This is a genomic window from Nonomuraea sp. NPDC003754 (assembly GCF_053605785.1).
Window position 1 is genome coordinate 113890 of the sequence record NZ_JBSGJX010000001.1, and the last position, 114622, is coordinate 228511.

105 protein-coding genes (2 of these 105 running past the window's edge) are annotated in these 114622 nt (G+C 71.0%); 44 read left to right on the top strand and 61 right to left on the bottom strand.

From position 1 onward, the window contains the following. From ptsP to ACWEVS_RS00530, 5 genes are all read right to left on the bottom strand, one after another. Positions 1-1567, bottom strand: partial view of a phosphoenolpyruvate--protein phosphotransferase gene (gene ptsP / locus ACWEVS_RS00510; protein ID WP_449920486.1) — the 5' portion only. The gene continues 104 nt to the left of window position 1, outside the view; the window shows 1567 of its 1671 coding nt (coding positions 1-1567); its start codon is at positions 1565-1567; its stop codon lies off the left edge, out of view. Further along, on the bottom strand, positions 1564-1821 hold the full coding sequence (locus ACWEVS_RS00515) for an HPr family phosphocarrier protein (protein WP_449920484.1): 258 nt from the start codon (positions 1819-1821) through the stop codon (positions 1564-1566). Before ACWEVS_RS00515 ends, ptsP begins: the two co-directional genes overlap by 4 nt. A gap of 266 nt (positions 1822-2087) precedes the next feature. Further along, positions 2088-2534, bottom strand: a complete 447-nt coding sequence (locus ACWEVS_RS00520; protein ID WP_354911182.1) for a PTS sugar transporter subunit IIA — start codon at positions 2532-2534, stop codon at positions 2088-2090. A 53-nt stretch (positions 2535-2587) separates the two neighbouring features. Further along, on the bottom strand, positions 2588-2824 hold the full coding sequence (locus tag ACWEVS_RS00525; protein ID WP_449920482.1) for a glucose PTS transporter subunit EIIB: 237 nt from the start codon (positions 2822-2824) through the stop codon (positions 2588-2590). Positions 2825-2969: 145 nt separating this feature from the next. Next, complete coding sequence (locus ACWEVS_RS00530) at positions 2970-4004, bottom strand: SIS domain-containing protein (RefSeq protein WP_452549271.1); 1035 nt, start codon at positions 4002-4004, stop codon at positions 2970-2972. Positions 4005-4107: 103 nt separating this feature from the next. Between ACWEVS_RS00530 and ACWEVS_RS00535 the strand changes: the two genes are divergently transcribed. From ACWEVS_RS00535 to ACWEVS_RS00550, 4 genes are all read left to right on the top strand, one after another. Then, a complete protein-coding gene (locus tag ACWEVS_RS00535) occupies positions 4108-4848 on the top strand; it encodes a GntR family transcriptional regulator (RefSeq protein WP_354911176.1) in 741 nt (246 codons plus the stop codon). A 107-nt stretch (positions 4849-4955) separates the two neighbouring features. Next, positions 4956-6323 carry a PTS transporter subunit EIIC gene (locus ACWEVS_RS00540; protein ID WP_449920477.1) on the top strand — a complete coding sequence of 456 codons (1368 nt, stop codon included), beginning with the start codon at positions 4956-4958 and terminating at the stop codon, positions 6321-6323. A 262-nt stretch (positions 6324-6585) separates the two neighbouring features. Then, complete coding sequence (locus tag ACWEVS_RS00545; RefSeq protein ID WP_452549273.1) at positions 6586-7872, top strand: PTS transporter subunit EIIC; 1287 nt, start codon at positions 6586-6588, stop codon at positions 7870-7872. A 244-nt stretch (positions 7873-8116) separates the two neighbouring features. Beyond that, positions 8117-8584: an Rv3235 family protein gene (locus ACWEVS_RS00550; RefSeq protein WP_452549274.1), complete on the top strand. Its 468-nt coding sequence runs from the start codon at positions 8117-8119 to the stop codon at positions 8582-8584. 446 nt (positions 8585-9030) lie between these two features. Here ACWEVS_RS00550 and secA read toward each other — a convergent pair whose 3' ends face one another. Continuing rightward, positions 9031-11820 (bottom strand): preprotein translocase subunit SecA, encoded by a 2790-nt coding sequence (secA, locus tag ACWEVS_RS00555; protein ID WP_354911168.1) that lies wholly within the window; start codon positions 11818-11820, stop codon positions 9031-9033. Positions 11821-12050: 230 nt separating this feature from the next. Here secA and ACWEVS_RS00560 point away from each other — a divergent pair, with 230 nt between their 5' ends. Both ACWEVS_RS00560 and ACWEVS_RS00565 read left to right on the top strand, forming a co-directional pair. Beyond that, positions 12051-12293, top strand: coding sequence for an HGxxPAAW family protein (locus ACWEVS_RS00560; RefSeq protein WP_449920468.1), 243 nt, complete (start codon positions 12051-12053; stop codon positions 12291-12293). Between the two features lie 526 nt (positions 12294-12819). Then, positions 12820-14025, top strand: coding sequence for a winged helix-turn-helix domain-containing protein (locus ACWEVS_RS00565; protein ID WP_452417065.1), 1206 nt, complete (start codon positions 12820-12822; stop codon positions 14023-14025). 127 nt (positions 14026-14152) lie between these two features. On the opposite strand, the gene ACWEVS_RS00570 is transcribed toward ACWEVS_RS00565, so the two are convergent. The 6 genes from ACWEVS_RS00570 to mtrA all read right to left on the bottom strand — a co-directional run bounded on the left by ACWEVS_RS00570 (position 14153) and on the right by mtrA (position 21216). After that, on the bottom strand, positions 14153-14821 hold the full coding sequence (locus tag ACWEVS_RS00570) for a response regulator transcription factor (RefSeq protein ID WP_354911159.1): 669 nt from the start codon (positions 14819-14821) through the stop codon (positions 14153-14155). Between the two features lie 186 nt (positions 14822-15007). After that, positions 15008-15667 (bottom strand): ribosome hibernation-promoting factor, HPF/YfiA family, encoded by a 660-nt coding sequence (gene hpf, locus ACWEVS_RS00575; RefSeq protein WP_354911157.1) that lies wholly within the window; start codon positions 15665-15667, stop codon positions 15008-15010. A 424-nt stretch (positions 15668-16091) separates the two neighbouring features. Further along, positions 16092-16922: a ComF family protein gene (locus ACWEVS_RS00580; protein ID WP_452549276.1), complete on the bottom strand. Its 831-nt coding sequence runs from the start codon at positions 16920-16922 to the stop codon at positions 16092-16094. A gap of 130 nt (positions 16923-17052) precedes the next feature. Continuing rightward, entirely contained in the window at positions 17053-18810 is a 1758-nt protein-coding gene (locus ACWEVS_RS00585; RefSeq protein ID WP_449920461.1) for an LpqB family beta-propeller domain-containing protein, read from the bottom strand. Next, positions 18800-20524, bottom strand: a complete 1725-nt coding sequence (gene mtrB, locus ACWEVS_RS00590; RefSeq protein WP_452417069.1) for an MtrAB system histidine kinase MtrB — start codon at positions 20522-20524, stop codon at positions 18800-18802. Before mtrB ends, ACWEVS_RS00585 begins: the two co-directional genes overlap by 11 nt. A 14-nt stretch (positions 20525-20538) precedes the next feature. Next, complete coding sequence (gene mtrA, locus ACWEVS_RS00595; protein ID WP_043620615.1) at positions 20539-21216, bottom strand: MtrAB system response regulator MtrA; 678 nt, start codon at positions 21214-21216, stop codon at positions 20539-20541. 215 nt (positions 21217-21431) lie between these two features. Between mtrA and ACWEVS_RS00600 the strand changes: the two genes are divergently transcribed. The 5 genes from ACWEVS_RS00600 to ACWEVS_RS00620 are packed head-to-tail and all read left to right on the top strand — an operon-like array spanning position 21432 to position 26616. Then, positions 21432-22625: a glycerophosphoryl diester phosphodiesterase membrane domain-containing protein gene (locus ACWEVS_RS00600; protein WP_449920455.1), complete on the top strand. Its 1194-nt coding sequence runs from the start codon at positions 21432-21434 to the stop codon at positions 22623-22625. Beyond that, positions 22622-23227 carry a DUF4129 domain-containing protein gene (locus ACWEVS_RS00605; protein ID WP_449920454.1) on the top strand — a complete coding sequence of 202 codons (606 nt, stop codon included), beginning with the start codon at positions 22622-22624 and terminating at the stop codon, positions 23225-23227. The genes ACWEVS_RS00600 and ACWEVS_RS00605 overlap by 4 nt, the downstream gene beginning before the upstream one ends. After that, positions 23224-24348 carry a DUF4350 domain-containing protein gene (locus ACWEVS_RS00610; RefSeq protein WP_452549278.1) on the top strand — a complete coding sequence of 375 codons (1125 nt, stop codon included), beginning with the start codon at positions 23224-23226 and terminating at the stop codon, positions 24346-24348. Before ACWEVS_RS00605 ends, ACWEVS_RS00610 begins: the two co-directional genes overlap by 4 nt. Next, positions 24338-25318, top strand: coding sequence for an AAA family ATPase (locus tag ACWEVS_RS00615; RefSeq protein WP_354911139.1), 981 nt, complete (start codon positions 24338-24340; stop codon positions 25316-25318). Before ACWEVS_RS00610 ends, ACWEVS_RS00615 begins: the two co-directional genes overlap by 11 nt. Further along, positions 25318-26616: a DUF58 domain-containing protein gene (locus tag ACWEVS_RS00620; RefSeq protein WP_449920449.1), complete on the top strand. Its 1299-nt coding sequence runs from the start codon at positions 25318-25320 to the stop codon at positions 26614-26616. The genes ACWEVS_RS00615 and ACWEVS_RS00620 overlap by 1 nt, the downstream gene beginning before the upstream one ends. A gap of 165 nt (positions 26617-26781) precedes the next feature. On the opposite strand, the gene ACWEVS_RS00625 is transcribed toward ACWEVS_RS00620, so the two are convergent. Then, positions 26782-27774, bottom strand: coding sequence for a stage II sporulation protein M (locus ACWEVS_RS00625; RefSeq protein ID WP_449920447.1), 993 nt, complete (start codon positions 27772-27774; stop codon positions 26782-26784). A gap of 28 nt (positions 27775-27802) precedes the next feature. Here ACWEVS_RS00625 and ACWEVS_RS00630 point away from each other — a divergent pair, with 28 nt between their 5' ends. Beyond that, positions 27803-28798, top strand: coding sequence for an RDD family protein (locus ACWEVS_RS00630; RefSeq protein WP_452549279.1), 996 nt, complete (start codon positions 27803-27805; stop codon positions 28796-28798). Between the two features lie 346 nt (positions 28799-29144). On the opposite strand, the gene ACWEVS_RS00635 is transcribed toward ACWEVS_RS00630, so the two are convergent. Both ACWEVS_RS00635 and ACWEVS_RS00640 read right to left on the bottom strand, forming a co-directional pair. Further along, positions 29145-30461 carry an LVIVD repeat-containing protein gene (locus ACWEVS_RS00635; protein WP_452549281.1) on the bottom strand — a complete coding sequence of 439 codons (1317 nt, stop codon included), beginning with the start codon at positions 30459-30461 and terminating at the stop codon, positions 29145-29147. Between the two features lie 1047 nt (positions 30462-31508). After that, positions 31509-32933 (bottom strand): LVIVD repeat-containing protein, encoded by a 1425-nt coding sequence (locus ACWEVS_RS00640; RefSeq protein ID WP_452417076.1) that lies wholly within the window; start codon positions 32931-32933, stop codon positions 31509-31511. Positions 32934-33091: 158 nt separating this feature from the next. On the opposite strand from ACWEVS_RS00640, the gene ACWEVS_RS00645 reads away from it, so the two are divergent. After that, positions 33092-33727, top strand: a complete 636-nt coding sequence (locus tag ACWEVS_RS00645) for a DUF305 domain-containing protein (protein WP_452549282.1) — start codon at positions 33092-33094, stop codon at positions 33725-33727. Between the two features lie 253 nt (positions 33728-33980). Here ACWEVS_RS00645 and ACWEVS_RS00650 read toward each other — a convergent pair whose 3' ends face one another. From ACWEVS_RS00650 to ahcY, 3 genes are all read right to left on the bottom strand, one after another. Further along, on the bottom strand, positions 33981-35342 hold the full coding sequence (locus ACWEVS_RS00650) for an LVIVD repeat-containing protein (protein ID WP_452549283.1): 1362 nt from the start codon (positions 35340-35342) through the stop codon (positions 33981-33983). Positions 35343-35428: 86 nt separating this feature from the next. Further along, positions 35429-36649: an adenosylhomocysteinase gene (locus ACWEVS_RS00655; protein WP_452417080.1), complete on the bottom strand. Its 1221-nt coding sequence runs from the start codon at positions 36647-36649 to the stop codon at positions 35429-35431. Between the two features lie 416 nt (positions 36650-37065). Beyond that, a complete protein-coding gene (ahcY, locus tag ACWEVS_RS00660; RefSeq protein WP_452549284.1) occupies positions 37066-38493 on the bottom strand; it encodes an adenosylhomocysteinase in 1428 nt (475 codons plus the stop codon). Between the two features lie 100 nt (positions 38494-38593). Between ahcY and ACWEVS_RS00665 the strand changes: the two genes are divergently transcribed. After that, positions 38594-38953 carry a MerR family transcriptional regulator gene (locus ACWEVS_RS00665; RefSeq protein WP_354906001.1) on the top strand — a complete coding sequence of 120 codons (360 nt, stop codon included), beginning with the start codon at positions 38594-38596 and terminating at the stop codon, positions 38951-38953. Continuing rightward, the gene (locus ACWEVS_RS00670; protein ID WP_452549286.1) at positions 38950-39510 is read left to right on the top strand and encodes a GerMN domain-containing protein; all 561 of its coding nucleotides are present in this window, start codon (positions 38950-38952) and stop codon (positions 39508-39510) included. Before ACWEVS_RS00665 ends, ACWEVS_RS00670 begins: the two co-directional genes overlap by 4 nt. A gap of 37 nt (positions 39511-39547) precedes the next feature. Here ACWEVS_RS00670 and ACWEVS_RS00675 read toward each other — a convergent pair whose 3' ends face one another. From ACWEVS_RS00675 to ACWEVS_RS00695, 5 genes are read right to left on the bottom strand one after another with little or no spacing between them, the layout of a single operon-like run. Further along, complete coding sequence (locus ACWEVS_RS00675; RefSeq protein WP_449920428.1) at positions 39548-40468, bottom strand: cation diffusion facilitator family transporter; 921 nt, start codon at positions 40466-40468, stop codon at positions 39548-39550. Between the two features lie 43 nt (positions 40469-40511). Next, positions 40512-41600, bottom strand: coding sequence for an SIS domain-containing protein (locus tag ACWEVS_RS00680; RefSeq protein ID WP_449920425.1), 1089 nt, complete (start codon positions 41598-41600; stop codon positions 40512-40514). Continuing rightward, on the bottom strand, positions 41597-41773 hold the full coding sequence (locus ACWEVS_RS00685) for a Trm112 family protein (RefSeq protein WP_354906006.1): 177 nt from the start codon (positions 41771-41773) through the stop codon (positions 41597-41599). Before ACWEVS_RS00685 ends, ACWEVS_RS00680 begins: the two co-directional genes overlap by 4 nt. Before the next feature lie 4 nt (positions 41774-41777). Next, positions 41778-43124: a phosphomannomutase/phosphoglucomutase gene (locus ACWEVS_RS00690; RefSeq protein ID WP_452417084.1), complete on the bottom strand. Its 1347-nt coding sequence runs from the start codon at positions 43122-43124 to the stop codon at positions 41778-41780. Between the two features lie 40 nt (positions 43125-43164). Beyond that, positions 43165-43533, bottom strand: coding sequence for a DUF3499 domain-containing protein (locus tag ACWEVS_RS00695; protein ID WP_354906010.1), 369 nt, complete (start codon positions 43531-43533; stop codon positions 43165-43167). A gap of 153 nt (positions 43534-43686) precedes the next feature. Here ACWEVS_RS00695 and ACWEVS_RS00700 point away from each other — a divergent pair, with 153 nt between their 5' ends. Continuing rightward, the gene (locus ACWEVS_RS00700; protein WP_354906011.1) at positions 43687-44127 is read left to right on the top strand and encodes a metallopeptidase family protein; all 441 of its coding nucleotides are present in this window, start codon (positions 43687-43689) and stop codon (positions 44125-44127) included. Between the two features lie 205 nt (positions 44128-44332). Here the strand turns inward: ACWEVS_RS00700 and ACWEVS_RS00705 are convergent, their stop codons facing one another. Together ACWEVS_RS00705 and ACWEVS_RS00710 are read right to left on the bottom strand one after the other, a co-directional pair. Next, entirely contained in the window at positions 44333-44596 is a 264-nt protein-coding gene (locus ACWEVS_RS00705; RefSeq protein ID WP_354906012.1) for a WhiB family transcriptional regulator, read from the bottom strand. A 336-nt stretch (positions 44597-44932) separates the two neighbouring features. Continuing rightward, a complete protein-coding gene (locus tag ACWEVS_RS00710) occupies positions 44933-47035 on the bottom strand; it encodes a hypothetical protein (protein WP_452549288.1) in 2103 nt (700 codons plus the stop codon). Positions 47036-47230: 195 nt separating this feature from the next. Here ACWEVS_RS00710 and cofD point away from each other — a divergent pair, with 195 nt between their 5' ends. After that, complete coding sequence (gene cofD, locus ACWEVS_RS00715; protein WP_452417087.1) at positions 47231-48169, top strand: 2-phospho-L-lactate transferase; 939 nt, start codon at positions 47231-47233, stop codon at positions 48167-48169. Then, a complete protein-coding gene (locus tag ACWEVS_RS00720; RefSeq protein WP_354906016.1) occupies positions 48166-49434 on the top strand; it encodes a coenzyme F420-0:L-glutamate ligase in 1269 nt (422 codons plus the stop codon). The genes cofD and ACWEVS_RS00720 overlap by 4 nt, the downstream gene beginning before the upstream one ends. Before the next feature lie 126 nt (positions 49435-49560). Here ACWEVS_RS00720 and ACWEVS_RS00725 read toward each other — a convergent pair whose 3' ends face one another. From ACWEVS_RS00725 to ACWEVS_RS00765, 9 genes are all read right to left on the bottom strand, one after another. Beyond that, a complete protein-coding gene (locus tag ACWEVS_RS00725; RefSeq protein WP_452549290.1) occupies positions 49561-52155 on the bottom strand; it encodes a bifunctional FO biosynthesis protein CofGH in 2595 nt (864 codons plus the stop codon). A gap of 211 nt (positions 52156-52366) precedes the next feature. After that, entirely contained in the window at positions 52367-53323 is a 957-nt protein-coding gene (locus ACWEVS_RS00730; protein ID WP_452417090.1) for a DNA-3-methyladenine glycosylase family protein, read from the bottom strand. A gap of 10 nt (positions 53324-53333) precedes the next feature. Continuing rightward, the gene (locus tag ACWEVS_RS00735) at positions 53334-54425 is read right to left on the bottom strand and encodes a mannose-1-phosphate guanylyltransferase (RefSeq protein ID WP_449920407.1); all 1092 of its coding nucleotides are present in this window, start codon (positions 54423-54425) and stop codon (positions 53334-53336) included. Positions 54426-54445: 20 nt separating this feature from the next. Continuing rightward, the gene (locus ACWEVS_RS00740; RefSeq protein ID WP_452549292.1) at positions 54446-55558 is read right to left on the bottom strand and encodes a glycosyltransferase family 4 protein; all 1113 of its coding nucleotides are present in this window, start codon (positions 55556-55558) and stop codon (positions 54446-54448) included. Between the two features lie 60 nt (positions 55559-55618). Next, positions 55619-56500 (bottom strand): lysylphosphatidylglycerol synthase transmembrane domain-containing protein, encoded by an 882-nt coding sequence (locus tag ACWEVS_RS00745; RefSeq protein WP_449920403.1) that lies wholly within the window; start codon positions 56498-56500, stop codon positions 55619-55621. Further along, the gene (locus ACWEVS_RS00750) at positions 56497-57306 is read right to left on the bottom strand and encodes a class I SAM-dependent methyltransferase (RefSeq protein ID WP_354906026.1); all 810 of its coding nucleotides are present in this window, start codon (positions 57304-57306) and stop codon (positions 56497-56499) included. The genes ACWEVS_RS00745 and ACWEVS_RS00750 overlap by 4 nt, the downstream gene beginning before the upstream one ends. 15 nt (positions 57307-57321) lie before the next feature. Beyond that, entirely contained in the window at positions 57322-58377 is a 1056-nt protein-coding gene (locus ACWEVS_RS00755; RefSeq protein WP_452417094.1) for a glycosyltransferase family 4 protein, read from the bottom strand. Then, on the bottom strand, positions 58374-59267 hold the full coding sequence (locus ACWEVS_RS00760) for a glycosyltransferase family 2 protein (protein ID WP_354906029.1): 894 nt from the start codon (positions 59265-59267) through the stop codon (positions 58374-58376). Before ACWEVS_RS00760 ends, ACWEVS_RS00755 begins: the two co-directional genes overlap by 4 nt. Before the next feature lie 110 nt (positions 59268-59377). Continuing rightward, positions 59378-61363: a hypothetical protein gene (locus ACWEVS_RS00765; RefSeq protein ID WP_452549295.1), complete on the bottom strand. Its 1986-nt coding sequence runs from the start codon at positions 61361-61363 to the stop codon at positions 59378-59380. A 218-nt stretch (positions 61364-61581) separates the two neighbouring features. Here ACWEVS_RS00765 and ACWEVS_RS00770 point away from each other — a divergent pair, with 218 nt between their 5' ends. The 5 genes from ACWEVS_RS00770 to ACWEVS_RS00790 all read left to right on the top strand — a co-directional run bounded on the left by ACWEVS_RS00770 (position 61582) and on the right by ACWEVS_RS00790 (position 68206). Further along, entirely contained in the window at positions 61582-62982 is a 1401-nt protein-coding gene (locus ACWEVS_RS00770) for a hypothetical protein (protein WP_452549296.1), read from the top strand. Positions 62983-63227: 245 nt separating this feature from the next. Then, complete coding sequence (locus tag ACWEVS_RS00775) at positions 63228-64853, top strand: LCP family protein (RefSeq protein ID WP_452417099.1); 1626 nt, start codon at positions 63228-63230, stop codon at positions 64851-64853. A gap of 253 nt (positions 64854-65106) precedes the next feature. After that, complete coding sequence (locus ACWEVS_RS00780; protein WP_452549298.1) at positions 65107-66393, top strand: acyltransferase family protein; 1287 nt, start codon at positions 65107-65109, stop codon at positions 66391-66393. Positions 66394-66450: 57 nt separating this feature from the next. After that, the gene (locus tag ACWEVS_RS00785) at positions 66451-67413 is read left to right on the top strand and encodes a glycosyltransferase (RefSeq protein ID WP_452417102.1); all 963 of its coding nucleotides are present in this window, start codon (positions 66451-66453) and stop codon (positions 67411-67413) included. A 67-nt stretch (positions 67414-67480) separates the two neighbouring features. Then, positions 67481-68206, top strand: a complete 726-nt coding sequence (locus tag ACWEVS_RS00790) for an acetoacetate decarboxylase family protein (RefSeq protein WP_449920383.1) — start codon at positions 67481-67483, stop codon at positions 68204-68206. 13 nt (positions 68207-68219) lie between these two features. Here the strand turns inward: ACWEVS_RS00790 and ACWEVS_RS00795 are convergent, their stop codons facing one another. From ACWEVS_RS00795 to ACWEVS_RS00820, 6 genes are all read right to left on the bottom strand, one after another. Beyond that, positions 68220-69104: a glycosyltransferase family 2 protein gene (locus tag ACWEVS_RS00795; RefSeq protein WP_449920582.1), complete on the bottom strand. Its 885-nt coding sequence runs from the start codon at positions 69102-69104 to the stop codon at positions 68220-68222. Between the two features lie 181 nt (positions 69105-69285). After that, on the bottom strand, positions 69286-70053 hold the full coding sequence (locus ACWEVS_RS00800; RefSeq protein WP_354906038.1) for a CDP-alcohol phosphatidyltransferase family protein: 768 nt from the start codon (positions 70051-70053) through the stop codon (positions 69286-69288). After that, positions 70031-71071, bottom strand: a complete 1041-nt coding sequence (locus tag ACWEVS_RS00805) for an iron-containing alcohol dehydrogenase family protein (protein WP_354906491.1) — start codon at positions 71069-71071, stop codon at positions 70031-70033. Before ACWEVS_RS00805 ends, ACWEVS_RS00800 begins: the two co-directional genes overlap by 23 nt. Before the next feature lie 28 nt (positions 71072-71099). After that, a complete protein-coding gene (locus ACWEVS_RS00810; protein ID WP_449920380.1) occupies positions 71100-71831 on the bottom strand; it encodes a phosphocholine cytidylyltransferase family protein in 732 nt (243 codons plus the stop codon). 79 nt (positions 71832-71910) lie between these two features. Next, positions 71911-72534 (bottom strand): DUF5941 domain-containing protein, encoded by a 624-nt coding sequence (locus ACWEVS_RS00815; RefSeq protein ID WP_354906040.1) that lies wholly within the window; start codon positions 72532-72534, stop codon positions 71911-71913. Continuing rightward, positions 72531-73988: a CDP-alcohol phosphatidyltransferase family protein gene (locus ACWEVS_RS00820; protein ID WP_452549300.1), complete on the bottom strand. Its 1458-nt coding sequence runs from the start codon at positions 73986-73988 to the stop codon at positions 72531-72533. The genes ACWEVS_RS00815 and ACWEVS_RS00820 overlap by 4 nt, the downstream gene beginning before the upstream one ends. A gap of 106 nt (positions 73989-74094) precedes the next feature. Here ACWEVS_RS00820 and ACWEVS_RS00825 point away from each other — a divergent pair, with 106 nt between their 5' ends. Then, positions 74095-75342, top strand: a complete 1248-nt coding sequence (locus ACWEVS_RS00825) for an SDR family oxidoreductase (protein WP_452549302.1) — start codon at positions 74095-74097, stop codon at positions 75340-75342. A gap of 80 nt (positions 75343-75422) precedes the next feature. On the opposite strand, the gene ACWEVS_RS00830 is transcribed toward ACWEVS_RS00825, so the two are convergent. After that, entirely contained in the window at positions 75423-76445 is a 1023-nt protein-coding gene (locus ACWEVS_RS00830; RefSeq protein ID WP_449920370.1) for a glycosyltransferase family 2 protein, read from the bottom strand. A gap of 80 nt (positions 76446-76525) precedes the next feature. Here ACWEVS_RS00830 and ACWEVS_RS00835 point away from each other — a divergent pair, with 80 nt between their 5' ends. From ACWEVS_RS00835 to ACWEVS_RS00875, 9 genes are all read left to right on the top strand, one after another. Further along, positions 76526-77965: an LCP family protein gene (locus ACWEVS_RS00835; RefSeq protein WP_449920367.1), complete on the top strand. Its 1440-nt coding sequence runs from the start codon at positions 76526-76528 to the stop codon at positions 77963-77965. Positions 77966-78015: 50 nt separating this feature from the next. Next, complete coding sequence (locus tag ACWEVS_RS00840) at positions 78016-78369, top strand: STAS domain-containing protein (RefSeq protein ID WP_354906047.1); 354 nt, start codon at positions 78016-78018, stop codon at positions 78367-78369. Positions 78370-78457: 88 nt separating this feature from the next. After that, positions 78458-79294 (top strand): LLM class flavin-dependent oxidoreductase, encoded by an 837-nt coding sequence (locus tag ACWEVS_RS00845; protein ID WP_449920364.1) that lies wholly within the window; start codon positions 78458-78460, stop codon positions 79292-79294. A 72-nt stretch (positions 79295-79366) separates the two neighbouring features. Continuing rightward, positions 79367-80101: a DUF4097 family beta strand repeat-containing protein gene (locus ACWEVS_RS00850; RefSeq protein WP_449920361.1), complete on the top strand. Its 735-nt coding sequence runs from the start codon at positions 79367-79369 to the stop codon at positions 80099-80101. A gap of 95 nt (positions 80102-80196) precedes the next feature. Next, entirely contained in the window at positions 80197-80811 is a 615-nt protein-coding gene (locus ACWEVS_RS00855; protein WP_354906052.1) for a GNAT family N-acetyltransferase, read from the top strand. Positions 80812-80827: 16 nt separating this feature from the next. After that, positions 80828-81307, top strand: coding sequence for an RrF2 family transcriptional regulator (locus tag ACWEVS_RS00860; RefSeq protein ID WP_449920356.1), 480 nt, complete (start codon positions 80828-80830; stop codon positions 81305-81307). A gap of 48 nt (positions 81308-81355) precedes the next feature. Further along, a complete protein-coding gene (locus ACWEVS_RS00865; RefSeq protein ID WP_452549305.1) occupies positions 81356-82579 on the top strand; it encodes an FAD-binding oxidoreductase in 1224 nt (407 codons plus the stop codon). Positions 82580-82617: 38 nt separating this feature from the next. Then, positions 82618-83166 carry an exonuclease domain-containing protein gene (locus ACWEVS_RS00870; protein ID WP_449920351.1) on the top strand — a complete coding sequence of 183 codons (549 nt, stop codon included), beginning with the start codon at positions 82618-82620 and terminating at the stop codon, positions 83164-83166. Positions 83167-83280: 114 nt separating this feature from the next. After that, positions 83281-83577: a hypothetical protein gene (locus tag ACWEVS_RS00875; RefSeq protein ID WP_354906060.1), complete on the top strand. Its 297-nt coding sequence runs from the start codon at positions 83281-83283 to the stop codon at positions 83575-83577. A gap of 169 nt (positions 83578-83746) precedes the next feature. Here the strand turns inward: ACWEVS_RS00875 and ACWEVS_RS00880 are convergent, their stop codons facing one another. The 8 genes from ACWEVS_RS00880 to ACWEVS_RS00915 form a co-directional block, all read right to left on the bottom strand. Beyond that, complete coding sequence (locus tag ACWEVS_RS00880) at positions 83747-85294, bottom strand: PH domain-containing protein (protein WP_452549307.1); 1548 nt, start codon at positions 85292-85294, stop codon at positions 83747-83749. After that, on the bottom strand, positions 85291-85779 hold the full coding sequence (locus tag ACWEVS_RS00885) for a PH domain-containing protein (protein WP_354906064.1): 489 nt from the start codon (positions 85777-85779) through the stop codon (positions 85291-85293). The genes ACWEVS_RS00880 and ACWEVS_RS00885 overlap by 4 nt, the downstream gene beginning before the upstream one ends. 136 nt (positions 85780-85915) lie before the next feature. Next, positions 85916-86047 carry a hypothetical protein gene (locus ACWEVS_RS00890; RefSeq protein ID WP_449920343.1) on the bottom strand — a complete coding sequence of 44 codons (132 nt, stop codon included), beginning with the start codon at positions 86045-86047 and terminating at the stop codon, positions 85916-85918. 635 nt (positions 86048-86682) lie between these two features. Then, positions 86683-87627: a sulfite exporter TauE/SafE family protein gene (locus ACWEVS_RS00895; RefSeq protein WP_452549309.1), complete on the bottom strand. Its 945-nt coding sequence runs from the start codon at positions 87625-87627 to the stop codon at positions 86683-86685. Between the two features lie 175 nt (positions 87628-87802). Continuing rightward, positions 87803-88228, bottom strand: a complete 426-nt coding sequence (locus ACWEVS_RS00900; protein ID WP_452549311.1) for a MarR family winged helix-turn-helix transcriptional regulator — start codon at positions 88226-88228, stop codon at positions 87803-87805. Between the two features lie 179 nt (positions 88229-88407). Beyond that, positions 88408-88713 (bottom strand): hypothetical protein, encoded by a 306-nt coding sequence (locus tag ACWEVS_RS00905; protein ID WP_452549312.1) that lies wholly within the window; start codon positions 88711-88713, stop codon positions 88408-88410. Positions 88714-88782: 69 nt separating this feature from the next. Beyond that, on the bottom strand, positions 88783-89364 hold the full coding sequence (locus tag ACWEVS_RS00910) for a serine/threonine-protein kinase (RefSeq protein ID WP_452549314.1): 582 nt from the start codon (positions 89362-89364) through the stop codon (positions 88783-88785). Positions 89365-89418: 54 nt separating this feature from the next. Next, the gene (locus ACWEVS_RS00915) at positions 89419-89787 is read right to left on the bottom strand and encodes a hypothetical protein (RefSeq protein ID WP_452549316.1); all 369 of its coding nucleotides are present in this window, start codon (positions 89785-89787) and stop codon (positions 89419-89421) included. 324 nt (positions 89788-90111) lie between these two features. On the opposite strand from ACWEVS_RS00915, the gene ACWEVS_RS00920 reads away from it, so the two are divergent. From ACWEVS_RS00920 to ACWEVS_RS00955, 8 genes are all read left to right on the top strand, one after another. Further along, complete coding sequence (locus tag ACWEVS_RS00920) at positions 90112-91209, top strand: TniQ family protein (protein WP_452549318.1); 1098 nt, start codon at positions 90112-90114, stop codon at positions 91207-91209. Positions 91210-91364: 155 nt separating this feature from the next. After that, on the top strand, positions 91365-92123 hold the full coding sequence (locus ACWEVS_RS00925) for a TnsA-like heteromeric transposase endonuclease subunit (protein WP_452549319.1): 759 nt from the start codon (positions 91365-91367) through the stop codon (positions 92121-92123). Between the two features lie 124 nt (positions 92124-92247). Continuing rightward, a complete protein-coding gene (locus ACWEVS_RS00930; RefSeq protein WP_452549321.1) occupies positions 92248-92796 on the top strand; it encodes a hypothetical protein in 549 nt (182 codons plus the stop codon). Beyond that, positions 92793-94115, top strand: a complete 1323-nt coding sequence (locus tag ACWEVS_RS00935) for a TniQ family protein (RefSeq protein ID WP_452549322.1) — start codon at positions 92793-92795, stop codon at positions 94113-94115. Before ACWEVS_RS00930 ends, ACWEVS_RS00935 begins: the two co-directional genes overlap by 4 nt. A gap of 9 nt (positions 94116-94124) precedes the next feature. After that, positions 94125-94916, top strand: a complete 792-nt coding sequence (locus tag ACWEVS_RS00940; RefSeq protein ID WP_452549323.1) for a DUF6461 domain-containing protein — start codon at positions 94125-94127, stop codon at positions 94914-94916. Positions 94917-94956: 40 nt separating this feature from the next. Continuing rightward, on the top strand, positions 94957-95334 hold the full coding sequence (locus ACWEVS_RS00945) for a hypothetical protein (protein ID WP_452549325.1): 378 nt from the start codon (positions 94957-94959) through the stop codon (positions 95332-95334). A gap of 39 nt (positions 95335-95373) precedes the next feature. Beyond that, positions 95374-96117, top strand: coding sequence for a hypothetical protein (locus ACWEVS_RS00950; protein ID WP_452549326.1), 744 nt, complete (start codon positions 95374-95376; stop codon positions 96115-96117). Between the two features lie 409 nt (positions 96118-96526). Then, the gene (locus ACWEVS_RS00955; RefSeq protein ID WP_452549328.1) at positions 96527-97690 is read left to right on the top strand and encodes an amidohydrolase; all 1164 of its coding nucleotides are present in this window, start codon (positions 96527-96529) and stop codon (positions 97688-97690) included. A gap of 520 nt (positions 97691-98210) precedes the next feature. On the opposite strand, the gene ACWEVS_RS00960 is transcribed toward ACWEVS_RS00955, so the two are convergent. The 3 genes from ACWEVS_RS00960 to ACWEVS_RS00970 form a co-directional block, all read right to left on the bottom strand. Next, the gene (locus ACWEVS_RS00960) at positions 98211-98615 is read right to left on the bottom strand and encodes a hypothetical protein (RefSeq protein ID WP_452549330.1); all 405 of its coding nucleotides are present in this window, start codon (positions 98613-98615) and stop codon (positions 98211-98213) included. Positions 98616-98926: 311 nt separating this feature from the next. Next, entirely contained in the window at positions 98927-99067 is a 141-nt protein-coding gene (locus ACWEVS_RS00965) for a hypothetical protein (RefSeq protein ID WP_449920335.1), read from the bottom strand. A gap of 302 nt (positions 99068-99369) precedes the next feature. Beyond that, positions 99370-100104: a hypothetical protein gene (locus tag ACWEVS_RS00970; RefSeq protein ID WP_452549332.1), complete on the bottom strand. Its 735-nt coding sequence runs from the start codon at positions 100102-100104 to the stop codon at positions 99370-99372. A gap of 105 nt (positions 100105-100209) precedes the next feature. Here ACWEVS_RS00970 and ACWEVS_RS00975 point away from each other — a divergent pair, with 105 nt between their 5' ends. The 3 genes from ACWEVS_RS00975 (at position 100210) to ACWEVS_RS00985 (ending at position 104874) form a co-directional block, all read left to right on the top strand. After that, a complete protein-coding gene (locus ACWEVS_RS00975; RefSeq protein WP_452549334.1) occupies positions 100210-100608 on the top strand; it encodes a hypothetical protein in 399 nt (132 codons plus the stop codon). A gap of 286 nt (positions 100609-100894) precedes the next feature. Continuing rightward, positions 100895-101332: a hypothetical protein gene (locus tag ACWEVS_RS00980; protein ID WP_452417132.1), complete on the top strand. Its 438-nt coding sequence runs from the start codon at positions 100895-100897 to the stop codon at positions 101330-101332. 251 nt (positions 101333-101583) lie between these two features. Continuing rightward, positions 101584-104874: an ATP-binding protein gene (locus tag ACWEVS_RS00985; RefSeq protein ID WP_452549336.1), complete on the top strand. Its 3291-nt coding sequence runs from the start codon at positions 101584-101586 to the stop codon at positions 104872-104874. A 48-nt stretch (positions 104875-104922) separates the two neighbouring features. Here ACWEVS_RS00985 and ACWEVS_RS00990 read toward each other — a convergent pair whose 3' ends face one another. The 9 genes from ACWEVS_RS00990 to ngcE all read right to left on the bottom strand — a co-directional run. Then, entirely contained in the window at positions 104923-105597 is a 675-nt protein-coding gene (locus ACWEVS_RS00990) for a Crp/Fnr family transcriptional regulator (RefSeq protein WP_452549338.1), read from the bottom strand. Between the two features lie 38 nt (positions 105598-105635). After that, on the bottom strand, positions 105636-105773 hold the full coding sequence (locus ACWEVS_RS00995) for a hypothetical protein (RefSeq protein ID WP_452417136.1): 138 nt from the start codon (positions 105771-105773) through the stop codon (positions 105636-105638). Next, the gene (locus tag ACWEVS_RS01000; protein ID WP_452549340.1) at positions 105761-106003 is read right to left on the bottom strand and encodes a hypothetical protein; all 243 of its coding nucleotides are present in this window, start codon (positions 106001-106003) and stop codon (positions 105761-105763) included. The genes ACWEVS_RS00995 and ACWEVS_RS01000 overlap by 13 nt, the downstream gene beginning before the upstream one ends. Positions 106004-106222: 219 nt before the next feature. After that, entirely contained in the window at positions 106223-107866 is a 1644-nt protein-coding gene (locus ACWEVS_RS01005; protein WP_452549342.1) for an alpha/beta fold hydrolase, read from the bottom strand. Positions 107867-108046: 180 nt separating this feature from the next. After that, complete coding sequence (locus ACWEVS_RS01010; protein ID WP_452549344.1) at positions 108047-109186, bottom strand: NAD(P)/FAD-dependent oxidoreductase; 1140 nt, start codon at positions 109184-109186, stop codon at positions 108047-108049. A 240-nt stretch (positions 109187-109426) separates the two neighbouring features. Further along, the gene (locus ACWEVS_RS01015) at positions 109427-112165 is read right to left on the bottom strand and encodes a discoidin domain-containing protein (RefSeq protein ID WP_452549346.1); all 2739 of its coding nucleotides are present in this window, start codon (positions 112163-112165) and stop codon (positions 109427-109429) included. Positions 112166-112179: 14 nt separating this feature from the next. Next, entirely contained in the window at positions 112180-113016 is an 837-nt protein-coding gene (locus ACWEVS_RS01020) for a carbohydrate ABC transporter permease (RefSeq protein WP_449920313.1), read from the bottom strand. After that, entirely contained in the window at positions 113016-113885 is an 870-nt protein-coding gene (locus ACWEVS_RS01025; RefSeq protein WP_452549348.1) for a carbohydrate ABC transporter permease, read from the bottom strand. Before ACWEVS_RS01025 ends, ACWEVS_RS01020 begins: the two co-directional genes overlap by 1 nt. Then, positions 113882-114622, bottom strand: partial view of an N-acetylglucosamine/diacetylchitobiose ABC transporter substrate-binding protein gene (gene ngcE, locus ACWEVS_RS01030; protein ID WP_452549351.1) — the 3' portion only. 657 nt of this gene lie beyond the right edge of the window; 741 of the gene's 1398 nt are visible here — the last part of the coding sequence; the start codon falls outside the window, past its right edge; its stop codon occupies positions 113882-113884. The genes ACWEVS_RS01025 and ngcE overlap by 4 nt, the downstream gene beginning before the upstream one ends.

Here is a 114622-nt window from a genome sequence, read left to right on the forward strand (position 1 = left end):
GGGCCAGCGAGTGCGCGGCCAGCCCCGCCCGTACGGCCGGCAGCGCCGCCGGGCTCATCGACAGCGTGGCCGCCCCCAGCCCCACCAGCACGCATGCCAGCGCCGGATCGGCCGCCGCCTCGCCGCACACCCCGCACGGCACGCCGTGGTCGCCGACCGCCGCCGCGATCAGGTCGAGGAGCGCCGGATGCCACGGGTCCTGCAGCGCGCTCAGCGCTCCGACCTGCCGGTCGGCGGCGAAGGCGTACTGGGCCAGGTCGTTGGTGCCGATCGACAGGAAGCCGACCGTGGCGGCCAGGTCCTTCGAGCGCAGCGCGGCGGCCGGGACCTCGATCATCACCCCGACCGAGCCGAGCCCCTTGACCGTGCACTCGTGGACGAACCAGGTGGCCTCATCGACGGTGGACACCATGGGTGCCATCACCTGGAGCCGGTCGGACATCCCCGCGCCCGCGTCGGCGAGCGCCTGGAGCTGGTCCGTCATCACCTCGGGGAAGGCCCTGAACATCCGCAGCCCTCGCAGCCCGAGCGCCGGGTTGGGCTCGCGGCCGGTGGCCGGCAGGAAGGCGAGCGGCTTGTCGGCGCCGGCGTCGAGCGTGCGGACCACGACCTTGCCCTGCGGGAAGGCCTCGAGCACCGCCCGGTAGGCGTCGCGCTGCTGCTCGCGCGTGGGCGGGCTGGCCCTGTCGAGGAACAGGAACTCCGTCCGGTACAGGCCGACCCCCTCGGCGCCGCTGTCCACGGCCGCCTGCACGTCCGCGGGCCCGCCGATGTTGGCCAGCAGCGGCACCGGGTGCCCGTCGGCCGTCCTGCCGGGGCCGGTCGCCGCGTCGAGCGCTCGCGCCCTGGCCGCCGACAGGCGCCGGGCGTCGGCCACCTGCTGCTCGCTGGGCTCGACGGTGACCGTACCGAGGCCGCCGTCGACGAGCACGCGCACGCCGGGGCGCAGCGCGGTCGCGCCGCGCGCCGCCACGACCGCGGGCAGGCCCATCGCGCGCGCCAGGATCGCGGTGTGGCTGGTGGGGCCGCCCTGCTCGGTCACGAAGGCGGCGACCACGTCCCTGGTCAGCAACACCGTGTCCGCGGGCGCAAGGTCCCGCGCCACCAGCACGTACGGCTCGGCCGCCGTCGTCGGCACGCCGGGCACCGGATGCCCGGTGAGCACGGCGATCGTCCGGTCCCTGACGTCCTCGACGTCGACCACCCGCTGGCCCATGTAGCCGCCCGCGGCGACGAGCAGGTCGCGGTACTTGCCGAAGGACTCGTAGACGGCCCTGGGCGCGGCCGTCCCGGTCTCGATCAGCGCGTCGACGCCGATGGCCAGGCCGGGGTCGCGGGCCATCAGCGCCTGGGCGGCGAGCACGTCCTTGGCCTCGCCGCCCGCCTTGACGCCGCGCGCCTCCAGCTCGCCGGCGACCTGTTCCAGCGCGGCGTGGGCCCGCGCCTTCTCCTGATCCGCCTCTCCCTCGTAGGTGGCGCCCTCGGGGGGTTCGGGCACCGAGACGGTCAGCACGTAGACAGGGCCCTGCCCGATGCCGGGACTGACCCCCACCCCCGAGATGGTCATGGCGCCGATGCGATCGCGGCCAGCTCGTCCACGAGCTGCTCCGCGCCTTCCCCGTCGGCCTTGATCACGATCATCTCGCCCTGACGGACGTCGAGGCCCATCACCATCAGGATGCTCTTGGCGTTGACGGGCTCGCCGCCCAGCCTGCCCACGGTGACGTCGATGGGGGCCTTCGCCGCCGCCGTCACGAACGTCGCCGCGGGACGGGCGTGCAGCCCTACCTCCGCTTCGACGGTCACCTTGCGCTCGGCCATCGGGGCTCCTCCTAGGTGTGCCGGTCCAGACCAGCTGGACTCACGAAACAGCGGCCGGCCGATCGCGGGATCGGCGCCGGCCAGGTCCTCGCCGGCGTGGGCGGGTGGCCACCGCCATCCCTCTCATACCCGCCGCCTTGGCCGCGGCTATCCCCGCCACCGGATCCTCGAAGACTACGCAATCGCCGCGAACCGCCGGGAGGTGGGTCGGGCGGACGGCGCGGCGCCCCCGAGGACGTCGTGCGCCGGACGGCGCGGCGCGGTCCCTACGCCCATTGGAACAGCTCGTCACCGACGTGGACGGGGCCCTGGGCGACGACGGTCACCGCCTCGGCCCGCGCGTCCAGCGCGACCACCGGGCAGACCGGGGAGCGGCCGCCCGCCTCGATGACGGCAGGGTCCCACGCCACGACCGGCTGGCCCGCGTCGACCCGGTCGCCCTCGGCCACGAGCAGCCGGAAGCCCTCCCCCTTCAGCTGCACGGTGTCGATGCCCAGGTGCACCAGCACGCCCCTGCCGTCGTCGCCCACGATGACGTAGGCGTGCGGATGCAGCTTCAAGATCTTTCCACCGATCGGGGCGACGGCCTTCCCTGGCCCGCGCGCCGGGTCGATCGCCGCGCCGGGCCCGACCATGCCCGCCGAGAACACCGGATCGGGCACGGCGCCCAGGCCGACCGCGGCCCCCTCGACCGGGGCGAGAACGCTGGTCATTGGTCCCCCCTGAACCAGAGCGCCGGCGGCGGGAGAACCCCGCCGCCGGCGACCTAGCCGATGATGTCCTCGATGTCGCTGGCGATCGTGTCGGCTTCGGGACCGACCACGACCTGGACGACGTTTCCCGCGGCCATCACTCCGTGGGCCCCCGCTGCCTTCAGCGCCGCCTGATCGACTTTGGAGGCGTCGTGCACCTCGGTGCGCAGCCGCGTGATGCACGGCTCGATCTCGATGATGTTGGCCGCACCACCGAGCCCGGCGATGATCGCGTCAGCGTCCGCCGCCATGTGGTCCTCCCTCGTCGATACGTCTGTCTGACCAGGCTACTCATGAGAAAGCGGCCATCAGCCCGCAGACCGTTTCTTTGCGCGGCTCAGCGCCGTGCCGGCAGTCCGGCGGCCAGGTTTCTCATGAGTGGACGACCGCGAGCGATCAGTCGGTCTGGGTGACCTTGTTGAGCCCGCGCGGGGCGTCGGGGTCGATCCCGAGGCGCCGGGCCAGCGCCTCGGTGAGGAGCTGACCGGGGACGATCAGGCCCATCGGGGCCACCCACTCGGGCAGGTCGGGGCCGTTCAGCGCGGCCGTACCCGCCTGGGCCAGCGCCTGGCCGCCGCCCACGGTGTAGGCCGCCGCGCCCGCGCCGACCACGCGCTCGGCCAGGGCGACCGTACCGGCCAGCGTCGGGCTGTTCTCCGCGGCGACCAGCAGCGCGGGGGTGTCCTCGTCCACCACCGCGATCGGGCCGTGCAGCAGGTCGGCGTAGGACAGGCCCATGGCGTGCAGGTAGCAGGCCTCCTTGAGCTTCAGCGCGGTCTCCAGAGCGGTCGAGAAGGCCATGCCGCGCCCCGAGACGACCACGCCCGGCTTGTCGGCCAGACCCTCGACGACCGCCTCCAGGTCGCCCGGCTCGGCGATCAGCTTCTCCACCGCCTCCGGCACCCGCTGCAGGTCGGCGGCGTCGACCTCCGCGCCGAGCCCCAGCGCGAGAACGGCCAGCGCCGCGAGCTGCGTGGTGTAGGTCTTGGTGGCGGGGACCGCCTTCTCCTCGCCGGCCAGCGTCACCAGGGCGACGTCGGCCGCCTGGGCGAGCGGGCTGTCCTCGCCGCCGTTGGTGATGCCGACGGTCTTGGCGCCGCAGTCCTTGGCCCAGGCCAGCGTCTCGACGATCTCCTCCGTCCTGCCGGACTGGGAGATGGCGACGGCCAGCACGCCGTCGAGGTCGAGCTTGCGCCGGTAGGTGGTGGCGATCGACGGCGCGGCGAGGGCGGACAGGCGTCCGGCGTGCGACTCGATGAGATAACGGCCGTAGACTGCGGCGTTGTCGGAGGTGCCGCGCGCGATGAACAGCAGCTGCCTGGTCTGCTCGCCGAGCGCCTTCACCTCGTCGACCCGGGGAAGCAATGAGTCCAGGGTGGCCCGCAACGCGGCCGGTTGCTCGGCGATCTCGCTGCGCATCTTCGTGGTCATCGTGTCCCCATCGCTTGACTGGCTGTTCCGGCATGTGGTCTAGTCCGGACTAGACCAGTACGAACCATAACTCATCGCCCAGGTCAGATCGAGGGGAGGATCCGTGGCGCACATCGATCCGGACAGCCCGGTGCCCAAGTACTTCCAGCTCCGCGAGATCCTGCTGGATCTCATCGACAGCAACGAGCTGAGCATCGGCGCGGCGATCCCGTCCGAGCGCGAGCTCTGCCAGCGTTTCGGCCTGTCGCGGATGACCGTCCGCCAGGCCGTCGACCACCTGGTCTCGGAGGGCCGGCTGCACAGGGTGCCCGGGAAGGGCACCTTCGTCGCCAGGCCGAAGATCGAGCTGGCGCTCCAGCTCACCTCCTTCACCAACGACATGCGCGCCCGCGGCCTCGAACCGGGCTCCCGCGACCTCGACCGGCGCATCGTGCGCGCGAGCGCCCACCTGGCGAAGGAACTCGGCATCCAGCCGGGCGAGGAGGTCCACTTCATCGAACGGCTGCGCACCGCCGACGGCGAGCCGTTGTCGATCGAGCGCGCCCACATCCCCGTCTCGCTGGCGCCCGACCTGGCCGACCACGACCTGACGGGCAAGTCGCTCTACCAGCTGCTCGAGGCGCGCTACGGCATCGTGATGGACGCCGGCGAGCTGACCATCGACGGAGGGATCGCCGACCCCAGCGACGCCGACCTGCTGAAGCTGCCCCGTGGCGGGGCGGTGCTGCTGCTGCAACGCCGCTCCTTCTCCGGTGGGGTCTGCGCCGAGCTGGGCGTGTCCACCTACCGGGCCGATCGGTACCAGTTGCGCACCGTCCTGGAGATCCCCGCCCGTCGCGGCTGACCGGCTCGCAGGGGGTACGGCATGCTTGGGTCCTGCTCGTCACCCCGCCCCGCCAGGTCCCCCGGCCGGGCCTGGTCCTTACCCCCCACACTCCGGAGGAACTCCCGGTGACCGAGTCCGCCGCGATCCCTTCGCCGTTCGCCCGCTTCATGGCCGTGCTCCAGCGCATGGGCCGCTCGCTCATGCTCCCCATCACCGCCCTGCCCGCCGCCGCGCTCCTGCAGCGCTTCGGCCAGCCCGACATGCTGGGCGCCAACGGCGCCGAACCCGGAGGACTGGCCGACGTGGCGGCCTTCGCGTGGATGACCCACGTCGCCGAGGTGCTCGACGCCGCCGGAGCCGCCCTGTTCGAGAACCTGCCGCTGCTGTTCGCGGTCGGCGTGGCCATCGGGTTCGCCCGCAAGGCCGACGGCTCCACCGCCCTGGCCGCCGTGGTCGGCTACCTGGTCTTCGACCGCGTCACCAAGGTGATGTTCTTCGAGTCCGCCATCAGGGACACCGTCATGATCCGCCAGGCGGAGAGCCAGGGGATCAAGGAGATCATCAACTACGGCATCCAGAACCCGACCAAGGTGCTCGGCGGCATCCTGATCGGGCTGGTCACCGCGGTGCTCTGGCAGCGCTTCTACCGGATCAAGCTGCCCTCGTGGCTGGCCTTCTTCGGTGGGCGGCGCTTCGTGCCGATCATCACCTCGATCGCGGCGCTGCTGATCGGCGTGCTCATCGGCTGGATCTGGCCGGTGCTCGGCGAGTGGATCGGCCAGGCGGGCCGGGCGCTGGCCGACGCGGGAGCCCTCGGCACCGGCCTGTACGGGTTCTTCAACCGGCTGCTGGTACCGCTCGGCCTGCACCACTTCGTCAACTCGATCGTCTGGTACGTCGTCCCCGAGTGCCAGGTCGGCGGGCGCACCTTCGCCGGCGACTGGAACTGCTACTTCGGCGGCGACCCCGGCGCGGGCGAGTTCATGGCCGGATTCTTCCCCGTCATGATGTTCGCGCTGCCCGCCGCGGCCCTGGCCATCTGGCGCGCCGCGCTGCCGGGCAAGCGGACCGCGGTCGGCGGCATCATGCTCTCGGCGGCGCTCGCCTCGTTCGTCACCGGCATCACCGAGCCGATCGAGTTCGCGTTCATCTTCGTCGCGCCGGTGCTGCTCGTCGTCCACGCGGTACTGACCGGGATCGCGATGGCGGTGACGACGCTGGTCGGCGGGCAGCTCGGGTTCGGCTTCTCGGCCGGGCTGCTCGACATGCTGCTGAACGCCGGCAAGTCCAACACGAACAACGTGATCGGGATCCTGGTCATCGGGGTGATCTACGGGGCGGTCTACTACGTGGTGTTCAGCTTCCTGATCAGGCGGCTGGACATCATGACGCCGGGACGGGAGCCGGAGGTGGACATCGACTCCGGCGAGACCGCCACCGTCCCCTCCTCCCCACCCACCCCTGGCCCCCCGTCCGAGCCCCACACGCCATGACCCGCCCCTCATGACCCACCCCCTATGCCCGCCCCTCATGACCCGTCGCCCTCATGACCTGTCGTCCTCATGACCTGTCGCCCTCGGGAAACCCCGCCCGAGACCCGCCACAGGCCATGACCCACCCCTCGGGACCCGCCGTCCTCGGGCCATCCCGCCCGGGCGCCGGCCGCGCGCCCGCCGCCCTGCGGAAGGCGTTTCCGCAGGACGGGGCGTGGTAGATACCCCGCATCCCCCGTGACGATCTGCCGGGGGTGTCGGGATGAGCGAAACGACCGCCGACGGCCGCACGTCCTTCTGGTCGGCCGTCCTCGCCGTGCTGCAGCGGATCGGCCGATCCCTCATGCTGCCCATCGCCGTCCTGCCGGCCGCCGGCCTGCTGCTCCGCTTCGGCCAGGACGACCTGCTCGGCCGTACCGACAACGCCTTCGTCGACAAGGTGGCCGTCATCTTCGCCGCCGCGGGCGGCGCGCTCTTCGACAACCTGCCGCTGCTGTTCGCGGTCGGCGTGGCCATCGGGTTCGCCAAGCGCGCCGACGGCTCGACCGCGCTGGCCGCCGTGGTCGGCTACCTGGTGTTCGACCAGGTCACCCGCCGCATGTTCTTCTACTCCACCAGCGAGGCGGTCAGGGCCAAGGTCACCCTCACCCTCCAGGACCACAGCACGGTCATCAACCAGGCCGCCTCCGCCCAGCCGACGGGCGTCCTCGGCGGCATCGTGATCGGCCTGGTGGCCGCGGTGCTCTGGCAGCGCTACTACCGGATCAAGCTGCCCACCTGGCTGGCCTTCTTCGGCGGCAGACGGTTCGTCCCCATCATCACCGCCGTCGCCGCTCTCGGGCTCGGCGTCGTGTTCGGCGTCATCTGGCCGCCCATCGGCACCGCGCTGACCGCCTTCGGCGACTGGCTGGCCACCCATTCCACCGTCGGCGCGGGCGTCTACGGCGTGGCCAACCGCCTGCTCATCCCGCTCGGCCTGCACCACTTCATCAACTCGATCGTCTGGACCGTCATCCCCGAGTGCACGGTGAACGGCGTGCACGCCGCGGGCGACCTCAAGTGTTACGCCATCGGCCAGCAGGGCGCGGGGATCTTCATGACCGGCTTCTTCCCGGTGCTGATGTTCGGCGTCCCGGGGGCGGCGCTGGCGATCTGGCGGGCGGCGCCCTCGCACAAGCGGGCGGCGGTGGGCTCCATCATGGTCGGCGCCGCCCTCACCGCGTTCGTCACCGGGATCACCGAGCCGGTGGAGTTCGCGTTCATCTTCGTGGCGCCGCTGCTGTTCGTCCTGCACGCGCTGCTCACCGGGGTCTCCATGGCCCTGCTCGCGACGCTGGACACCCGCCTCGGGTTCAGCTTCTCGGCGGGTGGCATCGACATGCTGCTCAACGCCACCAAGTCGAACACCCACAACCTGGTCCTGATCATCGCGATCGGGCTGGTCTACTTCGTCCTGTACTACGCGCTCTTCAGCTTCCTGATACGCAAGTTCGACATCCTCACCCCGGGCCGGGAGCCCGACGAGGACACCGAGCAGCCCGCTCGCTGACATTCGACGGGCCGGCAATCGGCCCGAAATACCGGCCGGAATGGATTCGGAACGGCAGGCACGCCATGCGCGTCCGCCGAAATGCACGACAGGCTGGTGACCAACCGATCCAACTCGTCGTGATCTTCTTCGTTGATCCCCGCAAAAAGATCGGGAGAAGCGGAAAAGTTGGCGACTGATGTATCTGGGCTTGGGACCGAAAACTCCTTATACCGACGTTCTCCCGCATGAGGTTGGAGGTTTCATGGCATCACGGCTGCGTCCCGCTCCGCTCCCCCGCGTCACCCTCACCCCCGTCCCCGACCCGCCGTACGACGGGGAGCACCACGGTCCGGAGCCCACCACCCAGGGGTCGCTCGCCCTCGCCCCCGACCCGCTCCCGCTGGTCTGGGGGCCGCCCGGCTCCATCCCCGACGAGCGCCACCTGCGCCACCTCGGCCAGGCGCTCGCCGAGATCCTGGCCGGCCGCCGGCCACCCGAAACGGTCAGCGACCGGCTCACCGAACGGGCTTATGTCGAACTCGTCCGCGCCGGAAAGATGATCACCACCGGCGGCCGGCCGTTCGCGGGCGTTCCCCGCGTGACGCAGCCCGGGGAAGGGGTGGTGGAGATGTGCCTGCTGGTGCACTGCGGCGAACGCAGCCACGTGCTGGCGCTCCGGCTGGAACGGCGCGGTGTCCAGTGGCTGTGCACCGACTTCGAGACCGCCTGACACCCCGGTAGTCCGAAACCGCCGGACACGCCGGTACGGCGGGCCTCCCCGCCCGCCGTACCGCCCTCTACCGACGCCCCGCGCCACTACCCCACCGACGACCCTCCACACCCGACCTGCCCCCGCTTCCTCAGCCACCCCCCAGAACCCGGCGCCCCCGCAGCCCACCACCGGAATCTGCCGCTCCCCGCAGCCCACCACCCCGGAATCTGCCGCCCCTCGCAGCCCGCCGCTCCGGAATCTGCCGCTCCCCGCAGCCCACCCCGGAACCTGCCGCTCCCCGCAGGCCGCCGCCCGGTAAGGACCCCGGCGCCCCGGCAGTACCGTGCCCTCGGCATCACGTCGGAACCGACCCGCGCTTCCGCTACCCCTCCGGTGTGCGGTCGGTGGGCCGCATGCGAAAGGCCCCGCCCCCACGTGGGGACGGGGCCTCGAAACGCCGGCCGCTACGCCTCGACGTGCTTCGGGTCGCCGTGGCAGCGCTTGTACTTCTTGCCCGACCCGCACGGGCACGGCGCGTTGCGCTCCACGTTGCCGTAGGCGGCACGCTCGGCGGCCGTCGTGCGGACCTTGGTGTGCTCGACCTCGCCCGCCTCACCGGGAGCGGTGTACTCCAGCTCGGTCGGCCGCTGCGGCCCGCGCAGGCCACGCGCGATGATCGACCGGGTCTCGGCGATCTCCGCCGACTCCTCGACGATCGGGTTCTCCTGCACCTCGACCTCGAGGTTGAACAGGTAGCCGACCGACTCCTCCTTGATGCCGTCGAGCATCGCGGAGAACATCTCGAAGCCCTCGCGCTGGTACTCGATCAGGGGGTCGCGCTGCGCCATGGCGCGCAGGCCGATGCCCTCCTGGAGGTAGTCCATCTCGTAGAGGTGCTCGCGCCACTTGCGGTCGAGGACCGACAGGATGACGCGCCGCTCCAGCTCGCGCATGGCCTCGGAGCCGAGCTCCTCCTCGCGCCGGTCGTAGGCGGCGAGGGCGTCGGTCTTGATCTTGTCGCGGAGCACGTCGGCCGACAGCTCCTCGCGGCCGCCCGCCCCCTCGACGACGTCCTCGAGGCTGATCGAGATCGGGTACAGCTCGCCGAACGCCTTCCACAGCTTGTCGAGGTCCCACTCCTCGGAGAAGCCCTCGGCCGTGGCGGCGCCGACGTACTCGTCGATCACGTCGGTGACGAAGCCGCGGACCTGCTCGTGCAGGTCGGCGCCCTCCAGCACCCGGTGGCGCTCGGCGTAGATCACCTTGCGCTGCCGGTTCATGACCTCGTCGTACTTCAGAACGTTCTTGCGGATCTCGAAGTTCTGCTGCTCGACCTGGTGCTGGGCGGAGGCGACGGCCTTGGTGACGATGCCCGACTCGATCGGCTGGTCGTCGGGGATGTTCATCCTGACCATGATCGCCTCGACGCGCGGCGAGTTGAACAGCCGCATGAGGTCGTCGCCGAGCGAGAGGTAGAAGCGCGACTCGCCGGGGTCGCCCTGACGTCCGGAACGGCCGCGCAGCTGGTTGTCGATGCGCCGCGACTCGTGACGCTCGGTGCCGAGGACGTAGAGGCCGCCGAGCTCGGTGACCTCCTCGTGCTCGGTCTTGACCGCCTGCTTGGCCTTCTCCAGCGCCTCGGCGTAGGACTTCTCGTACTCCTCCGGCGTCTCGACGGGGTCGAGGCCGCGCTGGCGCAGCTCGGTGTCGGCGCGGAACTCGGGGTTGCCACCGAGCATGATGTCGGTGCCTCGACCGGCCATGTTGGTGGCCACGGTCACGGCGTGCTTGCGACCCGCCTCGGCGACGATCGACGCCTCACGCGCGTGGTTCTTCGCGTTGAGCACCTCGTGCTTGACGCCCTGGCGGGTCAGCATCTTCGACAGCCGCTCGGACTTCTCGACCGAGGTGGTGCCGACCAGGACCGGCTGGCCGGCGGCGTAGCGCTCCTTGATGTCCTCGACGACCGCGGTGAACTTGGCGTCCTCGGTGCGGTAGATGAGGTCGGACTGGTCCTTGCGGATCATCGGCCGGTTGGTCGGGATCGGGACCACGCCGAGCTTGTAGGTCTGGTGGAACTCGTTCGCCTCGGTGGCCGCGGTGCCGGTCATGCCGGCGAGCTTGCTGTAGAGACGGAAGTAGTTCTGGAGGGTGATCGTGGCGAGCGTCTGGTTCTCGTCCTTGATCTTCACCCCCTCCTTGGCCTCGATGGCCTGGTGCATGCCCTCGTTGTAGCGGCGCCCGTGCAGGACTCGGCCGGTGAACTCGTCGACGATGAGGACCTCGCCGTCGGCGACGATGTAGTCCTTGTCCTTCTTGTAGAGCTCCTTGGCCTTCAACGCGTTGTTGAGGAAGCCGACCAGGTGGGTGTGCTCGGGCTTGTAGAGGTTGTCGATGCCGAGCCAGTCCTCGACCTTCTCCACGCCGGACTCGAGCACGCCGACGGTGCGCTTCTTCTCGTCGACGACGTAGTCGCCGGTGCTGGGCTCGCCCGGGTTCTTGGCCTCGACGCCCCTGCGGAGGCGCGGCACGATCTTGGCGAACTCGGTGTACCACTTGCCCGACTGCTCGCCGGGACCCGAGATGATCAGCGGCGTACGGGCCTCGTCGATGAGGATGGAGTCGACCTCGTCGACGATCGCGAAGTTGTGGCCGCGCTGGACGCACTCGTCCAGCGACCAGGCCATGTTGTCGCGCAGGTAGTCGAAGCCGAACTCGTTGTTGGTGCCGTAGGTGATGTCGGCGGCGTACATCTTGCGCCGCTCCTCGGGGCTCTGCCCCGCGATGATCACCCCGGTCTCGAGGCCGAGGAAGCGGTGGATCCGCCCCATCTTCTCCGCGTCACGCTGGGCCAGGTAGTCGTTGACCGTGATGACGTGGACGCCCTTGCCGGTCAGCGCGTTAAGGTAGCTGGGCAGCACGCAGGTCAGGGTCTTGCCCTCACCGGTCTTCATCTCGGAGATGTTGCCCAGGTGAAGGTTGGCGCCGCCCATGATCTGGACGTCGTACGGGCGCTGGCCGAGCACGCGCCGCGCCGCCTCCCGCACCGCGGCGAAAGCCTCGGGCAACAGATCGTCGAGCGACTCCCCATCGGCGTGTCGCTGCTTGAACTCGTCCGTAAGCGCGCGCAACTCCGCGTCGGACAGGCTCTTGAAGTCGTCCTCGATGGAGTTGACCTGGTCGGCGATCCGCTTGAGCTTGCGCAGGACCTTGCCCTCGCCGGCGCGCAGAATCTTGTCGAGAATGGCTGGCACTTTGTGTAAAGCTCCTCGCAGGTCTACCCCGGCGGCCGCCAGGAGGAGAGGCTGAGACAAACTTCCCCATGGCCATCGTAGGCGGTTCCGCCACCAGACACAGCCACCGCGACTAGGAGGCCGCAACACCCGTCTGGGAGAATGGTCTTTCGGCAGAGCGTATGCCGATCTGGTTTGATCTCGCACCATTGACATGGCTCGGCGGGAAACATCTTCAGGAGGGATAGGCCATGGCAGATGGTCACAACCTTGGCAACCACGCCGGACGGGCGTCCTCGTGGCTGGCGGTCAGCATCATGCTGGCCGGGTTCACCGTGGGCGGTGTCGGCCTGACGACAGCCAACTGGATGATCGTCTGGGTCGGTGTCGGGATCTTCGTGCTCGGCGGGGTCCTCGCCCTTGTCTTCGACATCTTCTCCGACGTCGTCATCGACGCGCCCCGTGTCGGCATGCGCGCCGAGGACCATCGCTGACGAACTCCGCCGACGGCGGGCGGCAGGGGATCCAGACCCCGCCGCCCGCCGTCGCCGTTCCAGGACCCGAACCCAGGCGTCGCTCCCGGCGTCCGCCCGATGCCGACGCCGGTGCCGGTGCCGGTGCCGGCCGACCGTTGTGCGGCGGGTGGTCACCCCGCGCGGACACCTCCCGACCGGCGTTTCCCTGACCGGCAGACGTGCTCCCCAGCCGGTGGACGTGCTCGCTGACCGGCAGACGTGCCCCCTGACCGGTGGACGTGCTCGCTGACCGGCAGACGTGCCCCCTGACCGGTGGACGTGCTCGCTGACCGGCAGACGTGCCCCCTGACCAGTAGACGTGCCCTCTGACCGGTGGACGTGCCCCTGACCGGTGGAGGCCGGGGCGGTCGATGTCGAGGCGCCGGTCGTGGTGGCGATCCGTGGCGCGACGGGTGAACGGCGCCGCGGTCCCCCGGGCACGGTTTTCTGTCGGTGCCCGCCGTTACGATCGCGGCATGCTGTGCCGTACCCCCGGATCCACGACATGACCGAGCTGAGCGCCGACGACGCGCGCCGCCTGATCCTGCGCGCCCAGGGCTTCCTGGGCGCCGATGGAAGGCGCGGCGGCGTGCAGGGGATGCTGCGCAGGCTGGGCGCCGTCCAGCTCGACACGGTCTCCGTCCTGGCCCGCTCCCACGAACTGGTCGCCTACGGCAGGCTGGGCGCCGTCGGCAGGACCACCGTCGAGCGCGCCTACTGGCACAACCCCGCCCGCAGCTTCGAGTACTGGTGCCACGCCGCCTGCATCCTGCCGATCGAGCACTGGCCGCTGTACGGCTTCCGCCGCCGCGCCTACCGCGCGCGCCGGCAGCGCTGGCACGAGGTGCCCGCCGACTACGAGAAGGTCCTTCACCAGGTGCGCGACAGCGGCCCGGTCACCACCTCCGACATCGGCGGCGCCAAGAAGAGCGCCGAGTGGTGGGACTGGTCCGACTCGAAGATCGCGCTCGAGTGGCTGCTCGACATCGGCGAGCTCGTCTGCACCAGGCGCGTCGGCTGGCGCAGGGTCTACGACCTGGCCGAGCGTGCCGTCCCCGCCGACCTGCTCGGGCAGGAGCTCACCGACGAGGAGTGCGTCGTACGGCTGGCCGCCGTCGCCGGCGCCTCCCTCGGCGTGGCCACGCGCGCCGACCTGATCGACTTCCTCAGGTTGAGGGGCTCCTACGCCGCGCTGCTCGACCAGGCTCTGGCCGGCGGCGCGGCCGGGCTGGTGCCGGTCAAGGTGGCCGGCTGGGCGCCGAACGGGCAGGCCGCCGACGCGTGGGCGAGCCCCGAGGCGCTCGCGTCTGAGCCGCGCGGGCGGCACCGCACCACGCTCGTCTCGCCGTTCGACTCGCTGATCTGGCACCGGGGCCGCACGTCGCGGGTGTTCGGCTTCGACTACACCCTGGAGCTCTACGTCCCCAAGGCGAAGCGGGTCCACGGGTACTTCACGATGCCGGTCCTGTCGGGCGGCAAGCTGATCGCGCGGGTCGATCCGGCGCGCGAGGGGCAGACGTTCGTGGCCAGGCACGTGTCGTTCGAGTCGCCGAGGGTGCGGCCGGCCGACCTGGCGGGGGTGCGGGAGGCGCTCTGGTCGGCGGCGAGCTGGGTGGGGTGCACCGACGTGCGGGTGGAGCGGGTCACCTCCGAGGCGCACGCCAAGCCGCTGCTCGACGCACTCCCTCTCGCCCTGCCCGACCTCCGCTGACGCGCCGGGCGGCCCGCTGACGGCAGACCCAGACGAAGCCGGGCGGCCCGCTGACGGCAGCCCCGGACGAAGCGGGGCGCCCCGGAAAGGGGCGCCCCGTTTGGTCACGCAGGGTGAGGGCGGAGCCTCAGGTGATCTCCAGCATGCGTTCGCGGACGGCGTAGACCACCGCCTCCATCCGGGAGTGCAGCTGTAGCTTGTCCAGGATGTTACGCACGTGGTTCTTCACCGTGTTCTCGGAGATGAACAGCTGCTTGGCGATCTCGCGGTTGTTCATCCCCTTGGCCACCAGCCGCAGCACCTCCATCTCCCGGTCGGTCAACCGGGGTACGGGCAGCTGCGGCGGCCGCTCGGCCTCCTTGCGGCTCATGTTGGCGAACTCGGTGATGAGCTTGGCCGCCATGGCGGGGTTGATGAGCGACTGCCCCTCGTACACCCCGCGCACCGCGTCGGGCACCTCGTCGATCTGGACGTCCTTGAGCAGGTAGCCGGTCGCCCCCGCCTTGATGGCCTCGAAGAGGTCCTCCTCCTCGTCGCTGACCGTCAGCATGATGATCCGCGTGCTGGGCACCGACGCCTTGATGCCGCGGGTCGCCTCGATGCCGCCTTGGCGGGGCATCCTGACGTCCATCAACACCACGTCGGGCAGAAGACGATCGGCGAGTTCGACCGCCTCCTGACCGTCGCTGGCCTCGCCGACCACCTCGATGTCGTCCTCGGCGGCCAAAGCCAGCGCGAGGCTGCGCCTGATCAGCTCGTGATCGTCAACGATCATCACGCGGATCGGGTCGCTCATGCGGCCTCCTCAGCGGACCGCATCTGCCTGATGGCTCGCTCGCTCACGTGGCCGAGGCGCGCCGCCCCGGCTCGCTCGCTGCGCTCGCTCACGTCTCCTCCTCGTGGGGGGCCAGAGCCGTTGAACCGCCATGATGCCAGGCTTTTGCGGTCCTGGGGTGGTCGAGAGGATCTTCGTTGGCGTTGTTCAGGGCTCGACGAGCCGCAACACGCCGTAGTTGTAGCCGCGCCGGCTGTAGACGACGCTCGCCTGGCCGCTCTCCTTGTCGCGGAACAGATAGAAGTCGTGCCCGACCAGTTCCATCTCGAGGAGGGCCTGGTCGATGGTCATGGGTTCGGCTTTGTGGAACTTCTCCCGGACGACACATGGCCCGTCGCCGTCCATCTCGATGGGGACGATGTCGTCATAGGCCTTGTCGTCGGGCAGGAACTCCTCTTCGGACTCCGCCGGGGCGGGGGCGGGTATGGCCTCCGGCGTCGCTTCGTACACATCGGCGAGTGCGGCTGTCAGCTCCGCCACGGAAGGGGTCGCGTGGTTGCCGTGATGCACCTTGCGCCGGTCGGCGATGCGCCGCAGGCGACCTTCCAGCTTGTCGAGAGCGAGGTCGAGGGCGGCGAATCGGTCGTCGGCCGAGGCCTCGGCGCGGACCGCCGGTCCGCGGGAGTGAATGGTCAGCTCGACACGCTCGCGCTGGTCGGCGAGGCGGGGGTTGCGCTCCTTCGACACCTCCACATCCACTCGGATGAGCTTGTTGTCCAGACGTTCGATCCTGGCCAGCTTGGTCGTCACATGGTCTCGGAACCGGTCACTCACTCCTGTGTGCCGTCCCTTGACGATGATGTCCATGCAACAGCCCCCCTTCGTCTAACGACTGAGACAGAGCGCCCGGCGACGTGCATGCCAGGCGTGGTCTAGTTTCACCGTTACCCTCTTTCGACACGTCGTCACCAATGGCTCCAGTGGCACCCGTTCGGCCGACCTGGTCTTCGACCCCACATCCGCCTGCTGAGGGGTTCGCGGCTCCGTGCCACTACTGCCCTTCTCTTCTTGGCGAGGGACATCTGGACCCTCGGGAAGGCAGGACTTACCTCTAAGCCGCACCGTGATCAGTCGACAAAAAGTCGCTTTACGTGGACCGTTTCGCCTGCGGCTGGCATCGGCTAGCAGAGCCGGGACCCCCGGCTCTGCGCAACCACGGACCCGAACGGGTGCCATGTCAGAACGCTATCCGCATCAGGACCGAATGTCAGCCTGAGGATCGCCCAAAAGATCACTTTCCGTGATTTTCTTCGGCTCCCCAAGGGGTAGAAGATGCCCCCTTTGACGGTTGAACACACCTTTCGACCTGCCTCTCCAGACGGATGAGCTGCGCAGAAGGAAGGGACATGTGGCGAACCGGGGAGCCCACGGCTTTGGCATTCTCTTTACCCTCCGTGAGGAAATCCGGTGGACCGTGTCGGCGTGTCGCGGCGACGGTCACCGCGGCGGCCACCTCCGCTCCCGTCGCACGTACCGCTCTGGCCGCCTCCGCGAGCGTGGCCCCCGTGGTGACGACGTCGTCCACGATGACCATGGACGCGCCTGAGTGGTCGCTCAGGCGGCCTTTACCCACGGGGTCGGCTCGCAGGGAGGAGGCGAGGTTGGCGGCCCGCTGCGCGGCGCTCAGGCCCGCCTGATCGGCGACCCTCCTGCCGTGCCGGAGGTCGGTGCGGAGAGTGACCTCCCGCCCGAGCCCGCTCAGCTGCCGTACGGCGAGCGCGGCCAGACGGCGGACCGGGTCGTGCCCCCTGGCGCGTACGGCACGCCCGGCGCTCGGCACGGGCACGACGGCCAGGGCGCCCTCGGGGACGGCCGTGGCCAGGGTGAAGGCGAGGGCGTGGGCCAGCGGGACGGCCAGCGCCGTACGGCCGCGCTCCTTGTAATGGAGGATCGCCTGGCGGGCCGCGCCCTCGTAGAGGGTCGCCGACCAGCAGGCGGGCAGGCCGGCGGGGGCGGGACGGGGCGCGCGGAGGGCGGGGGCGACGACCAGGCAGGCGTCGCACAGCAGGCTGCCGCGCCTGTCGCAGCCGACGCAGCGGGTGGGCAGGAGGAGGTCCAGCACGGGGTCCAGCATGGAGACCGGCACCGACAGAATCCCGGCGCGGGCGGCCGGGCCTCCGGGGTGGAAGGTCGAGGACGGCACCGGCAGAACCGCCGATCAGGGCGGATGCCGGCGGCTCCGGAGGAGCGCGTCAGTCCAGGGGGAAGGTCGGTGACTGGGTGCCGGCCTGGACCTTGGTGTCGACCCACTTGTCCTGGACCAGCTCCAGCACCTTGCCGCCGTCCTCGCCGTCGGTGCCGGCGACCAGCCGCTCGTTCAGGGCCGAGATGGACGTGATCCGCTTGTCCGCCGCCAGCTGCCGCAGCTGCCCGTTGCTGATGTCGATCTCCGTCGGCGTGCTGCCCGAGCTGCTCCCCACCAGCGCGATCAGGTGCTCGGAGTCACTCCACGCCAGGTCCTTGATCTCCTCGGTCTCCCCGGTGGTCAGCAACGTCTGGAAGTGGTCGAGCCGGTCGCCCGCGATCACACCCACCATGACCGACAGCGCGCCGCCGTCGGAGACGACGGCCGCCACGCGGGTGCCGTCCCGCGCCACCTTGAACGCGGTGACCCGCTTGCCGTTGAGCTCGGGCGCGGCGACGCGCGTCACCGGCTGCTCGTGGTTGGAGCTGTCGTGGCGCAGCACGTAGGAGGTGTGGTCGTCGATCCTGTCGACCGTCCACAGCGTGCCGTTCCAGTTCCAGCTCGGCGGCGTCAGGTCGGTGCCCTTGATCGCCTCCTGCCACTGGCTCTCCGGCGAGAGCCGGTTGGTCCAGATGCTGCGCCCGTCGCTCTTCAGCGCGGCCACGTACTCGGTCGGGTCTCCCTTGGCGAGGGGGCCTGGCGCGATCGCGGGCTCCTTGTACTCCTCGCCGAGCTGGCCGACGGGTCCGGGGACGGCCAGGCCCGCGCCCTTGGCGCCGAGCCACATCAGCTGGCCGTTCTGGACGAAGTAGACCTTGCTCTCCGGCGGGCGCGGCCAGCCGTCGTTGTCCTTGGGCCCGATGACCAGCGGGGTGGAGTCGTAGAAGGTGTCGCCGTTGAGCCGCACCTCGATGCTGCGGCCCTTGGTCACCTCGCGCAGGCTCCACTGCAGCTGCTTCATCAGCGCCTCGGCCGGTGGCGGGTCCTGCTTGAACCGCCCTTCGAGGTAGACCACGACCGACTCCTCGCCGGGCGTGATCCGGTCGAGGCTGATGCCCTCGAACGCGGTGGACACGGCGCCTTCGAGCGACTCGCTCGGCCCTTCGAGCAGCCTGTCGACGATCGTCTCCGCCAGTGACCTGGTGGGGTTGATCGGCAGCCAGACGTGGTCGACGACGGGCAGCGCGCCCGGGTCGTCCAGCGAGCCGGACCCGCCGAGGAAGTAGATGTCGGCCGGCTCGTAGGCCCTGCGCACGTCGGCGGCGGTGAGCAGCATCAGCCCGTTCCTCAGCCTGGCGACCCGGTAGCCGTCCGGGGTCTTGGCCACCATGAACTGCAGGGTCAGCTTCTCCCGCTTGGGCTCGTACCAGCCGTCGTCGTGGATGACGGCGATCTGGGTGGCCTCGAGCTGCACGATGTCGTCGCCCACCGGCTGGTAGGTGGGGTTGTCCTCGACAACGAGGACCGAACCGTCCGGCTTCCAGGCGCGCTTGGCCTCGGGCGTGAGGTACTCGCGCAGGATCTTCTGCTCGACGTCGTCGAAGCTGGCCATGGAGGCCTGCAGCCCCTTGACGGTCCTGACGGCGTCCCACTCCTTCTGGGGCGGTGTGGCGACCATGCGCTGGAACGGCTTGCTCAGCGAGTCGGCCGCGTCGGCGGGGGTGACCTGCTCGGGTGGGCCGCCCACCGAGATCACCGAGCAGGCGGAGCCGCCGCACATCACGCTCGCCGCCATCACGGAGGCCAGGATCCTCCTACTCCGCATGGAAGACCCCCTCCCCCACCACCGGTGAGAGGACCGGCGTGATGTGACCGCGCCACGTCCGCCGCATCTCCACCTCCGGCGGCACGAGCGAGAGCGGCGAGCCCTTCAGCTCGGCCCCCGCCGTGCGCGGCAGGGTGAGCCTGAACTGCGAGCCCTCCCCGGGCGAACCCCACGCCTGCAGCCAGCCTCCGTGCAGCATGGCGTCCTCACGCGAGATGGCCAGCCCGAGCCCGGTGCCGCCGATGGTGCGCGCCCGCGACGGGTCGGCCCGCCAGAAGCGGTCGAAGACCATCTGCTCCTCGCCCGGCTTGAGGCCCACGCCGTGATCGCGTACGGCCACGGCCGCCGAGTCGCGGTCGGCGCCCACCGTGACGACGATCTCGCGCCCCTCGCCGTGCTCGATCGCGTTGAACAGCAGGTTACGCAGGATCCGCTCGACCCTGCGGCTGTCGATCTCGACCATGCAGGGCTCGCTGGGCAGCCGCAGCTCGAAGCGGGTGCCGTGCCGTTCGGCCAGCGCCTCGGAGTCGGCCACCGCGCGCAGCACCACGTCGCGCACGTCGGTGGAGTCGAGGTCGAGCGTGGCCGCTCCCGCGTCGTAACGGCTGATCTCCAGCAGGTCGGCCAGCATCGACTCGAACCGCTCGAGCTGCGCCTGCATGAGCTCGGCCGAGCGCGCGGCCATCGGCTCGAAGTCCTCACGGGCGTCGTAGAGCAGGTCGGCGGCCATGCGCACGGTCGTCAGCGGGGTGCGCAGCTCGTGCGAGACGTCGGAGACGAACTGCCGCTGCACCTGCGACAGCTCCTCCAGCTGATGGATCTTGAGCGCCAGGTTGGCGGCCATCTCGTTGAAGGAGGTGGCCAGGCGGGCCAGGTCGTCCTCGCCGCGTACCTTGAGCCGCTCGTCGAGGCGCCCGGAGGCGAGGCGTTCGGCGGCCTGGCGGGCCAGCCGTACGGGGGTCACCACCTGGCGGGTGACCAGGGAGGCGATGGCGCCGAGCAGCAGCACCAGGCCGATGCCCACGACCACGACCACCTGTCTGACGATGGAGAGCAGCGACTCCTCGTCGGTGAGCGGGAAGAAGTGGTAGATCTCGTAGCCGTCGTCGATGAAGGCGCCCACGACCAGGGTGAGCTGCGGTTCGGTGCTGGGGGCGAACTTGAGCCGGTAGACGCCCTGCAGGGGGTCGTTGAGCACGCCCTTGTCGCGCTTGAGGAGGAGCCGGTTGCGCAGGTCCTCGGGGACGTCGGTGGGCAGGACGCTGCCGGTGGCGCGTGACTGCCCCGGTTCGGTCGGGTTGAGCACGAGCAGCTGGTAGCGCTTGCGCCAGCCGTTCTCGCCGGTGCCGATGATGCTGTTGACGGCCGCGTCGAGCGGGCCCTCGGCGACCGCCGGGCCCTCGCCCTGTTTGGGCGGTTCGATGGGCTCGGCGTCGAGGGCCGCCGCGATGGCCACCCGGTCGGCGGTGGCCTCGTTGGCCGCCGACAGCTTGCGGCCGTTGAGCACCGAGGTGTTGATCTCCTGGACCAGGAAGACGCCGAGCACCGCCACCACGGTCACCGAGATCACCAGCGTGCTGGTGATGACCTGGAGCTGCAGCGACCGCCGCCAGGTGCGCCGGACAGCGCTTGCCGCACGCCGAGCCCGCCGCCGGACGCCACCCAGAATCTGGCGAAGCGTCCTGCGACGGATCCTGGTCTTCGACGGAGGCATGAGCGGAGGGGAGGTCAGGCAGGACCGGCTTTGTAGCCCACGCCGCGGACCGTCACCACGATCTCGGGGTGCTCGGGGTCCTTCTCGATCTTGGCGCGGAGGCGCTGGACGTGCACGTTGACCAGGCGGGTGTCGGCGGCGTGCCGGTAGCCCCACACCTGCTCGAGCAGCACCTCGCGGGTGAAGACCTGGCGCGGCTTGCGGGCCAGCGCGACGAGCAGGTCGAACTCCAGCGGGGTGAGGTTGATGGTCTCCTCGCCGCGCTTGACGGAGTGGCCCGCCACGTCGATGGTGATGTCGCCGATCTGCAGGATCTCGGGCGTCGGCTCGTCGGTACGGCGAAGGCGCGCGCGCACCCTCGCCACGAGCTCCTTGGGCTTGAACGGCTTGACGATGTAGTCGTCGGCACCGGACTCCAGACCGAGCACGACGTCGATCGTGTCGCTCTTGGCGGTGAGCATGACGATCGGAACCCCCGACTCAGCCCTGATCCTGCGCGCCACGTCGATGCCGTCCGCCCCCGGCAGCATCAGGTCGAGCAGGACCAGATCCGGGCGCGTATCCCGGAACGCGTCGAGGGCCTTGTCGCCGTCGGAGACGAAGGACGGTTCGAAGCCTTCGCCCCGCAGGACGATGCCGAGCATCTCGGCGAGAGCGGCGTCGTCGTCGACAACCAGCACGCGACCTTTCATGGCCCCTCATTCGTTCTACGCATTGTGGGACATACCCGCACGGTTGCTGAAGGTTACCCTTGCCAGGCTCATGGCATAACCATCAGACCATTGAAAGCCGAATTTTAGACTTCCTGGTAACCCCCGTAATCTCAGTCTGCAAGACCAGGGTGGGTTTCGGCCATCCCCGAAGACCGACTACACCAACGAGCCGCCCATCATGCCAGGATTGGTGTATGTCAGACGGTCACGAGACGCCGCCCGGCTGGTCGGCTGAGCAGCCCCCGCCCTACCAGGCGCCCGGATCCCCCTACAGCGGCCCGGCCCCGTCCGCCTGGCAGCAGCCGGCTTCCCCGCCGCCGCCCCCGCCTCACGCCAACCCAGGCTACGGTCACCCACCCCCAGGGTACGGCTACGCGCCGCCGCCCGCGCTCCGTCCCGGGATCATCCCGCTGCGACCGCTGCGCCTCGGCGACATCTACGACGGCACGATCAAGCTGATCAGGTCGAACCCGAAGGCGGTGCTCGGCCTGTCGGCGATCGTGGCGGCGGTGGCCTCCGTCCCCGTCTCGATCGGGCAGGCGCTGGCGTTCCGCTCGCTGGGCAGCGTGCTGACCGACCCGGCCGCCGCCGACGCCGCCACGCTGGAGGGCGGCGGCTTCCTGTCGCAGACGCTCCCCACGATCATCTCCGCGGTGGTGAGCCTCGTCGCGGTCACGATCCTGACCGGCGTGCTCACCAGGATCCTCGGCCGGGCCGTCTTCGGCGGGAAGATCACCGCCGGCGAGGCGTGGCGGCTGGTCGCGCCGCGGGTGCCCGCGCTGTTCGGGGTGACGTTCCTGATCATGGGCATCGCGCTGCTGCCGGCCGTCCCGATCGCCCTGATCGTCGTCGCGCTGGCGGCGGCGGGGTCGCCGGGCGCGGCGGCCGGGCTCGCCCTGCTGTCCCTGCTCTTCTACATCTGCTACGCGCTGGCCGTCAACGCGCGCTTCGCCTTCGCGGCGCCCGCCGTCGTGCTCGAAGGGCTCGGCCCCGTGCAGGCGTTGCGCCGCTCGTGGCGGCTGGTGAGCGGCGACTTCTGGCGGGTGCTGGGCATCCTCCTCCTCACGATGCTCCTCGCCTACCTGGTCAGCATGGTCATCAGCTTCCCGTTCGGGCTGATCGCGGGCGTCGTCGCGCTGATGGGCGGCGGCTCCACGGGCGCGACCATCCTGGTAGCCGCGGTGTTCGCCATCGGCAGCACGCTCGGCGCGATGATCACCTACCCGCTGCAGGCGGGCGTGGCCGGCCTGCTCTACACCGACAGGCGGATGCGCAGCGAGGCCTTCGACCTGGTCCTGCAGACCGCCGCGCTCGAGCAGCAGCGCCAGGGTTGGGTGCACGCCTCGGCCGACGACCTCTGGCATCCGTCGAACGCGCGCAGGCCGTGACCCCTCCTGGACGAGAGGAGGCCCAGCGCAGGGCCGCCGAGGAGCTGGCCAGGCCCGAGTACGCCCACGAGCCGCTCCCCGACCGGCTCTGGCGCATGCTCCAGCAGTTCCTCGGCGACCTGACCGACTTCAAGACCGGCGACAACCCCGTCGGGGCCGTCCTCGCGGCGGTGCTGCTCGTCCTGGTCGTCGTGGTGGCCGTCGCGGCCATGGTGTGGCTGTCGCGCCGGTCGGCGCGCACCCGCGCCGCCGCGCCAGGCGACCTGTTCGGCGGCAGGGCGATGACCGCCGCCGAGCACCGGCTGGCCGCCGAACGGCTGGCCGGGGAAGGCCGCTGGGCCGAGGCCGTCCAGGAGCGCCTGCGGGCGATCGCCCGCGACCTGCAGGACCGCGCGCTGGTCGACAACCTTCCTGGGCGCACCGCCGACGAGCTGGCCGCCGAGGCGGGCCGGTCGCTGCCTGCCTTCGCCGGCGAGCTCGCCGCCGCCGCGCGCGCCTTCGACGACGTCGCCTACGGCGGCGTGCCCGGCACTCCTGAGGCCTACGCGATGCTGCGCGAGCTGGACGAACGGCTGCGCGCGGCGAGGCCGGTGGCACCGTGAGCGTTCCTGTCTCTCCCACCGCCGCCGGGCTGTGGCGGCGCTCCAGGGCGGCCGTGCTCGTCGGGCTGCTCGTCGTCGTGACGGCCGTCGTGGGCGCGTTGATCGCCGGCGGCGAGAAACCCGGGCACTACCTCGACCCGGCCGACACCTCGCTGGGCGGCGCGAAGGCGCTGGCACGGCTGCTCGCCGCGCAGGGCGTGCGCGTGGACAGGGTCGACTCGGTGGCGGTCGCCGAGTCGCTGGGCCGCGAGGGCGAGCGGGTGCTGCTGGTCGCGGCGCCGTGGAGCGGCGGCTTCGACGAGGCCGAGCGGCTGGCCGCGATCCCGGGCGACCGGGTGGTGGTGGGCGAGCAGCCGTACTTCGACGTGCTCGCGCCCGACATCGTGGCCGAGGAGAAGGTGCGGCTGCGCTCGCGGGAGCCCGACTGCGACCTGCCCGCCGCCCACGTCGCGGGCAGCGCCTTCCTGGGCGGCCGGACGTTCGAGGCGGGCGGCACCTCCTGCTACGACGGATCGCTCATGGTCTCGGGTACGGTCACCGCGGTCGGCAGCGGCGAGTTCATGACCAACCAGCGCCTGGCCGAGGACGGCAACGCGGCGCTGGCGCTGCACCTGCTGGGCACGCGGAAGGCGGTGACGTGGCTGGTGCCCGCGCCGGTTCCGCCGGGCGGCGAGCCGGTGGCCGGACCCGGCGGCAGGACCATCGAGGAACTGCTGCCCGACAGCGTCCCGTGGGCGGTGCTGATGGCGGCCGTCGCGGTCCTGCTGACCGCGTTCTGGCAGGCCCGGCGCCTGGGCCCGGTGGTGGCCGAGAGGCTGCCCGTGGTCGTCAGGGCGGCCGAGACCGTGGAGGGCAGGGGACGCCTCTACAACGCCCGCAGGGCCAGGCTCCAGGCCGCCGAGGCGCTGCGCGGCGGCGCCCTCGACCGGCTCGTCCCCCGGCTCGGGCTCGGCTCGGGCGCGGGCGCCAACGAGGTCGTCGCGGCGCTCGCCGTACGGACGGGGCAGGACCCCGGCAGGCTCGCGGCGGTTCTGTACGGCCCGCCGCCGGCCGGCGACGCCGAACTTGTGGCCCTGGCTGGATACTTGGACGAGATCGAGAGGCAGGTACGTGAACACTGAGGAGACCACCCGCGTGGCGGGGCGCGGCGACGTCGCGCGCGAGGCGCTCGGAGCGCTGCGCGCCGAGGTGGCCAAGGCCGTCGTCGGCCAGGACGCGGTGGTGACGGGGCTGGTCATCGCGCTGCTGTGCAGGGGCCACGTGCTGCTGGAGGGCGTGCCGGGCGTCGCCAAGACGCTGATGGTGCGCACGCTCGCGGCGGCCATGTCGCTCGACTTCAAGCGCGTGCAGTTCACGCCCGACCTGATGCCGGGCGACGTGACCGGCTCGCTGATCTACGACGCGAAGACGGCCGAGTTCGAGTTCCGCGAGGGCCCGGTCTTCACCAACCTGCTGCTCGCCGACGAGATCAACCGCACACCGCCCAAGACGCAGGCCTCGCTGCTGGAGGCGATGGAGGAGCGGCAGGTCAGCGTCGAGGGCGACGCGCGGCCGCTGCCCGACCCGTTCGTGGTGTGCGCGACGCAGAACCCCGTGGAGTACGAGGGCACCTACCAGCTGCCCGAGGCGCAGCTCGACAGGTTCCTGCTGAAGCTGACCGTGCCGCTGCCGCCGCGCGATCAGGAGATCGCGGTGCTCGAACGGCACGCGCGCGGCTTCGACCCTCGCGACCTGACCCAGGTCAAGCCGGTCGCCTCCGCCGACGACCTGGCCGCCGGACGCGACGCGGTCGCCGCCGTGCACGTGGCGCCCGAAGTGCTCGGCTACATCGTCGACCTGGCCAGGGCCACCAGGCAGTCGCCGTCGCTCCAGCTCGGCGTCTCGCCGCGCGGCGCGACCGCGCTGCTGGCGGCCTCGCGGGCGTGGGCGTGGCTGTCCGGCCGTACCTATGTGACACCTGACGACGTGAAGGCGCTGGCCAGGCCCGCGCTGCGGCACCGGATCCAGCTGCGGCCCGAGGCGGAGCTCGAGGGCGCGACCCCCGACGGCCTGCTCGACGGCATCCTGGCCGCCGTGCCGGTTCCCCGCTGATGGCGCTGACAGGACGTGTGGGGCTCGTCGCGGCGCTCTGCGTCGTGGTGGTCCTGCTCGCGCCCGGCCCCGGCTACGCGGTGGCCGCCTGCTGCCTGCTGCTGGCCGCGGCCGTCGTGGTGGACCTGCTGTTCGCCGGATCGGTGCGGGCGCTCAGGTTCACCCGCTCGGGCGACACGACGGTACGGCTCGGCCAGACGGCCACCGTCTCGCTCGTCGTGGAGAACCCGGGGCCGCGCCGGGTGCGTGGCGTCCTGCGCGACGCCTGGCCGCCCTCGGCCGGGCTCGCGACCCGATCTGTGCCGCTCGACGTGCCCGCGGGCGAGAGGCGGCGGATCGACCTGGCGCTGACGCCCACGCGCCGCGGCGACCGCTCGTCCGTCGCGGTGACCGTGCGCGCGCTCGGCCCGCTCGGGCTGGGCGCCCGTCAGGGCGACCACAGCGCGCCGTGGACCCTCAGGGTGCTGCCGCCGTTCCTGTCACGCAAGCACCTGCCCTCACGGCTGGCGCGCTTGAGAGAGCTCGAAGGCAGCCATCCCGCGCTGGTCAGAGGGCAGGGCACGGAGTTCGACTCGCTGCGGGAGTACGTGGTCGGCGACGACGTGCGCTCCATCGACTGGCGGGCCACCGCCCGCCGCAACGACGTGGTGGTGCGCACCTGGCGGCCCGAGCGCGACCGGCGCGTGCTGATCGTGCTCGACACCGGGCGCACCTCCGCGGGCCGCCTCGACGCCGGTTGGCCCCGCCTCGACTGGTCGATGGACGCGGCCCTGCTGCTGTCCGCCCTGGCCGCCAAGGCGGGCGACCAGGTCGACTTCCTCGCCTACGACAGGGCCGTGCGCGCGTGGGTGGCCGGCGCCTCCCGCACCGAGCTGCTGTCGGCGCTGGTGAACGTCATGGCGCCGATCGAGGCCTCGCTGGTGGAGTCCGACGCGCCGGGGATGGTCGCCGCGATCCTGGCCAGGGCCAGGCGGCGCGCCCTGGTGGTCGTGCTCACCGACCTCAACGCCGCCGCGCTGGAGGAGGGCCTGATGCCGGTGCTGCCGCAGCTGTCGGCCAGGCACCTGGTGCTGGTCGCGGCCGTCTCCGACCCGCGCGTCGCCGAGATGGCCGCCGGCAGGGGTACGGCCGAGCTGGTCTACGACGCGGCGGCGGCCTCCCGCGCCGTCGCCGAGCGCAGGCGCATCACGGCCCGGCTCAGGGGCCATGGCGTGGAGGTCGTGGACGCCCTGCCGGAGGACTTCGCGCCCGCCCTCGCCGACGCCTACCTGGCGCTGAAGGCGGCCGGACGCCTCTAACCGCGCCGGGATGACCCGCAGGGGCGGCCGGACAGCTCTTAGCCGCGCCGCGTGACCTGCAGGGGCGGCCGGACGGCTCCTAGCCGCGCCGCCGGACTGCTCTTAGCGGCGCCGCATGACCCGCGGGGGCGGCCGGACGGCCCGCTGGGCGGGGTTTTTCGCGCGTCAGGCCGTGGGGACGACGTCCGGCGCCCGCTCCAGGTCGCCCGTCTCGCCGGCCCGCTCGGCCTTCCGCCCGAACCAGCCGATGTAGGCGAGGAAGGCCACCAGCGCCAGTACCCCGATGCCCACCCGGGCCCACGTCGGCAGGCCCGAAGGAGTGACCAGCGCCTCGATCAGCCCCGACACGAACAGCACCACCACCAGCCCGACCGCCACGCTGACCACCGCCCTGCCCTGCTCGGCCAGCACGTCGATCCGGCGGCGCGCGCCCGGCGCGACGACCGTCCAGCCGAGCCGCATGCCGACGGCCGCGGCCAGGAACACCGCCGTCAGCTCGAGCAGGCCGTGAGGAAGGATGAGGCCGAAGAAGACGTCGAGCTTGCCCCGCGAGGCCATGAGCCCGCCGGAGATCGCCACGTTGGCCGCGTTCTGGAACAGGATCCACGGGATGGGCAGGCCGAGAAAGATGGCGTACACGATGACCTGCATGGACACCCACGCGTTGTTGATCCACACCCGGCTGGCGAACGACGCGGCGGGATTCTCCGAGTAGTAGTCGGAGAAGTCGTGCTCGACGAGCTGCTTGATCTCCTCGGGCGTGCCGATCGCGGCCTGCACCTCGGGGTTGCCCGCCACCCACGCGCCCATGATCCACGAGAGGGCCAGGAAGGCCAGCGCCGTGATCGCCCACCACCATCTGGCGCGGTAGGCCACCACGGGGAACGACACGGTGAAGAACCGCACGAACTCCCGCCACACGGGCACGTGCGCACCCGTCACCGCCGAGCGGGCCCTGGCCACGAGCGCCGACAGCCGTCCGACGAGCATCGCGTCCTGGGCGTCCGAGCGCACGATCGACAGGTGGGTGGACACCCGCTGGTACAGCTCGACCAGTTCGTCCACTTCCGCGCCGGTCAGCGACCTGCGTCGCCGTACCAGATGCTCCAGGCGATCCCAGGCCGGGCGATGCGCGGCGACGAAGGCGTCAATGTCCACCGGGACATTCTGGCACTAGGCTCCCCTTATGTCCGAGGTGGTAACCGGCGACGCGGTCGTCGTGGAGGTGCGGGTAGCGCAGCCGCCCATCAGGGCCGTGGCGCTCGCGATCGACATGATCGTGCAGATCGTGCTTCTGGTCGGGGCCGTGACACTGGTCTTCTCCGCCTCCGTCGTGTCCGACCCCGCCCTCGCCGCCGCGGTGTCGATCCTGATCAGCGTCCTGGTGATGGTCGGCTACCCGGTCGTCTTCGAGACGGCGACGCGGGGGCGCAGCCTCGGCAAGCTCGCGCTCGGCCTGCGGGTGGTCAGCGACGACGGCGGGCCCGAGCGGTTCCGGCAGGCGCTGTTCAGGGGGCTGGCCGGGGTGCTGGAGTTCTGGACGTTCTTCGGCGCGCCCGCGCTCATCGCCTCCCTGGTCTCGCAGCGGGGCAAGCGGCTCGGCGACGCGTTCGCCGGCACGATCGTGATCTCCGAGCGCGGGCCGAGCGGGACGTCGCAGCCGGTTCTCATGCCGCCCGAGCTGAGGGGATGGGCGCAGACACTGGAGCTGTCCCAGCTGCCGGACGAGGTGGCGGGGGCGGCCCGGCAGTACCTCTTGCGATGGCATGACCTGTCGCCCGCCGTCCAGCACGAGATGGGGGTGCGGATCGCCACCCAGGTCGCGGCCTACGTGACGCCCCCGCCGCCGCCCGGGGTGCCACCGCACGCGTACCTGAGCGCGGTGCTGGCCGAACGCCGTCGGCGGGACCATGCGCGCCTGGGTTATCCACAGGGCGCTCCTCATGCCGCCGGTCGTCCACAGGCTGCGCCGCGACCGCCGTCCATGCCGTACGGCGGGCCGTACGCTGCTCCGCATGCCCCGGCCGCACCACCACCCCCCTCGCAGCCCTGGTCCGCCCCCGGCTCCGCGCAGCCCGCGCCCGGCCGGTCCGGTCCCACGGGCGCTCCGCCGTCGGGTCCCGCGCCGGAAACGACCACCCCGCCCGGCCCCACCCCGGGCGGCTTCGCCCCACCCCAGTAACCGGGCCCTGCCTTCGTCGAGTGTCGCCAGGTGCGGGCGCCTCCCGGCACCCCGGGAGTGCCGTCGGACGCGCGGCTTTGCTTGTCGGGCGCGCGCCTCGCCGGCCCCCGACACCCCGACACCCCGACACCCCGGCACCCCGGCACCCCGGCACCCCGGCACCCCGGCACCCCGGCACCCCGGCACCCCGGCACCGGGGAGTGTTCTCGGGTGCGCGGATCGCCGGCACCTCGGTCTTCCGCCGACCGCCTCCGGGCGGGCCGTCCTGCGCGAAGGGCGGTGCCGCGCCGTCCCATGCCAAGGGCGGTGCCGCGCCGTATCGTGCGACGGCGCGGCACCGGAAGGGTCAGAAGGGCAGCTGGGTCTGCGTGTTCAGCACCTTCAGCCGCACCTTGGCCGCCGCGTCCGTCCGCTTGTCGGAGATCCGCAGCACGTCGAACCCCTGCTGGATGTCACTGCTGTAGACGAAGCCGTTGTAGTAGTACGCCGACCACGACCCGCCTGCCCGGCGCGGCTTCAGCGCGCCACGGTCGAAGTAGCCGATCTCCTTGGGGCTGGCCGAGTCGGTGAAGTCCCAGATCGAGACGCCGCCCTGGTACCACGCCTGCACCATGATGTCCTTGCCCTTGACGGGGATCAGCGAGCCGTTGTGCGCCACGCAGTTCTCCGCCGCCCCCTGATGGCGGGGGATCTTGAAGTAGGCCTTGTGTGTCAACTGCCCGTCCACGATGTCGAAGATCGCGTCCGCGCCGCGCTGCCCGCCGACCCGCTCGTTACACGTGGCCGACATGCCTCCGCCGAGCTCGTCGGTGAAGACCACCTTCGTCCCGGTGTTGTTGAAGGTCGCCGAGTGCCAGAAGGCGAAGTTCTCGTCGGTGACCGTCGCCGTCACCTTGGGGCGCTCACGGTCGGAGATGTCCATCAGCACGCCGTCGCCCATGCAGGCACCGGCGGCCAGGTTCTTGGAGGGGAAGACGGTGATGTCGTGACATCCGCTGGTGGGCAGCAGCAGACCGTTCTGCTGCTCGTTGCCGCCGTCGGGGAAGAGCACGGGCGTCGCGACGACCTTCGCGGCGGCCGGCTTGTCCAGCGGCACCTTGACGATCGAGATCTTGTCGTGGGGCGGCTTGCACTCGGCGAAGACGGGGGCCGGCATGTACGAGGAGACATACAGATAGACCGACTTACCCGACTTACCGGGCACCAGCGTGTGCGTGTGCGAGCCACAGGCCGTCTCGACCGCCTTCACGTACTTCGGCCGGGACTTGTCGCTGATGTCGAAGATCCTGATGCCCTCCCACGACGCCTTGCTCGTGGGCACGCCGTAGTCGCTCGAACAGGACTCGCCGTCGCGGGGGTCGTCCACCGACAGGAAGAGGAGGTCGCCGTGCACCGAGATGTCGTTCTGCGCGCCCGGGCAGTTCACCTGGCTGACGACCTTGGGCTTCACCGGGTTCTTGATGTCGTAGATCGTGAAACCGTTGTAGTTGCCCTGGAAGGCGTAGGTGCCCTGGAACGCCAGATCGGAGTTGAACGCGTCAGCGCCCTTGAACGATCCCGTCTTGGGCAGGTTGGCCACGTGCTGGACGTTGGGGCTCTTGTTGATCGTGTCAGCCGACTCCGCCTGCGCCGGCGTCGCGGCCGCCGCCAGAGTCAGGGCCATACCGGCCATCATGAACAAGCGGCCGAGTCTGGACGCCACCGAGACCTCCTGTCGAAACTAAACGATCAGACCGACCCACTATGTCACCACAAATCACGCTCAATCCGGCCCGATACCGAGCCGATACACCTCCCCCGGCAAACCCCGTACGGCACGCCCTCCCACAGACCACTCCGCCCGCAACCCCAGTCACCCCATCCCCCCAGCTCAGACCCTCACGCCGGTTCTCCGGCCAGCCGAACAGCCCCCCACACGCCCTCCGGTCCCCCGCCACCCGGACCCACGGCAGGCCCCTCCCTCCCACAGACCGCTCCGCCCGCAACCCCAGCCACCCCATCGCCCCAGCTCAGACCCTCACGCGGTTCTCCGGCCAGCGAAACAGCTCCCCACACGCCCTCCGGTCCCCCGCCACCCGGACCCACGCCCGCCCCCGCCCCCGCCCCCGCCCTCCCACAGGCCGCTCCGCCCGCAATCCCGGCCACCCAGTCGCCCCAGCTCAGACCGTCACGCCGGTTCTCCGGCCGGCCGAACAGCTCCCCGCACGCCTTCCGGCCCCCGCCACCCGGACCCACGCCCGACCCCGCCCTCCCACAGGCCGGTCCGTTCACGCCGCCGAAGAGCGTGACGCCTACCGCGTCGTCCTGCGCGGAGAAGGGGACGGCCGGGCGCTGCGCCGGTTCGTGGACGCGTTCGGCGAGGCGACCGCCACGGTGTTCCCGGCCCGCACCGAGGCGATGGACGCGACACCCGCGTCGACGTCGAGGTGCTCCCGAGCGGACAGGTCTCCGTGCTCCTGTGGTGGCTGGAGTCCGGCTCACCGCGACTGCCGGCCGAAGCGGTCACGCGGATGCTGCTCGCGCTCTCCCCTCACGGGAGGTGCAGGGCCAACGGCTCACGGGAGGTACTGGGCCGACGGCTTCGACGGCGAACCACCCACCACATCCACGTGACACGGCGCCCCCGCCATCGGGCAAGCCACACGAAAGCGGCGAGCCGCCAGGGATCTGCCCTGGCGGCTCGCCGAGTTGCGGAAGGAGGGGAAGGAACCTAGTCGCGGCCGTGCTCGGCGTACGACGGCTGCGTCTGGGCGTTCAGGAGGTCGAACTTGACGCTGTTGGCCTGGTTCGTGCGCGGGTCGTTGATCCGCAGCACGTCGAGCCCCAGGTTGAAGTCCGATCCGTAGATGTAGCCGTTGTAGTAGTACGCCGACCAGAAGCCGCCGGACAGCGGCGGAGCGGTGTTGTCGGGGCCGCGCTCGAAGAAGGCGATCTCCTGCGGGTTGGCCGAGTCGGTGAAGTCGACGACCGAGATGCCGCCCTGGTACCAGGCCTGGACCATGATGTCGCGGCCCTTGACCGGGATCAGGGAGCCGTTGTGGGCGACGCAGTTCTCGGTGTCCGCCTGGTGGCGGGCGATCTTGAAGTAGCCGCGACGCTCCAGCTTGCCGCCGACGATGTCGTAGTAGGCGTTGGCGCCCCGGTTGGCGCCGATGGCCGCGTTGCAGGTGGCACGGGTGCCGCCGCCGAGCTCGTCGGTGAAGATGACCTTGGTGCCCTCGTTGTTGAACGTCGCCGAGTGCCAGAAGGCGAAGTTCTCCGTGTCGCGGACGACCTCGGTGACGCGCGGGTGCTCGCGGTCGGAGATGTCGAGCAGGATGCCGTCGCCCATGCAGGCGCCGGCCGCGATGTCCTTCTCCGGGTAGGCGGTGATGTCGTGGCAGCCGCTGGTCGCCGACTTGCCGTTCGGGTACGGCAGCTGCACGCCCCCGTAGCCGTCCTCGTCGGGGATGCCGTCGCCGGTGATGTCCTTGGGCGGGAACAGCACCGGCGTGCCGACGACCGCGGCGGCCGTCGGGTTGTTCAGCGGCACCTTGATGACCGAGATCAGGTCGTGCGGCGGCTTGCAGTCAGGGAAGCTGGCGTTCGGGCTGTAGGACGAGACGTAGATGTAGACGTTCTCGCCCGTCTTGTCCGGCACCAGGGTGTTGGTGTGCGAACCGCAGTTGGTCTCGACCGACTTGATGTACGTCGGGTTGGTCTTGTCGCTGATGTCGAAGATCCGGACGCCCTCCCACGACTCCTTGATCGACGCGCTCTGCGACGTGCTGTTGCACGAGTCGTTGTTGCGGGAGGAGTCGACGGAGCCGAACAGCAGGTTGCCGTAGACGGACACGTCCATCTGGCCGCCCGGGCAGACCACCGAGCTGACGAGGGTGGTCTTCTTCGGGTGCTTGATGTCGTAGATCGAGAACCCGGCGTAGTTGCCGACGTAGGCGTAGTCGCCCTGGAAGGCCATGTCGGTGTGGATGTCGGTCAGTACGCCCGGCTTGGGCACGTTGGTGACGTGCTCGATATTCGGGCTCATGACGATCTCGCCGGGGGCGGGGATGTCAGACGCCTGGGCGGGCAGCGCCGTCAGGACCAAGGCGCCTGCCGCTCCGAGCATGACGAGGGCTTTGCGGGGGGTGATCACTCAGTTGCCTCCATAAAGGGGACATAAATGTAGAGAATCTTCGCCCGCGACCCGTCTGATGACCAGCGTCCAGAATGTCAGATGATATTGCGCTTTGCCGTCTTTTTAATGATCACGGTTATGGTTTACAGTTCGCTCTCTCGACACAGGGAGGTCAGGTGCGCGCCGCGCTCATTGTCATCACTGGTACGGTGATCGCCCTCTCGGGCTGCAGTGGTGACAGCCGTCCCGTCGCCGCCACGGACACGTCGACGGCACCGGTGCTCGCGCCGGGCAAACCGGGCGAGCCGGCACGGACGCTGTCGCCTGCCGAGGCCGCGACCGCCGTTCCCGCTCCCACGGCCAACGCGGCGGACGTCACGTTCATGCAGGACATGATCATCCATCACCGCCAGGCGCTCGACATGGCGATCCTCGCCCCGACCAGGGCCCAGTCGGAGAAGCTGAAGGGACTCGCCTCCCGGATCAAGGACGCGCAGGCCCCGGAGATCCAGTACATGACGACGTGGCTGCAGGAGCAGGGCCAGAAGGTGCCCGCCCACCACGCGGGGCACGCGACCATGCCGGGCATGGCCACCCCCGAGCAGATGGAGGCGCTGAAGGCGGCCTCCGGGGCGGCGTTCGACAAGCTGTTCCTGGAGTTGATGATCGCGCACCACAGCGGGGCGATCACGATGTCCACGAAGCAGCTCACCGAGGGCTCGCACCAGCGAATCTCCGAGCTGGCCACCGACATCGGCGCGGAGCAGACGGCGGAGATCCGGCGTATGCGGGAGATGCAGGCAGCCCTCTGACCGCTCCGTGAGGGCTGGCGGTACGGCCCGCACAGCCGTCCCGGCGACTCATCAGGGCCCCGTGGCGGAACGCACCGGTGGGACGCACGTCGCCGGGGCGCAGGAGCCCTACGGGAAAGTCGCCGGCGTGCGGGAGCCGTACGGGGAAGGTCGCCGGGGCGCGGGAGCCGTACAAGGAAGGTCGCCGGCGTGCGGGAGCCGTATGGGGAAGAGAGGGCCCGCGCCGATCGCGACGCGGCCCCGCGAGGCGCGGTCAGTGGCCGCGGCTCCGGTACCTGGACTGGGTCTGCACGTTCAGCCGGTCGAACCTGACGCCGTCGGCCGAGTTCACCCGCGGATCCCTCACCCTGAAGACGTCGAACCCGCGGAAGATCTCGCTCCCGTAGATGTAGCCGTTGTAGTAGTAGGCCGACCAGAAGCCGCCCAGCGTGAGCTGGGTGTCGTTGATCGGGCCGCGGTCGAAGAAGGCGATCTCCCGCGGACGGGACGAGTCGGTGAAGTCCCAGACCGACAGCCCGCCCTGGTACCAGGCCTGCACCATGATGTCGCGTCCCCTGACCGGGATCAGCGATCCGTTGTGGGCGACGCAGTTCTCGGTGCTCGTCTGGATCCTGGAGATCTTGTAGTAGCTCTTGAAGACGAGCTTGCGGCCGACGATGTCGACGATGGCGTCGGCGCCCCTGGTCGGGCCCTCGGCCGCGGTGCAGCGGGCCTGCGAGCCGCCGCCGAGTTCGTCGGTGAAGACCACCTTGGTTCCGGCGTTGTTGAAGGTCGCCGAGTGCCAGAACGCGAAGTTCGTGTCCCTAATCGTGTCGATGACCTTGGGGTGTTCCCTGTCGGAGATGTCGAGGAGGACGCCGTCGCCCATGCAGGCGCCCGCGGCGAGGTCCTTCTCGGCGTAGACGGTGATGTCGTGGCAGCCGCTGGTGTCGGCCAGGAGGTTGGGCTGCTGGGTGCGGTCGTTGCCGCCCTCGGGGAAGATCACCGGCGTGTTCACCACGGCGGCCGCGGCCGGGTTGCGCACGGGGACCTTCACGACCGAGATGCGGTCGTGCGGCGGCTGGCAGTCGGGGAAGTCGGCCGCCGGGAAGTAGGAGGAGACGTAGACGTAGAAGGCGTCACGCGACCTGCCCGGCACCAGCGTGTGGGTGTGGGAGCCGCAGCTGGTCTCGACGGACTTGACGTACTTCGGGTTGGTCTTGTCGCTGACGTCGAAGATCCGCAGGCCCTCCCATGAGCTCTTCTCGCGGGCCGACTGGCGCGTGCCGGAGCAGGAGTCGTCCTTCATCGACTCGTCGACGGAGGTGACCAGGATGTCCCCGTAGACGGTGACGTCCATCTGACCACCCGGACAGGTGACCGAGCTGACCAGCTTGGGGCGCTTGGGGTGCTTGATGTCGTAGATCGAGAATCCGCTGTAGCTGCCGACGTAGGCGTAGTCGCCCTGGAAGGCGATGTCGGTGTTGATCTGCACGCCGGCGGGCAGATCGAGGTGGGCTTCGTGCCGGATGTTGTCACTCTTGGTGACCTCGTCGCCGGCCGAGGCGGGGACGGGAACAAGGGCGATCGCCACCACGATCCCGGCCAGGAGGGAGGATAAGCCACGCAGTCCCATGGAGCCTCCAGAGATGGAAATGTCCTGGATTATCCCTAGAGTCGGTGGATCAACCAAGTGATTGTCCGGGAACTGTCACACGAAAATCAGGAGCCCGTCCGCCAGGAGTGGAGGTAGTCCTCCTGCTCGGCGGTCAGCCGGTCGATCTCGATGCCCGCCGCCGCCAGTTTCAGCCGCGCCACCTCGATGTCGATGTCCTCGGGCACGTCGTAGACGCCCGGCGCCAGCCGTACGCGCTCGACGGCCAGCCAGGCGACGGCCAGCGCCTGGGCCGAGAAGGACATGTCCATGACGGCGGCCGGATGCCCCTCGGCGGCCGTGAGGTTGACCAGGCGCCCCTCGGCCAGCAGCAGCAGGCGGCGGCCGTCGGCGAGCACGTACTCGTCGGTGTTGGGCCGCACCCCCGGATTGAGCGCGACGGCCAGCCCCTCCAGCCCGCGCACGTCGACCTCGACGTCGAAGTGGCCCGCGTTGGCGAGGATCGCGCCGTCCTTCATCACCGACAGGTGCTCGGCCGTGATGACGTCGCGGTTGCCGGTGACGGTGATGAACAGGTCGCCGACCTGCGCGGCGGCCGCCATGGTGCGCACCTCGTAGCCCTGCAGGGAGGCGTCGAGCGCCTTGACCGGGTCGATCTCGGTGACGATCACCCGCGCGCCCAGGCCCTTGGCCCGCTCGGCGACGCCCCGCCCGCAGTAGCCGAACCCGGCCACCACGACCGTCCGGCCGGCGAGCATGACGTTCGTGGCGCGCATGATGCCGTCGAGGGTCGACTGCCCGGTGCCGTACCTGTTGTCGAACATCCGCTTCGTCCGCGTGTCGTTGACCGCGACGACGGGGAACCTCAGCGCGCCCTCGGCCGCCATCTGGCGCAGCCTGATGATGCCGGTGGTGGTCTCCTCACAGCCGCCGCTCACGCCGTCGAGCAGGTCGGTGCGCTCGGTGTGGAGGATGTTGACCAGGTCGCAGCCGTCGTCGAGGACGAGGTCGGGCGCCAGGTCGAGCGCTTGATGGATGTGGCGGTAGTAGGTCGCCCGGTCGACGCCCGCGCGCGCGTGGACCGCGATGCCGTAGTCCTTGAGCGCCTCGGCGACGTCGTCCTGGGTGGAGAGCGGGTTGGAGGCGGCCAGCGCGATCTCGGCGCCGCCCGCCTTGAGCGCGCCCATGAGGACGGCGGTCTCGGCGGTCACGTGCAGGCACGCGGCGATCCTGAGGCCGTCGAGCGGGCGCTCGCGCCCGAACCGCTCCCCGATCGCGGTGAGGACGGGCATCGCCCTCCCCGCCCACGCGATCCTCCGCTCTCCCACCACATCTCCAGTCTCTTGTACGGCAAGCCGGCCCGGCGCCACCGTGGTCACCGGTGACCGCCCGTCCATCACAGCACTCCAGCGGGACTCCGGTGGCCACCGTCACGTCGTATCGTGCACCGGCTTCCGCGGACGGCCGTCCCGCCGGCCGCCCGCCATCGGCTCGTCGGGGGCCGCGACAGGGCACCGGAACCCTGCCGCCAGGTCTTCGGGGCGCCGTGACGGCGGGGACCGGAGTCCTACCGGGCGGCGCGCCCGCGGCGGGCGGTGACCCGGTGACCGCGCAGGCGCCAGGCCCGGCTTGCCGTACGGGCCCGGCCCCGCGAGAACGGAAACCCCCACCCGTCCCGACGGGTGCGGCCGGGATATGGGACGACGGCGGGTGCCCGGCCGGGCGCCCGCCGTCGGGAGGAACGTCAGTAGCGGTAGTGGTCCGACTTGTACGGGCCCTCGACGTCGACGCCGATGTACTCCGCCTGCGCCTTGGTCAGCGTGGTCAGCTTGACGCCCAGCGCGTCGAGGTGGAGGCGGGCGACCTTCTCGTCCAGGTGCTTGGGCAGGGTGTAGACGCCGATCGGGTACTCCTCGGTCTTGGTGAAGAGCTCGATCTGCGCGATGACCTGGTTGGTGAAGGAGTTGGACATCACGAACGACGGGTGGCCGGTCGCGCAGCCCAGGTTCATCAGGCGGCCCTCGGCCAGCACGATGATGGAGTGGCCGTCGGGGAAGACCCACTCGTCGACCTGCGGCTTGATGGTGTTCCTGACGATCCCGGGGGTCTTCGCGAGCCCGGCCATGTCGATCTCGTTGTCGAAGTGGCCGATGTTGGAGACGATCGCCTGGTGCTTCATCTTGGCCATGTGGTCGGCCGTGATGATGTCGAAGTTGCCGGTGGTGGTCACGAAGATGTCGGCGATGCCGACGACCTCCTCCAGCGTGGTGACCTGGAAGCCGTCCATGGCCGCCTGGAGCGCGCAGATCGGGTCGATCTCGGTGACGATGACACGGGCGCCCTGGCCGCGCAGCGCGTCGGCGCAGCCCTTGCCGACGTCGCCGTAGCCGCAGACCACGGCCACCTTGCCGCCGATGAGCACGTCGGTGGCCCGGTTGAGGCCGTCGATGACCGAGTGGCGGCAGCCGTACTTGTTGTCGAACTTCGACTTGGTCACCGAGTCGTTGACGTTGATCGCCGGGAACAGCAGCGAGCCGCTCTTGAACATCTCGTAGAGGCGGTGGACACCGGTGGTGGTCTCCTCCGTCACGCCCTTGATCTGCTCAGCGATCTGCGTCCACTTCTTGTCCTCGCCGACCGTGCGGGTGAGCAGGTCGATGATGACGTGCCACTCCTCCGGGTCCTCGTCGGAGGCGGCGGGGACGGCGCCGGCCTTCTCGTACTCGGCGCCCTTGTGGACCAGCAGCGTGGCGTCGCCGCCGTCGTCGAGGATCATGTTCGGGCCCTCGCCGCCGGGCCAGGTGAGCGCCTGCTCGGTGCACCACCAGTACTCCTCCAGCGTCTCGCCCTTCCAGGCGAAGACGGGGACGCCCTGCGGGTTGTCGACGGTGCCGTTGGGGCCGACGGCGACCGCGGCGGCGGCGTGGTCCTGGGTGGAGAAGATGTTGCAGCTGACCCAGCGGACCTCGGCGCCGAGCGCGACGAGCGTCTCGATGAGGACGGCGGTCTGGATGGTCGTGTGGAGCGAGCCCATGATCTTCGCGCCGCGGAGGGGCTGGGAGGCCGCGTACTCCTTACGAACCGCCATGAGGCCGGGCATCTCGTGCTCGGCGAGCCGGATCTCCTTGCGGCCGAAGTCGGCAAGTGAAAGGTCGGCGACCTTGAAGTCCATCTGATTACCCCTCGATACACGAAGTTGTCGCCGTCGAGTTTAGGCGCCGGTTCTCCGAGCCGCATCTCGCGGGGGCTGAATCTTCCACAAGAATGTAAGGATGCGCATCACTGAGGCAGCGAGACGGTTGGGGATGTCCCCTCGCATGCTCCGCTACCGGGAGGCACTGGGACTGTTGCCGCCGGTCAGGGAGCAGGGCGCGCACCGCAGGTTCACCGAGGAGGACCTGACGGCCGTGGCCCAGGCCGTGGAGCTGGAGAAGCGGTTCGACGTCTCACCCGCCGAGCTGGCCTTCGCGTTGCGGGCGCTGGCCGAGCCGGCGGTGACCCAGGCCGTCAGGGACCTGGGCCTGCGGATCGGCCGCCTCCACGCGCCCAGGAGGGCACTGGACTTCGAGAAGGAGAAGGCGTTGCGACTGCTGCAAACCAGAGGCGCGAACGGACCGTCCAACCGGATATGAAGGCTCTCCTCACGGCCACCGCGCTGGCGGTGGTTCCCGCGCTCGCCCTGATGCCCGCGCAGGCGTCAGCGGCCTCCCCCGCGGCCTCGACGGCCGCCTCGACGACCTCCGCAGGTGGCTCCTCGGGCGCTTCCTCAGGCGGGACGGTGAAGGTCTACTTCTCCGCCGACTTCGACGTCCCCGGCAAGGTCGTCGCCGTCACCAGGAAGGCGCCCGACCGTGGGGTGGCCACGTTCGCCATCCAGCAGCTCATCAAGGGCCCGACCAAGGCCGAGCGCAAGCGTGGCCTGCACTCCGAGCTCGGCCCGCAGATCAGGGGCAGGTCCGACTGCGGGGCCGACTTCAAGCTGTCGATCAAGAGCGGCACGGCCACGCTGCGCTTCTGCCGTACGGTGTTCGGGCTCGGCGTCGGCGGCGACGCACGCATCCTGCACACCATCGACAGGACGCTGCGTCAGTTCAGCACGGTCAAGAAGGTCATTTCCCTCGACAAGGACGGCCGCTGCCTGTTCGACCAGACCGACCGCGGGACCTCCTGCATCACCGGGCACGAGTGAGCCGCGCCGGCCACCACGGGGAGGCCGCCGAGAGGGCTCATCTGGCGGCGGCCTTGTCCAGGTCCGGCTCGAGATAGATGACGCGGGCGATGGGGACGGCGGCGCGGATGCGCTGCTCGGCCTCGTCGATGCCGCGGGCCACCTCGGCGGCCGTGTCGTCGTGGGCGACCGCGATCTTCGCGGCGACCAGCAGTTCCTCGGGGCCCAGGTGCAGCGTGCGCATGTGGATGATGCGGCTGACCTCGGGGGCGCTCTCCAGCGCGTTCCTGATCTGCGTCTCGACCTCGGGGGTGGCGCCCTCTCCCAGCAGCAGCGACTTGGTCTCGATCGCCAGGATGATCGCGATGACCGCCAGCAGCGCGCCGATCATCACCGTGCCGACGCCGTCCCAGAGGCCGTCGCCCGTGACCACGGCCATGGTGACGCCGAACAGCGCGAAGATCAGGCCCAGCAGCGCGCCGAGGTCCTCCAGCAGCACCACCGGCAGCTCGGGCGACTTCGACCGGCGGATGAAGGCCCACCAGCTCTGGCTGCCGCGGTGCTCGTTCGACTCCTTGATCGCCGTCCTGAACGAGAAGCCCTCGGCGATGATCGCGAAGATCAGGACGCCGAACGCCCACCCCGGCGACTCGACGGGATGCCGCTCTGCGATCTTGTGGAAGCCCTCGTAGAGCGAGAACACCGCACCGATCGTGAACAGCACGACCGCGACGACGAAGGCGTAGAAGTAGCGCTCCCTGCCGTAGCCGAACGGGTGCTGGGGGGTACGGCCCCGCTGCGCCCGCTTGCCGCCGACCAGCAGCAGCGCCTGGTTGCCCGAGTCGGCCACCGAGTGGATCGACTCCGCCAGCATGGACGAGGAGCTGGTGAACACGAACGCGACGAACTTGGCCACGGCGATCGCGAGGTTCGCCCCCAATGCCGCGACAATTGCCTTGGTACCGCCACTCGCGCTCAACACACTTCTCCGCTCATGCCACTGGATTCCCGGACATGGGATCCTATTGGGAAAGTCTCGCCTTTAGCTCTGTGATCGAGGTCACCGGGGTCGGATCAGTGCCGTACCCGAGCGCGAGGTAGGCACTCGCGTAGTCGCCCAGCTCGATCAGCGTGGCCAGCCGTTCGAGCGGCGTGACGCCTTCCGCGGTCAGCTCGCTGACCGGGACCCCGCGGTCCTGGGCCATTCTGAGCAGCTCCTGCGGACGGTCGTCGGCCTCGCGCAACACGACCAGGCGCAGCGTGCGCTCGGCGGTGTCGGCGAAGATGTCGCGCTGGGCCAGCGGGCCGTCGAGCACGGCCAGCTGGTTGTGCCCGGCCTCGGGGATCTCGCCCCAGATCGCCGGATACTTGGCGTTCTCGTTGAGCTGGAGCGCCAGCCGGTGGGCGGCGACCGCCGTCAGCGGCGAGGTCCCCCAGAGCACGGGCACGCTGTCGGCCAGCTCCATGGCCAGCGACTTGCCCGGGTTGATGAACGACTCGCTCGTGGGACGGCAGCGGTGCGCCATCTCCTCCAGCGCCCTGGCCGCCCCCTCGAACAGGTCGGCGTCCGCCTGCGCGATCCCCAGCGACCCGGCCGCCACCAGCAGAGGTACGGCCAGGCCCCACAGGTTCGCGCGCGAAGGGCCGTGCGCCCGCACCGGCACGAACAGCGCCGAGGCCTGCGTGGCGATCGCCTGCAACGGCGACTCCGGAGCGCTGACCACCAGCAGCGACGCGCCCCGCCGTACGGCCTCGGTCGCCGCGGCGAGCGTCTCCGCCGTCCGGCCCGAGCTCGACACCGCCATCACCAGGTCGGTCGCGCCGACCCAGCCGGGCAGCCGGCCGGAGCGCACGGTGATGATCGGCAGCGGTGCGCCGTACCCGCAGACCGCGGCCAGGATGTCGCCCGCGAGCGCGGCCGCGCCCATGCCCGCCACCACGATCGCCCTGGGCCTGCCGTCACGGGTGAGGCGCGCGACGCCCGCCTCGCTCGCGTCGCGGTGGGCGGTGCGCACCTGCGCGGCCGCGGAAGCGACCACGGGCAGCATACCGCCCTGGTCGGCCTCGGCGAGCAGGGTCTGATCGTCGAGCCGCTCGGGCTCCCAGGTCACGGCTTCCTTGCCTCGTCCACGAGCAGCACCGGGATGTCGTCCCTGACCGGATAGACCAGGCCGCAGCCGGTGCAGGCCAGCTCGTCCGTGCCGTCGGGGTCGTCCTGCGCGCGCAACGGCGCCTTGCACGCCGGGCAGGCCAGGATCTCCAGCAGCCAGTCGTCGATCTTCACTGTTTCAGCTCCTTACAACGGCGAGGACCTCGTCCCTGATCGCCGCCATCTGGCTCGGGTCGGCCGCCTCGGCATTCAGCCTGAGCAGCGGCTCGGTGTTGGACGGACGCAGATTGAACCACCAGCCGGACCCCGTCACGGTCAGGCCGTCGAGCTCGTCGAACTCGCCGCGGCCCGTGAAACGCTCACGCACCCGCCGCAGGGCCTCCTGCTGGTCGGCGACCGTGCTGTTGATCTCGCCGCTGGCACTGTAGCGCGCGAACGGCGCCAGCACCTGCGACAACGGCCGATCCTGCTCGCCCAGCGCGGCCAGCACGTGCAGCGCGGCCAGCATGCCGGAGTCGGCGAACCAGAAGTCGCGGAAGTAGTAGTGGGCCGAGTGCTCCCCGCCGAAGACCGCGCCCGTGCGGGCCATCTCGGCCTTGATGAAGGAGTGACCCACCCGGGTGCGCTCCGGCACGCCGCCGTGCTCGGCGATGATCTCCGGCACGCCGCGCGAGGTGATCAGGTTGTGGATGACGGTCGAGCCCGGGTGCTTGGCCAGCTCGCGGGCCGCCACCAGGGCCGTGATCGTGGACGGCGAGACCGACTCGCCACGCTCGTCGATCACCCAGCACCGGTCGGCGTCGCCGTCGAAGGCCAGCCCCAGGTCGGCGCCGTTGTCGAGGACGGCCCGCTGCAGGTCGCGCAGGTTGTCGGGCTCGATCGGGTTGGCCTCGTGGTTGGGGAAGGTGCCGTCGAGCTCGAAGTAGAGCGGCGTCACCGTGATCGGCAGCCCCTCGAAGACCGCGGGGACGGTGTGACCGCCCATCGCGTTGCCCGCGTCGACGGCGACCCTGAGCGGTCTGATGCCGGACAGGTCGACCAGGGAGCGCAGGTGCCGGGCGTAGTCGTGGAGCAGGTTCTTCTCGATCCTGGTGCCGGTACGGCCGGCGGGGATGCCGCCGGCGAGGTAGCCGGCGGCCCTGTCGCGGATCTCGGTCAGCCCGGTGCCGGCGCCCACCGGCACCGCCTCGGCCCGGCACATCTTCATGCCGTTGTAGCGGGCGGGGTTGTGGCTGGCGGTGAACATCACGCCGGGCAGACCGAGGCTGCCGCTGGCGTAGTAGAGCAGGTCGGTGGAGCCGAGCCCGGCGTCGATCACGTCCGCGCCCCTGGCGGTGGCGCCGCGGATGAAGGCGTCGGCCAGCGCGCGCGAGGAGACCCGCATGTCATGGGCGAGGACGGCCTGCTCGGCGCCGAGCACGTCGACGAACGCCGCCCCGACGGCCTCGGCGCTCTCCTCGTCGAGCTCCTCGGGCACCACGCCGCGCACGTCGTACGCCTTGAAGATCCTGGAGAGATCGCCCACTCGTCCGCCCCTTGGTCGCCTGCTTACTGGGACGAGCCTACTAGCGCTCCCGGTGGGGTTGGGCGGAGCGCAGAACACGCAGATGACCGCGCCGGCCGACCTCCACACCCTGCCCGACGGGCTCGGTGCTGCCGGACGAGGGCGGCCTGGCCGCCTCGCGCACGGCGTTGGCCAACGCCTCGAGGTCATCGGTGCTCGGGCTGGCACCGTCCGTCGGCAGGCGCACGACCTCCCAACCACGGGGGGCGGTCAGCCGTTCGGCGTGTTCGGCGCACAGGTCGTAGCAATGCGGCTCCGCGTACGTCGCCAAGGGGCCGAGAACAGCGGTCGAGTCGGCGTATACGTACGTGAGCGTGAAGACGGCAGGCTGACTGCACGCAGTGCGGGAACAGCGACGGACGGGGCTCACGGAGGGACCGTATCTGCTATGCGTGCGAGGCGCCACTACCTGAGCACTCTTAACGAGCGTGTCGCCACAATTCGGACACCTGTCCCACTGTTTCCACCCACCTGTACCGATGTCGGCCCTGATTGGGTGCGGCCGAAAGCTTAAGCTTGGGGTGTGACACCGACGCGCGGCCCTCGACGGCGCGACCGCCACGGGCGCGGCCTTCGCGGTCCGCTCGCTCCCTCGTACGTTCCCCTTGCCCGCTCGCGCAGCGAGCGCTTCGACGACCTCGTCCTCGACGCGGTCGACCGGCTGAAGCCCAAGTGGGGCAAGCAGCTGGCCGCCGTGGAGTTCGCGGTGGAGGAGGTCCCGCCGGCCAGCGAGCTGGGCGACGGGCCCGGCCGGCTCGGATCGGACCCGATCCCCTTCGGCCGCGCCGACGCGGCGTCGGGCTCCCAGCCGGCGTCGGTGGTGATCTACCGGCGGCCGCTGGAGGCGCGGGCACGCGACCGCGACATGCTGGGGGCGCTCGTCCACGACACGGTGGTGGAGCAGGTGGCGTCCCTGCTCGGCGTGTCCCCCGAGACGGTCGACCCCGGCTACGACGAACGCTGACCACCCCGGCCACGGACCGGAGGGCCCTTCCGGGGAAGCCCGCGGCCGAGCCGTTCCTGCTGCTGTTGCCGGCGCCGACGACACGGTCGGCGGGTCGGCCCCAACCGGGGAGATGATCAGCGTCGGGCACCATGACAGCCGAAAAGGGTCACGCGGCAGACACCGAACCGCCGCGTGACCCTTCGTAGATATCTCGTTGAATCAGTTAAACGGCCTGCTTCTTGATCCTTCGGCGTTCCCGCTCGGACAGCCCACCCCAGATGCCGAACCGCTCGTCGTGCTCGAGTGCGTATTCCAGGCACTCGGCCCGCACCTCGCATGAACGACAGACCTTCTTGGCCTCTCGGGTGGAGCCACCCTTCTCCGGGAAGAACGCCTCAGGATCGGTCTGAGCGCACAACGCACGCTCCTGCCAGCCGAGTTCTTCAGCCTCAAGCTGATCTTGTGCGATGACCACCAAGTCGGTCACTGCACACCTCCCTGCCGCCCGCCCGCAATGGAGCCCCCCATAGACGCCTCCCTCTATACCCCTCCTGGAGGCGTAACAACATGGCTGTAATTACACGCGCGGGCCGTGGCCGACGTCAAGCGGCATGCCGGTATCCGGGGAAAGACCACCTCGCCCCGGTGTGCTTGCCATGGGAGGTTCACGACCGTGTGAATCCGGTATCCATGGCCTTGCCGTGACTTGTTCAACGCTGTCAGCGGTCGGAACCGTACCAGGGCAGACTTGACGCCCGCCCAGGGCCCACCTTCTCTCTATCCGGAATTGACCGACCTCTTACCGGCCCTCTTACCGGCCTTTTTACCGGCGCGGATCGTTCGGCGTGTAGATGGCCGTCGGGTCGATAGGGTCGTCTCCCGGGCGGTAGCCGCTCTGGTCGAACCTGATCGTCGACTCGGCGTGCTGCCCCTGCGGGTAGGTGGCCGCGGGCGGGGACTGCGGGTGGCCGAACGGGTCGTCGTAGGGCTGCTGGTACGGCTGCGCCGCGTCGAAGTGCAACTGCGGATGCGTGCCGGCGGTCGACTGCTGGTAGCTCTCCGCCTGCTGGTAGGCGTGCAGCATCTGCTGCGAGCGCGGGTCGACGGGCGGGTCGGGCTCGGCGTAGGGCGGCTGCTGCTGCGCGTACTCCTGGCCCGAGTAACCGGCGAACGGGGTGCCGCTCTGCTGCTCGAAGGCGGGCGGCTGCTCGTAGTAGGGCTGCTGCTGCGGCTCCGCCTGCGGGTACGGCGTGCTCGGCGCGGTCTCGGCCGGCTGGTAGGACGGCGTGTCGTAGGCGCTCGGCGGCGTGTCGTAGGCGGCCGGTGCGCTCGGCGGCGGGTTGTAGGCGTTGGGGAGGCTGTCGGCGGGCACGTACGGCGCGGGCTGGTAGTCCTGCTGCGGCGCGAAGCCGTTGCTCGGCAGCGTCTCGGACGGCGTGTAGCCGTTCTGCTCCTGCGGCGAGGCGTAGGATGCCGGCTCGGGCCGGTAGGTCTGGGGCTCGGGCGCGTAGGCGCTCGGCTGCGGCTCGACCGGCGCGTAGGCGGGCTGCTGCGGCGTGTCGTAGGCGGTCTGCTGGGGCGCCTCGGCGTAGGGGCTGTCCAGCGAGGTGTAGGCGCCCGGCTGCGGCGCGTAGAGGCTCTGCGACTCGGGCTGGGCGGCGTAGAGGTTCTGCGACTCCGGCTGCGGCGCGTAGGCGCTCTGCGGGTCCGGCTGAGGTGCCGCGTAGGCGCTCTGCGGTTCCGGCTGGGGCGCGTAGAGGTTCTGCGGCTCAGACGGCGACGCGTAGAGGCTCGGCGACTCCGGCTGGGGCGCGTAAAGGCTCTGTGACTCCGGCTGCGCGGCGTAGACGTTCTGCGACTCCGGCTGCGGCGCGTAGACGTTCCGCGACTCCGCCTGGGGGGCCGCATAGGCGCTCTGTGACTCCGGCTGGGGCGCGTAAAGATTCTGCGGCTCCGGCTGCGCGGCGTAGAGGTTCTGCGACTCAGGCAGCGGCGCGTAGGCGCTCTGCGGCTCCGGCTGAGGCGCCGCGTAGGCGGTCTGCGGCTCGGGCTGCGGCGTGGGCGCGGGCGGCAGGGCGGGCAGTTCGGGTCTGGGCGGCGGCTGGTAGGCCACCTCCGGCTGGACCTGCTGCGGGGCGGGGCCGGCGGCGGCGCCCTGGCCGAACGGCTGCTGGTCGTAGCCCTGCGGGCCGCCGTGGGCCGCCGGCTGCGAGGCGTGACCGGAGGAGGGGGGCTGCTGGGCGTACCCGACGGTGGACTGGCCGTACTGCTGGGTCTGGCCGGGGGGCTGCTGGCCGTACTGCTGGCCGGAGGGGGGCTGCGGCGCGGAGGGGTGCTGGCCCTGCGGCTGCTGGCCCGAAGTCTGCTGGCCCGGAGTCTGGTGGCCGGGCGCCTGGCTCGGAGGCTGCTGGCCGAAGCTCTGCTGACCGAATCCGGGCTGCTGGCCGAAGCCTGGCTGCTGGCCGTACCCGCTGAAGGAGGGGGTGGCAGGACGTGCGGCGAGCACCTGCGGGAGCAGGTAGACCACGCCGAGTGCGGTGAGCGCGAGGGTGGGGACGCCGGTGAGCACGAAGGCCAGCAGAGCGGCGAAGCCCAGGCCCGCGAACAGGCCCAGCAGCAGCGCGATGGCGCCGAAGACGGCACCCGCGGCCAGCGTGCCGGCCGCGCCGTAGGCGATGGTCTTGGCCTTGGGGGTGGGGCTTCCGCCCAGCTGGGTGACCAGGACCACGGCGCCGACGGCGAGCGCGGCCCCGACGGGGCTCGTCAGGTCACCCTGGACCATGCGCGCCCTGAGCACCAGCGAGGACACCGTGCCGGACTCGGAGACCAGCAAACGCACGAGCGCGGCGAGGACGTTCCCCGCCGCGACGGCAAGCATGATCAATGCAGCCGGCTCTCTCAGCCGGCTGACGTCTATTTTGCTCACAGTTAACCCCCTGCTGGTGGCTTACCACCCGAGGGGAGTTTGCCACATACCTGACTTTGGTGGCGGGAGTCCCAGCAAGCTCATCTACCCCAATCCTCCCTGATCAGCCCAGATGCACTGAAATTTCATGACATGAGGACATGGAACGCTGCCGCTCCGGACAGGTCTCCGAGACCCGGATGCAAGACTGACGGCATGCGTATCGTGTCCCTAGCCGGCGGCATCGGCGGAGCCCGCTTCCTGCGCGGCCTGCGTGCCGCCGTCCCCGACGCCGAGATCACCGTCATCGGCAACACCGGTGACGACATCACCCTCTTCGGCCTGCGGGTCTGCCCCGACCTCGACACCGTGATGTACACGCTCGGCGGCGGCATCAACGAGGAACAGGGCTGGGGGCGAGAGAAGGAGAGCCACGTCGTCAAGGAGGAGCTGGCCGCCTATGGCGTCGAGCCGCAGTGGTTCGGGCTCGGCGACCGTGACTTCGCCACCCACATCGTGCGCTCGCAGATGCTGGAGGCCGGCTACACCCTCTCCCAGGTGACCGAGGCGCTGTGCGCGCGGTGGCAGCCGGGGGTGCGGCTGCTGCCGATGAGCGACGACCGCTGCGAGACCCACGTCGTCATCAGCGACGACCAGGGCCGCCGCGCCGTCCACTTCCAGGAGTGGTGGGTACGGCTGCGCGCCTCCGTGCCCGCCGAGTCGATCGCGCTGATCGGCGCCGACACGGCCAGGCCCGCCCCGGGCGTCCTCGAGGCGATCGCCGAGGCGGACGTGGTGATCCTGCCGCCCTCGAACCCGGTGGTGAGCATCGGCACCATCCTGCAGATCCCCGGCATCCGTGACGCCCTGGTCGCCAAGACGGTCGTCGGCGTCTCCCCCATCATCGGCGGGGCGCCCGTGCGCGGCATGGCCGATGCCTGCCTGACGGCCATCGGCGTGGAGACCAGCGCGCAGGCCGTGCTGTCCCTCTACGGCGCCGACCTGATCGACGGCTGGCTCGTGGCGGAGGAGGACGCCGCCGTCGCCCTCGACGGCGTGCGCGTCGAGGCCCGGCCCCTGATCATGCACGACGCCGACGCCGCCGCCGACATCGCCCGCGCCGCCCTGTCCCTGGCCGAGGAGCTGAAGCGATGACCGCCGGGATCCAGGTCTTCGGCGTCCAGGGCATCGGCGAGGTCCGTCCCGGCGACGACATCGCCGCGCTGCTGAAGGCGGAGGACCTGCGTGACGGCGACATCGTCGTCATCACCTCCAAGATCGTCAGCAAGGCCGAGGGCCGCCTCCGCCAGGACACCGACCGCACCGCGGCCATCGAGGAGGAGACCGACCGCGTGGTCGCCAGGCGAGGCGACACCGTCATCTCCCAGACCCGCCACGGATTCGTCATGGCCGCGGCCGGCGTCGACGCCTCCAACACCGAGCCGGGCACCGTCCTGCTGCTGCCCGAGGACTCCGACGCCTCCGCGCGCCGGATCAGGGCCGCCCTCGGCGGGCGCGTCGGCGTCATCGTCTCCGACACCTTCGGCCGGCCATGGCGGCACGGGCTCACCGACGTCGCCGTCGGCGCGGCGGGCGTGCGGCCGCTCGAGGACTTCAGGGGCGGCACCGACACCCACGGCAACCCGCTCGTCGTCACGGTGACCGCGCTGATCGACGAGATCGCCGCGGCGGCCGAGCTGGTCAAGGGCAAGGTCGCGGGCGTCCCGGTGGCGATCGTGCGCGGCCTGTCCCATCTGGTGACCGATGACGACGGTCCGGGGGTCCGCCCGCTCATCCGTCCCGCCGACGAGGACCTGTTCCGTTACGGCTCCCGCGACGTGGTCTTCGCCCGCCGTACGATCAGGGAGTTCTCCTCCGCCCCCGTCGACCCGGAGGCGGTACGGCGGGCCGTGGCGGCCGGCATCGCGGCCCCCGCGCCGCACCACACGACGCCGTGGCGGTTCGTGCTGGTGGAGTCGGCCGAGACGCGGCTGCGGCTGGTGGACGCCATGCGCGAGGCGTGGATCGCCGACCTGCGCGGCGACGGGTTCTCCGAGCAGTCGATCGCCAAGCGGATCAGGCGCGGCGACGTCCTGCGGAACGCCCCCTACCTGGCCGTGCCCTGCCTGGTGATGGAGGGCTCGCACACCTACCGCGACGACAGGCGCAACGCGGCCGAGCGGGAGATGTTCGTCGTCGCGACGGGCGCGGGGGTGGAGAACTTCCTGGTCCAGCTGGCGGTGGAGGGGCTCGGTTCGGCCTGGGTGTCGTCGACGATGTTCTGCCGCCCGGTGGTGCGTGAGGTGCTCGACCTGCCCGAGTCGTGGGACCCGATGGGGTGCGTCGCCATCGGGCACGCCGCCGCGCCGCCCCGCGACCGCGCCCCGCGCGACGCCGCCGACTTCATCGTCACCCGCTGACCCGCCGGGAGCCCGCCGTCGTGCGACGGCGGGCAGTCCGCTCACCCGGGCCCGGCCTCCGCCTCACCCGCCGGAACCACCCATTCAGTCGGCTGCCGGGTGACTCGTGGATATCCGGTGGAATGGTCAGACGACTGGCAGGGGGCGGCGGACGCTGCGGCAGACGCCGTCGCTGGCCGCCGACGCCGCCAGCCGCTCCGCCGACGGCGTGCCGTACTCGGTGGTGCGCTGGCGCAGCGGGCGCCCCGCGGCGGCGACCATCTCGCCGATCTCGCTGATGGTCTTGTAGGAGCCGTTCTCCGACCCCGCCATCCGGCTGATCGTCTCCTCCATCAGCGTGCCGCCCAGGTCGTTGACGCCGCCCCGCAGCACCTGCTTGCACAGGTCGTCGCGAAGCTTCACCCACGAGCACTGGATGTTGTCGATCGCGCCGTGCAGCAGGATCCGCGCCAGGGCGTGGACGGCCCGGTTCTCGCGGGCGGTGGGGCCGGGCCTGGCGATGCCCGCCAGGTAGATGGGCGCGCTGTGGTGCACGAACGGCAGCAGCACGAACTCGGAGAAGCCGCCGGTCCGCTCCTGGATCTCGCGGATGAGCCTGATGTGCCGCACCCAGTGCAGGTGGGTGTCCACGTGGCCGTACATCATCGTCGAGGTCGTCGGGATGCCCACCCGGTGCGCGGTGGTGATGACCTCGATCCATTCCTTGGCCGGCAGCTTGCCCTTGGTCAGCACCCAGCGCACGTCGTCGTCCAGGATCTCGGCCGCGGTGCCGGGAAGGGAGTCGACGCCCGCCTCCTTGGCCGCGACCAGCCAGTCCTCGATGGACAGGTTCGTACGGCTGGCGCCGTTGATGACCTCCATCGGGGAGAAGGCGTGGACGTGCATGTCGGGCGTCCTGGCCTTGACCGCCCTGGCGATGTCGAAGTAGGCGGTGCCGGGCAGGTCGGGGTGGATGCCGCCCTGCATGCACACCTCGGTGGCGCCCGCCTCCCAGCCTTCCTGGGCGCGGTCGGCCACCTGGTCGAGCGAGAGGGTGTAGGCGTCGGCGTCGGTCCTCCGCTGGGCGAAGGCGCAGAACCGGCAGCCGGTGTAGCAGACGTTGGTGAAGTTGATGTTGCGGTTGACGACGAAGGTGACGTCGTCGCCCACGGCCTCCCGCCTGAGGTGGTCGGCGAGACGGGCCAGCTCCTCCAGGGCCTCGCCGTCGGCGCCGAGCAGGGCGACGGCCTGGGCGTCGGTCAGGCCGGCCGGGTCGCGTTCGGCTTGGCGGAGCGCCTCGGCGACGTCTCCCATGACGCCTGCCCCGGGCGCCCCGACGGCGCCGGCAGGCGCCTCCTGGGCGTCGGAGGAGGAGGGCCCGCCGCCGGGGAGGCGGTCGCGCAGGGCCTCCCAGTCGCCGTAGACGTCGTCGAAGTCGTCGCGCCGGTCGTTGGTGCGGCCGGAGGTGTCGACCTCGACGTGCAACTCGGTGCGCCCGGCCGCCTCGAACCCGCCGTCGGGCTCCTGCCAGGGCCGTCCTACCAGCGGCGCGTCCTCGCGCGCCAGCCCGGTGGCCGGGTCCGCCAGCGCCGAGACGTGCGCGAAGAGCCGGGGGTCGAGCCATGGCTCGCCGGCCAGCACGTACTCGGGATAGATCGTCAGCCGTTCCTTCAGCTCGAACCCGGCGGCGGCCGTACGGGCGGCCAGCTCGTCGATGTGCGGCCACGGACGCTCGGGGTTGACGTGGTCGGGCGTGAGCGGCGACACCCCGCCCCAGTCGTCGATCCCGGCCCTGATCATCAGCGCGTACTCGTCGTCGACCAGGTTCGGCGGCGCCTGGACGTGCATCTTGGGCCCCAGCACCAGCCTGGTCACCGCGATCGTCGCGGCCAGCTCCTGCAGGGAGGCGTCGGGCAGCCCGCGCATCGCCGTGTCCTGCTTGGCGCGGAAGTTCTGCACGATGACTTCCTGGATGCCGCCGTACTCCCTGGCCACCCGGCGCATCGCGAAGATGGACTCCGCCCTGTCCTCGATCGTCTCGCCGATCCCGATCAGGATGCCGGTGGTGAAGGGCACGTTGGAGCGGCCGGCGTCCTCCAGCACGCGCAGCCGTACCGCGGGGTCCTTGTCGGGCGAGCCGTAGTGGGGCTGGCCCTTCTCCTCGAACAGCCGGCGCGAGGTGGTCTCCAGCATCATGCCCATCGAGGGGGCGACGGGCTTGAGCCGCTGGAAGTCCCGCCACGAGAGCACGCCCGGGTTGAGGTGGGGCAGCAGGCCGGTCTCCTCGAGCACCCTGATCGCCATCGCCCGCACGTAGGACAGCGTGTCGTCGTAGCCGTGGGCGTCCAGCCACGAGCGGGCCTGGTGCCAGCGGTCCTCCGGCCGGTCGCCGAGCGTGAACAGCGCCTCCTTGCATCCCATGGCCGCGCCCTGCCTGGCGATCTCCAGCACCTCGTCGGGGCTCAGGAAGGCGGCGGGCAGCTTGCCCGGCGCGGTGGCGAAGGTGCAGTAGCCGCACCTGTCCCTGCAGAGCCTGGTCAGCGGGATGAAGACCTTCCTGCTGTAGGTGATGACGCCGTTGCGGCCGTTGGCGTCACGCACGCGCGAGGCGTGCTCCAGCAGGGTGTCCAGATGCTCGTCACGGGCCTGGAGCAGCACGGCGGCCTCGGTGCGGTCGAGGGCCTTGCCGTCGCGGGCGCGGGCGAGCGCGCGACGGAGTGCGGAATCGCTGACTTGGGTCATACCGGCACCCTAGTCGTTAAGCAATGCTGAAGGGTAGTTCGTAGAAAGTCTCGATGGACGTAAATAGATGCACAGACAATAATTGGAGGTGAGCAAAAGGAGCACATCATGTCCTGGATCTTCGTCGTCAGCCTCATCGCCCTCCTCGCCATCGCCGGCCCGTTCCTGGGCACCGACTCGCGCGACGGCAGGGACTGGAGGAAGCCGCCTTTCAGAATGACCGGTAGTCGCGGGCGGGCAGCCTAGGCCCGCGCGCGGGCGGCCGCCGCCCGGTGAGCTCGACCAGGAGGCAGGCCCGGTGCCGGTGCCCCCGGTACGGCTCGAGCAACCGCAACATCTCGGCGTCGTCGGCCTTTCGCCCCGTCAACGCCCAGCCCACGATCGAGGCGAGATGGTAGTCGCCGACGCTCACCGCGTCGGGATCACCCCAGCAGCGCTGCCGAACCTCCGCCGACGTCCAGACTCCGATGCCGGGCAACGCCCGCAGGAGCCGGTCCAGCGAGGCGGAGTCGGCGGCTGCTTCCAGCTTGTCCGCATGCCAGGCTGCGGTGGCGATCGTCCTGGCGCGCACGGCCTCCGCACCCGCCCGATGCCAGTCCCAGGCGGGGATCTGGCGCCAGACCTCGGGTTCGGGGATCACCCGCATGCCCTCGGGCGCCGGCCCCGGCGCGGGCGTGCCGTACCTGCGCAGCAGGTACCGCCACGCGCGCCACGCCTCCCGGCCGACCACCTTCTGCTCCAGGACGGCGGGCACCAGTGCCTCGAGCACCCGGCCGGTGCGCCCGATCCCGGGCACGCCGTAGCCCCGCAGCACGTCATGGTGCACCACGAAGCCGGAGACATCGTCCTCCGCGCCCAGCAGGCCGGGCAGCGAGTCGAGCAGCCACGCCGCGCCTGGCCCCCACGCCTGGCCGCCCCATCTGGTGACGCGCAGGGTGCCGGGACCGTCAGGGGTGCGGCAGGTGCGCCAGATGGTGCCGTCGGCGGCCCGGTGCCAGGTCGGGTCGTGCCCGCCGTGCTGGTGCGGCCCCAGGATCCGCGCGTGGTCGGCGCCGACCGCCAGCCTCCGCTCCATCGCGGCCACCGGTCTCGGCCGCACGGCCGACAGGGGGCGGGGCGCCGCCGTACGGACCGGGCGGGCGTCCGGGGCCGGGGAGAGGCCGTCCATGACAGCCAGGCTACGCGTCGCTGGAGAAGCGGACCGCGCACTCCGGCAGCACCACGCCAGGCCAGATCCGGGCCCCCGCCTGCAGCTCGTTGCCCGGCCCCACGGTCGCGCCGTCGCCGATCACCGAGTCACGCACCGTGGCGCCCTTGGCGATGCGCGCGCCGAGCCCGATGAGGGAGTCGACCACCGTCGCCCCCTTCTCGATCACGCACCCGTCGCCGAGCACGCTGCCGCGCACCGAGGCGCCCGCCTCGACCACCGCCCGCGCCCCCACCACCGAGCCGCCGGTGACCTTGGCCTCCTGCGACACGACGGCCCCGTCGAGCGTCAGCGACTCGCCCGTCGGCCCGGGCAGCGCCGGGGAGCTGAGCCGGCCGAGGACCAGGTCGCGCGAGCCCTGCACGAAGGCGGCGGGTGTGCCGACGTCGAGCCAGTAGCTGCGGTCGGCGTAGCCGAGCACCAGGGCGCCCGACTCGATCAGCCCTGGGAAGGTCTGCCGCTCCACCGACACGACCTCGTCCGGCGGGATGGAGTCGATCACCGACCGGGTGAAGACGTAGCACCCGGCGTTGATGCGGTTGGTCACGGGATGCGGGGTCTTCTCCAGGAACGCGGTGACCCGCCCGTCGGCGTCGGTCGGCACGCAGCCGAACCGCGACGGGTCGTCGACCTCGGTCAGGTGCAGCGTCACCGCGGCCTCGCGGGCGACGTGCTGCCTGACCTGGTCGCCGACGTCGTGCCCGGACAGGATGTCGCCGTTGAGGATCAGCACGGGGTCGTCGGGACCCGCGGTCAGCGCCTGGGCCGCGTTCCGGATCGCTCCACCGGTGCCGAGCGGCGTCTCCTCGGTCATGTAGACCAGTTCGAGGCCCATCGCGGAGCCGTCGCCGAAGACCGGCTCGAACATCGCTGCCTTGTAGGACGTGGCGAACACGATGCGCCGTACGCCGAAGGAGCGCGCCTGGGCGAGCTGGTGCGCCAGGAACGGAACTCCGGCTGTCGGCAACAACGGCTTCGGTGTGCCGAGCGTCAGTGGGCGCAGGCGCGTTCCCTGGCCTCCGACCAGGAGTATGGCCTCAAGACCTGGCAAGGAGCTTCCCATCACCCCGTGAGGTTACCCAACTATTCGACCGCGCGTTGATAGGACAACAGATGTGCCTGTGCGGAGGCGTCCCAGCTGAACTCCTTCGCCCTGGCGAGGCCCGCGGCCGCGAGCCCCGCGCACCGCTCGGCCGAGGTGAGCAGCTGGCGGAGCGCGGTGGCGATGCTGTCGGAGTCGGGTTCGGTGTAGGCGACCGCGTCGCCGCCGACCTCGGGCAGCGAGGTGCGCCGCGTGGTGAGCACGGGCGTCCCGCAGGCCATCGCCTCCAGCACCGGCAGCCCGAAGCCCTCACCCATGGAGGGGAAGGCCACCACGAGCGCGCCGCCGAGGAAGCCCGGCAGGTCGGCGTAGGACAGGTAGCCGGGCCTGACGACCTTCACCGTCGCCGACACCTCGCTGACGGCCGCGTCGACGTCGGCCTCGTGCACTCCGCCGCCGATCACCAGCGCGGGCGGGTCCTGCAGCCCCTCGACGGCCCTGGCGAAGCCCCTGATCAGGTTCGGCACGTTCTTGCGCGGCTCCAGCGCGCCCAGGAAGGCGACGTACGGCCGGCCGTGCAGCGCCAGCCGGTCGGCCACCCGCCCGATCTCCGCCTCGCTGGGCGAGTGGAACATCGCGTGGTCGACGCCGTGGTAGGCCACGTCGATCCTGGTCGGGTCGGCGGCCAGTACCTTGACCAGCTCGTCGCGCGTCGCCTTGGACGGCACGATCACGCGGTGAGCGTGCCGTACGGCGGTGCGGGTGGCCGACCGGAAGAAGACGGACTCCTGCTGCTCCGGCTGGCTGAACCAGGTGACGTCGTGCACGGTCACCACGGCGGGCAGGCCGGAGCGCAGCGGCATCGAGTAGTAGGGCGCGTGGATGACCTGGGCGCCCACCCGCTGGGCGATCAGCGGCAGCCCGGACTGTTCCCAGGTGAGCCTGGCCGCCTTGTTGGTGATGGAGGCGGGCCCCGGCACCACTCTGGCCGACGGCGCGATCCTGGCGTACCGGTCGGCGTCGGCCCGCTGGCAGGCCACGCTCACATCGGCGCCCGCCCGGTGGAGCCCACCGACGAGCCCGTCGACATACCTGTTCAGCGCGCCACGATCGGCCGGCACGGCGGCCGCGTCGATGAGCACTCGGGGTATCACGAAAGATCCCTCCCCAGAAGACCCTCGCCTGCCCTCAACCCTACGACCGTGTGGGGCGAATCACACGGAATTGCGGTCCATGGCGGACTTGGCGGCGGCGCCCGCGATGGCGGCGCAGACGAGATCCCCGAGGATGATCACCATGCGGGAGCAGAGCGCGAGCGCGAGCGCCGAGCCGCGGTCGAGCACGGGCGACATCACCGCCACCATGGCCGCCTCGCGCACCCCCGCCCCGGCAGGCACGACGAAGGTCATGATGCCCAGGCACCACGTCAGCGCGAACGCGCCGACGGAGAACAGCAGCCCGCCCGAGGCGCCCATGTCGGCGGCCAGCAGGTAGAGGTGGGCGCCGTAGGCGGTCCAGCCGGCCACGGACCAGGCCAGCGCGGCCAGCATGCCCCTGCGGGTCAGCGGCCGTTCGAGCGGCTCGCGCTTCAGCTTGCGCAGGCCGAAGCCGATCAGCGAGTTGATCACCTTGGGTTCGAGCAGCACGGCGAGCACCGGGATGAGCAGCAGCGCCCAGCCGAAGCGGTCCCAGCCGAGCGTGACCAGCGTGACCAGCAGCCCGGTGGCCAGCTGGATCGGCATCATCAGGAAGAAGGCCGCCGCGCTGCGCGCGCGTGGCACGCCGAGGTCCTTGCCCATCTCCATCTGGGCGAGCACCGGCCAGACCGCGCCGGGGATGTACTTGCCGAGCTGGCCGACGAAGAACACCCTGGCCGCCGGCCTGAGCCGCAACGGGGAGCCCAGATCGGCCAGCAGGGTGCGCCAGGTCAGCATGGCGGCCAGCAGGGCGGCGACGACGGAGACGAGCGAGCCGGCCACCATGGGCCAGGTCAGCCTGGCGAACCCGGCCAGCACGGAGTCCCACTGCTTGGCGACGACCCAGGCCCCGAAGCCGAGGGCGACCAGCAGGAAGCCGAGCCGTACCGCCTTCTTCACAGTCGCTCCGGCGGCTGCGGGAGCCTGGCGCCCGCGGGGGTGCGCGGCCGCTTGGTGGCCACCCACAGGTAGGTCGGCACCAGCGGGAGCATCAGCTTGAGCACCCCGCGCGGTGTCCTGGCCAGCACGGTCTTGACGAGCCTGCCGAGCGCTCCGGGAAACAGCTCGCCGCCGGCGAAGGCCGCGGGCGTGGCCAGCACGGGGAAGGTGTAGTCCCACACGTGGAAGGCGCGGGTCATCCGGCGCAGGCCACGCCGGGTGCGGAAGCGCTCGTAGTAGTGGTCGGCCCGGCCGAAGGCGCGGACGTAGCGGTCGGCGAGCGCGGGCGGCAGGTAGGACAGGAACGGCAGCTTGTAGTGCGGCTCCATGATGCCGAGCTTGTTGCCGAGGCCGAGGTAGAGGACGCCGTCGTCGGACAGCACGCGGTGCATCTCGGCCACGACCGCGTCGGGGTCGATGACGTGCTCGTAGATGTGGTTGAAGACCAGCACGTCGACCGAGCCGTCGGGGAAGGGCAGCGCGGTGCCGTCGCCGCAGATGAAGGCCACCCGCTTGCCGAACCTGTCGGCCGCCTTGCGCAGGCCCGGCACGTCGATGTCGATGCCCAGTGTGCGGCCCGCGCCCGCCGCGGCCAGCTCGTCGGCGATGAACCCGGCCGAGCAGCCGATGTCGCCGACCGTCAGCCCGTCGAGCGGCCCGTGGAAGTGCTCCAGCACCGCGATGATCTTCGCGGCCTTGCGCCGGCGCTTCGCCTCGTCGAGCATCGCCGACTGGAACTCGGAGTACTCCAGCTGCTTTTCCCTCACCACACCCGCATCCTCTCAGGCCCCGAGGAGCGTGTCGGTGTAGTCGCTCCAGTAGGGCTCGGGGTCGACCGCCCGCACGCCCGCGCGCAGCCGCTCCGGGTCCTCGTAGAAGCGCTCGATCGCCTTGCGCAGCGCCTCGACGTCACCGGGCTCGACCAGCAGCCCGTCGACGCCGTCGCGGACGTTGTCGGCCAGCGCGCCGACCCGCGTCGCGATCACCGGCACCCCGTGCTCGTGGCCCAGCCAGACGTTCTGGCTGGCGGTGGCGTGCCGGTACGGCAGGACGAGCGCGTCGGCCGCGGCGAACAGCGCGGGCACGTCGGCGGCGGCCACGTAGCCCGGCCTGAGCTCGACCCGGTCTCCGATGCCGAGCTCGGCGACCAGCGCCTTCGTCTGCTCGATCCCGCCCCAGAACTCGCCCGCCACGGTCAGCGAGACGCCCTCGGGCAGCGCCCTGAGCAGCAGGTCGAGCCCCTTGTAGGGGCGGACGATGCCGAAGAACAGCAGCCTGCGGTGGACGCCCTCGCCCCTGGCCTGACTCCTGGCGGGCAGGTGGGGCGGCAGCGCGGCCGTGCTGACCGGCCTGCCCGTCAGGCTCCTGGCCAGCTCCGCCTGCTCCTCGGAGTGGGTGAGCACGCCGTCGACCCGCCGGAGCAGCGCCCTCATCAGCGGCTCGTCCCAGGGCTTGCGCTCGTGCGGCAGCACGTTGTGGCACAGCGCCACGACCCTGGCCGCGCGGCCCACGCCGTACGCGATGCCGAGATAGGGCGGCACCTGCACCGGGCTGAGGACGGCCAGGATCACCAGGTCGGCGGTCCTGAACCGGCGGCCCGCCGCCAGCCACCCGTCGGGCCTGCGCCAGTCGAGCTTCCTGCGCGTCTTCGGGTACGGCTCGCCCTCGGGCACGTCGATCGTCTGCTGCCCCGGGTAGAGGAAGGACGGGTACTGCGCCTTCCACGACTCGATCACCACGTCGTGGCCCAGGGCCGCGAGCCGGCGCGCCAGCTCGGTGGTGTGCTGGGCCCCGCCGCCCTTGTACGGGTACGTGGGGCCGACGATCGCGATCCTCATTCGCCGCGCGACCTCACGATCAGGTCGGCCAGCAGCGCGACCGAGCCGATCAGCATGCCGGACAGGAAGATCACGATGGTGTTGCTGGTGAGGTAGAAGCCGTAGCGGGCCACGTCGTAGACGCCCTTGCCCAGGCCGAGGACCACCAGCCACAGCGCGGGCGGCATCAGGACCTTGAGCGGGTTGAAGTACATCACCATCCGCAGCACCTGCAGGATGTAGCGGTAGGCGTCGCTGACGAAGCTGAACTTGGACTTGCCCGCCCGCTTGGCGTAGTCGATCGGCAGGTAGTAGACGTCGTGCTGGTTCGACAGGAACGACAGCGTGATCGTCGTGACGCAGGAGAAACCGGGAGGCAGCAGCCTCAGGTACGGCCTGGCCACCGACTTGCGGAACGCGCGCATCCCCGAGTTGAGGTCGGGGATCTTCTGCCCGGCGAGCTTCTCCGCGATCTTGCGGATCACCCACTTGGCGGGCACCCGCAGGAGCTTGTGCGAGCCTTCCTCGCTGGTCCGCGCGCCCACGACCTGGTCGACCGTCTGGTCCTTCTCGAGGATCTGGACGAGCTCGGGGATCCGCTCGTTCGGGTAGGTCATGTCGGCGTCGGTCCACACGACGATCTCGCCGCGCGCCTCCTGGGTGCCGATCCTGCGGACCGTGCCCGAGCCGCCGTTGCGGTGGAAGGCGCGGATGCGCATGTGCGGGAAACGCGGAGCCGCCTCCTGCAGCCTGACCAGCGTCTCGTCGGTCGAGCAGTCGTCGACCGCGACCAGCTCGTAGGTGTAGCCGCTCGAGTCCATCGCCTCGGTGATGCGTTCGACCTCGTCAATGACGTGGTCCTGCTCGTTGTAGCAGGGCAGGACGATCGTGACGTACGGCGTAGCTTCCACAGCGGATCCAGTCTCGGGGGGCTCAAGCGTGCTCACGTGGGACGAGGGTACCGTTACCTGGAATGTGATCGTGGCTCCTTGGCCACCCCCACTGCCCGCTCACCTCGCTCTTACACCGGCAGCGCCATCCACACGTCGACCACCAGACGCCACGTCCCGTTGGGCGGCTCGACGAGCGAGCGCTCGTCCTGGCGGGTGTCGAGGGAGACCACGTGCCGCGGCGTGCCGTACGGCGCCAGCTGGCGGCTTTCGGCGGCCAGCAGGACGGGCCGGCGGCCCGCCGCGCGGATGCGTTCGACCAGCCGGCGGACCTCACCCGGCGCGGCCACGTCGAACCCCGACGACCTGTTCACCTGTGCCGTGGGCAGGCCGCAGGTGCCGCGCACGACCTGCGTGAACCGGTCGGCGGTGACCCGCTCGACGATCAGCACGGAGGCGTCGGGGGGGATCCGCGCGCACAGCCCGGCGACGGCGGCGCGCTCGCCGCGCTCGACGGGGGTGAAGGCGGTGCCGATGGAGACGACCGCCACCGGCACGAGGACGAGCACCGCGCCGGCCGCGGCGAACCAGCGCGTGCCGTGGCCCCGCCGGCCCAGCTTGTCGCGCGACCAGGCCAGCCCCCACATGGCCAGCGCGATCAGGCCGGGGATGACGATCGGCACCAGGCGGCGGGTGGCCCACGGGTGGTCGGGGGTGATCTCGGGACGCAGCAGGGTGGTGACGGTGGTCCAGCCGATGACGGCCAGCGGCAGCAACCACTCGCCGGAGGAGCCGCGCAGCATCCGCCTGACCAGGACGGCCGCGGCCAGCGTCGCCAGCACGACGATGGGGACGCCGACGTACCAGACCACCCAGAACAGCGAGTCCTCGAAGTAGAGCCGGGTGCCGTCGACGGGCAGGCCGTTGGCCTTCTGGGTCGCCTCGAGGAACCGGAAGGTGGTCCGGTCCTCGACCGTGACGGGGGTGCGGTGCACCGTCTGCACCCACGGGCGTACGGCCAGGCCGACCATGACCAGGACGACCAGGGCGGCGCCGATCTCGGGCAGCCGCCGGGGCGGCCTGATCCGCGCCAGCCGTCCCGCCAGCGCCGTGCCGACGGCGGTCAGGACCAGAACCACGACACAGATCAGCAGCAGCGGACGCACCGAACGGGACAGGTAGTCGAGGTAGGGCCCCGCGAACACCCATGCCGCGACGAAGCCCAGCCCCACGCCCACGGCCAGCCCCGCCAGCAGGGAGAAGCCGCGCCGCAGCGCGACCAGCAGCCCGCCGAAGGCGAGCACCGGCAGCACGTCGCGCAGCGCGTCGATGCGCACGAGCACCGCCAGCCCGAACACCAGTCCCGCCACGGCCGTCTCCCACCTGTCGTGGGCGTCGTGCAGAAGGGCGATGCCGCCGAAGATCAGGATGACGGAGGCGATCTCGCTGAACGTGGCGCGCGAGGTGTAGAGGATCGGCATGCTGATCGCGAAGGTCAGCGCCGCGAGCGGGGCCCACCGGGCGCCCGCCAGCCTGGCCACCACCCCCGCCACGACGAGCACGGCGAGCGCGCCGAGCACGGGCGGCGTGAGCAGCAGCCCGCCCAGCCACTCCCCCGCGGCGTAGAGCATCGGCGGGCCCGGCAGGAACTGCGGCACGACCGCGCCGTCGGAGTCGTAGAAGCCCATGCTGTCGAAGCGCAGTGCGGGGTCGGGGCCGCCGAACGCGTCGGCCTGCTGCGGGATGGGCAGGAAGCCGTTCCTGGCGATCCAGATGGCGTACTGGGCGTAGGTGGCGGGGTCGCGGCGGACGATGAGCTGCTCGCTGTGCAGGACGGCGTTGAAGACCAGCGAGCCGAACGCGATCCCGACGACGCCGCCGGCCTGCCAGGCCGTGGCGTCGAGGTCGGTGATCCTGGGCAGCGTGATCCCGCACAGCGCCACGAGGACCACGACGCTGAGCGCCAGGGTGGGCAGCGGGCGGAACCAGCCGGCCAGCAGCAGCGGCAGCCCGGCCAGCAGCCAGCTCGCCACGGCGAGGGCGGGCAGCACGGAGACGACGGCGAGCACCCTGCCCGCCGACGGTCCGCGCGTCTGATCGAACCAGGCCAGTCTCATCGGTTGATCGGGAGGCTATCCAACGCGGGCCACCGCTCACACCACCCGGCCGTGGCCGGGGTCACGACGGGCGCGCCGGGCGCGGGACGCCGCGTAGCCGGGAGCGGTGGCAGGAGCGGGTAGCGTACGGCTGGCGTCGGGTGCCGCCCGGCCGGTGGCTGCAGCGTCGGGGACGGAGGACACGCGGGGTGGAGACCGGGCTGACGGCCTGGAGGCGAGTGGCCTGGACGCGACGGCTCGCCCAGGCGTCGCGCGACGCGGCGGCGAGGGCGCGGAAGGCGGCAGGCCCGTGGGGCCGGCGGCACCGCTGGTTCCTGGCCGTGTTCGCGCTCGGCGCCCTGCTGCGGGCGATCACGATGCTGGGCTACCGGCCCGCGCTGTGGTTCCCCGACTCCTACACCTACATCGTCACCGTCTTCCACCCGCGCCCCGACCTGGTGCGCCCGGCGGGCTACTCGCTCTTCCTCAAGCTGCTGCAGCCCTTCCACAGCTTCGCGGCCGTGACCGCCGTCCAGCACCTGCTGGGCCTGGCCACCGGCGTCCTGGTCTACCTGGCCGCCCGCAGGGTGCCGCGGTGGGCGGCCACGCTGGCCGCCGTTCCCGTGCTGCTCGACGCCTACCAGATCGAGCTGGAGCACCTGCTGGTCTCCGACGCGCTGTTCACGTTCCTGGTGGTGGCGGCCGTGGTCCTGGCCATCAGGAAGAACCTGACCTGGCGTACGGCTCTCGCCATCGGGCTGCTGCTGGCCTTCGCCTCCCTCACCAGGACCGTCGGCCAGCCGCTCGTCGTGGTCATCGGCGCGTGGCTGCTGCTGCGCAGGCGGATCGGGCCGGCCGGCGTCATGGCGGCGGCCGCGCTGCTGCCGGTGCTGGCCTACGGAGCCTGGTTCCACGCCACCTACCAGCGGGTCGGCATCGTGGGCGCCAACGGCGTCTTCCTCTACGCCCGCACGATGTCGTTCGCCGACTGCGCCAGGATGGATCCGCCCGCCGACCTGGCCGTGCTGTGCGACCCGCGTCCGGCGGGCCGGCGGCCGCCGTCGCAGGAGTACATCTGGGCCAAGGACGCGCCGCTGGTGAAGCTGCCCGGCATCACCTTCTCCCGGGCCAACGACGAGCTGGCGGGCAGGTTCGCGCTGCTGGCCATCCGCGCCCAGCCGCTCGACTACGCGGGCTCGGTGCTGTCGGAGCTGGCCCGCACCTTCGAGCTGGGCAGGCCGGTCTATCCGGACACGGAAATCTACGGCTACTACGAGTTCCCTGTGAATCCCCCGGGACCGCCGGGCCGTTATCCCGCCCAAGTCGGCGCACAATTCGCACAAAAATACGAAAATGGCGCTATTGGCACGGACATCGTGGAGCCGTTCGCCGGCTGGATGCGCGCCTACCAGGACGTTGCGCACCTGCCGGGCGCCGCCCTCCTGGTGATCCTGCTCGTTCCGCCGGTCATGGCGATCAGGCGCAGGAGCTACCAGGGCGCGTGGCTGCTGCCCTGGTCGACGGCATGGGTGCTGCTGATCGTGCCGCCCGCCGTGGCCGAGTTCGACTACCGCTACACGCTGCCGGCCGTACCGCTCGCCTGCCTGGCCGCGGCGCTCTCCGGCAGCCCCAAACCGTAAAATTTTGCACATCCACATTCCATGAAATGTCCGAGTCTGAGTAAGCTCTGGGTCTGGATCATCACGCTCGGGTCACGACCGATTAGGTCGATCATGGCTCCGGCAACGCTTACAGTGACTTAGTCTCATGGCGCGATGAGCGATCGACCGAGCCAGCATGAAGCGGGCTCCGAATCTCCGGACGAGGAGGCCGTGGTGAGCAGCACGCCGAACCCGGACTCCCCGCCCTCGGGTGAGGGGATCGTATGAGCAACCACAGGAGCGTCGACGTCCAGGATCGCCTGGTCGTACCGGCCGGTCCCGGCCACCGGTCCTCCCGCAGGGCCGGCGCCGCGTCCCCGCCCCCACCACCCCGTCCACCGGAGGAGCCCCGCGGCCACCGCGGCGGTGGCGGCGGCCGCAGGAAGCTGAGCGGCATGGCGTGGGCCAGCATCGCGGTCACCGGCCTGATGGTCGCCGGCTCGCTGACCGGCTACACGGTCTATCGCAGCGCGTTCAGCAACATCAAGACCGATGACGTCGACGGCAAGATCGTCAACAAGCGCCCGGTGAACGCCACCGGCGCGCTCAACGTGCTGATCGTCGGCTCCGACACCCGCCACGGCGACGGCAACGCCAAGTACGGCAAGATCGACTCGATGCGCGACTCCGGCAAGCGCACCGACACGATGATCCTGATGCACATCTCTCCAGCGCGCGACAAGGCCACGCTCGTCAGCTTCCCGCGCGACTCGATGGTCGAGATCCCCAGGTGCACGAAGGACGGCCAGCCCGGCGTGATCATGCCGGCCACCCGAGGCATGATCAACTCGGCCTACAACACCGGCGGCATCGCCTGCACGATCACCACGATCGAGAGCCTGACCGGCATCCCCATCGACCACCATGTCGAGATCGACTTCAACGGCTTCAAGAGCATCGTCGACGCCCTCGGCGGCATCGAGATCTGCCTGGCCAACCCCGTCGACGACCGGAAGTCCAAGCTCAAGCTGCCGGCGGGCCGCTCCACGCTGAACGGCGAGCAGGCCCTCGGCTACGTCCGCCTGCGCGCCTACGGCAACGGCAGCGACCTCCAGCGCATCAAACGGCAGCAGATCTTCGCCAGCCAGGTGGTCAAGAAGGTCACCAGCGGCGGGGTGCTGACCAACCCCACCGAGCTGATCAGCCTGATCAACGCGGCGGCCTCCTCGGTCACCATGGACAAGGAACTGGCCAACAACACCACCAAGCTCCTCGAGATCGCCCAGAGCGCCAAGTCGCTCACGGCGAGCAAGGTCCAGTTCTACACGGTTCCCGTCCTGGACGACCCCCAGGACAAGAACCGCGTCATCTGGAACACCGCCACCGCGCCGGCGCTCTTCTCGGCCATCAAGAACGACACCCAGCTGCCCGATCCGGCCCCGTCGACCACGGTCAAGAAGGTCGTGCCGAAGGTGCAACAGGTCAAGGTCCAGGTCATCAACGGCACCACCACCGTCGGCAGGGCGGGCGAGGTGGCCAAGCAGCTGTCCGACCTGGGCTTCCAGGTCGTCGGCACGGGCAACGCCCTCACCGCGGCCGGCACCAGCCAGCCGACCACCAAGCTCCTGTACGGCAAGCGCGACACCACCGGCCCCGACTACGCCGACGTGCTCGCCGGCAAGCTGTCCGGCACCAAACGGGCCGCCACCAAGGGCAAGGTCAAGGTCGTCAACCCGGCGCCGTTCACCGGCGGCGGCGCCTCGACCCAGACCGTGTCGGACACCGGCGCCGACGCGGCCCCGGTCATCCAGCTGCTGATCGGTGACGACTTCACCGGTGTCCGGACGGAGATCCCCGACGGCATCAAGGAGACGGCCATCAAGGCCGATACCAAGAACATCTGCTCCTAGCGCCCGTCGATGGACGACCGTCACGGACGGGCACGGAGCGGGTCTTCTGACTCGCTCCCTGCCTGCCAGTCAACCTCCAGATTCCCTGTGGATTCCCTCCGTTTCCCCCGTCTCCGCCGCGACATCCGCCGCACAGGCCATTACTGTTGTCAGACCGCCAACGCGATTCGGCATCCTGCTAGGCGTGTGCATGGAGCCACGGTTACCGTGGCTTGCGATCACCGGCCCCGATAGATAGCTGAGCGTCCCCACCGTGAGTGACCCCCGATCGCCCTTCCCGGTTCCGGCCCACAGCAGCAACGGCACCGCGCGCGCCGCCGCGGGGGCGCCGCCTGCCGAGACGGGACGGGTGGACACCCGCCGGCCAGGGCCGGGCGAGCCGCCCCAGCAGGGCGCGATGTGGGGCGAGCAGCCGGCGGAGGCCTCCTTCTGGGGTTCGGCCCCCGCGCCACAGCAGCAGCCGCCCGGCGAGCTCGCGCAGGAGCGTCCCGCCGAAGGCGCGCAGGAGGGTCCCGGCGAGAGCGAGCCCGAACGGCCGAAGCCGCGCAAGCGCGAGCCGTACCTCGACAACGTCAAGTTCCTGCTGATCTCGCTCGTGGTGGTGGGCCACTCGCTGGTGCCCACGCTCGACGCCGACTCCTCCAAGGCGCTCTACGTCTTCGTCTACACCTTCCACATGCCGCTGTTCGTCATCATCAGCGGCTACCTGTCCAGGAACTTCTGGAACTCCAACGCCAAGACCAACAAGCTGGTCGACACCTTCGTCATGCCGTACGTGATCGTGGAGATCGGCTACGCGGCGCTGCGCTTCTCCCTCGGGCAGAAGTGGAGCCTGACGATCATCGACCCGGCCTGGCTGAACTGGTACCTGCTGGCGCTGCTGTTCTGGCGGCTGTCCACACCGGTGTGGAAGCGGATGCGGCAGCCCGTTCCCGTGGCCATCGCGATCTACCTGTTCGCCGGGTTCTCGCAGATCTCCGGCGACTTCAGCATGGACCGCTTCTTCGGCCTGCTGCCGTTCTTCGTGATCGGCCTGGTGATGCAGCCCGAGCACTTCGAGATGCTCAACCGCGTCTGGGTCAAGGTCGTCGCGGCCGTGACGCTGCTGGCCGCCGCGGGCGTGGCGATCTACATCGGGCTCGGCCCTTGGTCGCTGAAGCCGTTCTACTTCAAGCACAGCTTCCAGGACATGGACCTGTCGTGGTACATGGGTCTCGGGCTGCGGGCGGGGCTGCTGCTCGCCTCGCTGGCGATGTGCTTCGCCTTCCTCGCGCTGGTGCCGCGCGGCGAGACCTGGTACACCGACCTCGGCACCCGCACGCTCTACTGCTACCTGCTCCACGGCATCCCCGTGCTGATCGCCAAGGAGATGGGCTGGCTCGACCTGCCCTGGCTGCACGGGCCGCTGGGGGTGCTGGCGATCAGCACCAGCGCGTTCGCGCTCGCCATCGTGCTGTGCCTGCCCGAGACGCGCACGGTGTTCAAGTGGGTGCTCGAGCCGCGCCTGACGTGGCTCTACCGCCGGCCGTCCGGAAGTTAAACGGCAGTTCCCTTCGCATTCACGCAGGTGATGGCATAGCCGCGCACCATCGCCTTTATGCGCGTTTGCGTCGGCACCACCCTTCATCATCCCGAGGACGCCCGGATCATGCACCGGCAGATCAGGGCGCTGCTCGACGCGGGCCACGAGGTGACCTACGTCGCTCCTTTCACCCACTTCAACGTGACGCCCGTGCCGCCGATCACCGCGATCGACGTCAGGCGGGGCGGCGTGCCGCGGGCCGCGCTCAGGCGTGGGGCCAAGGACGCCGACCTGCTGATCCTGCACGAGCCCGAGCTGCTGCTGGCGCTGCCGTTCCGGCATCCGCCGGTCGTGCTGGACATCCGCGACGAGCCGGTGGGGACGCTGGGCCGCGGGCTCGTCACCCGGGCCCGGCGGCTGCACCACGTGCTCGAACCCGACGCCGCCGAGGCCACCCAGGCCGCCACCGCGCCGCCACCGCCCGGTGACACCAGGATCGTCCACATCGGACGGCTGACCACACCCAAGGGCGTCCAGGAGCTGATCGACCTGGCCCATCGGCTGGTGCCCCACGGGATCAGGCTCGACCTCATCGGGGCCGCCGACCGCGAGGTCAGGCCCCTCCTGCGCGACGCCCAGCGGGTTGGCCTGCTCGACTGGTACGGCTACGTGCCCAACCGGCACGCCCTCCGCATGGCCGAGGGCGCTCTCGCGGGGGTGTGCCTGTGGCGCGAGCCCTCCGCCAGACCGCCCACCAAGGTCCTCGACTACATGGGCCGCGGCGTGCCCGTCGTCACGACGCCCGTGGCCGCCGCTGTGGTGGAGCAGGCGGGCTGCGGGTCGGTCGTGCCGTACGGGGACGTTGACGCCGCCCTGAACGCGCTGCTGGACCTCAAGGAGGACCCCGAGCGGCGCGCGAAGCTGGGCGCGGCGGGCAACGCGCTCGCCCGCCGCCACCACCACTGGCCCGACCAGGCGGCGGCGTTCGTCGGGCGCCTGGAGAACTGGGCGGGCGTCGCCCACGAACTGGCCGTCTGACGCCTTCCCCCGGCGGAGTTGCGGCAAGACGTGGACGGAGGGCCTGATGGTCACATGTACTGGAGCCATGGCTTCGCATCTGATCCAGGGCCGCACGATCACCATGCCCGTGAGGGTGACCGACGCCACGGTCTGCAGCGCCATGTACCCGGTCCGCGCCGACGCGGCCCGCGCGGTGATCGCCTACTCGGGGCTCGACGTGGCCGAGGTACTGCCAGGCAAGGCCATCTGCACGCTGGTGTTCGTCGAGTACCGCGACAGCGACCTCGACTCCTACCACGAGTTCGGCGTCACCTTCCTGGTGCGTCCGCCGGGCAGCCCGCGCCCGCGTACCGCGGGGCCCGCCACGCTGAGGTCGGCGGGCGCGTTCGTCCACTGGCTGCCGGTGGACCAGGGCTTCACGCTAGAGGCGGGCCGGACGATCTGGGGCTTCCCCAAGGAGCTCGCCGACATCGAGCTGCGCCTGTCGTCGCCCTACAAGCGGTGCATCCTGCGCAAGGACGGGCGGCTGGTCATCGACATGCTGGTGAAACCCGGGCTGCCGGTGCCCGGCGCGGCGGCGCCGCTGACGGCCTACACCCACCAGGACGGGGTCACCCGCCGCGTCCCCGCCAGGATGTGGGGCAGCGCGATGCGTGTACGTCCCGGCGGGGCACTCGTCCGGCTGGGCAACCATCCCGTCGCCAAGGAGCTCAGCGAACTGGGCCTGCCGAAGCGGGCGCTCATGTCGACGACCCTGCGGGCGTCCATGACCTTCGACGCGGCGAGCGCCGAGGATCCGGCAGCCGGCTAGTCGCGGGACCGGGTCAGACGATCGGGGGACGGCCCAGCTTCACCATGCGCCATGCCGTACGCCACGCCATCGGCCTGCGCTCGCCCGCCGGAGTGCGCAACCCCTCCAGGAAGCCCTCGAACCAGGCCCGCAGCGCGACCGGCGAACGCCGTTCGCGCCAGAGGGTGAGCACCACCCAGTCGAGCAGGTACCACGCCGCCAGCGGCCACGGCAGGTTGCGCCGCGCCAGCCACACCCGGTTGCGGGCGTTGAGCCGGTAGAAGTCCGCGTGCCTGGTCGGCGGCACCTGCGGGTGGTACATGACGGTCTGGGCGTCGTACTCGATGCGGTAGCCCTCGCCGAGCAGCCGCCAGGCCAGGTCGGTCTCCTCGTGGGCGTAGAAGAACCGCTCCGGCAGCCCGCCCACCTGGAGGAAGGCCGACCTGCGGATGGCGGAGGCGCCGCCGAGGAAGGTCGTGACGGGTGAGGAGCGCTCCGGGTCGCCCGCGCGCAGGCGCGGCACGTGGCGGCGCTGGCCGATGCCGCCGTCGGGGTCCATCACGCGGAAGGAGATGACGGCCAGGTCGGGCTCGGTGGCGAAGCGGTCGCGGACGTGGGCGACGACCTTCTGGCTGGCGTACCAGCCGTCGTCGTCGAGGAAGAGGACGACGTCGCCCGAGCACTCCTCGACCCCGCGGTTACGCCCCGCGGGAATGCCGGTGTTGTGCGCCAGGCGGACGGTTTTGACGGTCGCGGCAGAGCCCTCGGGCGGTGTCGCCGACAGCGCGGGCACGTCGGCACCGTTGCCCACGATGACCACCTCGACGTCGCCGTCGATCTGGTTGAGCGCGGACTCGACCGCCCGGTTCAGCTCGGCGACCCGGTTGCCCATGGTGAGGATGACGCACGAGATCTTCAACGGGTCATCGCCTTGACGCGTCGAGAGCACGAGCGGAGCATTCTTTCATGATCACCGAGTCTGCTGGGGTCTGCCAATATGCGGATTGATGGAGACAAGAGTATCGGAACCGTCAGTGAACCCCCACCGAACAGCGGGCGTCTGATCCCTTCGACGGGTACGGCGCCCCGACGGTTCCGACTCACGCTAGCCGCCTCGAAGCCAGAATGCTGACCAGATGAAGAATGACCTGGATGCCCGCGGCGACCACGCACGCCACGGTAAGCACCTTGGTGGCGGTGATGTCGCCGACGACCAGGTCGATCACGGCGGCCAGCACCGCGAGGATCGACAGCTCCACCGCCTGGACGATGCGGTGGAACTTGGTGGCGCCGATGACCCTGCGCGCCAGCCCCATCAGCCCTGACCGGAACTGCCCGGCCGACGACTCGGTCGCCGCCGGCAGGCCCGAGCGCGCCCTGGCCACGTCGACCAGGTCGGTCTCCGCCTTGATCAGGATCGCGCCGAGCGCGGCGGCGACGCCGAGCACGGTGTACCAGTCGGGCAGCGTGGTCGAGGCCCGGAAGCCGAGCCCGATCAGCAGGGCCGCCTCGCAGAAGTAGTGGCCCACGCGATCGAGGTAGACGCCGGTGATCGAGGTGCGGCGCGTCCAGCGGGCCAGCTCGCCGTCCGAGCAGTCGAACAGCAGATAGAGCTGGACGAGCAGGAAGGACGCGACAGCCGCGGCCAGACCAGGCAGCGCCAGCACCGCTCCGGCGACGAGCCCCGTGACGATCATCAGCCCGGTGGTCTGGTTGGGCGTGATCGGCGTCTTGGCGAGCGCCCAGGTCACGTAGATGGACAGCTTGCGCATGTAGAGCGAGCCGGCCCAGTGCTCGCCGCTCTGGCGGTCCATCGTGCCGGCGGGCTGGGCGACCGCCCGCAGCTCAGCTACCGAAGGCCCGGACATAGCTCTCCACCCGATCACGAACCTCGGTTTCCGACAGACGCAGGTGCTCGAGGATCGTGTAGCGACCTGGACGGGTGGCCGGCGCCAGCATGACGGCCTCGGTGAACTGCTCGGCGCTGAGACCGATGTCGCCCGGCGTGACAGGGAGCTGGTGCTGCCTGAGGCAACTCACCACCTGCGTCAGCCTGGCCTGGTCCTCCCTGAGGAAGAAGCAGAAGGCGGCACCGATCCCGGCGAGCTCGCCGTGGTTGGAGGTGCCCGGAAAGAGCTGATCCACGGCATGAAGGATCTCATGATCTCCGCCGCTGGAAGGACGGGATGATCCGGCGATCACCATGGACATGCCCGACAGGATCAGCGACTCGGCCAGAACGGTGAGGAACGCGTCGGACTCGATGGAGTCGGTACGGCCGATCAGCGCCTCGGCCGACGTCCGCGCCATCGAGCAGGCCAGGCCGTCGATCGGCTCGCCCCGCTCCACGTTGCCCAGCTGCCAGTCCTCGATCGCCGACAGGTTGCTGACCACGTCGCCCACCCCGGACCGCACCAGCGCGTCGGGCGCCGCGTGGACGAAGTCGAGGTCGACCAGGATGGCCAGCGGCATCGGCACGCCGAAGGAGCCCTTGCCGCCCTCGTAGACCAGCGACGCGGTCGGCGAGCAGATGCCGTCGTGGGAGAGGTTGGTGGCCACGGCCACCATCGGGATCCCCGCCAGCGAGGCGGCGTACTTGGTGGCGTCGATGGTGCGGCCGCCGCCCACGCCGACGACCACCTCGTAGGCGCCCTTGCGCAGGTCGGCGCCGAGCGAGACGGCCGCCTCGACCGAGCCGTCCGAGACGCGGAACACCTCGGCCTCGGTGAGGGTCGGCGCGATGAGACCCTCGATGTGGTCACCCTGGCCCGGGCCGACCGCCACGGCGACCCTGCCCGAGGTGGCCACCCTGCTGTCGGCGAGCAGCGCGCCGAGCTGGGCGACGGCGCCCCGCCGTACCTCCATGGTGAGGGGCGCCGGCAGCATCCTCGCTAGAAGCGGCATCGAGCCTCCTCTAGTAACGGGTGGCGATGTCGCGGGCCTTGGTCAGGTCGTCGTGGTTGTCGACCTCGACCCACTCGACCTTGCCGATCGGCGCGACGTGGATCTTCTCGCCGCGCCCGACCATCTCCTGGTAGCCGTCCTCGTAGTAGAGCTGCGGGTCGCGCTCGAAGGTCGCCTGCAGCGCGTCGGCCAGGCGCGCGGCGGCGCCGGGCCTGATCAGCGTCGCGCCGATGTACTCGCCGTAGGCCTCGGCGGGGTCCATGAGCTTGGTGATCCGCTTGAGCGCGCCGTCGTCGAGCGTGACCTTCATCTCCTCGTCGGCCAGGCTCTTGACGTCGTCGACGGCGAGCAGGATGTCGCTGGTCGCGGGCGCCGACAGCAGCGTCTCCTCGACCGAGACCGGGTGGACGGTGTCACCGTTGACCAGCAGCGCCCCCTGGGCGAAGTAGTCGCGCGCGCACCACAGGGAGTAGGCGTTGTTCCACTCCTCGGCCTTGTCGTTGTGCACGAGGGTGAGCTTCACACCGTGCCGCTTCTCCAGCTCGGCCTTGCGCTCGTGTACGGCCTGCGCCGCGTAACCGACCACGACGACGACGTCACGCAGGTCCACCGCGGCGAGGTTGCGCAGCGAGATGTCCATGATCGTCGTGTCTCCGTCGACCGGCACGAGCGCCTTGGGCAGCGTGTCGGTGTACGGCCGCAGGCGTCGTCCGGCCCCGGCGGCCAGCACCATTCCCAGCAACGTGCACTCCTCAGTCGAGCATGACTATGTAAGACCCCAAAGGTTAGTTCCCTCGAGGCCCTGATCGTGTCATCCGCACTTAGTCCGGAGTTCCCGTATCGGCCGCATCCAGCCCGGAACGCGGCGCGGCCAGCCAGCACGTCAGCGACTCCCACCCGAACAGGCACCACAGGTACAGGGCCAGCAGCACGCACACCGCGGTCACCTGGCCGACGAGGGCGCCCGCCGCCACGACCAGCATCCTGCCGTCCCATCCCAGGCCCGCGGTCGACAGCCACGGCGGAGGGTAGACGTGCTGCCGTATCCGGTAGACCACGTCGTAGTGGTGGAAGGCCATCGCGCCGAGCAGCATGAAGACGATCAGCGGGTGGACGTCGTGGCCGAAGCACACCGAGGCGATGAAGACGTACTCCGTCAGCCGCAGGATCGGCGGCACCAGCCAGTCGAGCCTGCCGTCGTGCGGGTGGGAGCTGCCCGGCCCGGACAGCAGCAGCGTCACGGCGGGCGCGAACACCGCCAGCCCGTCGGTGCCGCCCACCCCGACCAGCAGCAGGATGCCGATGACGAACGCGCCGGCGACCGCGGGCGGCAGCGGCGGCAGCTGCCCGGCCACGAGCGCGCCCATGCCGCGCGAGAGCAGACCGTCGTCGCGGTAGGCCACGACCAGGCTGCGCGGAACGGGAACCATCTGTACGGAGATCATCCGGTCGACCTCATGAGCCTGCCCAGGAGCTGGTAGAAGAGCGCGAGAGCACCCCAGGCGAGCAGCGCCGTGAACGTGACCTTCGCGTTGAACAGCGCGGCGGTGACCGCGATCAGCGCCATCCGCTCGCCGATCGGCAGGACGATCACCTTCTTGGCCCATCGGGTGAGCGACTGGCGGTCCATGCGCCGCACCAGGCCGCGCACGCCCTGCGCCGGCACCGCGACGCGCTCGGCGTCGACGGACTCCAGCAGCGACCGGCGCGACCTGCTCCAGGCGGCGCCGATCCGCCTGGCGTCGGCCAGCGCCCCCTTGAACGAGAAGTCCACCATGTGGCGGAGCGTCTGGAGGATCATGGCCGCCACGGCCAGCCGCCAGATCCCGTCGGGGCCGCCGTCGCCCGCCTCGAGCCCCGCGGTGTAGCCGACGGCGAGGCCGACGTAGACCGCGTACTCCTTGAACCGGTCGCCCATGCCGTCGGCCCATGCGCCCAGCGGCGTGAACCCCCTGGTGAAGCGGGCGAGCTGGCCGTCGACGCAGTCGAGCACGAACGACAGCAGGAGCAGCACGGCGCCGACGACCTGGGCGTTCCTGGTGCCCGCCGAGAACCACACGGCCGCCAGCACCGCCAGGCCCACCGAGATGCCGGTCACCGCGTTGGGCGTCAGCCCCAGGCGCACCGCCAGGCGGACCAGGTGGGGGGACCAGGAGCTGACGAAGTAGGTGGTGAAGAAGCCGTCCTCGCTCTTGACCGCGGCGTCGAGCCGTACCTGGGTCTCGTCGACGTCGGCCAGCCTGCTCACGGCCAGGTCGGCGGCGGACTGCGCGGCCACGCGGTCGGCGTGCAGCCGTCCGATCTGCGCCGCCCGCACCGGCAGCCCTGACCGCACCAGCCCGACCAGCAGCAGGTCGACGGCCTCGATGGGGCTCACGGGGCCGAACCGTCCGGTCTCGGCCAGCTCGGCCAGCTCGTCGGCGACGTCGGCCAGGGTGGCGAGATCGGCCTCGCTCACCTGGAGCACGCCCCGGAACGTGGCGTTCGCGTCAGGCACGGTGTGGAAGGAGCTTCCGGCGGCGACGACCCTGTTGCCGGCCGTCCTGACGGGCGGGCGCAGCGGCCCGACGGTGGCGTCCGAGCTGACCAGCGCGCCCGTGCCCCGGGCGGGGTGCTCCATGAGCAGGGCGAGCGCCTCGGTGTGCGCGACGAGGTCGGCGGTCAGCAGGACGACCGGTCCGGTGCAGATGCGCGCGATCTTGGCCACGCCGCGCAGGTCGGCGCCCAGGCCGCCGCCCTGCGGCACCAGGTGCACGTCGCGCACCGGCAGCAGCACGAGCTGGTCGTTGATCCGGTCGAGCAGGGTGCCGTCCGCGCATGACAGGTGGGCGGCCGGGGTCGTGGCGAGCACCACGGCCGCGGCCGTGACGCCTGTTCTGGCGGTCGTGGATTCTGGCACGCGCAGTTCTCCTTCGGACACGAGGAGTGCGTTGCCCAGCGTAGCGATCGGATGACGGCAATTCACGGGCCACGCCCGTGTCGGAAGAGACCGTTACGCTCGCCATATGGAATCTCGACTGCGGGTCGTCGGAGTGCTCCTGGCGGGCGGCGTGGGGCAGCGGGTCGGGCTCGACACCCCCAAGCAGCTCGTCACGGTCGCCGGAAGGTCGATCATCGAGCACACGCTCGCCGTGTTCGACGCCGCGCCCGAGATCGACGAGGTCGTCGTGCTGATGACGCCGGGATTCACCGCCGAGGTCGAGAAGCTGGTGGCCGCCCGCGGCTTCGCCAAGGTGAGCAAGGTGCTCGAGGGCGGCGCCTCCCGCACCGAGACCACGTGGCGGGCGCTCGACGCGCTGGGCCCGGAGGAGTGCGACGTGCTCCTGCACGACGCGGTACGGCCGCTGCTGGAGCCCCGCATCATCACCGCGTGCGTCGAGGCGCTGGAGCATGACAGCGCGGTCGAGGTGGCGATCCCGAGCTCGGACACCGTCGTCGTGGTGGAGCCGGGGCCGCGCGGCGACGTCGTGCGCGAGGTGCCGGAGCGGGCGCGGCTGCGGCGCGTGCAGACACCGCAGGGCTTCCGGCTGTCGGTGATCAGAGCGGCCTACGAGCGCGCCTTCGCCGATCCCGGCTTCGGCGACCGGCCGCCGACGGACGACTGCGGGGTGGTGCTGCGCTACCTGCCCGAGGTGCCGATCGTGGTGGTGGAGGGCAGCGAGCGCAACATCAAGGTGACCCACCCGCTCGACCTCCAGGTCGCGGACACGCTGTTCCGGCTGGCCGCCGCGCCCGTGCCGCGGGCGTCCGCGACGGCGCTGGAGGGCAGGACGGTGGTGGTCACCGGCGGCGACCGGGGGATCGGGGCGGGCGTGGCCGAGCTGGCGCGGGCGCACGGGGCCGCGCGGGTGCTCCATCTGCCGTCCGCGGGCGGCCACGCGGCCGTCTCCGCGGCGCTGGCGGAGGCGGGGAGGGTCGACTGCGTGGTCCACGCCGCCGCCGTACGGCCAGGCGACCGGCTGGCGGCGGCAGGGGACGCCTACCTGGAGGCGGTGGGCGTGGCCAGGGCCGCGCACCCGCACCTGCGCGACTCCGGCGGGCGGCTGCTGCTGCTCACCTCGTCGCGCCTGACGGGCGAGGGGGTCGCCCGGTCGGCGGCCGCCGCGGTGGCCGAGCTGTCGCGGGGCCTGGCCGAGGAGTGGGCGCCGGACGGGATCGCGGTGAACTGCGTCGCGACCGCGGGCACGAACGCCCCGGGGATCGCCGTCGACCTGCTGGCCACCGACCGCACCGGTCAGGTGATCGACGTCTGACCGCGGCCCGGACCGGCGCCGGCGAGCCGGAGCCGCGCGACGTCAGAGGGGGCCCGCGAGCGGGCCCCCAGGGAACGTGCTCAGTGCTGGGGGCGGGACAGCTCGCGGGGGCTCGTCAGGAACCCCCAGCCCCACGACAGGTGCATCGCCGCGTACACCAGCGGCAGCACCGCCCTGGCCCGTCCGGGCAGCCCGCTGCCCGTCAGCACCGACCCCGCGACGATCGCCAGCGCGTAGCCGCCGGGGATGACCAGGCCCAGCGGGAAGAACGGCGAGACCAGCAGCCCCAGCGCCATCGCCACCACCGCCGCCGGCGGGGCCAGGTAGCGCAGGTTGATCGTGCCCTCGTGGGTGCGGGCCACCACGCGCCGCCAGCGCCCGTAGTGGAAGTACTGCTGGGCCAGCGCCCTGAGGTTGGGCCGCGGCCGGTAGGTGACGCGCATGCGCGGCTGGAACCACACCAGGCCGCCCGTCGCGCGGATGCGGTGGTTCATCTCCCAGTCCTGGGCGCGCTGGAAGTGCTCGTCGTAGCCGCCGACGCGGTCGAGGGCGCTGCGCCGGAACACGCCGAGGTAGACGGTGTCGGCCGGCCCGGCCGTACCGCCCACGTGGAAGGCGGCGGCGCCGACGCCGATCTTGGAGGTCATCGCGCGGGCGACGGCCTGCTCGAAGGGCGTGATGCCCTCGGCCGCCATGACCCCGCCGACGTTGTCGGCGCCGGTCTCCTCCAGCGTCTCGACCGCCACCCTGAGGTAGTCGTCGGGCAGCATGGCGTGCCCGTCGACCCTGGCGATGATCGCGTGTCTGGAGGCGGCGATGGCCGCGTTGAGCGCGTTGGGGGTGCGGCCGGTCGGGTTGGCCACCACGGTCACCCTGGGGTCGGCCGCCGCGATGGCGTCGGCGACCTCCTGGGTGCGGTCGTGGGAGGGGCCGACGGCGAGCACCACTTCGATGGGGCCTGGGTAGGCCTGGGCGAGGATCTGGGCGACGGCCTCGCGCAGGTGACGCTCCTCGTTGAGGATCGGCATCACGACGGAGATCGGCGGCCAGGCGCGCGTCTGCGGGAACGCGGGCTGCGCGGGCGAGTCGGGGAACTGCTTCATGGCGGGCCTCACGCTACTGTACGACCAGGGGAGGAGGGCAATCCAAAGCCCGATTCCGGCGGCGCTTGGAGGGGGCGGGCATGCGCGACCCGGAGGAGGATGACGCGGGTGTGCACGTGGGCGGTGACGCCCCCGGGGGTGTCAGGCTGGCGCCCCGTCGCACGCCGCGCAGGCCGGGTCGCGGGGCGCGGGCGCGGCGGCGCAATCTGATCATCGCGGGCGGCCTGTCGAGCGTCATCCTGGCCGGCACCGGCTGGGTGTGGGCCACGCCCCGGCAGATCGGCTCGGTCGACGCGGGTCTCGGCGCGGTCGAGCAGGCCCCTCGCGGCGCGATGAACATCCTGCTGGTCGGCGTCGACAAGCGCGACGACCTGACCCGCAAGGAGCAGAACCGGCTCAAGCTGGGCCGCGAGTCGGGCGAGCGCACCGACACGATGATGGTGATCCACCTGTCGGAGGACCACCGCAGGGTGACGGTGGTGAGCCTGCCGCGCGACACCTGGACCACGATCCCCGGCAAGGGCCAGCACAAGATCAACTCAGCCTACCAGTTCGGCGGCGCCAAGCTGGCCGTCAAGGCGGTGCAGCAGGTGACGGGGCTGCCGATCACCCGGTACATCGAGGTGAACGTCCTGGGCTTCGTCGACGTCGTCGACCGGCTCGGCGGCGTGACCGTCTGCACGCCGGTGCCGATCGACGACCCCAAGACCGGGCTCGACCTGGCGGCGGGCACCCACCGGCTCGACGGCGCGAAGGCGCTCGGCTACGCCCGCACCAGGGCGACCGCCCGTTCCGACCTCGACCGCATCGACCGCCAGCAGCAGGTCATCTCGGCGATGCTCAGCGAGGCGCTGGCCAACCCGGCCAACCTGATCTCCTTCGTCAACGCCTCGCTCGCCACGATCAAGGTCGATCCCGACGACGGGCTCGTGCCGCTGGTCGAACAGCTCAAGGGCGTCTCCCTCAACGACGTGAAGTTCGCCCACGTGCCGCTGGCCGACGTCGACTTCAAGACGCCGACCGGCGAGTCGGCCGTGCTGTGGGACAAGGAGCGGGCCACCGAGCTGTTCCGCCGCATCGCCGCCGACCAGGACCTGGCCAAGCCCGCGCCGAAGCCGCCGCCCACGCCAAGCACGCGGGCCGTACCGGCCAAGGACATCACGGTCAGGGTGCTGAACGGCACGCTCATCACCGGGCTCGGCGCGCGCACCAAGGCGGGGCTGGTGGCCTACGGGTTCAAGGTGCCGGACGAGCCGGGCAACACCCCGCGCAAGGACTTCGCGACCACGGTCGTACGGTACGCGCCCGACCAGGCGGAGGCGGCGAAGACGGTGGCCGCGGCGATTCCGGGCGCCGAGCTCAAGGAGAGCGACATCAAGGGCATCGAGGTCGTGGCCGGGCGGGACCAGCCGAAGATCCGCAAGCCCGCGTCGGCCACCACGCCGTCCGTGTCGCCGTCGCCGGAGAGTACCCCGGACACCCGCACGGCAAGGGAGAACATCTGCAAAAAGGGGGCATAGCTCCCGTCCATTGTGGGCAGGGGAAGACCGCATGAGCGGAGGTGTCTGAAATGGTGGTCAGGTCCTGGACGGACGGTCGGTTCGCACTCCTCCAGGCGGTCGGGGATCTGGATCTGACGACGGTCCCCCGGATGAGAGCCGAGATCGACACCGTGCTCGCTGCCATGCTCGCCACCATGGAACAGCCGCACCTGGCCATCGACCTGAGCCAGGTGCCGTTCTGCGACTCGGTCGGTCTCGGGCTGCTGGTCTCGACGCTGACCAGGGTCCGGCAGCAGCGCGGCAGGCTGATGCTGATCGTGGGCGACGGGATGATCCCCCACCTGCTGACGATCACCAACCTGGACCGGCATTTCGAGGTGACCGACTCGATCGACGAGGCGCGGCAGGCGCTGGCGGCGTGACCTTGCCGCCGGCTGAGAGCGTTCACTAGCATCGGCGACGCTCGCGCGCCAGGCTGAGGCGCGGCCCCGACCGTCGGAGGATGGCCTGATGAGGCTTGGCGTGATGTTCGACCGCGACCTGCCGCCCGAGCGGCTCGTCCCGTTCGCGCAGGCGCTCGACTCCAGGGTGGACGACCTCTGGGTGGTGGAGGACCTCGGCTGGACGGGCGGCCTCACCTCGGCCGCCGCCGCGCTCGCCAGTACCTCGCGGCTGCGCGTCGGCCTCGGCATCGCGCCGGCCCCGCTGCGCAACCCGATGCTGCTGGCGATGGAGTTCGCCAACCTGGCCAGGATGTTCCCCGGGCGCTTCGTCGGCGGCGTCGGGCACGGCGTGCAGGAGTGGATGCGCCAGGTCGGCGCCGCCGCCCCCTCGCCGCTGGCGCTGCTGGAGGAGACGATCACCGCGGTGCGCGGGCTGCTGCGCGGCGAGAGCGTGACCATGGACGGCAGGTCCGTCCGTCTCGACGAGGTACGGCTGGTGCACCCGCCCGCCGTCGTCCCGCCGGTCGTGGCAGGCGTGAAGAGCCCGCGCTCGCTGGCCCTGTCGGGCCGGGTGGCGCAGGGCACGATCCTGCCCGAGGGTTTCGGCCCCGAGGCGATCGGCCCGGCACTGGAGCGCATCTGCGCGGCGGGCGAGCACGAGCTGATCGTCTTCACCCACCTGTGCGTCGACGACCCGGCCGGGCTGGACGGGATCCGCGAGGAGGTGGCGAGCTTCCTGGAGGTCGACAGGGCCGAGGTCTTCGCCGCCGACGGCTCCCCCGCCCAGGCCGCCGCGGCGGTCAGGGCGCTGTGGGCGGCCGGCGCGAGCACCGTCGTGCTCCGCCCCGTCGGCGACGATCCCCTCTCCCCCGTCGAGAAGCTGCTGTCCGCGCTCCACAGGTAGGGACGATCGGCCGATGGCGGATCGTCCACATGGCCGATAGCAGCGCCGCCGATCGGCGCCACGATCGGCTTCATGAAGCGGATGATCGCACTGGCCGCGGTGGGCCTCGTCACTCTGACCGCCTGCGGACTCCAGCTCGACACGACAGAACGGCACCAGGCCACGACCTTCCCTCACCCGGGAGGCACGCTCACCGTCAAGGCGAGGGTGGGCGATCTGCGCGTGGTCCCCGGCGACGCCTCGGGGGTGAAGGTCGACAGGTGGCTGCAGGGCTCCGCCGGTGAGCCGGGCAAGTCCACGTGGGCGCTGGAGAACGGCCAGCTGTCGCTGCGCACCGACTGCACGGTCTTCTTCGCCACCTGCGGCGCCCGCTACACCGTGCACCTGCCGCCGGGGGTGAAGCTCCTGGTCGAGGGAGGGGACGAGCGGGTGACGCTGTCCGGCCTGGACCAGGACGTCACGGTCGCCACCACCGGCGGCGACATCCTCGCCGACGGCCTGTCGGGTGTGCTGCGGCTGCGCACGAGCGAGGGGCTGATCAGGTCGAGGGCCACCCGGTCGGCCGACGTGCGGGCCCACTCGCGTGACGGCGCCGTCCGGGTGCAGTTCGCCGCTCCGCCGGGCAGGGTCGACGCCCTGTCACGCGAGGGCGGGGTGGTGGTGACCGTGCCGGAGGGCGAGTACGGGATCACCGCGGAGAGCCGCAACGGCCGTACCGATGCGGAGTTCAAGGACGCGGGCAAGGGAAGTGAGAGGACCATCGTGGCCAGGAGCGTCGACGGCGACGTCAGGGTCTCCCGAACGTAACCGGCGGGCCTGCGCCGGGGGTGCGCTCGGCGGTACGGCGGGCGGTGCCTGGTACGTTCGCGCAATCGCTACTGTGCGCGAGGGGGATGAGCCAGATGGCGGAGATTCGACCGTTCCAGCCGTACGATCTGCCGGGCATGTACCGCGTGTGTCTCCAGACGGGCGATTCGGGCAAGGACGCCACCGCGCTCTACCACGACCCCGACCTGCTCGCCCACATCTACGCGGGCCCCTATCCTGCCGCCGATCCCGGCCTGAGCTTCGTCGCCGTGGACCGGCGGGGCGTGCTGGGCTACATCATCGCCACCGCCGACACCCCGGCCTTCCAGCACTGGCTGGAGGAGCACTGGTGGCCCGGCCTGCGGGCCCGCTATCCGCGCACGATGGCCGCCGACCCCGGCGACGGCACGCTCGACTGGTGGTGCGTGAAGCGTATCCACGACGCCAGGCCGACACCCGACGAGCTCTACGACCGCTACCCCGCCCATCTGCACATCGACGTCCTGCCGAGGGGGCAGGGGGCGGGTCTCGGCCGGCGGCTGATGCGGACGCTGCTCGACGAACTGCGGGCCCGGGAGGTGCCGGGCCTGCACCTCGGGGTGGGCGCGGGCAACGCCGGAGCGTTCGCCTTCTACCAGGCCATGGGGTTCAGCGTGGTCCGGCCGGATTCGTGGGGCGCGACCATGGCGATCCCTATTCTAGACGTGTAATATCCAGGATATGCGCATGAGCGAGGGCGTCGAGTGGGCGCTCCACAGCTGCCTCAACCTCTCGTGGATCGAGACGGGCGAGGCGATGACGGCGGCCAAGCTGGCCGCCTTCTACGGCCTCCCCACGGCGTACCTCAACAAGCAGTTGCAGGCGCTGGCGCGGGCGGGCATCCTCAGCTCGACGTCGGGCCCCAAGGGCGGGTTCCGGCTGGCCCGTCCCCTCGACCGGATCACGCTGATGGACGTGGTGACCGCGATCGAAGGTGCGGACGAGGCGTTCAGGTGTGAGCAGATCCTGCGCCAGGGCCCGGGCGGCAGCCCGCACGTCGACTACCGGGAGTCCTGCGTGATCGCGCAGGCGATGCGCAGGGCGGAGCTGGCCTGGCGGCACGAGCTGGCGAGCCAGACGCTGGCCGACATCAGGCAGACCGTCGAGGCGCGTTACCCCGCGACACCCGCAGGCACCCGATCGTGGTTCGCGAACCTGCGGACCTGATCGTCCCATGACACGATCCTGGATATCTGACATCGAGAACGGTGGCTGATGGTGAACCTTCTCCTCCCCGGGGACGCAGGCTTCGAGCAGGCGACCCGCCCCTGGAACCTGGCCGTCGACCAGCCCGTCAGGGCGGTCGCCGAGGCGCACGACGCCGACGACGTGGCCGACGCCGTCAAGCTGGCCCGCAAGCAGGGGCTGGCGGTGGCGGCCCAGCCGAGCGGGCACGGCGCGAGCGGCGACGTCGACGGCGTCCTGCTGCTGCGTACCCGCGGGCTGTCCACCCTGGAGATCGACGCGCCGGCCAGGACCGCGCGTGCCGGCGCCGGCGTCGCGTGGGGCCAGGTGCAGGCGGCGGCCGGCCCGCACGGCCTGACCGGCCTGCCGGGCAGCTCCCCCGTGGTGACCGTCACCGGGTACACCCTGGGTGGCGGCCTGTCCTGGTTCTCCCGCGCGCACGGCTGGGCCTCCTCCAGCGTCCGCTCCTTCGACGTCGTCGACGCCGAGGGACGGCGCGCCACCGTCACCCGCGACGACGAGCTGTTCTGGGCGCTGCGCGGCGGAGGCGGCGACTTCGCTCTGGTCACCGCCATCGAGTTCGACCTCCACCCCGCTCCCGACCTGTACGGCGGGCGCGTCCTGTGGCCGGCCTCCCGCGCCCCCGAGGTCCTGGCGGCCTTCAGGGAGATCACCGCGACCGCGCCGGACGAGCTGACCCTCTGGTTCGAGCTGCTGCGGTTCCCCGGCGCCCCGCCGCTCGTCGCGGTGGACTCCACCTACCTCGGGCAGGACGCGAGCCGGCTGCTCGCGCCGCTCGACCGGATCGGCGGCGCGCTGTCCGACACCCGCGGCCGGATGCCGGTCGCCGCGCTCGGCGACATCACCGGCGAACCGACCGACCCCTCCCCCGGCGCGTCCAGGGCCCAGCTGATCAGCGAGCTCGACGGGATCCTGGACCGGCTCATGCCCATCGACCCGCTGATCGGCGTGCAGATCAGGCACCTGGGCGGGGCCCTCGCGCGGCCGTCCGACAGCGCCGCGGGACAGCTCGACGACCCCTACCTGCTGTACCTGTTCGGCATGCCCGGCGTCGAGGACCGGCAGCGGGAGATCATCGAGGGCGGGCGCAAGCCGTTCACGTTCCTGTCGCCCGGAGAGAGCGCCGAGGCCGCCTTCCCCGCCGAGACCCTCGCCCGGCTGCGCGACATCAAGCGCCGCCACGACCCCGACGGCGTCTTCCGCAGCAACTACCCGGTGCTCGGCCGAAACTGAGATGACCCCGGCCCTGTGGCCTCTCTACGCTCGCCGACATGGAACTGAACGTCGTCGACGTCGAGGCCACCTGCTGGGACGGCCGGCCGCCGCCGGGATCGGTCAGCGAGATCATCGAGATCGGGCTGACCGTCGTCGACCTCCGCACGCGTGAGCGCCGCTCCCGCCACCGCATCCTCGTACGGCCGGCACGGTCCACGGTCAGCGCCTTCTGCACCGACCTGACCGGGCTCACCCAGGCCGAGGTCGAGACGGGAGCGGGTTTCGCCGAGGCGTGCAGGATGCTGGCGGCCGAGCACGCGGCGGGGTCGCGGCCGTGGGCGAGCTGGGGCGACTACGACCGCCACCAGTTCACCCGGCAGTGCGCGGCCACCGGCGCGGCCTACCCCTTCAGTCGCCGTCACACCAACGCCAAGGCGGTCTTCACCGAGGCGCACGGGCTGCGCAAGCGGCCGGGGATGGCCGAGGCCCTGCGGATCGCGGGACTTCCCCTGGAGGGACGCCACCATCGCGGCGAGGACGACGCGTGGAACATCGCCGCGCTGGTGCTCAGCCTGGCCGATCAGGACGCCTGGCCGATGACCTGAGCACTCCCCCTCGTGGCGACTACGCTGCGTGATCGAGCGAATACTACATTGCCGACATGGGGTCGTTGACCATGACTCCACCCGCTTGATCACTCTCTCAGGAAGGAATCTTCCGTGAAGATCATTGTCGCCCTGCTCGGCTTCGCCCTCCTCGCTCTCTTCGGCCCCGTCTCGCCCGCCCACGCCGCCGCGACCCCCACCTACACCTGTGTCATCGTGAACCTCGGCGAGGACGGCACGCTGACCGGCGCCTACTGCCAGGGCACCGACGGCGCGCCCGCCCAGGGGCCGATCCTCGAACCGTTCGCCGTCTGGTCGCCGTTCCAGCTGACCCGCATCATCCTGTGCACCTCAGGGGAGGCCGACACGCCCACGGGGATCACCGGTTACGGCTGCCAGCGCCTCTTCTGAGCCGTCCGGGCCGGCACGCCGCGCGCCGGGGGACGGCGCCGCGCTGCCCGCCGCCACGCACGCCGAACGGTGGCATGCCCGCCGCCGGGCCCGACGGACGGTCGCATGCGGGGCGTTGCACCCGCCGGACGGTGGCGCGCTGGTCCTCGTCGCCGCGCCTCCGTCTCATTCATGAACGCGGCGGCGCCGGCGGGGAGGCGCTGGAGACGAGGAAGGGAGCCAGGAGCCCGGGAACCGCCTCCTCGGCGAACACCACGCCCTCCCCCACGCCGACGTCCTTCACCCGGTACGCCCCCGCCGCCGTCGCCGCCGTCAGCGTCATCAACCCCCTGCGCCGCTGCGCCGGCGACGTGCCGAACGTCCAGCCGATCACCCCGTCCCTGCGCAGCGCCACCGTCCTGCGCAGCGCCGCGCCGTACCGGGTCACCAGGTACGGCCCGGCCAGCCCGTGCCCGAGGCTGCGATAGGCGCCGACGGCCAGCGGCACGGTCACCAGCGCGCACGCGGGAGCGAACAGCCACAGCGCGCCGGGAACCCAGCTCAGCCACGCCCCGAGCCCGGCCAGCGCGAGCGCCGCCGGCACGAGCGGCCAGACGGCCCGCAGCAGCCGCCGCCGCAGCGCCGCCCGCGGATGGGGGCGCAGCGGCACCTCCAGCGCGGGCCCGCCGAGAACCTGCGCGGCAACCCGCAGCGCGGTCACCCGGGGCGCGGGCGGCAGCAGCGCGGCCGACGTCCGTTCCTCGCTGTCGTCGGGCTTCATGCCGGCGACCAGCGCGCGCAGCCTGGCGCCGCCGCCCCAACGCAGCGGCACCGGCTCGGCCAGCTCGACCCCGCGCAACCGGCTCTCCTCCAGCGACAGCGACCGCGTGGTGAGCAGGCCGCGCCGTACCCGGTAGGCGCCGTCGGACTCGCGCGACAAGCGGAAGCGCCACCACACCTCCACGTACAGGGCCAGCGCGCCCACCAGCCCGATCACCGTCACGGTCACGACCGCCGCCACGACCAGCAGCGCCGGCGAAGTCGCGCTCGCCGCGGCCCAGGCGTCACGCAGGAACCCGACCTCGGCGGGCTCGACTCCGAAGATGTCCAGCACGCGGAAGAAGGCGCCGAACGGGGCCAGCCCGATGAGCGGCGTCCAACTGCTCAGCAGCGCGAACCCGATCCAGCGCGGGCGCAGGGCCGCGAGCGTGTTGTCCCGCTGCGCCGCCGTCCCCCCGCCGAGCAGCAGCCGGCGCAGGTGCTCGGCCCTGGGTCCGGCGATCGCGTCGAGACGGAGCCCCGCCTGCTGCTCGCCCGCGTCGACGCGCACCACCGCCAGGCCGAACAGCCGGTGCGCGGGCCCGGCCGTGAGGTCGACGGCCCTGACGCGGTCGCGCGGGATCGAGCGGTGCCGCCTGAACAGCAGCCCGGCGCGCAGCTCGACCCGCTCGTCGGTGACGCGGAACCGGGTGGTGGCGTAGCGGAGCGTGACGAGCACCGCGATGCCGGCGAAGACCGCCAGCAGGGCGAGGAGCGGGATGACCGTCCGCGGGCTCGGCCCCGCGAGGGCGACGACGGCCGTCGCGGGGATCGCCGGGCCGATCACCCAGCCGAGCCCGGTCCCCACCGTCCGCCGGTCGAGCCGCTCCCACCCGCCGGACACGTCACGCCCCTCCGCGCCACGCCCGGTCACGTCCCGCCCTGTGATGTCCCGCCCTACCATGTCGTGCCCGGTCATGTCGCGTCCCCCGGGACGGCCTGCGTCCTGGCCGTGAGCCGCTCGACGAGGTCGGCGGCGAGCACGTGGTCGAGCCCCTGGATGGTGATCGAGCCCGCCGCCGAGGCCGTGGTGACCTTCACCCCGGACAGCTTGAAGATCTGCTGCAGCGGCCCCCGCACGGTGTCGACGGTCTGGATGCGCGACATCGGCGCCACCCGCGCCTTGTACCACACCCAGCCGGAGGCCGCGTAGACCGCGTCCTCGGTCGTCTCCCACCGGTGCACGCGGTAACGCCGGCGCGGCATGATCGCCGCGTACGCCACGCCGGGCACCGCCACCACGGCCAGCGACAGCAGGAGCCACGCCCGGGCGGGCGGGATCAGTAACGCCAGCAGGCCCAGCACGAGAACCGGTGGCACGACGGGGACCAGCGCCTGGGTCGTCCACCACCGGACCGCTCGCGGGTCGACCTGGTGCCGGGGTGGCCGAAGTTCGAGTCTCATTCCGTCTCCTTGCGGGGGCCCACTCTGGCCGGTCAGCTCAATTTCTGACCACTTGGCCAAAATTTAGCACGAGCGAACCACACGGCGGAGCCACCCGTTGGGGTACCGGCCCTGTCACCCGCCGCACTTGGGAAGGTCAGGGCCGGTAGGGGCCGGAGACGACCTCGTCGATGTACGTGACCATGTTCGAGTAGCCGGGTGTGCCGATGAGCAGGCCGAACCAGGTCCGCGGTCGCGTCGGGACGTAGGGGTTCGGGGCCACGCTCACCCGGCCCGTGGCACAGCACTCGCCCCGGGCTCCGGCTTGACGAACGGGACGGCTCCCCCAGGTCCTGCCGCCGACCGCGTGAAACCGCCGTCGATCTCACGGCCCTCCGTGTCGTCGAACGGGTCGCCCACGCCGTCGGCGCCGACGATCCGCCCCGAGGTGCGCGCGCCCAGCTCCCCGTGGCAGGGAGCGGCGAGGCTGCCGTTTCCGCCCCGGCCGCCGGCGAGGTGCCGAGGACGCCGAGCCGGGCGGCGGCGGTCGCGCTCGCGAGGAGTGTGCGATACATCGTGCCGCCCCTGCCGTCGGGCCGGGGACGCCTGATCACCAGGCGGGAACCGGAATCCGTTCCGCTGTCTCACCTCGTCCAGGACCGGGCAATCGCCGAGCCCGGTGCCCGCGCGGCCCGGCGGCGGTCAGGCCGGCCCGTCGGACGATCAGGCCGGGTCGGGCGGCCAGGCCGGGTCGGGCGGCCAGGCCGGGTCGGGCGGCCAGGCCGACCCCTCAGACGATCACACCGGCCCCTCAGACGATCAGGCCGACCCGTCGGACGGTCAGGCGGGCCCCTCGGACGATCAGGCCGACCCGTCGGACGGTCAGGCGGGCCCGTCGGACGATCAGGCCGACCCGTCGGACGGTCAGGCGGGCGTGCGCGCGGTCTCCGGCTCGCTCTCGCGCGGCCGCAGCTCGACCTCGAGCGACTCGACCAGCGTGGCGGCCTTGTCCCTGCGGTAGGCGCGAACCGAGTGCGTGATCGCCCCGGCCCAGATCAGCGCGATGGCCAGGTAGGCGACGGTCTGCACACCCCCGGGAGCGGCGATCCAGTCGCTGCGCAGCAGCGTGCGCAGGTTGGTGAGGATGATGACGCCGCCCACGGCCGAGCCGAGGATGCGCGGCGGGATGTGCCGTACCAGCCAGGCGGCGATGGGCGCGGCGAGGATGCCGCCGAGCAGCAGGACGCCGACCCAGGTGAAGTCGATGTTCTGCGAGCCGATCCCGACGAGGAAACCGGTGCTGGCCGCGAGGGCGACGAGGAACTCGCTGGTGTCGACCGAGCCGATCACCTTGCGCGGCTCCAGCCGGCCGCTCGCGAGGATGGCGGGCGTGCCGACCGGGCCCCACCCGCCGCCGCCCGTGGCGTCGACGAACCCGGCCAGCAGGCCGAGCGGCGCCAGGAACCGCTTGCGCAGCGGCTTGCCGAAGTCGGCGCGGGGCAGCCCGAAGACGGTGAACCGGACCAGGATGTAGGCGCCGAGCGACAGCAGGATGATCGACATGATCGGCGCCGCGGCCGCCGTCGAGAGGCTCGACAGGAACGTCGCCCCCGCGAAGGCGCCGACCGCTCCCGGGATACCGATCTTGGCGACGACCTTCCAGTCGACGTTGTTGAACCGCCAGTGCGCGATGCCGGAGGCCAGCGTGGTGCCGATCTCGGCCAGGTGCACGGTCGCCGACGCCGCGGCCGCGTTGGCGCCGACGGCCAGCAGGAGCGTGGTGGAGGTGACGCCGTAGGCCATACCCAGGCTGCCGTCCACGAGCTGGGCGGCGAAGCCGACCAGGCCGAGCAGGATGAGCGCGCGCACGGCATCCCCATTTCCGGGTTTCTCTACTATTACGGTCGGAATTATCATTATTCGAGATCGCGCCTCAGGTCAAGCCCCACGCTTCCATCCACTGGTGATGATCCGACCGCATCGACGACGCCGGCAGGCTTTCCGGGCACACCGAAGCCCGGATGAGAACAGGCAGGCCGCAGCCCTACTGGACGAGCGCCCGCAGGAGGTCGCGCAGGGCCTCCTGCTGGTCGGCGGCCAGCGCCGTGAGCGGCGACTGGGTGCCCAGGCGGGCGACGACGTCGGCCCGGCACCGCTCGCCGTCCGGCGTGAGCACGATCCGCTTGGCCCGCCGGTCCGTCGGGTGCGGCAGGCGCTGGACCAGGCCCTGCAGCTCCAGCCGATCCAGGACGAAGGTCGCGTTGGACGGCTCGCAGAACATCCTGCCGGCCAGCTCGCGCGCGGTGATCGGCTCGGACAGCTCGCGCAGCGCGACCACCTGCGTGGGGGTCAGGCCGACCTCGTCGGCGACGCGGCGCACATGGATGTCGAGTCGCTGCACCTGGTGGACCAGCTTGCACAGGTCACGGTCGATCTGGGCATCCACCGACAGGTCCGGCCGACTCGTCATATCCCCAAGCCTAGCGTCGTTGTCGCCCGTCCACCCGTCCGAGGTCAGCGCACGTGGAGGCAGCGAACTCGGCCTCCAACAGGGCGTCCATGGCGGTGTCGGTGCTGCGCAACGCAAGGGCGGGACCACCCGGCTCGGCTCCCCCGCGACCCTGCCGTGTCTGGATCGGTGGCCCGCCTTCAGTCCCCAGGGATGCGCACCAAGCAGAGGTTGTAACTCGGGGTCTCTACCACACGGTCCCAATCCTTCACGCTGTTGCTGTCCTCGCAGCTCTCGCTCGGATCGCTGGGGCCTGTCGAGCCCGGCCCCCAGTAACTTTGGAGGATGACGCTGTATTCGGCGTCAGCGGAGTCGCAGGGGACCTCGACCAACGAGCCGTCGACGTCGGCGGCACAGTCCCGCACCTCGAGGTCGCGCACGCCAGGGTCGCTAAGCGCACGATTCACCCAGGCGGAGAAGCGATCTGTGCCGCCGTCGTGCAGCACGACGGCAGCGGGGGCGAGAGCCAGAAGGGCGAGCCCGGCCGCCGCACCCTTCCACCCGACTATCCACCCTCATGCCTTCTTCGCAGGTGTGTTCCCGGTGGATTTCGCATAAGGGGTAGGCGGTAGGGTGCCCGGTTTCTGGACGCGCGTCGCGTGCAGGGTGACGACCTCGGTGACGGCGTCCGGCAGCCAGGCCTCATCAGCACGTTGTGGGTCGTGCGGGGCGAGGGCGGCCAGCTCGTCCAGCAGCGCCCGCGGTGTGGGTCGTGCGGCGGGGTCCTTGGCCAGGCAGGCGGCCACAAGGGCGGTCAGGGGGGCGGGCAGGTCCGACAGGTTCGGCTCCTCGTGCACGACCCGGTAGACGACCGCGTGCACGGGGCCCTCACCGAACGGGCTGTGGCCGGTCGCGGCGAACGCGAGCACACAGCCGAGGGAGAACACGTCCGAGGCCGAGCCGACGGTCTGGACCGTGGCCTGCTCAGGGGACATGAACGCGGCGGTGCCCAGCACGGTGGAGGTGCGGGTGTGGGAGGTGGCGTCGAGGGCGCGGGCGATGCCGAAGTCGATAAGGCGGGGGCCGTCCGCGGTGAGGATGACGTTGGCGGGTTTGAGGTCGCGGTGCACCACGTTCTTGGCGTGTATGGCGTCCAACCCCTCGGCCAGGCCGGGTGTGTCCGGGGCTGCTGCGGGCAGTCCCGGGCACGCTCACAGCGGCTCGATGCGGCCGCCGTCCAGCCGGGCGCGGGCGTCGACGGCGTGGCCGTCGCACACCAGCGCCCGGCCGCCGCCGGCGTCGGTGACGCGGTGGGTGGCGTGCTCGGCGCACGGCATGCCGACGCGATCGTAGCCCCAGCTGCGTCCGCACCCGGCGGCCGTGCTGCGGATCGTGCCACCGGTGGAGGTGAGGGCGTTGCCGTGCTCGGGGCACACCCCGAAGCCGGCGGTGCACGAGCGGCCCGGCCGGGCGGCGATCCTGGCCAGATCCGAGGCGGTCTCCTGCAGGTCTTTGCCGACCCGATGGGCCCACCCGGCCTGCCAGGCCACGTTCCCCCTGACCGACGGCAAGACGCTCATCCTGTGGAGCGAGGAAGACGTGATCGTCGAACAAGTCCACGCCGCCGACTGCCCGGAAAACCTCGTCGTGTGAAGGTAGCGACCGCGAAGGGCACGCCGTGCCTGCGAGCGCGCTGAGCGAAGTGGCCTCGCGCGCACGCCAGCTGTCAAGAGCGTATTGACGCGGCAACGGCTCCCCTCTCAGGTGCGCTGGTCTCGCAGGGTCTGCAGCAGGTGTCTAGCGGCCTTGAAGACGACAGTCCGTCACGGCAAGTGGAAGTGGACATGGAAGCCCGTCACCGAAGTTGACAGTAGCGGCGTGTACGGCAGGAGGTTCCGCGCGGTATGGCGGCGGTCTGGCCACGGCGACTGGCGGTGGCACCGGCGTCCGGCGAGTCGTTCGCGTCGTGGGTTGATCGGATGGCCCTGCGGAACGGATGTCCGCCGTGGGCGATGGTCGAGGCGTTGGGGCTGGATGTACACGCGGCGAGTGATGTCCGTTCACTGGCGTACGGCGTCGTCACGACGCCGGAGACGTGCAGGGCGATCGAGGCTGCTACAGGGGTGGGCTCCGAGGTCGTGCATGGGATGCACCTGGAGATGTTCAACGGCTCGGTCCTGGATCTGGCAGGCGTCCGCGTGGGCGACAAGGAGTCAGTGCGCCGGGCTGAGGGCCGTGAGTGGGTGCAGTTCTTCGGCAGCCGAGTATGCCCGACGTGCCTGGCGGCTTCGGGCGGAGTGTGGCTGGCCTGGTGGAAGCTGGGCTGGGCCGCGGTTTGTCCCGAGCATCGGACGCTGCTGGTGGATCTTTGCCCGAGATGCCGCGTTGCCGTGCGCCGAGGTCCGGCCGGCCAGCCTGCGCGTCTGTCTCGCTCACGGATGCCGGCCCCATTGCGGTGCGGCGCGCTCCTCAGCGGGGCCGTATGCGATCAGCCGATCCCCCAGATCAGCTCGAGCTCGGTGAGTAGCAAACTCGCTGATCAGCAACACCTCGTGCTTGAGGTGGCAACGCACCACCGGCCTGCGCTGATCGCAGGTCGGGAGGTGGGTGCCGGTCAGTGGTTCGCGGTCTTGAAAGCGACGGCGATGCTGGTCCGGCTGGGGGTGCCGGAGGTTCTCCCTCGGCTGGATGCGACCCTGGATGGTCAGGGCGCGCTGGCCGCAGAGACTGGTGGACAGCGGTGGAACCGGGCCGGGCCGGTGGGCCGCTTCGGGATGGCTCCGCGGACGGCGCTGGTTGCTGCGGGACTGCTGGCGGTGGCAATGGAGGTGGCCACGGCGGAAAGCGAGTCGGAGCTGGAGGCCCGGTTGATGCCACTGGCCGCCGCCGCGCGAATCCGATGGAAGGAGCGGCGGCCAGATCTGTTGACGCTGGTCGCTCTGCCGCCGGTCTTCAGAGAAGCCTTGGATGCCGTGCTCAGTGGGCAGGCCCGCCGCCAGTGAACGGGCCAACGGGGGTGGCCAGAGATGCTTGGCCGGAAAGTGAGGACGAAGTCGGCCATGGGACGCTAACGTGACCTTCGTCACACGATTCTGCTCCGCGTGCTGACGTTCTGAATGAATGCGAGCAGCCGCTTCTTATGGTCTCGGGAGGCGTGATGAAGGCTGTCGACCTGCAGTTACGCAGCGTCCGGGTCCGCTTTCTGCATCCGGACGGGCAGGAAGAGCAGCTTCCGCTGGACGTTGCGGTCGAGGTGGCGTTCGAGAATTGCGCCGCGATCCGGCGGATCCCGCACCGATCCGATCAGGCGCACACGCCGAGCACGCACTGGTCGTCCACGACGAACCGGATGATCGAGTGCGAGTCGTATCTGGAGAGCGTCTGGATGACGATGCTGGACTTCGACCCCGAGGTGACCGGCTTCTCCGGCCAGCCGATGCAGCTGTCCGGCGTGGATAATCGCGGCGCATGGAAGGCCACGCCGGACTTGTTCGTCCGCCGGGTGGACAACTCGGCGACGGTGATGGAGGTCAAGAACCCGAACCGGCTGAACGACGCCAAAGTGCTGGCGACCGCTGAGCGGGTGGCGGCCTGCTGCGCGGTGGCGGGCTGGGGTTATGAGCTGGTCGGCGAGCCGCCCGGGCGGCAGCGCACGATCAACGTGCTGGCCTTGGCGGGCTATCGCCGCGAGATGGTCGGGGTGAGCGACTACCGCGCGCAGCTCCTGTCGCTGGCCGGCGAGCCGGTGCCGCTGGGGCAGCTGGTCAGCTTCACCGCCGAACCGCTGGTGGCTCGCGCGGTCGTGCTGCATCTGTGCTGGACCGGCGAACTGGCAGCGGACCTTTCCCACCCGCTGGAGGACACCACCCTGGTCTGGGCCGCTGCGGCGGCCGGCGACGCCGGAGCACGCCCATGAGCGAGCCGGACGAGGCCGGCGGCCGTCGGCTGGCCAAGGGCACGTGGGTCTGGTTCGGCGACGAACGCCACCAGGTGGTCGGCCAAGGTGGCAGCGAGGTTCACCTGCTGTCGGCCGCTGGGGAGTGGACCACCATCTACATCGCGGCCTTGATGGCCGCGCCCAAGTTCCGGCTACTGAGCGATGCAACCTGTTCACCGACGGCGCCCCGCCCCGCACCCGAACGGGCAAGGCAGGCAGCACTGCGCAGGGACAGGAGCGCGGGCGGGCCGGCCAGTTCGGTTCCCGCTTCGCCGACCTGCAGCATCTGGCCCCGTTTCCGATCGCCACCCGCGAGCAGCAGCGCACCTGGATGTCGCTGGTGCGTCACTTCGAGAGCAACCTGATCCTGCTCGATCACCCACCCGGCGACCTGACCCTGCACCACTGGCGCTACCTGCACGAACGCACCTCCGGCTACATCGGCGCGCTGGCCATGCTGTTCAAAGAGGCCGCGCACACAGCGATGGACACCGGCGTCGAAGCGCTCACCCGCGACATCCTCGACAGCGTGGTGCTCGGCCACGATGACGAGGTCGACTACGCCAAGACCAAAGCCCGCCGCCAGACCGCTGCACGGCGCCGCACCAAGAAGGCCCCGCCCGCCTCCGGCCAGGACGCGAGCACCGGATGATCCGGCACAACCTCGAACTCGAGGAACGGCAACCGGACCGGCCGCCGCCGCGCCGGCTGGCCCTGGTGCCGCCACCGGCGGACGGCGAGGCCTTCCACTCCTGGTTCTTTCGCCTGGTCGAGGCGCAGCACAGCAGCCGCGACACCGTCGCGTCGCTCCTCGGCCTTCCTCCCTACACCCCGCAGCGCTACACCCTCGGCGAGGACTTCCTGACCATCTTCGACGGCGAGTACGTCTTTGAGAACCTGCGCGACGCCACCGGCCTGCGGGCCCGCGCCATGATGCGCATGGCACTGATGAGCCAGGGCGGCCAGTTCATCACCTACAGCTGGACCGGCACCACCAGCACCCGACCCTGGCCCTGGCGCGCCGACACCGCGGCCGTCTGCCCCCAGTGTCTGGCGGGGCCCGACCCCATCTGGCGCATTGCTTGGCACCTGCTGCCCTGCGTGATCTGCCCGATCCACCGCGTCTATCTGACCGGCTGGTGCCCGAGCTGCCACAGCCGGATCAGCGTCGGTGACACCCCGCGCTACCGGCGCGAATGCAACGGACCGTTCGGCCCGCAGGGGCGCATCGTTGGCACCCGCAACTGCCGGCAAAAACTCGCCCGGCTTCCCAGCCAGCCCGTCGGAGACGAGCGACTGCTGCGCATCCAGCGCGACCTCCTCACCCGGCTGCACCGTCCACGCGATGGACCCATCGAACCCACCAAGGCGTTCTGGGACCTCTATGAGCTGCTGTTCCGCCTGGCGATCTATTTCGGCACCCCGGAAATGCTCCCGATCGGCGCCGACGTCCACCTCTGGTGGACCTTCCACGAGTTCTGCCGCCTGCGTGACCAACTCGCCCTCACCGCCGGACCCACCGCCCGCGAACGCTGCGGCGACCTGCTCTACTACCAGCCCGGACCGCTGCTCAGCGCCGCTGCCATGCTCATCATCGACGAACTCAGCTTCACCGGCACCCTGCTGGACGCGCTGCGCTTCTTCATGGACCAACGCCGCTACGACCCCTGGGCCGGCACCCTCTGGCACGAATACTGCGACGACTATCACCCCACCGCGGTCACCAGCCGGGTCCTCAACCACCTCAAGATGAGAACCGTCGATCCGGCACTGCTCAAACCGCTTGCCCTCTGGGAACCAGGCGCGCCTCATCACCTGCACCCGCCTGAGACCGTCGAAGACCTGGACTTGCCCGAGGCAGCACTGCTCCTGGCTGGCGAAGGACTACGCCCTTGGGAGAGGGTTACATCTCCCCAGGTCGCGCCCGCCGGGAGAAGCGCAGGGCAGACAGGGCATCAAATCTATCGGTAGTTTCTGATCATGTCCGATGCCGACTTCACCCCCCTCCGCGTCACCTACCGGACGCCCAAGCTCGGCCGCACCCAGATCCGGGACTGGGCGAGAGCGAACGGCTACCCGGTCAGTGAGCGTGGCCGGATAGCTCCAGAAATCACCGAGGCCTTCTTTGCCGCCCATCCCGAGATCCTCGAGCAGGCGAGCACGTTCGAGATGGTCCGCGCCACCGCGAGAACTCCCGGCCCGTCGCCAGAAGATTACGGGTGGGAAGAGGGCAGCGGGCTCGGCGACATCTACACCATCGTCTTCGTCCACGGGCTCGACGAGCATGAGGTGCTTCGCCGGATCGGGGCCGCAGACGACGACATTCGGCTCATCACGGACGAGGACTACTCTCAGCCGGAAGGGCCGGAGATCATCACCGTGAGACGAATCGAGGACTGGACGATCGCCATCGAGGACTGCGGCTGGCGAGCCTCGCACATGGAAGCCCTCTGCCCTCTTTCCCGCGACGGCGGACAGGCAGTGGCGGTAATGCGACATGATTACGCCGCCCGGCACCGCCTTGCCTACGCCGTTGACGGCGCATACCTCACCGACATCGACCCGACCTTCCCCAGACGAAGGCATGGCGCAGATCCTGACCGGCTCAATCGACACCTTCGTGAGCTTGGCATTGATCCAGCTGCCGATGATCGCATCGAGAACGCCATCCCGGCGGCCCTGGCGATTGCCAGTCGGATCACCAATGTCATGATCACCCCACAGCACCTGCGCCGCCCTGCCCTTGGTGCCGCCATACCCGGGGCCTACTGATCGCCTTGACCACCCTTCGTGATCTCGGCACCATGCCGACATGAGTGCTGGCCTGATCATGGCGATGCCTCTCCGCCAGTGGGGGCTCATCGACGCATCCATGGACAATGACGCCAGCGTTGAAACGGTGAGCGGCAATCGCCGACGGGCCGACCTCGCGCGCAGCATCCGAAGGGCCGGTTGGGCTCAGATCGCCCACTGGACACCGGGCGTTCCGGGCTCCGGTTCGTGGCCGCCGCCGGACGAGATCGTGAAACCCAAGCTCACGATCGCTCAATGGCTTCTCACGATCGACGTCCTCGAACGCTGGGCCGCAGCCGCCGATCGCACCGGGCGTCACGAAGCCGCCGCTCAAGAACGCGACCTCCGGGAGCTGATCATCTCGCGGCTTCGAGCGCACGGCGTTCAGACTCACTGAAGTCGCCGCAACATGCTCACCAACAGGAGGAACCAAGGGATGAAGCAGGTGCCACACCCCGACCGAGTGGTATTCGTTGACTGGCACGGCGTGCTCTCCTGCGACCCTTTCTGGGCGTCCATCCGAGACAACGCCCGGCATCCGCTTCACTCGCAACTCGTGGAGAGCCTTGCGCTGATCTTCACCGGCGAGGGGGCCCACGCCTGGATGAAGGGTCAGGTGTCCTCCGCTCAGGTGATCGCAGGCATGGGCATCAGGCTGGACCGCCGGTTCCGCGACGACTTCCTCCAGCGCCGGCTACAGGCCGACTGCGCCCGGATGAGGGTCAACGTTCCGTTGTTCGAGATGCTCCGCGAGATCAAGACGAGTGCCTCGATCGTCGTGTCCACCGACAACGCGGACTGCTTCGCCGACACTTTCAGGCGGGTACGCAAGACCCAGCGCCCGGCAGGCCATCATCCGGCGGCAACGTTGGCCGAATGGGCCTTCATCTGCGACGACATGATCTGTTCCAGCGACGTCGCAGTACTCAAGAGCGAAAGTATCGTCGGATTCTTCGGGCCTTGGCTGAGCCGGCACGGCATGTCCTTCCAAGACGCGCTGCTCATTGATGACCGAGAGGACAACTGCGCCGCCTTCCGAGAGCAGGGAGGAACCGCTCTGTGCTGGAGGATGGGCGCCGACGACATCACCGAGGCTGCAACCGCGCTCAGCCAATGGCTCGACGGGGCTGCCGCATCCGAACTCTCCTACGCTGCCGCTCGCGGTGAGGAGAACAGATAGAGACACCCGTCTGGAGGCTGCGCCGGCAACTTCCGGCCAGATACTTCGCAGCCTGGAGCTATAGCCCTCAACCACGCACGCATGATCTTCGGCTGGGTACTGTCAACTTCGATGACGCGAATGCTGGTATTTCGACGCCCGTCGAAATGACAGTGCCCAGGTCAGCCGCAGGCCCCACTGTCATGTTCAGTGGCTCCAGACAGCAGGTCGGCGGCTCGGGCTTCGGCGGCCGCGGCCTGCTGGTTGGCGGTCTGCGCCGCGGCCTGGGCGGCGGTGAGCTGCCCAGGCACCTTGCTTGGCGACAGCCACCTGCACCACTACCTCGCGGGCTCCGACGGCACGTCCCCAGGCCGGGCGGAAGCTCCAGGTAAGAGCGAGATTTCCGAACCAGGAACACTAGGGTGCTGCCATGACTGACACCCTCCTCCGCGGCGGCCGCCCCTGGGGTCTCGACGAGCCGGCCGACGTCCTGGTCCGCGACGGCGTCATCGCCGGGATCGGTGCGGCGGCCGACGCACCGGGGGCGCGCGTGGTCGACGTCTCGGGCCAGCTGGTGCTGCCCGGTCTCGTCGAGGCGCACTGCCACCTTGACAAGACCCTGTACGGCGGGCCGTGGGTGCCGCACTCGGCCGACGACACGCTGGCCGGGCGCATGTCCAACGATCTGGGCCGCAGGGCGGAGCTGGGGGTGCCGAGCGTCGAGCGCGTCATCGCCCTGCTGGAGCGGATGAGCGCGTTCGGCACCACGCACGTGCGCACCCACACCGACGTCGACCCCGCCGTCGGGCTGCGCGGCGTCGAGGCGGTACGGCAGGCCGCCGAGGCGCTGAGCGACCGCGTCAGCGTGACGCAGGTCGCCTTCCCCCAGCACGGCCTGCTGACCAACCCCGGCACCGCCGCCCTGCTGGAGGAGGCACTCAAGAGCGGCGTCGAGGCCATCGGCGGCCTCGACCCCGCCGGTATCGACCGCGACCCCGTCCGTCACCTCGACGTCGTCTTCGGGCTCGCCGAGGCGTACGGCGCGCACATCGACATCCACCTGCACGACGGCGGCTCGCTGGGCATGTGGGAGCTGGAGCTGATCGCCGAGCGCACCGCGGTCACCGGGCTGGGCGGCAGGGTCACGGTCAGCCACGCCTACGCCATGGGCCAGGCCGACGAGACCCAGCAGGGCCGTCTGGCAGAGAAGCTCGCGGCGGCGGGCGTGACGATCGCGACGGCGGCCGTCTACAGCTTCCCCGTCCCCGCGGTGAAGGTCCTGCGCGCGGCCGGGGTCACGGTCGCGTGCGGCCATGACGGCATCCGCGACCTGTGGGGGCCGTACGGCTCGGGCGACATGCTGGAGCGGGCGATGCACCTGGCCTACCGGAGCACGTTCAGGCGCGACGAGGACATCGAGCTCGCGCTGGAGGCGGCGACGTACGGCGGAGCCCGCGCGCTCGGCCTGTCCGGATACGGCCTGGCCCCGGGCCACCGGGCGGACCTGGTCGTGGTCCCCGCGGGCGGGGCGGCCGAGGCGGTCGTCGTCCACCCGCCGCGCACGCTGGTGATGAAGGAAGGCGTGATCCTCTGACCGCCACGACGTACCAGGGACAGCCGTACCAGGGGCAGCGGCAGCAGTGGCAGGCAGCCGGCTGACGGGTAGGGGCAACCCATGAACGTCGTGGTGCTGTCCGACACGCACGCGCCGCGCCGCTGGAGGTCGTGCCCGCCTCCGGTGGCCGACCGGCTGCGCGGCGCAGGACGCGATCCTGCACGCGGGCGACGTGAGCGTGCCGTCCGTGCTGGACGCGTACGCGCCCGTGCACGTGGTCAAGGGGCGGATGTCGGTCAGCGGCTCTGTGGCGCTCGGTGGGGCTGAAGCCGTGTTAGCGAATTCCAGAACCCCCGGTGCGATGGAACGGAAACGTACGCCAGCGCTCTCTACCTGAAGACGATCACGCACCCTCGGTGAGCTGGGCGAACCGGCTTAGCGTACGTTTCCGTTCCTTCACACTCCGAGGGCCGCGTCCAGGCCGTGGTGGCGGAGCCGCTTGGCCTCCTCCACCCGGCCTAGCCTGTGCAACGTTTTGATCAGCCCTTGGGCGGCGTCCCTATAACCAGCTTGGGTTCGCTCCCACAACTCCTCCACCCGGCTCGGCCAGCAGAGCGGCTACTCGCCAGGAAGCGTCGCTGTCACCGGCGGCTTCCCGATCCCGCCACATCGCCAGCGCCTCCTCCTCCCGGCCAAGCCTGGCCAACAGGGCGGCCAACTCCCAAGAGGTGCTCTCGTCACCGGCGCCAGCCAGCTCCCGCCATACCGCCAGCGCCTCCTCCTCTTGACCCTGCCGGTCCAGCAGCTTGGCCAACAGCCAGGGGGCGTCTCTGTTACCGGCGTCAGCTAGCTCTCGCAACTCTGCCGCCCGGCCCAGCCTGGCCAGTTGAAAGGCCAACATAAAGGAGGCGTTCTCTTCACCGGCAGCAACCGACTCCCGCAGCACCGCCAGCGCCTCCTCCATTCTGGGATCTGGTCATGCTCGGCGCGCGGGCGGTGCTCGTCGCCGCGGACTGGCTCCTGAACGGAAAAGGGCCCGGCTTGTAGCCGGGCCGCTCCGCCGAGGGTCTCGTGGTGGGAAACGGAATTCGCGAACCTACCCACCGCGGGGCCCTCCCGCGTCATACGCTCTCGGATCCAGATCCGAAAGTGCAGTCATTTAGCACTCTACCTCGATTGTCCAAGTGCTTTAAAAATATCGCTCTCTCGATCTTGTCGGCGAGTTGGCGGCAGGTCGACGCGCCCATCCCATCGGACGGGCGCGCCCACTCAGCGTTAGTGAGCACGTTGCAGTGCGGGCACGCCGCGTTCTCGGGTCTCACGCTGCAGGCCGATGGTCAGCGCCCCGGCCTGCCCCGCCGTGGTGATGACGCGCATGAGCGCGGCCTCGATGCGCTCGGCGTCGTCGTCGGTCACCTCCAGCTCGCCGAACTGGTCGGCCAGCAGGCTCGCTGTGTAGCTCTCCTGCTGCTGGGTGAAGGCGGGTCCTCACAGTGAGATGGGCTCGGCTGGCGCCGACGTCGCCGGCGGGCCACCCCGGCTACGCGGGCGGTGGTGTCGTCGGTCGGTCGGCCGCGGCGGACTGGTGGTCCTGGGCACTCGCACCGATGGCGCCTGTCCTGACTCAGTCGAAGTGATGCCCGGCGTGGGGCGCCTACCCGCTGTGCCCTGATGAACATTCCGATTCGGTGATCACGGGCTGGACCCCTTACTGGCCGTCATGCGGCGAGCATGTCGAGCGGTCCGCCGATCAGGACCAGGGCGAACGCCGCCCAGCGGAACACATGCAGCGGCCGAGCGCGGTGCAGGAGCGCGCCAAGGAGTATCTCGGCCGCGCCCATCAGCGCCCACCACGCTGCTTTGGCGAGCAGCCAGCTCCGGATCGCCTCCACGTACCGGCGCCGATCACTGGGCACGTGCTCCGTCAGGAACGAGTCGATCCGCGCTTGAATGTGACCACGCTGTGCTGGGCACAGACCGTCGTGTTCGCCGTCGCATGAGTGGACGCGGGCCAGCTCTGCGATGACGCTTCGATGGAATGCCTGGTACTCCTCAAGCGAGCAACCCAGCGCGCGGGGGACGTAATCCGGACGACTGTACACAGCGCTGTGGCGGTCGCCGCGCTGGCCGGTTATCCCCCACTGGTCATGGGAGACGCCTGGGGAGGTGGACATGAAGTGCCCCCGGATACTCGTGGAGAGGCCGGCCACGCCAGCTTGAGACAACCTAAGCCGGGCACGGGAGAGGGCGTCTGTAGCGCGGACCTTCAATCCGCCGCCCCGCTCCCGCAGCTTTTCGGGGTCAAGGAGGTCCAGAACGATGGACAGCGCGGCGAAGTACAGCATGACCTTCCCCACGCGGCCCCACACCAGCATGGGCCACCCCCACACCACCATGCTGGTGGTCGAATGGCCGTCGAACCAGGTGGCGATGACGTCAAGTAATTCGTTCACGGGCGGCCCCTTCGCGTGCGCAGCGGGTTTCACGCAGGGTTCCAGTCTTCTCTCGTTCGCCGGTATGCGCCGGTCGTTGGCTGACGCGGAAGGAGCAACGACTTGATGTCTCGACGCAGCCAACCCAATGCCGCCCAGGCCGGGCTGCTGGCTGTCCTGGCGGGCACGCTGGCACTGTTCTGGCTGGTCAGCGGCAACCAGGTGGCCGCGTCGATCATGACCTTCGCCATCGGCGTGCTGGCGTTCGCGATCATCCCGGGCATGCAGACCCGCGTCCTGACCACGGCCGGCACGGCCCCGACCCTCGCCGTGGCGGTCAACGCCTCGGGTTTCCAGGTCGCCGCCGCCTTCGCGGGCTGGCTCGGCGGACAGGTGATCAGCGGCGGTCCCGGGCTGCGCTCGATCTACCTCGTGGGCGCGCTCCTCACCGGCGCCGGCCTGCTCCTCGCCCTGTACGGCCTGCGCCGCGACCGCCGCCCCACCCCTGCCCCCGCCCGCACCTGACCCACGCAGCACGCGACCCCCGCCTTCGCGAACGCCGAGGTCGCCGTCCAGCCGGGCGCGGGACACCATCCGTGGATCGACGACGCCGAACGGTTCGTGACGGCGACCGCGCCACTCCTCGGACAACGGCTTTTCGGACGACGGCCGCCTTTTCCGGCCGGCCGACTGTATCGAAGAACACCATCGCTGTGTATCCGGCGAGACAGACCTCGCCGGCTCTTTCGGATGCACTGGTGCTGTTCCGAAAAAGCACCCGGGCGCGTGCCCGAGGGGGAAAGGAAAAGCGATGAACGGAATTCTTCGATGGGCGGCGCTGCCGGTCGCCATCGCCGCGCTGGCGGGCGCGACGCTGCTGCCGGCGGCGTCGGCGACCGCGGCGACCGCCGCGACGGGCGCCACGACGTACACCATCGAGCTCATCTCCCTGACCTGCAACAAGAAGCAGGACAGCGTCGGCGAGGACGAGCCGCAGCTGTTCATCAACGGGGTGAGCAAGTTCGGGCCCGGCAAGATGGGCAAGGGCGACACGGAGATCCTCACGGGGACGACGTTCGAATTCTCCAGCACGGCCACGATGGAGCTGTTCGACGTGGACAAGGGCAGCAACGACGACTTCCTGGGCAGCGTCGTGGTCAGCTCCAGCGAGGCCGGTGCCGGGATCCAGGTCGAGAAGTTCGACCATCTGAACGGCGCCGAATACACGATCGTGTACGAGGTCGACTGACGAAACGGGACGAGGGCAGGCACGCGAGGATGCGGTTCATCCGAATTCCGGAAATCGGAATGTCTTCGCTGCCTGCCGTATTCGCGAGCTGAATGCGGCGACTTTCTCGGCATGAACACCTATGAGCGGCCCCGCGGCGAATGTAGCATCGGGGCACGTGCACGGGGTCATGCCGACGGGGGTCGCGGATGGACGACTTGCATGTGCGTGTGCTGCGGGCTTCGTCACTGACCGCCGGGGACGGTTCCGCCGTGCCGGTGACATCGGTGAAGGCGCGGGCCGTGCTGTTCTACCTGATCGTCGAGAGCACACCGCACACCAGATCCGCCCTCGCCGGGCTGTTATGGGGCGACCGCTCGGAGGCGAAGGCACGCGGAAGCCTGCGGCTCGCCCTGATGGAGCTGCGCCGCGCCGTGGGCGATCATCTGATCATCAGCCGGACCCACGTCGCGTTCGACCGCGGCCGGCCGTACTCGCTGGACTGGGCCGACCTGGTCGAGAACGGCACGGTGCCGGCGGACTACCGGGGCGGTTTCCTGGACGATCTCGCGGTCCCGAACGCTCCAGGGTTCGACGATTGGGTGGCCGAGCGCCGGCGGCAGGCCGGGCACGCCGCCGTACAGGCGCTGAGCGCGCGGGCGCACGCGGCGCGGGAGCGGGGCGACTGCGCGGACGCCGTACGGCTGGCGCACCGGGTCCTGGACGTCGACGCGCTGGACGAGAGCGCGCATCGCCTGATCATCGAAGCGCTCTGGGCGACGGGCAACCGCGCGGGCGCCCTGGCGCAGTACGAGGCCTGCCGCCGGACGCTGGACCAGGAGCTCGGCGTCGCGCCCGACCCCCGCACCGAGGCGCTGCGGCAGCGGATCGCCCCCGCCGGGCCCCGAGCGGGTGCGCGCCGGGAATCACGGGGCGCCCCGGCGAGCGGACCGGCCGCGCGGCGCGGGCTGCCGCGTCCGCTGACCCGGCTGATCGGCCGCGAGGCCGAGGTGGAGAGGGTGTCGGCGAAGCTGCGTGATCGGGAGGTGCGGCTGCTCACGCTGACCGGTCCGGGTGGCGTGGGCAAGACCCGGCTGGCCGTCGCCGTCGCCGAACGAACCGACTGCGAGGTGCTGTTCGTCTCGTTCGCCGGAGTCCGGTCGCCCGATGCCCGGGCGGCGGCCACGAGTGGGACGGACGTGGTCGTGACGACGCTGGCGGAGGCCGCCGGCGTCGACCTGACACCGCCGAGGCCCGCCCGCGACCTGCTGCTCGCCGCCGTCCGGCACCGGAACCTGGTCCTGGTCCTGGACAATCTCGAGCACCTGCCCGGCATGGCCCCGCTGGCCGGGGCGATCCTGGCGGTGGCGCCTGCCGTACGGATCCTGGCGACCTCGCGGCGCCGGCTGGGCATCTGCGCGGAGCACGTCCACGAGGTGCCGGTCCTGCGCGGGGCCGCCGCGCGAGCACTGTTCGTGGAACGTGCCAGAAGCCTCGACCCGCGCATCGACCCCGACGCGCGCTCGCTCGACCGCATCTGCGGCGCCGTCGGCGGACTGCCCCTCGCCGTCGAGCTGGCCGCGACGCTGACCAGGGCGATGACCTGCGAGGAGATCGCCGACCAGCTGGAGGCACACGCTCCGCCGGAGCGCGCCGCGGAGGCTCCGGCGGCGCTGCTGGTGCATCCGGCACCGGCGGCCGCCGCGCGCCACGCGAGCATGCAGCACGTCTTCGACACCTCGTGGCAGTTGCTCACCACCTGTGAACAGCGGGCCCTGGCCGCCGTCTCGGTGTTCGCCGGCGGCTTCACGCTCCCCGCGGGGATCGCGGTCGCGGCCACGACCGTCCTGGCCGTCGCACGGTTGACCGATCATTCGCTGGTGCGCCGCGACGACGACGGCCGGTACCGGGTGCACGAGCTCGTACGGCAGTGCGCGGTCGCGCGGCTGACCGACGAGTCGCCCCGGGTCCGCCATGCCCACTGGTACGCCCGGTTCCTACGGGAGCGCGCCGGCCGGCTCCGCGACCATGCCGACCGGGCCGTGCTCGACGAGTTCGAGCCGGAGATCGACGACATCCGGCAGGCCTGGCGGCACCTGGTCCACCGGCTCACCGACGCCGAGCGGGCGGCGTTCGCGGAGGACTACTGGACGCTGTGCCTGCGCCGGCACCGCTACGCGGAAGCGCTGTCCGTGGCCTCCGACATGATCGCGACGGTGCGCGGCGAGCGGGCGGCGGCGGCCCGATGGCACCGGCTGGCCGGAATCGCGCACTTCCAGTTCGAGCACGGCGCGGAGAGCCTGGGAGCGTTCAGGGACGCGCTGGCGGTCGCCGATCGCCCGCTGCCCTCGACGCGGGCCGGAAAGGCCGGGGCGGTCGCCGCGGCGTTGACCCGTCAGGTGGTCCACCGCGCCACCGCGCTGAGCGGAGTCGCCCGGCACGAGCCCGCGCGCGAGCTGGCCGCCGAGGCCGCGCGAACCCTGTCCGTCCTGGCCGAACTCGGCTACCACCGGCAGGAGGGCGGCACGATGCTGCTCAGCGTGGTGCGCCACCTGGACGCGGCGGAGCGGGCGGGCGGGGCCGTCGAACGCGCCGAAGCCTACGCGAACTTCGCCGTCGTCACCGCTCTCGCTGGTTTCGAGACGGCGGCCCGCTACTACGGCCGTCTCGCCGACGAGGAGATCGCCAAGGTCGCGGACCCTGTGGCGGTCTCCCGCGCCCGCCTCGCGCGAGGGCTGCGGCTGGCCGCCGAAGGACGGTTCACCGCCGCGCAGCGGGTCCTCACCCTGGCCCGCCGGCATCCCGCCGATCCCCGCCTGGCGGAGCACTGCCTCGGGCTCCTCGCCGACCTGGAGATCCAGCGGGGCCGCTACACGGCCGCCGCGCCGCTGATGGCGGCGGTGGCCGAGGCGTCGATCGCGCGCATGGGGGAAGAGCTGTCCGGTTACTGGTGCCTGACCGGACAGGCCGAGGCGCTGCTACGGCTCGCGGACCAGGAGACCTCCGGCGTGGGCGCGGTGTTGAAGGCCGCCGAGGAGGCGACACTGGCGTTGCCCGCGCTCGGCGAGGACCATTTCGCCCGGGCCGGCGCGAAGATCCCGACGATCCAGCGGGTACGGCTCGGCGTGGCCCGCGCCCGGTTCCACCTGCTCGGCGGGGATACCGCCGCCGCCCGCCTGGCCATGGACGACGCGTTGCGCACGGCCGCGCGGCCGGACATGCCGCTCAGGGGCACCCTCGAAGCGTGGGCGGGGCTGGCCGAGGTCCTCTGGGCGCTGGAGGCCGACGATCCCGCCGTCGCGATGGTGCTACGTCACATGGACAGGCTGACCCGCCTGACGCCGTCGGCGGCGGCCCGCATGGGCTGGGCGGCGGCGCTGGTGCATCAGGTCACCGGCCGGCGTGCGGCGGCCGGACGGGCCGCGACCGGCGCCCTGGCCGCCGCCCGCCGGTTGGGAATCGCCTTCGACGAGGCGCGGTCGCTCGAAGTCCTGGGCGAGACGGAGGCGGCCGCCCGGCTCCACGCCGACCTGGGCACCGCGCCACTCGCCCGGCCAGGCTGAAGGGCCTCTCCGCCCGGCCGTACCGACGACACCAGGCATCTCAGGGGATCATCCGGCGGCGCTGAGGTCGCTTGCGGCGGAGGGCGTTCCTGCGGCGCGGCGCCGGAGGGCGTCGAGATCCCGGATGACGATCTCCCTGCGGCCGGTCTCGATCCAGCCACGGTCGCGCAGGACGCGCAGCGCCTTGGCCGTCGCGATCCGGGACGAGCCGGTCCATCCCGCCAGCTCCTGCTGCGACAACGGGAGAGTGATCCGCAGCCCGGCCGGGCAACGCGCCCCGAACCGGTCGGCGAGTTCCACCAGACGCCTGGTCACGCGGCCCAGCGTGTCGAAGGAGTTGAACTCGGCCAGCTTGTCCTCGGCGTCCCTCAGCCGCCGGCCCAGCAGCTTCACCAGGGAGATCGCGACGAGGGGCCGCGCCCGCAGGTGCCCCGCGAACGCCGCGGCGGGAAGGCACAGCCCGGTGACCGGTTCGAGCGCCGTGGCCGACACGGGGCGGATCCGTTCGCCCAGCACCGACGACTCCCCCAGCAACTCGCCGGGACCGAGCAGCCACAGCACGACCTCGATCCCGGCCGCGGTCGAACAGGTGACCTTCACCCTGCCCGATCGCAGCGACACGACCCAGTCGGCGTGGTCGCCCTCGCGGAACAGCACCGCGCCCGCGGGCCAGTGCCGTACCCGTCCACCCAACTCCGCCAGATCCTCTTCCCACCGGTCCACCGCCGCCTCCTTCCGAGGAGAGCATGACGGCGGTCGCGTCAGCGGATCGTTTGCCCGGCGTCAGCGCCCGCCGTACGGCGCCTGCCGCCCGAGGTCAGCCCGTCATTGCCCGGCGTCAGCGCCCGCCGTACGGCGCCTGCCGTCCGGCGCCTGTCACCCGGGGTCAGCCCGTCCATCCCAGGAACGCCTCCCCGGCCGAGACGGCGCCGAGCCAGACGGCCACCGCGAGCACCGGCACTCCCAGCCCCCAGGCCGAGCGCCCGCGAACGACCCGCACGGCGACGCCCAGCAGGCCCGCCCACACCACGAGAAGGACGAGGACCGCCCAGAGTGGCGCCACCAGCCCGCTCGCCAGGTAGAAGGGCAGCGTGCACAGGTGGCCGACCAGCCCCAGCCAGCTCGCCACGCGGGACACCATGGGCACCTCCAGCCGACGGGGACCAGGTCGCCAGGCGTTCACCGTACCGGCGACAGGCCGGGGCCGGGCGGACGCCCGCGCTCCGGCGCGGGACGCTCGGGTTCGCGGACACCCGACCGGCGGGGCCCCGTGTGGGGCCCCGCCGGATGTGGCACTCACCGCGCATCCGGCCACGGGCGCACCTGCCCGCGGAGGCTGGAGCGAGGCTCAGCGGGACGTGCCGGCGGAGGCGTGGCCGGGCTCGGGACGGGACAGGGTCGCGACCGGACCGGCCCAGTGCAGCGGGCTCGACGGCCACGCCGGGGCCTGCCGCTTGGCCATGGTCTCGGCCGCGGCCACGGAGCAGCGGGTGCCGGGCGCGGGCACGGTCAGCGAGATCAGGTACTCGTCGAAGTGCCGCGTGCTGCACTCGTCCTTGCCGTAGATGCGGTGACCCCACCCCTCGTAGGTCAGCAGCACCGCCTTGGGGCCGAGCTGGCGGGCCACGTTGGCGGCCCAGGTGGAGGGGGTGGCGGGGTCGTGCATCGAGGTGCCGATCAGCAGCGGAGCACTGCCCTTGTAGCGCAGCGGGTGCTGCGGGTTGGTGGCGCGCTGGTTGAGGCAGATGGGCAGGTCCTCGATCGGCATCGGGTTGTACCGCATGTCGGGGGCCAGGCGGGCGGAGCTGCGCATGAGCGCGGCGTACTGCCGGTAGTCGCGCACCCGCAGGTCGTAGTCCTGGCAGAGGATCACGGTCGGCAGCTGCGCGAGCTCCCCCGGCACGGGCTGTCGGCCGGGCGGCGGCGGCACGTCCTCGGGCACTGTCCCGCCGTCCAGGGCGATGAGCATATCGGTCAGCAGGCGCCAGTTCGGCCCCTCGTTCCCCAGTACACCCTGGTAGATGAGCTGCAGCTCGGTCATCGGACGATCCTTGACGCCCGGGTAGTACACCTCGCCGCGCCGTACCTTCGCCAGCAGGTTCTCCCAGAACGCCCGGATGTCGCGCCCGTGCAGGGCGCAGCTGGAGTCGGCCTCGCACCAGGCGGCCCACTGGTCGAACCCGTCCTCGGCCGCGGCGCTCTCGGTGTCGAGGAACGCCTTGACGCCGAGGCTGTGGTCCATGGTGCTGTCGAGGGCGAGGGCCCGGATCCGGTGCGGGAACAGCTCGGCGTACATCTGACCGATCAGCGTGCCGTACGAGAGCCCGTAGTAGGTGAGCTTCTCCTCGCCGAGGGCGGCGCGGACGGCGTCCATGTCACGAGCGACGTCGACCGAGTCGACGTGGTCGTAGAGGGGGCCGGTGCGGGCCCGGCAGTCCTTGTGCAGCTTCCTGGTGTAGGCCTTCCACGTGTCGAAGTCGGCCTGGCTCGCCATGACGGGGTACGGCATCTGGTTGTACAGGGCCGCCGAGCAGACCACGGGATGGCTGCGACCCACGCCCCTGGGGTCGAAGCCGACGATGTCGAACCGCCGCTGGATCTCCTCGGTGAAGAAACCGGGAGCGCCGTAGGCGGCCTCCACGCCCGACCCGCCCGGACCGCCCGGGTTGACCAGCAGGGATCCGATGCGGGCCGCGGGGTCGGTGGCCTTGCGGCGGGCGATGGCGAGGTCGATGGTGGGCCCGCCCGGATCGGACCAGTCGATCGGGACGGCCAGCTTGCCGCACTCGGCGGAGGGTTCCTCTTCGCAGGGCGCCCAGGTGATGGCGCCTGTCCCTGCGGCCGCGGTGGCTCCGTCCTCAGCGGCCGTCCCCAGGGCCGCGGTGACTCCGTCCTCAGCGGCCGTCCCCGGGGCCGCTCCTGCCGTCGAGGCGGGTAAGAGCACCGCCATCACCGCAAGGGCGGCCGCGAGCAGAGAAGATCGTGTGCGCATGTTCCCCCAATCGTCGTTCGGGTGGCCCGCTCATGCGGCACGGGCCAACCTTGATCATTCCGGGTCAACGACGCACATGACGGCAATACCGGAAATTTCTGACAACGGAGGTTTCTTCCGTCTCGCGGAGGACTTACGGACACGGCGAAGCGGCCCCGCCCGTCGCGGGCCGGCCCGGCGTCACCGGCCTGGACGGTCGACCCCCGGGTCCGCGAACTCGGGGGTGACGCCCGGAAACGAGCCGTCGCCGAACAGGATCCGCGCCGCCAGAGCACGACCGGCACGACCACGCAGCACGGCCACGGCCGCCTCCGCCGCGGCCGGAGATCGGATGCCGGCGAACACGCGGCGCAACAACAGCCGGCCTCGGAACCTGGTCCGCAACGCCTCCCCGTCGTACCGGCGCAACACGCGCCGGTCGCCCGTACGCAGAAACTCGGCGGCGACCGCCGCGGCCTGTTCTGACATGCGGAAGCAGGGGTCCAACCCCCCGGCCGTCAGCGGCGACACCGCGCCCGCCGCGTCTCCGACGAGCAGCCCGGCGGGGCACGCCAACCGGCGCAGCACACCGCCGACCGGGATCGGACCACCTCGGCGCTCGACCGGGCCGGTCGGCGCCGCGCGGCCGGGCGCGTCCGCGGCGAAAGCCTCCAGCAGGTGACGGATGCCGGCGCGCATGGCGTCCGGATATCCCGCGACGCCGACATGCGCATGCCGACCGTCGTCGATGACCCACCCCAGGTACCCCGGAGCCACCCGCGGGTCCAGCACGCAGTGGAACGCCGGGGTCGTCGTGCCCGACGCGACCGGATGGACGATCTCGGCACCGACGAGGAAGCGCCGGTTGACGTCCAGGCCGAGATCACGGGCCACGCGGGAGCGGGCGCCGTCCGCGCCGACGACGAACCGGGCGGCCACCGGCTCCGCCCCCGCGAACCGCACGAAACCCTTCGACGCGTCGAGGTACCGCACGCCCAGCATGACCCGCGCCCCGGCCGACTCCGCCGCGCGGCGCGCATGGTCGTAGACGGCCGCCATGTCGGCCACGCGGTACTCGTCCCGGTCGCTGGTGAGCCGGATCGGCGCCCGCCGCGACGGCGGATACAGCAGCACGTCCCGCACACCGGGCCCGAGCAGGCGGTCCGGCAGGTCGAAGTCATCCAGGGTGCGGCGCACGAAGATCCCGGTCGTGCGGATGCCCGTCGACAGCGACCTGCGGCGGTCGACCACCATCACGTTCAGCTGCCGTCGCGCGAGCAGGCGGGCCGTGCACAGGCCGGCCAGACCCGCACCCACGACCAGTACGTCCACTGTCTGCATATCCTGCGACGGTAAGGGCGATCCCGCAGCAGGGTGACCGTTTGCACACGACCTGCCCAGTACTTTCACACCGTCGCCACACATCCACCTGGCTGCCCACCGAACAACCATGCGGGGCCGCCCGCTGCCTGCGGGGGCGTCACGGGGACAGGCGGCCGGCCGGGGCGACTACCTCGGCCGACCGCCTGCCAGGGCCGGAGGGGCGCCGATCCTGCGCGCCGCCGTCTCCGACCGTGGCGCTCAGGAGCTGTACGCCTCCAGCTCGGACAGTTGCGCCGCCGCCCAACCGGTGTTGCCGGTGAACTCCACGCGCAGGTGCCTGGCCGCCGCCATGGTCGGCAGCGTGATCGTCACCTGGTTGCCGGACGCCGGATCGAAGGTGTAGTCACGGCTGTCCACGACCGTGTCGTACGTGGTGCCGTCGGTGCCGGCCTTGACCGAGAGGGTCTGGGTGCGGGCGGCCCAGGCCGGGCTGGGCGGGATGCGCAGCACGAGGCGCTTGACGCCGAGCGTGGCGCCCAGGTCGACGGTGAGCGGCTGCGGCCAGGCGTGGGACGGGCTCTCCCAGTAGGTGTTCGGGGCGCCGTCGATGGCGTTGGCCGGCACATAGCCCGGGTGCGAGTCGCCGGTGACCGAACGCCCGAGGGCCAGGTTGACGGGGACGTCCGGCGGGAAGCCCTCGCTGTACACCGCCAACTCTGACAACTGAGCGGCGCTCCAACCTGTGTTGCCGGTGAAGGACAGCCGGACCTTCCGGGCGAGGACCGGGCTGGACAGGCCGATCCTGACCATGTTTCCGGAGGAGGGATCGAAGGTGTAGCCCTGGGTGGCGACCGCGGTGCTGTAGGTCTTGCCGTTGATGCTGGTCAGCACCGTGATGCTCTGGGTGCGGGCGAACCAGTCCTTGCTCGGCGGCACCTGCAGGATCAGCCCCGTCACGTGCCGGGTCCGGTCCAGATCCACGGTCAGGTCCCCGGGCAGGCCGCTGCTCTCCCAGTAGGTGTTCGGGTCGCCGTCGGAGGCGTTGGCCGGCACATGGCCCGGGTGCGAGTCGCCGGTGACCGAACGCCCGAGGGCCAGGTTCTTCGGGGCACCGACGGCAGAGACCTTCCAGGTGGCGCGCTGCGGCGGAGTCTGCTGTACGGCCTGGCCGCCCGATGGCACCACGATCAGCTGGGTGATGGCGTTGACGAGCTGCCCGTCCCGGAACTCCCAGCGCTGCAGCCTGCTGCCGGACGTGCAGGGGCGCAGCTCGACCTTCGTGCCCGGCTGCTGGAACATGCGCGGATCGGTCACGTCACCGGGGTACGGCACGGCCAGGCACTGGCCGCCGGTCCAGTCGGCGATCGTGTAGTACCCGTCGGCGGTCGCCTTCAGCTTCCAGACGGAGGGCTTCTTGCCGACACCGGTGTAGGTCAGGTACATGGAGCCGGAGCCGAGGGTGTAAGTGCCGTCCGCGTAGGGAGTGTCCCGGCCCCGCTCCCAGCCGGGCGCGCGGCCGAGCGCGGTCACCCTGGCCTGGAAGGCGTCGAAGGTGGGCTCGGGGTAGGTCGCCCGCCAGGTGAGCTGGGCGATGTACCGCGTCGGCCCGAAAGCCTCGTCCTCGACCTCGCGCTCGGTCTGCGCCGAGGAGTAGTCGGGCCAGATGCTGACCTTCGCGCCGGACAGTCCGGGCTGGTCGTCGACCTTGACGTCACCGGCGAACGTGGTGGGCATCCAGCGGTTGTCGTAGAGCCAGCGCGGGTTCATCCAGGAGCCGCCGCGTACCAGGTAGAGCGCGCCGGTGCTGTTCATGACCTGGTGTCCCCGGTCCATGAGCTGCTGCGGGCTGAGCGTGCCGGGGATCGTGGTCCAGTGCTCGACGACCACCCTGGAGTTGAGCTTCACCTTGGCGGTGGCGTGCAGGCCGTCGTTCCACATGCGAAGCCGCTTGCCGCGCTCGGCCGCGTACTCGTCTATCTGGTTGATCAGATCGGTGACCAGGTCATCGTACGTGGCCCCGGCCCCGAACTTCGCCTCGGCGGCCTGCTTGAGCTGCGGATAGTCGTCCGGGTTACGGGCGAGCATGTACTCGTCCGAGCCGATGTGCCAGTCGGGCCCGAACAGGGGCGCGTAGGCGTCGAACATCTTCTTGTAGGCGTCGAGCACGGCGGGCTTGCTGACGTCGACCCGCTCGTAGTCGACCTTGCCGTTCCGGTCCTTGAGCGCGATCTGGTCCTCGGTGAAGCCGGCGGGCGCCCGGAAGTGGACCAGGTTGATCTCGGGGGACACCGTGATGTGGTACTTGTCGGCGAGCGCGACGACCTGGCGGATCTCCTCGGGCGTGTACCACGTCCAGTCGGTCGTGGGCATGGTCTCGTCCTTGATGTTGACCACCCAGGTGAGATGGTTGAGCTTGACGTACGCCATGTCCCTGATCAGGCGTTCCAGAGCGGTCATGGAGTGCCTGACCCGGCACGAGCACAGCGTCACCCCGCGCTCGCCGTACTTCGGGGTGTCCTGGAGGGTACCCCCGGGCAGCGTGGCGCCCTGGTGCAGCATCTGCAGCAGCGTCCGCGTGCCGTTGAACACGCCGCGCTCCGAGAAGCCGACGATCCGCACCCGGTCGGTGACGGAGATCGTGTATCCCTCGGCGCCGAGCGCGCTCTGGCCGGGGTCGATCGCGAGCGACACGTCGCCCGCGTCTGCGGAGGGCTGGGTGACGGGCGCGCGGCCCGCGGGCGGCCGGCCCGCCGCGGTCAGATCCTCGACCAGGGTCTGGGCCACCTTCCCCACGGCGGGCGAACCGGTCTCGGCGACGACGCGGGTGCTCGCGCTGTAGCCGTACGAGCCGGAGCCGGCGGTCCAGGACGAAGGCGAGGGGATCAGCTTGAGCGGGTCGGCCACGGCCTCCGCCGTGACCGCGGCGGCGGGTGCGGGGACCGCGAGCGGCCCCGCCAGCAGCCCCGCGGCGAGGAGAAGAGACGGAAGGAGTCGCAAGGGGGGTGTGCTCCTTATTTGAGCGCGCCAGCGGTGAGGCCGCGCTGGATCTGACTTTGGAAGAGCGTGTAGACGATCATCACGGGGAGGATGGCCGTGCTGAGCGCGGCGAACAGCGCGGCCCAGTCCGCGTCATAGCCCGCGGCGGTGGAGATCTCGGCGATGCCCTGCGTGAGGACCCACTTGTCCTTGGCCCCGCTGAGCAGCACGAGCGGGAGCTGGTACTGGTTCCACTGGCCGAGCACGTTGAAGATCGTGATGCTGACCAGCCCCGGCTTGGCCATCGGCAGCATGACCCGGAAGAACACTCGGGCGTGCGAGGCTCCGTCCACGAACGCCGCCTCGGCCACGGCCGTGGGCAGCGTGCGGAAGAACGCGGCCAGGAAGAACACGGTGAACGGCAGCGAGTAGGCGATGTAGACCAGGATCAGGCCGCCGTGGGTGTTCAGCCCGAGGAACGGGAGGGCCCGCCCCACGTTCTGCACCACGAAGAAGAGCGGGGTGAGCGCCAGGTAGGTCGGGAACGCCATGCCGGAGACGAACAGCAGGTACAGCGGCCGGTTGCCGCGGAAGGGGTAGCGGGCCAGCACGTACGCGGCCATGGAGCCGAACAGCATCGTGCCGAACGTGCCGAGGGACACGACGACGATGCTGTTGAGCATGTACTGCCCGATGTGCGCCTGCTCCCAGGCTCGGACGTAGTTGTCGAACCTCGGGACGGCGGGCAGCGACCAGGCGTTGCCGAAGATCTCGTCTTCGGTCTTCACCGACGCCAGGAAGGTCCAGACGATGGGCACGACCGTGAGGGCAAGCCAGGCCAGCAGGGCGAGATGGCTCAGTCTGCGATGCATCAGAACTCGATCCGTTCGCGCCGTGACAGCCGGAGGGTCAGCGCCGAGAAGCCGATCGTGAAGAAGAACAGCACGACGCCCATGGCGGAGGCGTAACCGAACTTGAAGTACTCGAAGGCGTTGCGGTAGACCTCGGCGGCGATCACCGTGGTGGAGGAGTCGGGCCCGCCCCGCTCCGCCGTCATCACCCAGACGATCGCGAACGCGTCCATCGCCGTGATGCCCAGGTAGATCCAGCCTGTCTGCACGGTGTCGCGCAGCAGCGGCAGGGTGATCCGGAAGAAGATCCGCGCCCGGCTCGCCCCGTCCATCTCCGCCGCCTCGACCACCTCGGCCGGGATCGAGGCCATGCCCGCGGTGAACAGCACCACGTAGAAGCCGACCGCCTGCCAGATCAGGACGGCGAGCACGGCCCAGAAGGCCACCGACGTGTCGGCGAGGAAGCCGATCGGCTCCAGCCCCAGCGCCACCAGCGGCGCGTTGAGCATGCCGCTCGCGTCCGGCCGGAACACCTGCTGGAACAGCACCGCGACGACCACGACCGAGAGCACCTGAGGGAAGAAGAACATGACCCGGTAGAACCGGTGGCGCTGGGTGAGGACCGCGATCACCAGCGCCAGGGCCACCGTGACGGAGGGGAGCAGCACCAGCAACAGGGCGTTGTGCCAGAGGGCCTTGAGGAAGACCCTGTCGCCGGCCAGCCTGGCGAAGTTGTCCAGGCCGACGAAGCGGGGACTGGCGCTGACCCCGCGCCAGTCCGTGAGCGCGATGGAGAACGCCTGGCCGTACGGGGCGATCACGTAGACCAGGTAGAGCGTCACCGGGACGGCGAGGAACCCGATGATGAAGCCTGTCCTGCCGCGAGTCATCGGGTGAATGTCCGCACGGAGGAGTCCGCCTTGATCTCCGCGGCCTTCCGGTCGATCCGCTCCGCCCACGCGTCGACGGCGAGCTTGCCCGCCATGAGCTGGCCGGTGGCGGCGACCACCTCGTCCTCCAGCGGCTTGTACCAGGAGTTGAACAGGAAGTAGACCGTGTTGTCCCCGGCCGTCTCCAACGCCTTGGCCGCACTGGCCAGGCCCGGCTTCAGCGAGCGGCCCTCGGCCGCCCCCTTCACGATGGTGAGGGTGGAGACCAGCTCGGTGAACCGGCCGGCGCCCTCCTTGGACAGCATGACCCGCAGGTACTCCAGCCCCGCGCCGACGTTGGCCGACTTGGCCGGCACCACGTACGGCTCGCCCGGCTGGGCGTGCAGGGTGCCGTACGGCAGGGCATCGGACGGGGAGAAGTCGGGCAGCGGGAACATCGCGTACCCGAAGTCGGACGGGGTGGCGTCCTTCTGCTCGTTCTCCAGCCACGACCCGCAGGGCAGCATCGCGACCTGGTACTTGTTGTGCGCGGTCTGGGTCTGCACGTGGTCCAGGCCGGCGGTGCCGGGCAGCAGGTAGGGCTGCAGGTCGGCGAAGGCCTTGGCGGCCTGCTTGACCGGCTCGGCGGTCCACGCGCCGGGCTCCAGGTTGTCGATGCGCTTGAGCACGTCGCCGCCGCCGATCTTGGCGGCCAGAGTCAGGATCGTCTCGTAGATGTAGAACGGGTACTTGCCGGC

Excerpts from the sequence above, each read along its gene's own strand:
- ACWEVS_RS00515 (WP_449920484.1), bottom strand. The coding sequence starts at position 1,821 with ATGGCCGAGCGCAAGGTGACCGTCGAAGCGGAGGTAGGGCTGCACGCC.
- ACWEVS_RS00520 (WP_354911182.1), bottom strand. The coding sequence starts at position 2,534 with ATGACCAGCGTTCTCGCCCCGGTCGAGGGGGCCGCGGTCGGCCTGGGC.
- ACWEVS_RS00525 (WP_449920482.1), bottom strand. The coding sequence starts at position 2,824 with ATGGCGGCGGACGCTGACGCGATCATCGCCGGGCTCGGTGGTGCGGCC.
- ACWEVS_RS00530 (WP_452549271.1), bottom strand. The coding sequence starts at position 4,004 with ATGACCACGAAGATGCGCAGCGAGATCGCCGAGCAACCGGCCGCGTTG.
- ACWEVS_RS00545 (WP_452549273.1), top strand. The coding sequence starts at position 6,586 with ATGAGCGAAACGACCGCCGACGGCCGCACGTCCTTCTGGTCGGCCGTC.
- ACWEVS_RS00550 (WP_452549274.1), top strand. The coding sequence starts at position 8,117 with ATGGCATCACGGCTGCGTCCCGCTCCGCTCCCCCGCGTCACCCTCACC.
- ACWEVS_RS00560 (WP_449920468.1), top strand. The coding sequence starts at position 12,051 with ATGGCAGATGGTCACAACCTTGGCAACCACGCCGGACGGGCGTCCTCG.
- ACWEVS_RS00565 (WP_452417065.1), top strand. The coding sequence starts at position 12,820 with ATGACCGAGCTGAGCGCCGACGACGCGCGCCGCCTGATCCTGCGCGCC.
- ACWEVS_RS00570 (WP_354911159.1), bottom strand. The coding sequence starts at position 14,821 with ATGAGCGACCCGATCCGCGTGATGATCGTTGACGATCACGAGCTGATC.
- hpf (WP_354911157.1), bottom strand. The coding sequence starts at position 15,667 with ATGGACATCATCGTCAAGGGACGGCACACAGGAGTGAGTGACCGGTTC.
- ACWEVS_RS00585 (WP_449920461.1), bottom strand. The coding sequence starts at position 18,810 with ATGCGGAGTAGGAGGATCCTGGCCTCCGTGATGGCGGCGAGCGTGATG.
- mtrB (WP_452417069.1), bottom strand. The coding sequence starts at position 20,524 with ATGCCTCCGTCGAAGACCAGGATCCGTCGCAGGACGCTTCGCCAGATT.
- mtrA (WP_043620615.1), bottom strand. The coding sequence starts at position 21,216 with ATGAAAGGTCGCGTGCTGGTTGTCGACGACGACGCCGCTCTCGCCGAG.
- ACWEVS_RS00600 (WP_449920455.1), top strand. The coding sequence starts at position 21,432 with ATGTCAGACGGTCACGAGACGCCGCCCGGCTGGTCGGCTGAGCAGCCC.
- ACWEVS_RS00620 (WP_449920449.1), top strand. The coding sequence starts at position 25,318 with ATGGCGCTGACAGGACGTGTGGGGCTCGTCGCGGCGCTCTGCGTCGTG.
- ACWEVS_RS00630 (WP_452549279.1), top strand. The coding sequence starts at position 27,803 with ATGTCCGAGGTGGTAACCGGCGACGCGGTCGTCGTGGAGGTGCGGGTA.
- ACWEVS_RS00635 (WP_452549281.1), bottom strand. The coding sequence starts at position 30,461 with ATGGCCCTGACTCTGGCGGCGGCCGCGACGCCGGCGCAGGCGGAGTCG.
- ACWEVS_RS00650 (WP_452549283.1), bottom strand. The coding sequence starts at position 35,342 with ATGGGACTGCGTGGCTTATCCTCCCTCCTGGCCGGGATCGTGGTGGCG.
- ahcY (WP_452549284.1), bottom strand. The coding sequence starts at position 38,493 with ATGGACTTCAAGGTCGCCGACCTTTCACTTGCCGACTTCGGCCGCAAG.
- ACWEVS_RS00665 (WP_354906001.1), top strand. The coding sequence starts at position 38,594 with ATGCGCATCACTGAGGCAGCGAGACGGTTGGGGATGTCCCCTCGCATG.
- ACWEVS_RS00670 (WP_452549286.1), top strand. The coding sequence starts at position 38,950 with ATGAAGGCTCTCCTCACGGCCACCGCGCTGGCGGTGGTTCCCGCGCTC.
- cofD (WP_452417087.1), top strand. The coding sequence starts at position 47,231 with ATGCGTATCGTGTCCCTAGCCGGCGGCATCGGCGGAGCCCGCTTCCTG.
- ACWEVS_RS00720 (WP_354906016.1), top strand. The coding sequence starts at position 48,166 with ATGACCGCCGGGATCCAGGTCTTCGGCGTCCAGGGCATCGGCGAGGTC.
- ACWEVS_RS00725 (WP_452549290.1), bottom strand. The coding sequence starts at position 52,155 with ATGACCCAAGTCAGCGATTCCGCACTCCGTCGCGCGCTCGCCCGCGCC.
- ACWEVS_RS00730 (WP_452417090.1), bottom strand. The coding sequence starts at position 53,323 with ATGGACGGCCTCTCCCCGGCCCCGGACGCCCGCCCGGTCCGTACGGCG.
- ACWEVS_RS00735 (WP_449920407.1), bottom strand. The coding sequence starts at position 54,425 with ATGGGAAGCTCCTTGCCAGGTCTTGAGGCCATACTCCTGGTCGGAGGC.
- ACWEVS_RS00755 (WP_452417094.1), bottom strand. The coding sequence starts at position 58,377 with ATGAGGATCGCGATCGTCGGCCCCACGTACCCGTACAAGGGCGGCGGG.
- ACWEVS_RS00765 (WP_452549295.1), bottom strand. The coding sequence starts at position 61,363 with ATGAGACTGGCCTGGTTCGATCAGACGCGCGGACCGTCGGCGGGCAGG.
- ACWEVS_RS00775 (WP_452417099.1), top strand. The coding sequence starts at position 63,228 with ATGAGCAACCACAGGAGCGTCGACGTCCAGGATCGCCTGGTCGTACCG.
- ACWEVS_RS00785 (WP_452417102.1), top strand. The coding sequence starts at position 66,451 with ATGCGCGTTTGCGTCGGCACCACCCTTCATCATCCCGAGGACGCCCGG.
- ACWEVS_RS00790 (WP_449920383.1), top strand. The coding sequence starts at position 67,481 with ATGGCTTCGCATCTGATCCAGGGCCGCACGATCACCATGCCCGTGAGG.
- ACWEVS_RS00800 (WP_354906038.1), bottom strand. The coding sequence starts at position 70,053 with ATGTCCGGGCCTTCGGTAGCTGAGCTGCGGGCGGTCGCCCAGCCCGCC.
- ACWEVS_RS00805 (WP_354906491.1), bottom strand. The coding sequence starts at position 71,071 with ATGCTGCCGGCGCCCCTCACCATGGAGGTACGGCGGGGCGCCGTCGCC.
- ACWEVS_RS00815 (WP_354906040.1), bottom strand. The coding sequence starts at position 72,534 with ATGATCTCCGTACAGATGGTTCCCGTTCCGCGCAGCCTGGTCGTGGCC.
- ACWEVS_RS00825 (WP_452549302.1), top strand. The coding sequence starts at position 74,095 with ATGGAATCTCGACTGCGGGTCGTCGGAGTGCTCCTGGCGGGCGGCGTG.
- ACWEVS_RS00830 (WP_449920370.1), bottom strand. The coding sequence starts at position 76,445 with ATGAAGCAGTTCCCCGACTCGCCCGCGCAGCCCGCGTTCCCGCAGACG.
- ACWEVS_RS00835 (WP_449920367.1), top strand. The coding sequence starts at position 76,526 with ATGCGCGACCCGGAGGAGGATGACGCGGGTGTGCACGTGGGCGGTGAC.
- ACWEVS_RS00840 (WP_354906047.1), top strand. The coding sequence starts at position 78,016 with ATGGTGGTCAGGTCCTGGACGGACGGTCGGTTCGCACTCCTCCAGGCG.
- ACWEVS_RS00845 (WP_449920364.1), top strand. The coding sequence starts at position 78,458 with ATGAGGCTTGGCGTGATGTTCGACCGCGACCTGCCGCCCGAGCGGCTC.
- ACWEVS_RS00850 (WP_449920361.1), top strand. The coding sequence starts at position 79,367 with ATGAAGCGGATGATCGCACTGGCCGCGGTGGGCCTCGTCACTCTGACC.
- ACWEVS_RS00855 (WP_354906052.1), top strand. The coding sequence starts at position 80,197 with ATGGCGGAGATTCGACCGTTCCAGCCGTACGATCTGCCGGGCATGTAC.
- ACWEVS_RS00860 (WP_449920356.1), top strand. The coding sequence starts at position 80,828 with ATGAGCGAGGGCGTCGAGTGGGCGCTCCACAGCTGCCTCAACCTCTCG.
- ACWEVS_RS00865 (WP_452549305.1), top strand. The coding sequence starts at position 81,356 with ATGGTGAACCTTCTCCTCCCCGGGGACGCAGGCTTCGAGCAGGCGACC.
- ACWEVS_RS00870 (WP_449920351.1), top strand. The coding sequence starts at position 82,618 with ATGGAACTGAACGTCGTCGACGTCGAGGCCACCTGCTGGGACGGCCGG.
- ACWEVS_RS00880 (WP_452549307.1), bottom strand. The coding sequence starts at position 85,294 with ATGACCGGGCACGACATGGTAGGGCGGGACATCACAGGGCGGGACGTG.
- ACWEVS_RS00885 (WP_354906064.1), bottom strand. The coding sequence starts at position 85,779 with ATGAGACTCGAACTTCGGCCACCCCGGCACCAGGTCGACCCGCGAGCG.
- ACWEVS_RS00900 (WP_452549311.1), bottom strand. The coding sequence starts at position 88,228 with ATGACGAGTCGGCCGGACCTGTCGGTGGATGCCCAGATCGACCGTGAC.
- ACWEVS_RS00915 (WP_452549316.1), bottom strand. The coding sequence starts at position 89,787 with ATGAGCGTCTTGCCGTCGGTCAGGGGGAACGTGGCCTGGCAGGCCGGG.
- ACWEVS_RS00920 (WP_452549318.1), top strand. The coding sequence starts at position 90,112 with ATGGCGGCGGTCTGGCCACGGCGACTGGCGGTGGCACCGGCGTCCGGC.
- ACWEVS_RS00925 (WP_452549319.1), top strand. The coding sequence starts at position 91,365 with ATGAAGGCTGTCGACCTGCAGTTACGCAGCGTCCGGGTCCGCTTTCTG.
- ACWEVS_RS00935 (WP_452549322.1), top strand. The coding sequence starts at position 92,793 with ATGATCCGGCACAACCTCGAACTCGAGGAACGGCAACCGGACCGGCCG.
- ACWEVS_RS00940 (WP_452549323.1), top strand. The coding sequence starts at position 94,125 with ATGTCCGATGCCGACTTCACCCCCCTCCGCGTCACCTACCGGACGCCC.
- ACWEVS_RS00945 (WP_452549325.1), top strand. The coding sequence starts at position 94,957 with ATGAGTGCTGGCCTGATCATGGCGATGCCTCTCCGCCAGTGGGGGCTC.
- ACWEVS_RS00950 (WP_452549326.1), top strand. The coding sequence starts at position 95,374 with ATGAAGCAGGTGCCACACCCCGACCGAGTGGTATTCGTTGACTGGCAC.
- ACWEVS_RS00955 (WP_452549328.1), top strand. The coding sequence starts at position 96,527 with ATGACTGACACCCTCCTCCGCGGCGGCCGCCCCTGGGGTCTCGACGAG.
- ACWEVS_RS00960 (WP_452549330.1), bottom strand. The coding sequence starts at position 98,615 with ATGGAGGAGGCGCTGGCGGTGCTGCGGGAGTCGGTTGCTGCCGGTGAA.
- ACWEVS_RS00975 (WP_452549334.1), top strand. The coding sequence starts at position 100,210 with ATGTCTCGACGCAGCCAACCCAATGCCGCCCAGGCCGGGCTGCTGGCT.
- ACWEVS_RS00980 (WP_452417132.1), top strand. The coding sequence starts at position 100,895 with ATGAACGGAATTCTTCGATGGGCGGCGCTGCCGGTCGCCATCGCCGCG.
- ACWEVS_RS00995 (WP_452417136.1), bottom strand. The coding sequence starts at position 105,773 with ATGGACGGGCTGACCCCGGGTGACAGGCGCCGGACGGCAGGCGCCGTA.
- ACWEVS_RS01005 (WP_452549342.1), bottom strand. The coding sequence starts at position 107,866 with ATGCGCACACGATCTTCTCTGCTCGCGGCCGCCCTTGCGGTGATGGCG.
- ACWEVS_RS01010 (WP_452549344.1), bottom strand. The coding sequence starts at position 109,186 with ATGCAGACAGTGGACGTACTGGTCGTGGGTGCGGGTCTGGCCGGCCTG.
- ACWEVS_RS01020 (WP_449920313.1), bottom strand. The coding sequence starts at position 113,016 with ATGCATCGCAGACTGAGCCATCTCGCCCTGCTGGCCTGGCTTGCCCTC.
- ACWEVS_RS01025 (WP_452549348.1), bottom strand. The coding sequence starts at position 113,885 with ATGACTCGCGGCAGGACAGGCTTCATCATCGGGTTCCTCGCCGTCCCG.